At 72.1% G+C, this 98,462-nt stretch carries 83 protein-coding genes, 1 tRNA gene and 1 other RNA gene; 56 read left to right on the top strand and 29 right to left on the bottom strand.

Annotated elements, in window-relative coordinates; all coding sequences use genetic code 11:
• Window positions 1–163: 163 nt before the first annotated feature.
• Complete coding sequence (locus tag ACWGO8_RS02935; RefSeq protein WP_452041640.1) at window positions 164–1,345, bottom strand: extracellular solute-binding protein; 1,182 nt, start codon at window positions 1,343–1,345, stop codon at window positions 164–166.
• 253 nt (window positions 1,346–1,598) lie between these two features.
• Between ACWGO8_RS02935 and ACWGO8_RS02930 the strand changes: the two genes are divergently transcribed.
• The 5 genes from ACWGO8_RS02930 (at window position 1,599) to ACWGO8_RS02910 (ending at window position 7,739) form a co-directional block, all read left to right on the top strand.
• On the top strand, window positions 1,599–2,768 hold the full coding sequence (locus tag ACWGO8_RS02930) for an ROK family transcriptional regulator (RefSeq protein WP_452041639.1): 1,170 nt from the start codon (window positions 1,599–1,601) through the stop codon (window positions 2,766–2,768).
• A gap of 222 nt (window positions 2,769–2,990) precedes the next feature.
• On the top strand, window positions 2,991–4,265 hold the full coding sequence (locus tag ACWGO8_RS02925; RefSeq protein WP_452041638.1) for a multidrug effflux MFS transporter: 1,275 nt from the start codon (window positions 2,991–2,993) through the stop codon (window positions 4,263–4,265).
• A gap of 85 nt (window positions 4,266–4,350) precedes the next feature.
• Window positions 4,351–5,211: a phosphatase PAP2 family protein gene (locus ACWGO8_RS02920; RefSeq protein ID WP_452041637.1), complete on the top strand. Its 861-nt coding sequence runs from the start codon at window positions 4,351–4,353 to the stop codon at window positions 5,209–5,211.
• 139 nt (window positions 5,212–5,350) lie between these two features.
• Window positions 5,351–6,862 carry an arabinosylfuranosidase ArfA gene (arfA, locus tag ACWGO8_RS02915; protein WP_452041636.1) on the top strand — a complete coding sequence of 504 codons (1,512 nt, stop codon included), beginning with the start codon at window positions 5,351–5,353 and terminating at the stop codon, window positions 6,860–6,862.
• A gap of 67 nt (window positions 6,863–6,929) precedes the next feature.
• Window positions 6,930–7,739 (top strand): hypothetical protein, encoded by an 810-nt coding sequence (locus ACWGO8_RS02910; protein WP_452041635.1) that lies wholly within the window; start codon window positions 6,930–6,932, stop codon window positions 7,737–7,739.
• A 26-nt stretch (window positions 7,740–7,765) separates the two neighbouring features.
• Here ACWGO8_RS02910 and xdhC read toward each other — a convergent pair whose 3' ends face one another.
• Genes xdhC through ACWGO8_RS02895 form a run of 3 tightly spaced genes read right to left on the bottom strand, consistent with a single transcriptional unit; the run spans window position 7,766 to window position 12,566 of the window.
• A complete protein-coding gene (xdhC, locus tag ACWGO8_RS02905; RefSeq protein WP_452041634.1) occupies window positions 7,766–8,602 on the bottom strand; it encodes a xanthine dehydrogenase accessory protein XdhC in 837 nt (278 codons plus the stop codon).
• A gap of 11 nt (window positions 8,603–8,613) precedes the next feature.
• The gene (xdhB, locus tag ACWGO8_RS02900) at window positions 8,614–11,094 is read right to left on the bottom strand and encodes a xanthine dehydrogenase molybdopterin binding subunit (protein ID WP_452041633.1); all 2,481 of its coding nucleotides are present in this window, start codon (window positions 11,092–11,094) and stop codon (window positions 8,614–8,616) included.
• On the bottom strand, window positions 11,091–12,566 hold the full coding sequence (locus ACWGO8_RS02895) for a xanthine dehydrogenase small subunit (RefSeq protein ID WP_452041632.1): 1,476 nt from the start codon (window positions 12,564–12,566) through the stop codon (window positions 11,091–11,093). The genes xdhB and ACWGO8_RS02895 overlap by 4 nt, the downstream gene beginning before the upstream one ends.
• Before the next feature lie 136 nt (window positions 12,567–12,702).
• On the opposite strand from ACWGO8_RS02895, the gene aceB reads away from it, so the two are divergent.
• The 11 genes from aceB to menC all read left to right on the top strand — a co-directional run bounded on the left by aceB (window position 12,703) and on the right by menC (window position 24,630).
• Window positions 12,703–14,301: a malate synthase A gene (gene aceB / locus ACWGO8_RS02890; protein ID WP_452041631.1), complete on the top strand. Its 1,599-nt coding sequence runs from the start codon at window positions 12,703–12,705 to the stop codon at window positions 14,299–14,301.
• Complete coding sequence (locus ACWGO8_RS02885) at window positions 14,298–15,560, top strand: DUF6986 family protein (RefSeq protein WP_452041630.1); 1,263 nt, start codon at window positions 14,298–14,300, stop codon at window positions 15,558–15,560. Before aceB ends, ACWGO8_RS02885 begins: the two co-directional genes overlap by 4 nt.
• Before the next feature lie 40 nt (window positions 15,561–15,600).
• Window positions 15,601–16,446 carry a bifunctional allantoicase/(S)-ureidoglycine aminohydrolase gene (locus ACWGO8_RS02880; RefSeq protein WP_452041629.1) on the top strand — a complete coding sequence of 282 codons (846 nt, stop codon included), beginning with the start codon at window positions 15,601–15,603 and terminating at the stop codon, window positions 16,444–16,446.
• An 8-nt stretch (window positions 16,447–16,454) separates the two neighbouring features.
• Window positions 16,455–17,858, top strand: coding sequence for an allantoinase AllB (gene allB, locus ACWGO8_RS02875; RefSeq protein WP_452043507.1), 1,404 nt, complete (start codon window positions 16,455–16,457; stop codon window positions 17,856–17,858).
• The gene (gene uraD, locus ACWGO8_RS02870; protein ID WP_452041628.1) at window positions 17,848–18,342 is read left to right on the top strand and encodes a 2-oxo-4-hydroxy-4-carboxy-5-ureidoimidazoline decarboxylase; all 495 of its coding nucleotides are present in this window, start codon (window positions 17,848–17,850) and stop codon (window positions 18,340–18,342) included. The genes allB and uraD overlap by 11 nt, the downstream gene beginning before the upstream one ends.
• Window positions 18,339–18,695: a hydroxyisourate hydrolase gene (gene uraH / locus ACWGO8_RS02865; protein WP_452041627.1), complete on the top strand. Its 357-nt coding sequence runs from the start codon at window positions 18,339–18,341 to the stop codon at window positions 18,693–18,695. Before uraD ends, uraH begins: the two co-directional genes overlap by 4 nt.
• Window positions 18,696–18,697: 2 nt before the next feature.
• Window positions 18,698–19,597 (top strand): factor-independent urate hydroxylase, encoded by a 900-nt coding sequence (pucL, locus tag ACWGO8_RS02860; protein WP_452041626.1) that lies wholly within the window; start codon window positions 18,698–18,700, stop codon window positions 19,595–19,597.
• 725 nt (window positions 19,598–20,322) lie between these two features.
• Window positions 20,323–21,024 (top strand): hypothetical protein, encoded by a 702-nt coding sequence (locus ACWGO8_RS02855; protein ID WP_452041625.1) that lies wholly within the window; start codon window positions 20,323–20,325, stop codon window positions 21,022–21,024.
• Between the two features lie 269 nt (window positions 21,025–21,293).
• Entirely contained in the window at window positions 21,294–22,568 is a 1,275-nt protein-coding gene (locus ACWGO8_RS02850) for a saccharopine dehydrogenase family protein (protein ID WP_452041624.1), read from the top strand.
• Complete coding sequence (locus ACWGO8_RS02845; protein ID WP_452041623.1) at window positions 22,565–23,404, top strand: GNAT family N-acetyltransferase; 840 nt, start codon at window positions 22,565–22,567, stop codon at window positions 23,402–23,404. The genes ACWGO8_RS02850 and ACWGO8_RS02845 overlap by 4 nt, the downstream gene beginning before the upstream one ends.
• On the top strand, window positions 23,404–24,630 hold the full coding sequence (gene menC / locus ACWGO8_RS02840; RefSeq protein ID WP_452041622.1) for an o-succinylbenzoate synthase: 1,227 nt from the start codon (window positions 23,404–23,406) through the stop codon (window positions 24,628–24,630). Before ACWGO8_RS02845 ends, menC begins: the two co-directional genes overlap by 1 nt.
• Before the next feature lie 34 nt (window positions 24,631–24,664).
• Here the strand turns inward: menC and ACWGO8_RS02835 are convergent, their stop codons facing one another.
• Both ACWGO8_RS02835 and ligD read right to left on the bottom strand, forming a co-directional pair.
• Window positions 24,665–25,519: an aminoglycoside phosphotransferase family protein gene (locus tag ACWGO8_RS02835; RefSeq protein WP_452041621.1), complete on the bottom strand. Its 855-nt coding sequence runs from the start codon at window positions 25,517–25,519 to the stop codon at window positions 24,665–24,667.
• Between the two features lie 40 nt (window positions 25,520–25,559).
• On the bottom strand, window positions 25,560–26,804 hold the full coding sequence (gene ligD / locus ACWGO8_RS02830; protein WP_452041620.1) for a non-homologous end-joining DNA ligase: 1,245 nt from the start codon (window positions 26,802–26,804) through the stop codon (window positions 25,560–25,562).
• Window positions 26,805–26,929: 125 nt separating this feature from the next.
• On the opposite strand from ligD, the gene ACWGO8_RS02825 reads away from it, so the two are divergent.
• From ACWGO8_RS02825 to ACWGO8_RS02815, 3 genes are read left to right on the top strand one after another with little or no spacing between them, the layout of a single operon-like run.
• Window positions 26,930–27,427 carry a hypothetical protein gene (locus ACWGO8_RS02825; protein WP_452041619.1) on the top strand — a complete coding sequence of 166 codons (498 nt, stop codon included), beginning with the start codon at window positions 26,930–26,932 and terminating at the stop codon, window positions 27,425–27,427.
• A 25-nt stretch (window positions 27,428–27,452) separates the two neighbouring features.
• Complete coding sequence (locus ACWGO8_RS02820; RefSeq protein WP_452041618.1) at window positions 27,453–29,381, top strand: helicase HerA-like domain-containing protein; 1,929 nt, start codon at window positions 27,453–27,455, stop codon at window positions 29,379–29,381.
• Window positions 29,378–30,082: a GNAT family N-acetyltransferase gene (locus tag ACWGO8_RS02815; protein WP_452041617.1), complete on the top strand. Its 705-nt coding sequence runs from the start codon at window positions 29,378–29,380 to the stop codon at window positions 30,080–30,082. Before ACWGO8_RS02820 ends, ACWGO8_RS02815 begins: the two co-directional genes overlap by 4 nt.
• 70 nt (window positions 30,083–30,152) lie before the next feature.
• Here ACWGO8_RS02815 and ACWGO8_RS02810 read toward each other — a convergent pair whose 3' ends face one another.
• The 4 genes from ACWGO8_RS02810 to ffs form a co-directional block, all read right to left on the bottom strand.
• Window positions 30,153–30,620, bottom strand: a complete 468-nt coding sequence (locus ACWGO8_RS02810) for a hypothetical protein (protein ID WP_376956271.1) — start codon at window positions 30,618–30,620, stop codon at window positions 30,153–30,155.
• Window positions 30,621–31,157: 537 nt separating this feature from the next.
• On the bottom strand, window positions 31,158–31,619 hold the full coding sequence (locus tag ACWGO8_RS02805; RefSeq protein WP_452041616.1) for a hypothetical protein: 462 nt from the start codon (window positions 31,617–31,619) through the stop codon (window positions 31,158–31,160).
• Window positions 31,620–31,946: 327 nt separating this feature from the next.
• Window positions 31,947–32,034, bottom strand: a tRNA-Ser gene (locus ACWGO8_RS02800).
• Window positions 32,032–32,128, bottom strand: an RNA gene (gene ffs, locus ACWGO8_RS02795) — signal recognition particle sRNA small type. Before ffs ends, ACWGO8_RS02800 begins: the two co-directional genes overlap by 3 nt.
• Window positions 32,129–32,361: 233 nt before the next feature.
• Here ffs and pta point away from each other — a divergent pair.
• The 4 genes from pta to ACWGO8_RS02775 all read left to right on the top strand — a co-directional run bounded on the left by pta (window position 32,362) and on the right by ACWGO8_RS02775 (window position 37,833).
• Complete coding sequence (gene pta, locus ACWGO8_RS02790) at window positions 32,362–34,578, top strand: phosphate acetyltransferase (RefSeq protein ID WP_452041615.1); 2,217 nt, start codon at window positions 32,362–32,364, stop codon at window positions 34,576–34,578.
• Entirely contained in the window at window positions 34,575–35,783 is a 1,209-nt protein-coding gene (locus ACWGO8_RS02785; RefSeq protein ID WP_452041614.1) for an acetate/propionate family kinase, read from the top strand. Before pta ends, ACWGO8_RS02785 begins: the two co-directional genes overlap by 4 nt.
• Before the next feature lie 89 nt (window positions 35,784–35,872).
• Window positions 35,873–36,451 (top strand): helix-turn-helix domain-containing protein, encoded by a 579-nt coding sequence (locus ACWGO8_RS02780; RefSeq protein ID WP_452041613.1) that lies wholly within the window; start codon window positions 35,873–35,875, stop codon window positions 36,449–36,451.
• Window positions 36,448–37,833, top strand: coding sequence for an MFS transporter (locus ACWGO8_RS02775; protein ID WP_452041612.1), 1,386 nt, complete (start codon window positions 36,448–36,450; stop codon window positions 37,831–37,833). Before ACWGO8_RS02780 ends, ACWGO8_RS02775 begins: the two co-directional genes overlap by 4 nt.
• Before the next feature lie 27 nt (window positions 37,834–37,860).
• On the opposite strand, the gene ACWGO8_RS02770 is transcribed toward ACWGO8_RS02775, so the two are convergent.
• Complete coding sequence (locus ACWGO8_RS02770; RefSeq protein WP_376956276.1) at window positions 37,861–38,235, bottom strand: TraR/DksA family transcriptional regulator; 375 nt, start codon at window positions 38,233–38,235, stop codon at window positions 37,861–37,863.
• A gap of 101 nt (window positions 38,236–38,336) precedes the next feature.
• Here ACWGO8_RS02770 and ACWGO8_RS02765 point away from each other — a divergent pair, with 101 nt between their 5' ends.
• The 3 genes from ACWGO8_RS02765 (at window position 38,337) to ACWGO8_RS02755 (ending at window position 41,930) form a co-directional block, all read left to right on the top strand.
• Window positions 38,337–40,811 (top strand): DNA polymerase III subunit gamma and tau, encoded by a 2,475-nt coding sequence (locus ACWGO8_RS02765; RefSeq protein WP_452041611.1) that lies wholly within the window; start codon window positions 38,337–38,339, stop codon window positions 40,809–40,811.
• 3 nt (window positions 40,812–40,814) lie between these two features.
• The gene (gene recR / locus ACWGO8_RS02760; protein WP_452041610.1) at window positions 40,815–41,411 is read left to right on the top strand and encodes a recombination mediator RecR; all 597 of its coding nucleotides are present in this window, start codon (window positions 40,815–40,817) and stop codon (window positions 41,409–41,411) included.
• Between the two features lie 159 nt (window positions 41,412–41,570).
• Window positions 41,571–41,930, top strand: a complete 360-nt coding sequence (locus ACWGO8_RS02755) for a YybH family protein (protein ID WP_452041609.1) — start codon at window positions 41,571–41,573, stop codon at window positions 41,928–41,930.
• 30 nt (window positions 41,931–41,960) lie between these two features.
• Here ACWGO8_RS02755 and ACWGO8_RS02750 read toward each other — a convergent pair whose 3' ends face one another.
• Together ACWGO8_RS02750 and ACWGO8_RS02745 are read right to left on the bottom strand one after the other, a co-directional pair.
• On the bottom strand, window positions 41,961–42,455 hold the full coding sequence (locus ACWGO8_RS02750; RefSeq protein WP_452041608.1) for a hypothetical protein: 495 nt from the start codon (window positions 42,453–42,455) through the stop codon (window positions 41,961–41,963).
• Between the two features lie 58 nt (window positions 42,456–42,513).
• The gene (locus tag ACWGO8_RS02745) at window positions 42,514–43,008 is read right to left on the bottom strand and encodes a hypothetical protein (protein WP_452041607.1); all 495 of its coding nucleotides are present in this window, start codon (window positions 43,006–43,008) and stop codon (window positions 42,514–42,516) included.
• 158 nt (window positions 43,009–43,166) lie between these two features.
• On the opposite strand from ACWGO8_RS02745, the gene ACWGO8_RS02740 reads away from it, so the two are divergent.
• From ACWGO8_RS02740 to ACWGO8_RS02695, 10 genes are all read left to right on the top strand, one after another.
• On the top strand, window positions 43,167–44,441 hold the full coding sequence (locus tag ACWGO8_RS02740; RefSeq protein ID WP_376956282.1) for an aspartate kinase: 1,275 nt from the start codon (window positions 43,167–43,169) through the stop codon (window positions 44,439–44,441).
• A gap of 178 nt (window positions 44,442–44,619) precedes the next feature.
• On the top strand, window positions 44,620–45,675 hold the full coding sequence (locus tag ACWGO8_RS02735) for an aspartate-semialdehyde dehydrogenase (protein WP_452041606.1): 1,056 nt from the start codon (window positions 44,620–44,622) through the stop codon (window positions 45,673–45,675).
• A 16-nt stretch (window positions 45,676–45,691) separates the two neighbouring features.
• Window positions 45,692–46,393, top strand: coding sequence for an SGNH/GDSL hydrolase family protein (locus tag ACWGO8_RS02730; RefSeq protein ID WP_452041605.1), 702 nt, complete (start codon window positions 45,692–45,694; stop codon window positions 46,391–46,393).
• A 144-nt stretch (window positions 46,394–46,537) separates the two neighbouring features.
• Window positions 46,538–47,836, top strand: coding sequence for an ABC transporter substrate-binding protein (locus ACWGO8_RS02725; protein ID WP_452041604.1), 1,299 nt, complete (start codon window positions 46,538–46,540; stop codon window positions 47,834–47,836).
• An 8-nt stretch (window positions 47,837–47,844) separates the two neighbouring features.
• Window positions 47,845–48,822: a carbohydrate ABC transporter permease gene (locus tag ACWGO8_RS02720; protein ID WP_452041603.1), complete on the top strand. Its 978-nt coding sequence runs from the start codon at window positions 47,845–47,847 to the stop codon at window positions 48,820–48,822.
• On the top strand, window positions 48,819–49,727 hold the full coding sequence (locus ACWGO8_RS02715) for a carbohydrate ABC transporter permease (protein ID WP_452041602.1): 909 nt from the start codon (window positions 48,819–48,821) through the stop codon (window positions 49,725–49,727). The genes ACWGO8_RS02720 and ACWGO8_RS02715 overlap by 4 nt, the downstream gene beginning before the upstream one ends.
• Complete coding sequence (locus ACWGO8_RS02710; RefSeq protein WP_452041601.1) at window positions 49,724–51,415, top strand: amylo-alpha-1,6-glucosidase; 1,692 nt, start codon at window positions 49,724–49,726, stop codon at window positions 51,413–51,415. Before ACWGO8_RS02715 ends, ACWGO8_RS02710 begins: the two co-directional genes overlap by 4 nt.
• Window positions 51,416–51,525: 110 nt before the next feature.
• Window positions 51,526–52,827, top strand: coding sequence for an ABC transporter substrate-binding protein (locus ACWGO8_RS02705; RefSeq protein ID WP_452041600.1), 1,302 nt, complete (start codon window positions 51,526–51,528; stop codon window positions 52,825–52,827).
• Between the two features lie 2 nt (window positions 52,828–52,829).
• A complete protein-coding gene (locus ACWGO8_RS02700) occupies window positions 52,830–53,747 on the top strand; it encodes a carbohydrate ABC transporter permease (RefSeq protein ID WP_452041599.1) in 918 nt (305 codons plus the stop codon).
• Window positions 53,744–54,652 carry a carbohydrate ABC transporter permease gene (locus ACWGO8_RS02695; RefSeq protein ID WP_452041598.1) on the top strand — a complete coding sequence of 303 codons (909 nt, stop codon included), beginning with the start codon at window positions 53,744–53,746 and terminating at the stop codon, window positions 54,650–54,652. Before ACWGO8_RS02700 ends, ACWGO8_RS02695 begins: the two co-directional genes overlap by 4 nt.
• A gap of 65 nt (window positions 54,653–54,717) precedes the next feature.
• Here the strand turns inward: ACWGO8_RS02695 and ACWGO8_RS02690 are convergent, their stop codons facing one another.
• Entirely contained in the window at window positions 54,718–55,374 is a 657-nt protein-coding gene (locus tag ACWGO8_RS02690) for a GntR family transcriptional regulator (RefSeq protein ID WP_452041597.1), read from the bottom strand.
• A gap of 139 nt (window positions 55,375–55,513) precedes the next feature.
• Here ACWGO8_RS02690 and ACWGO8_RS02685 point away from each other — a divergent pair, with 139 nt between their 5' ends.
• From ACWGO8_RS02685 to ACWGO8_RS02665, 5 genes are read left to right on the top strand one after another with little or no spacing between them, the layout of a single operon-like run.
• Entirely contained in the window at window positions 55,514–57,589 is a 2,076-nt protein-coding gene (locus ACWGO8_RS02685) for a beta-galactosidase (RefSeq protein WP_452041596.1), read from the top strand.
• Between the two features lie 6 nt (window positions 57,590–57,595).
• Window positions 57,596–59,014: an aminomethyl-transferring glycine dehydrogenase subunit GcvPA gene (gene gcvPA, locus ACWGO8_RS02680; RefSeq protein ID WP_452041595.1), complete on the top strand. Its 1,419-nt coding sequence runs from the start codon at window positions 57,596–57,598 to the stop codon at window positions 59,012–59,014.
• On the top strand, window positions 59,011–60,585 hold the full coding sequence (gene gcvPB, locus ACWGO8_RS02675; protein ID WP_452041594.1) for an aminomethyl-transferring glycine dehydrogenase subunit GcvPB: 1,575 nt from the start codon (window positions 59,011–59,013) through the stop codon (window positions 60,583–60,585). Before gcvPA ends, gcvPB begins: the two co-directional genes overlap by 4 nt.
• A gap of 2 nt (window positions 60,586–60,587) precedes the next feature.
• Window positions 60,588–61,730 (top strand): ATP-NAD kinase family protein, encoded by a 1,143-nt coding sequence (locus ACWGO8_RS02670; RefSeq protein WP_452041593.1) that lies wholly within the window; start codon window positions 60,588–60,590, stop codon window positions 61,728–61,730.
• A complete protein-coding gene (locus ACWGO8_RS02665) occupies window positions 61,720–62,478 on the top strand; it encodes an SDR family NAD(P)-dependent oxidoreductase (protein WP_452041592.1) in 759 nt (252 codons plus the stop codon). Before ACWGO8_RS02670 ends, ACWGO8_RS02665 begins: the two co-directional genes overlap by 11 nt.
• Window positions 62,479–62,482: 4 nt before the next feature.
• Here ACWGO8_RS02665 and ACWGO8_RS02660 read toward each other — a convergent pair whose 3' ends face one another.
• The 4 genes from ACWGO8_RS02660 to ACWGO8_RS02645 are packed head-to-tail and all read right to left on the bottom strand — an operon-like array spanning window position 62,483 to window position 66,604.
• Window positions 62,483–62,866, bottom strand: a complete 384-nt coding sequence (locus tag ACWGO8_RS02660) for a RidA family protein (RefSeq protein WP_452041591.1) — start codon at window positions 62,864–62,866, stop codon at window positions 62,483–62,485.
• 49 nt (window positions 62,867–62,915) lie between these two features.
• Complete coding sequence (locus ACWGO8_RS02655; RefSeq protein ID WP_452041590.1) at window positions 62,916–63,647, bottom strand: IclR family transcriptional regulator; 732 nt, start codon at window positions 63,645–63,647, stop codon at window positions 62,916–62,918.
• A gap of 1 nt (window position 63,648) precedes the next feature.
• Entirely contained in the window at window positions 63,649–65,280 is a 1,632-nt protein-coding gene (locus tag ACWGO8_RS02650; RefSeq protein WP_452041589.1) for an N-acyl-D-amino-acid deacylase family protein, read from the bottom strand.
• Window positions 65,281–65,293: 13 nt separating this feature from the next.
• Window positions 65,294–66,604: an alanine racemase gene (locus ACWGO8_RS02645; RefSeq protein ID WP_452041588.1), complete on the bottom strand. Its 1,311-nt coding sequence runs from the start codon at window positions 66,602–66,604 to the stop codon at window positions 65,294–65,296.
• A gap of 87 nt (window positions 66,605–66,691) precedes the next feature.
• Between ACWGO8_RS02645 and ACWGO8_RS02640 the strand changes: the two genes are divergently transcribed.
• Entirely contained in the window at window positions 66,692–68,290 is a 1,599-nt protein-coding gene (locus ACWGO8_RS02640) for a PfkB family carbohydrate kinase (RefSeq protein ID WP_452041587.1), read from the top strand.
• Between the two features lie 161 nt (window positions 68,291–68,451).
• On the opposite strand, the gene ACWGO8_RS02635 is transcribed toward ACWGO8_RS02640, so the two are convergent.
• Window positions 68,452–69,072: a MerR family transcriptional regulator gene (locus tag ACWGO8_RS02635; protein ID WP_452041586.1), complete on the bottom strand. Its 621-nt coding sequence runs from the start codon at window positions 69,070–69,072 to the stop codon at window positions 68,452–68,454.
• 90 nt (window positions 69,073–69,162) lie between these two features.
• On the opposite strand from ACWGO8_RS02635, the gene ACWGO8_RS02630 reads away from it, so the two are divergent.
• The 10 genes from ACWGO8_RS02630 (at window position 69,163) to ACWGO8_RS02585 (ending at window position 82,038) form a co-directional block, all read left to right on the top strand.
• Window positions 69,163–69,582 (top strand): hypothetical protein, encoded by a 420-nt coding sequence (locus tag ACWGO8_RS02630; protein WP_452041585.1) that lies wholly within the window; start codon window positions 69,163–69,165, stop codon window positions 69,580–69,582.
• A gap of 130 nt (window positions 69,583–69,712) precedes the next feature.
• The gene (locus ACWGO8_RS02625) at window positions 69,713–71,191 is read left to right on the top strand and encodes a malate:quinone oxidoreductase (RefSeq protein WP_452041584.1); all 1,479 of its coding nucleotides are present in this window, start codon (window positions 69,713–69,715) and stop codon (window positions 71,189–71,191) included.
• A gap of 353 nt (window positions 71,192–71,544) precedes the next feature.
• On the top strand, window positions 71,545–73,305 hold the full coding sequence (locus ACWGO8_RS02620; RefSeq protein WP_452041583.1) for an ATP-binding cassette domain-containing protein: 1,761 nt from the start codon (window positions 71,545–71,547) through the stop codon (window positions 73,303–73,305).
• An 81-nt stretch (window positions 73,306–73,386) separates the two neighbouring features.
• Window positions 73,387–75,492 carry an intein-containing Rv2578c family radical SAM protein gene (locus ACWGO8_RS02615; RefSeq protein ID WP_452041582.1) on the top strand — a complete coding sequence of 702 codons (2,106 nt, stop codon included), beginning with the start codon at window positions 73,387–73,389 and terminating at the stop codon, window positions 75,490–75,492.
• 150 nt (window positions 75,493–75,642) lie between these two features.
• A complete protein-coding gene (locus tag ACWGO8_RS02610) occupies window positions 75,643–76,881 on the top strand; it encodes a sensor histidine kinase (RefSeq protein ID WP_452041581.1) in 1,239 nt (412 codons plus the stop codon).
• A gap of 5 nt (window positions 76,882–76,886) precedes the next feature.
• On the top strand, window positions 76,887–78,017 hold the full coding sequence (locus tag ACWGO8_RS02605) for a hypothetical protein (protein WP_452041580.1): 1,131 nt from the start codon (window positions 76,887–76,889) through the stop codon (window positions 78,015–78,017).
• Window positions 78,004–78,705, top strand: a complete 702-nt coding sequence (locus tag ACWGO8_RS02600) for a response regulator transcription factor (protein WP_452041579.1) — start codon at window positions 78,004–78,006, stop codon at window positions 78,703–78,705. The genes ACWGO8_RS02605 and ACWGO8_RS02600 overlap by 14 nt, the downstream gene beginning before the upstream one ends.
• Entirely contained in the window at window positions 78,706–79,347 is a 642-nt protein-coding gene (locus tag ACWGO8_RS02595; protein ID WP_452041578.1) for a thymidine kinase, read from the top strand.
• A 10-nt stretch (window positions 79,348–79,357) separates the two neighbouring features.
• Window positions 79,358–80,443 carry a heparan-alpha-glucosaminide N-acetyltransferase domain-containing protein gene (locus ACWGO8_RS02590; RefSeq protein WP_452041577.1) on the top strand — a complete coding sequence of 362 codons (1,086 nt, stop codon included), beginning with the start codon at window positions 79,358–79,360 and terminating at the stop codon, window positions 80,441–80,443.
• A gap of 119 nt (window positions 80,444–80,562) precedes the next feature.
• Complete coding sequence (locus ACWGO8_RS02585; protein ID WP_452041576.1) at window positions 80,563–82,038, top strand: sugar transferase; 1,476 nt, start codon at window positions 80,563–80,565, stop codon at window positions 82,036–82,038.
• Window positions 82,039–82,067: 29 nt separating this feature from the next.
• On the opposite strand, the gene ACWGO8_RS02580 is transcribed toward ACWGO8_RS02585, so the two are convergent.
• Window positions 82,068–82,508 carry a VanZ family protein gene (locus tag ACWGO8_RS02580; RefSeq protein WP_452041575.1) on the bottom strand — a complete coding sequence of 147 codons (441 nt, stop codon included), beginning with the start codon at window positions 82,506–82,508 and terminating at the stop codon, window positions 82,068–82,070.
• 89 nt (window positions 82,509–82,597) lie between these two features.
• Between ACWGO8_RS02580 and ACWGO8_RS02575 the strand changes: the two genes are divergently transcribed.
• On the top strand, window positions 82,598–84,412 hold the full coding sequence (locus ACWGO8_RS02575) for a DUF4012 domain-containing protein (protein ID WP_452041574.1): 1,815 nt from the start codon (window positions 82,598–82,600) through the stop codon (window positions 84,410–84,412).
• 27 nt (window positions 84,413–84,439) lie between these two features.
• On the opposite strand, the gene ACWGO8_RS02570 is transcribed toward ACWGO8_RS02575, so the two are convergent.
• Window positions 84,440–84,889, bottom strand: a complete 450-nt coding sequence (locus tag ACWGO8_RS02570) for a VanZ family protein (protein ID WP_452041573.1) — start codon at window positions 84,887–84,889, stop codon at window positions 84,440–84,442.
• A gap of 56 nt (window positions 84,890–84,945) precedes the next feature.
• On the opposite strand from ACWGO8_RS02570, the gene ACWGO8_RS02565 reads away from it, so the two are divergent.
• Both ACWGO8_RS02565 and ACWGO8_RS02560 read left to right on the top strand, forming a co-directional pair.
• Window positions 84,946–86,247, top strand: coding sequence for a UDP-glucose dehydrogenase family protein (locus ACWGO8_RS02565; RefSeq protein ID WP_452041572.1), 1,302 nt, complete (start codon window positions 84,946–84,948; stop codon window positions 86,245–86,247).
• A gap of 2 nt (window positions 86,248–86,249) precedes the next feature.
• Window positions 86,250–88,079 carry a glycoside hydrolase family 15 protein gene (locus tag ACWGO8_RS02560; RefSeq protein ID WP_452041571.1) on the top strand — a complete coding sequence of 610 codons (1,830 nt, stop codon included), beginning with the start codon at window positions 86,250–86,252 and terminating at the stop codon, window positions 88,077–88,079.
• Here ACWGO8_RS02560 and ACWGO8_RS02555 read toward each other — a convergent pair.
• Window positions 87,976–88,566 carry a VanZ family protein gene (locus ACWGO8_RS02555; protein ID WP_452041570.1) on the bottom strand — a complete coding sequence of 197 codons (591 nt, stop codon included), beginning with the start codon at window positions 88,564–88,566 and terminating at the stop codon, window positions 87,976–87,978. The genes ACWGO8_RS02560 and ACWGO8_RS02555 overlap by 104 nt on opposite strands.
• Before the next feature lie 245 nt (window positions 88,567–88,811).
• Here ACWGO8_RS02555 and ACWGO8_RS02550 point away from each other — a divergent pair, with 245 nt between their 5' ends.
• Window positions 88,812–90,068 carry a hypothetical protein gene (locus ACWGO8_RS02550; RefSeq protein WP_452041569.1) on the top strand — a complete coding sequence of 419 codons (1,257 nt, stop codon included), beginning with the start codon at window positions 88,812–88,814 and terminating at the stop codon, window positions 90,066–90,068.
• Window positions 90,069–90,126: 58 nt separating this feature from the next.
• Here ACWGO8_RS02550 and ACWGO8_RS02545 read toward each other — a convergent pair whose 3' ends face one another.
• From ACWGO8_RS02545 to ACWGO8_RS02515, 7 genes are all read right to left on the bottom strand, one after another.
• Window positions 90,127–91,428 carry a UDP-glucose dehydrogenase family protein gene (locus tag ACWGO8_RS02545; RefSeq protein ID WP_452041568.1) on the bottom strand — a complete coding sequence of 434 codons (1,302 nt, stop codon included), beginning with the start codon at window positions 91,426–91,428 and terminating at the stop codon, window positions 90,127–90,129.
• A gap of 76 nt (window positions 91,429–91,504) precedes the next feature.
• Window positions 91,505–93,217, bottom strand: a complete 1,713-nt coding sequence (locus ACWGO8_RS02540; RefSeq protein ID WP_452041567.1) for a S8 family serine peptidase — start codon at window positions 93,215–93,217, stop codon at window positions 91,505–91,507.
• Window positions 93,218–93,233: 16 nt separating this feature from the next.
• The gene (locus ACWGO8_RS02535; protein WP_452041566.1) at window positions 93,234–94,340 is read right to left on the bottom strand and encodes a glycosyltransferase; all 1,107 of its coding nucleotides are present in this window, start codon (window positions 94,338–94,340) and stop codon (window positions 93,234–93,236) included.
• A complete protein-coding gene (locus tag ACWGO8_RS02530) occupies window positions 94,337–94,930 on the bottom strand; it encodes an acyltransferase (protein ID WP_452041565.1) in 594 nt (197 codons plus the stop codon). The genes ACWGO8_RS02535 and ACWGO8_RS02530 overlap by 4 nt, the downstream gene beginning before the upstream one ends.
• Window positions 94,931–94,935: 5 nt before the next feature.
• Window positions 94,936–96,246, bottom strand: coding sequence for a wax ester/triacylglycerol synthase domain-containing protein (locus tag ACWGO8_RS02525; protein WP_452041564.1), 1,311 nt, complete (start codon window positions 96,244–96,246; stop codon window positions 94,936–94,938).
• Window positions 96,243–97,181, bottom strand: a complete 939-nt coding sequence (locus ACWGO8_RS02520; protein WP_452041563.1) for a glycosyltransferase family 2 protein — start codon at window positions 97,179–97,181, stop codon at window positions 96,243–96,245. The genes ACWGO8_RS02525 and ACWGO8_RS02520 overlap by 4 nt, the downstream gene beginning before the upstream one ends.
• Complete coding sequence (locus ACWGO8_RS02515; RefSeq protein ID WP_452041562.1) at window positions 97,165–98,406, bottom strand: glycosyltransferase family 4 protein; 1,242 nt, start codon at window positions 98,404–98,406, stop codon at window positions 97,165–97,167. The genes ACWGO8_RS02520 and ACWGO8_RS02515 overlap by 17 nt, the downstream gene beginning before the upstream one ends.
• Window positions 98,407–98,462 lie beyond the last annotated feature (56 nt).

The raw sequence follows: 98,462 nt of genomic DNA, 5'->3' as shown, positions 1-98,462 counted from the left end.
CGGGGCCGTCTCCCCCCCCCGGGCATCTGGATCCGCGCGGGCCCCCCTAGGCGGCCCATCCGGGGGGCGGGGCGGCCCCCCCCCCCCCGGGGGGGGGGGGGGGGGGGGGGGGCGGGCCCGGCGGCCCCGGGGGCCCCGGCCGGCTTGAGGAGCGTGGTCATGACTACAGGGTCGCCGCCGCGTCCTGCATCGCCTTGACGATGTCCTCGGGGGTTCCGGCGCTGCCGAAGAGGTTGACGATGCCCTCGTTCATGGCGTTGCCGACGGTGGTGCCGAAGGCCGTGTCGAGCCAGAGCTGCACGAAGGATGCCTCGCCGAGGCCCACGGCCACGGCCTTGAGGTTCTCGTCCTCGAGCGAGTCGGTCGCAGACGGCACGGTCGGGATGCCCGAGCCGCTGGCCGCGAACCGCTTCTGCACGTCCTCGCTCATGATGTAGGCGAGCAGCTCGGCGCACTCCGGCGGAGCGTCCTTCGAGCAGCCGAACCCGTCACCGCCGCCGAGCGCGGCGGTCGGGTCGCCCGCCGAGCCCGGGATGCCTGGGAAGGGGAACCAGCCGAGGAACCCGGGGACCTGCTGGTCGGCGGTGAGGCCGCCGATGGTGCCCGCGTTCCAGTGGCCCATGAGCTCCATGGATGCCTGGCCGTTCGCGACGAGGCCGGCGGACGAACCCGCGCCCTGCTGGGCGGGAGTACCGAGGAAGCCCTCCTGGAACGGGTTGATGCCGAGGAACTCCTCGAGCTGGTCGCCCGCGTCGACCCAGCAGTCGTCGCTGAAGTCGTACTCGTCGACCGCGGTCTGGATGGTCTCGGGCGAGCAGGAGTGCAACGCGAACTGGTACCACCAGTGCGCGGCCGGCCACTTGTCGCCGGCGCCGACCGCGATCGGGGTGAAGCCCGCGGCGCGGAGCTTCGCGACGTCGTCGACGAGCTCGTCCAGCGTGGTGGGCGGGGCGTCGATGCCCGCCTGGGCGAACTGCTCGGTGTTGTACCAGAAGCCCTCGATGCCGAAGGTGAAGGGGATGCCGTAGGTCTTGCCGTCGACCTGCCATGGGTTCACCGTCGCGCCGACGCTGGAGATCGTGTCGGGGATGGCGTCGTCGAGCGGCATGAGGTACTCGTTCTCGACCTGGTCGCGGAGCTCGCCGCCCGGCCACACCTGGAACAGGTCGGGCGCGTCGCCCGAGGCGAGGGCGTTCGGGATCAGCGTGCGCTGCAGCTCCTCGTTCTGGTAGCCGGTCTGCTCGACGGTGACGCCGGGGTGGGCCTCCTCGAACTCGTTCGCGACCTCCTCCCACACCGCGGGGAGCGGGCCGGACGTGGCGTTGTGCCACCACGTGAGGGTCACGCCGTCGCCTTCGCCGTCGCCGGATGAGGGGGCGCATCCGGCAAGTGCGACGGCGGCGAGGCCGGCGCTGAGACCCAATGCGACGAGCCTCGTGCTGCGTCTGTTCATCGTTGAACCTCTCGAAAGTTTCGACTCTATCGTCGAAAGTGATCTGGACGCCATGAATATACGTCATGAATCTATTTGGGGTCAACAGCAACAAATTCGGCGCGGCGCCGAGACCTGCGCGCCCACGCGCCCCTAGAGTGGTCGCGTGTCAGAGCGTGTCGGAACGTTCGACGGGGTGCACCGTCGAAACCTCTCGAAACTCCTCGGGCTGGTGCACCTCGAAGGGCCGCTCTCCCGGGCGCGACTGACGGCCGCCACCGGCCTCAACCGATCGACGGTCGCCGCGCTCGCCGGGGAGCTCGTCGAGCTCGGCCTCGTCGAGGAGCGCGCCCCGGACCCCACGAATCGCGTCGGTCGCCCCTCGCCCGTGATCGCGCCGCACCCCGGCGTCACCGCCGTCGCCGTCAACCCCGAGGTCGACGCCGTGACGATCGCCGCCGTCGGCCTCGACGGTCGCATCCCCGTGCGCGAGCGCATCGAGGTCGACCACCTCGTCAGCCCCGAGGAGACGGCTCGCCTGGTCGCCGAGGAGATCGGGCGCTGGCGGTCCGGCGTGCTGCGTCGCGCGCGCATCGTCGCGGTCGGCCTCGCGGTGCCGGGCCTCGTCCGCGCCTCCGACGGGCTCGTGCGCTTCGCGCCGCACCTCGAGTGGCGGGATGCCCCGCTCCGCACCCTCGTGGAGGAGGCCACGGGCCTGCCGACCGTCGTGGGCAACGACGCGAGCCTCGGGGCGATGGCCGAGCACCTCTTCGGCGCCGGACGCGGCGTCGACGACATCATCTACCTCAACGGGGGTGCGAGCGGCATCGGCGGCGGGCTCATCGTGCACGGGCTCGCCGTCGGCGGCGCGGGAGGCTACGCGGGCGAGTTCGGCCAGAACCGGCCGGGCATCGCGTCCGCCGACGACCGGCGCCGCCCGGGGGGCGTGCTCGAGGACGAGGTCAGCCGGGCCCGCCTGCTCGAGGTCGCCGGCCTCGCCGCCGCGGACGAGCCGACGCTCGCGGCGGCGCTCGCGGCATCCGATTCGCCCGACGTGGCGGCCGAGCTCGCGCGCCAGCGCCGCATCCTCTCGACCGCGCTCGCGAACGCCGTCAACGTGCTCAATCCCTCGCTGGTGGTGCTCGGCGGCTTCCTGGCCACGGTCGCCGGGAGCGACCCCGACGCGCTCGCCTCCGCGGTGGCGGAGCAGGCCATGCCGGCGGCCGCCGAGGACCTCGACCTCCGCGTCGCCGCCCTCGGCGAGGACCGGCTCGCCATCGGTGCCGCCGAACTCGCCTTCCAGGCCCTGCTGGAGGATCCACTCCAGGTGGCCTGAGGGGCGCCCGCGGGTCGACTGTGACAGATGAATCGTCTCATTCTCGCCATCCGCACTTGCGGAACCGGGGGGTGCCTCCGCTAGACTCGATGCCAGTCGAATCGATTCGAGACCACGACGGTCCCGATCGCCTCACGACGGCGACCCGCGGGTCGCCGTCGTTCCTGTTTCCCCGGCGTCCGAGGGCGTGCGCCGCCGCACTCGAGCACGCCCAGGATCCGCATGTCCGCAACCGCCTCCATCCCCATCATCCGGCCCGACGACTACTCGGCCACGACCCACCCCGGCGACCTCCTCAGCCGCCGCCAGCGCCTCGTCTACGTGCTCGTCCTCGGCGCGCTCACCGCGCTGGGCCCGTTCACGGTCGACCTCTACCTGCCCGCCTTCCCGGTGCTGCAGGACGAGCTCGGCGTCTCGGCCGCCGCCGTGCAGCTCACGCTGACCGGCACGATGGTCGGCTTCGGGTTCGGCCAGCTCATCGTCGGCCCGTGGAGCGACAAGGTGGGCCGCCGCCTGCCGCTGATCCTCGCCACGGCGCTGCACATCGCGGCATCCGTCGGCGCGGCGTTCGCGCCCGACATCGTCTGGCTCAGCGTGTTCCGCCTGCTGCAGGGCTTCGGCGCGGCCGCGGGCGGCGTGGTCGCCATGGCCATGGTGCGCGACCTGTTCGGCGGCAAGCCGCTCGTGCGCATGCTCTCGCGCCTCGCGCTCGTGAACGGCCTCGCGCCGGTGCTCGCGCCGGTCATCGGCTCGCAGCTGCTCGCCGTCATGGACTGGCGCGGCGTGTTCGTCGTGCTCGCGATCTACGGCGCCGTGGTCGTCGCCGCCGTGTCGTTCTTCATCGTCGAGACGCTGCCCGAATCACGTCGCCACGTGGCCGGCCACTCGACGCTGCGCGACCGCTACGCGGCGCTGTTCCGCGATCGCGTCTACCTCGGCGCCGCGATCATCGGCGGCATGACGTTCACCGGACTGTTCGGCTACCTCTCGACGTCGTCGTTCCTGTTCCAGGAGGTCTACGCGTTCACGGCGCAGCAGTACGGCATGCTGTTCGCCGTCAACTCGATCGGCATCATCATCGGCGTGCAGACGAGCTCCCGGCTCATGCGCGGGCCGGTGCAGCCGCAGTGGATCCTCGCGATCACCACGATCGTGCAGTTCTCGATGGCCGTGGCGATCATGGTGCTCGACTCGTCGGGGGCGGGCTTCTGGGGCACGGCGATCCCGCTGTGGATCTTCATCCTCTCGTGCGGCTTCGCATTCCCCGCGGTGCAGGTGCTCGCGCTCGCGCACCACGGCGCCGAAGCCGGCACGGCCGCCTCGCTGCTGGGCGCGCTGAACTTCGGACTCGCCGGCCTGATCTCGCCGCTCATCGGCCTCATGGGCGTCGGGAGCGCCGTGCCGATGGCGTTCGTCATGCTGCTCGCGGCCGCCGTCGCGATCGTGGCGCTCTGGGCGCTCGTGCGTCCGAAGACGGTGCCGGCGCTCAGCGACTGAGCCGAGCGGATGCCGCGTGCCGCGCCTCCCGTCAAGGGGGGCGGGTCGCGGCATCCGCTCACCCCGCTCGGACTAGCGTGGAGTGATGGAGCGACCGAACGATCCACCCGGTGATGCCGAGCACGCCGACGCATCGGCCGCACCCGACGCATCCGGCGAATCCGGCGAGGACACCGCCGATTCGACGCGCGGCCTCGACCGGGATGCGCCGGGTGGGGCTGCCGGGCTCCTGCCGGCCCAGCGCGAGCGACGCGCTCGCACCCTCGGGCGGCGCGCCGCGCTGACCAGCGGCGTCGCGGCGGTGCTCGCCGCGGTGCTGCTCGGCGCGGTCATCATGATCCGGCAGGGCGGCGTGCCGTTCGAGATCGACGAGGAGTGGGCCGAGGAGGTCCTCACGCTGCGCGGTCCGTTCGGCGACACCGTGGCGCTCTTCATGAACTGGCTCGGCGGCGGCATCGTGGGCGTCTTCCTCGTCCCCATCGGCGTCGCGATCATGCTGCTCATCCTGCGTCGTCCGTGGGGCGCGCTGTACTTCATCGTCGCGTCGGCAGCCAGCGCGGGGGTCGTGCAGCTGCTCAAGGAGTGGTTCGGGCGGGCGCGCCCCGAGGACATGCTCGTGACGTCCGACTTCGGCTCATTCCCGTCGGGGCATGTGGCGAACGCCGCGACCATCTCGGTGGCGATCGGCGTCATCGTGCCGATCCTGGGGGTCTGGATCGCGGGCGCCGCGTACACCGTGCTGATGGCGCTGACGCGCACCTACCTCGGGGCGCACTGGTTCTCCGACACGGTGGGCGGACTGCTCGTGGGCGCGGGCGTCGCGCTCGTGCTCTGGGCGGCCTTCGCGGTGCCGCTCGAGCGCGAGCGGCTCGCCTGGATCGCGCGGGTCTCGGAACGCAACGCCGCGCGCGCCCAGGCGCACATCACGCCGCCGGAGCGAACGTGAGGGTCCGGCGCGAGTCCCACCCCACGGGTCGGCTGACACGAGAGCGAAGTATGCTCGGATAGCGTTTTCCAACGACCGCCGCGCCGCGAGTCGCGGCATCCGATCCAAGCCCCTGCACCGCCCACAGAAAGCACCGAACATGCCCAGCGCACGCCTGACCATCGACCCGCACTTCACGATCGGGCGCGTCCAGCGCCGCCTCTTCGGCGGCTTCGTCGAGCATCTCGGACGTCACGTCTACGACGGCATCCACGAACCCGGCCACGAGTCGGCCGACGCCGACGGGTTCCGCACCGACGTCGTCGAGCTGGTCAAGGAGCTCGGTGTCTCGACCATCCGCTACCCGGGCGGCAACTTCGTCTCGGGGTTCCGCTGGGAGGACTCGGTCGGCCCGCGCGAGCAGCGTCCGCGCCGGCTCGACCTCGCCTGGCACTCGACCGAGACGAACGAGATCGGCCTCCACGAGTTCTCCGACTGGCTCGAGCAGGTCGGCAGCGACCTCATGCTCACCGTGAACCTCGGCACCCGTGGCACGCTCGAGGCGCTCGACCTGCTCGAGTACACGAACATCGCCGGTGGCACGATGCTCTCGGACCAGCGCATCGCGAACGGCCGGACCGATGCGTTCGGCGTGAAGATGTGGTGCCTCGGGAACGAGATGGACGGTCCCTGGCAGCTCGGCCACCGCTCGGCCGACGACTACGGCAAGCTGGCGTCGCGCACCGCGAAGGCCATGCGCCAGCTGGACCCCTCGTTGGAGCTCGTCGTCTGCGGCTCGTCGAGCGCGCACATGCCGACGTTCGGCGAGTGGGAGCGCGTGGTGCTGTCCCATACGTACGACGACGTCGACTACATCTCCTGCCACGCGTACTACGAGGAGAAGGACGGCGACCTCGGCTCGTTCCTCGCCTCGGCGGTCGACATGGACGGCTTCATCGACACGGTCGTCGCGACGGCCGATCACGTGAAGGCCGTGCGGGGCAGCGACAAGACCGTGAACATCTCGTTCGACGAGTGGAACGTCTGGTACCTCTCGCGCTGGGAGAACGTCGAGAAGATCGAGGGCCTCGACAACTGGCCCGTCGCGCCGCGGCTGCTCGAGGACGTCTACTCGGTCGCCGACGCGGTCGTGTTCGGCAACCTGCTGATCTCGCTCATCCGCCACGCCGACCGCGTGACGAGCGCCTCGCTCGCGCAGCTCGTGAACGTCATCGCGCCGATCATGACCGAGCCCGGCGGTCCGGCGTGGCGCCAGACCACCTTCTTCCCGTTCTCGATCACCTCGCGACTCGCGCAGGGCGACGCCCTCGAGCTGAAGCTCGACGCGCCGACCTACGAGACGGCGCAGTACGGCGAGGTCCCGCTCGTCGACGCGGTGGCGACCTTCGACGCGGAGAGGGGCCGCTCTGCCGTGTTCCTCGTGAACCGCAGCCAGGACGAGGCCGTCACCCTCACGGTGGACGTCGCCTCGCTCGGCGACGTGTCGGTGCTCGAGTCCCACACCCTCGCCGACGACGACGTGTACGCGAAGAACACGCTCGAGGACCGCGAGCGGGTGGCGCCGCGCGCGAACGACAGCGTGCGCATCGAGGGCGGCGAACTCACGATCACGCTGCCGCCCGTGTCCTGGACGGCGCTCTCGCTCGGCTGACCCCCTTCCCCCTCCGGTGCGGGCGGAGGATGCTGGTGCTACCGGCGCCATCGGAGGGGAAGGGACCATGGCGGTCGACACGCGCGATCGGGTGCGGCGACGCCGCACCACGGTCGTCGCCGTGCTCGCGGCCATCGCGGTCGCCGCGGCGGTCGTGATCCTGGCCGTCGGCGGTCGGGTCGGGGCATCCGCGGGCCTGCGATCGGGCCGTGCATCAGATGCCCCGGCCGGCGCGGCCGCGGACCGCGGACCGGTCGAGCTCATCGACTCGTGGGCCGGGCTGCACCAGGGCTGGGTCATGGTCTACGCCGACGGCCGCGTGCTCCGATACGCGGACGCGGGCTCGACGCTGTACGGCGAGCAGACCCGCGACCTGCTCCTCGAGCGGCGACTCTCGGCCGACGGACTCGCGCGCGTCCGGGCGGGCGACGTGTCGGCGGCGGACTTCGGTGTCGTCCTGCCGGCGTTGATGCCCGACGACGTGTGGGCGGACGCGGGGTTCCGGCCCTACGTGCCGTCGGCCTACGCCGTGTGCGCGTGGCACGGCGGCGATGGCCCGCGCGGCTGGATGAACGTCGCGGGCGTGCTCGACGACCTGCCGGGCGCCATGCAGTCGATCCTGCGCGGCACCGAGCGCGAGTACTCGGGCTATGCATTCGAGACGTTCCAGGTGCCCGACGAGCTGCTCGGTCCGGTCGCGTGCTTCGGCGTGTCGCCGCAGGCCGCCGCGGTGGTCGTCGGCATGAGCGAGCGCCCGTCCGACCGCTACCGCTCGGAGGGGGACCTCCTCACGTTCACGTCGCGCCACGGCGAGCCGATCACCCTGGTCATCCTGCCCGTGATGCCGCACGGGCAGTTCGTGATCTGGGGCGGGTGACGCCGCGGCATCCGACTGCAGGTGCCCTACGAGGTCGACGTCGTCGCGGCCGCCCCCTCGACCTGTTGCAGCACGCGCGCGGCCACGCTCACCGCGATCGCGGCGGGCTCCTTCGACCGGATCCCCTCGATGCCGATCGGCGTCGACACGCGCGCGAGGGAGTCGTCGCCGAACCCGGCCTCGCGCAGCTGCGTCGTGAATCGCGCCCACTTCGAGCGCGAGCCGATGAGCCCGATCGAGCCGAGCCCCGGCGTGCGCAGGGCGGACTCCACGATCGCGAGGTCCTCGACGTGGTCGTGCGTCATCACGAGCACGTGCGCGCCGGGCGGCAGCTCGGCGAGGGCGGACTCCGGAACCGGCAGGTGGTGCACGCGCACGGTGGCGACGGCGTCGGCGAGCACGCCCGTCGAGCCGGGATCCCCGAGCCGCTCGGCCGAGAGCATCTCCGCGCGCGAGTCGACGAGGTCGAGCTCGATCCGCTGCCGGGCGAGGATGCGAGCCAGCTCCAGCCCGACGTGGCCCATGCCGAAGATCGCGACCGCCGGCACGACCGGCACGGGTTCCAGCAGCATGGTGACCTCTCCTCCGCAGCACTGCACGCCGTACTCGGTCGTCGCCTTGTCGCTCAGCGTCAGCGTCAGCAGCTCGGGCTCCGCGGCGCCCTCCGCGAGCAGCTCCCGGGCCCGCCGGACCGCCGTCGCCTCGAGGTTGCCGCCGCCGACCGTGCCGTACAGGGCGTCCGGCGCGACGATCATCTTCGCGCCGCCGTTGCGGGGTGCATGCCCGCGCACCATCGCGAGGGTCACGATGACCGCGGGTCGACGGGCGGCGCGCAGGTGCTGGAGCGCGTCCACCCAGTCCACGGCCCGCCGCCTCAGGAGTCCGACGACAGGAAGCGGCTCCTGACGGCGGCGCCGACGGATGCCGCGGCAGCCGTTCGCGTCGCGGCATCCGTCGACTCGGACCCGCGCTCGGCACCGCCTGCAGCACCGGGTTCGTCGCCGGCTTCTGCACCCGGCCCGGTCGAGGCCGCCGCCTGCGCCGCCAGGATCGCTCGGTATGTCGTCTCCGCCGTCGACGGGGCGCCGAGGTCGATCGAGCAGCCTTCCGGGCCGAACGCCGCCACCGCCTCCCGGATCGCCTCGCGCACGCTGAACGCGAGCATGAGCGGGGGCTCGCCCACGGCCTTCGACCCGTAGACCACGCCGTCCTCGGCGGCATCCTCGAGCAGGCGGACGTTGAACTCCTCGGGCATCTCCGAGAAGCTCGGCAGTTTGTAGGTGCTCGCCGACTGGGTGAGCAGCCGACCGCGGCCGGGACCGTCGCTCTCGTCCCAGCGCAGCTCCTCGAGGGTCAGCCAGCCGGCGCCCTGCACGAACGCGCCCTCGACCTGACCGAGGTCGATGAGCGGCGAGAGCGAGTCGCCGACGTCGTGCAGGATGTCGACCCGCAGCATCCGCGAGGCGCCCGTGAACCCGTCGACCTCGACCTCGGTCGCGGCGGCCCCGTAGGCGAAGTACTTGAACGGCTCGCCCTGCATGCGCTCGGTGTCCCAGTGCAGGCCCGCCGTGCGGTAGAAGCCCGACGCCCACAGCTGCACGCGCTGGTGGTAGGCGGCCTCCACGATCTCGGTGAAGGTGAACGAGGGGCCGGATGCCCCGAGCCCCGACACACGGCCGTCGCCGAATCGCACGTCGCGGGCGTCGACCCCGAGCATCCGCCCGGCGACCGCGGCGAGGCGCTCGCGGATCTGCTCGCACGCGTGCCTCACCGCGCCGCCGTTGAGGTCGGCGCCCGAGGACGCCGCGGTGGCCGACGTGTTCGGCACCTTGTCGGTGCGCGTCGGCGCGAGGCGCACGGACTCGAGTCGCACGCCGAGGGCCGTGGCCGCGACCTGCAGCATCTTCGTGTGCAGGCCCTGTCCCATCTCGGTGCCCCCGTGATTCACGAGCACCGAGCCGTCCTTGTACACGTGCACGAGGGCGCCGGCCTGGTTGTAGGCCGTGAGGGTGAACGAGATGCCGAACTTCACGGGCGTGATGGCGAGGGCGCGCTTCACGTCCTCGTGCTCGGCGTTGAACGCCGCGATGCGCGTGCGACGCTCGTCGAAGTCGCTCGACGTGCGCAGGTCGTCCCAGATCGCGCGCAGGCGCTCGGCGTGGCGCACGGGCTGGCCGTACGGCGTCGTCTGGTCGGCGACGTAGAGGTTGCGCTCACGCAGCGTCGCGGCGTCGAGGCCGAGCAGCGGCGCGACCCGTCCGAGGATGTCCTCGATGACGAACATGCCCTGCGGCCCGCCGAAGCCGCGGAACGCGGTCTGCGAGGTCTTGTTCGTCTTGGCGACGCGCCCCTGTGCCACGAAGTGCGGGATCCAGTACGCGTTGTCGACGTGACAGAGGGCGCGGCCGAGCACGGGCTCCGACAGGTCGAGGCTCCACCCGCCGTCGGCGGTGAGGGTCGTTGCGAGCGCGATGATGCGGCCGTCGTCGTCGAAGCCGGCAGTCCAGGTCGCGTGGAACGGATGCCGCTTGCCGGTCATCGTGAGGTCCTGCGTGCGGTTCAGGCGCAGGCGCACCGGCCGCCCCGTGAGCGTCGCGCCGAGCGCCGCGACCGCGGCGAGTCCGTGCGGCTGCATCTCCTTGCCGCCGAAGCCGCCGCCCATGCGCAGGCACTCCACCGTGACCCGGTTCGACGGCAGCCCGAGCACGTGCGCCACGATCTCCTGCGTCTCCGACGGGTGCTGCGTGCTCGACTCGATGAACACCTGCCCCTCGGAGTCGATGCGCGCGAGCGCGGCGTGGGTCTCGAGGTAGAAGTGCTCCTGGCCGCCGACGACGCTCACGCCCTCGAACACGTGCGGCGCCGTCGCGAGGGCGTCCTCGGGGTCGCCCCGGCGGATGGTGCGGGGGATGCCCTGGAAGGAGTCCGCGTCGATCGCGTCCTGGATCGTGACGAGCGACGGCAGCGGCTCGTACTCCACGCGCACCGCGTCGGCGCCCGCGCGGGCGGCGTCCGCGTCCTCGGCGAGCACCCACGCGAGCGCGTGCCCGTGGTACATCGCCTCGCTCGGGAAGAGCGGCTCGTCGTGCTTCACGCCCGCGTCGTTCACGCCGGGCACGTCGGCGGCCGTGAGCACCCGCACCACGCCGGGCACGTCGAGCGCCGGCGCCACGTCGAGGGTCACGAGCGCGTGGGTGTGGGCGGACTGCACCGGCCATGCGGTGAGCACGTGCGCGGTGGAGGGCGCGAGGTCGTCGGTGTAGACCGCGGCGCCCGTCGCGTGCTGCACGGCGCTCTCGTGCGGGGTGGCCTTGCCGACCACCGGGTCGCGCGGCCGGGATGCGAGGTCGGTCATGCGGGCACCCCTTCGACGGTCGCCGTCTCGCGGTGCAGCTTCAGCAGCGCGGTGCCCAGCATCAGCGAGCGGTACTCGGCGCTCGCGCGGTGATCCGACATCGGCGTGCCCTCGGTCGCCAGCACGGATGCCGCGTCGCGCACGGTCTCGCGGTTCCACGGCCGTCCGGTGAGGGCGGCCTCGGTCGCGCGGGCGCGGATCGGCGTCGCCGCCACGCCGCCGAGCCCGATGCGCGCCGAGGCGACGACGCCGTCGTCGAGGTCGATCGCGAATGCGACGGCCACGCTCGAGATGTCGTCGAAGCGTCGCTTCGAGATCTTGTGGAAGGACCCGAGGCCGGCGAGCGGGAGCGGGATGCGCACCGATCGGATGAGCTCGTCGGGGCGGCGGGCGGTGGTGCGGTACCCGGTGAAGAACTCGGCGAGGTCGATCTCGCGCTCGCCGTCGGCCGCGACGAGCACGACGCGCGCCTCGAGCGCGAGGAGTGCAGGCGACGTGTCGCCGATCGGGGAGGCCGTGCCGAGGTTGCCGCCGATCGTGGCCCGATTGCGGATGAGCGGGGACGCGAACCGGGGGAACAGCTCGTCGAGCAGCGGGATCCGGCCGTCGAGGCGGTGCTGCACCTCGGAGAGCGACAGCGCGGCGCCGAGCTCGATGCTCGCGTCGCCGACCTCGAACGTGCGGAGCTCGGAGAGGCGCTCGATCGCGATGGTGAGCGGAGCGCGACGCCCGCGCAGGTTCACGTCGACGCCCCAGTCGGTCGTGCCCGCGGCGACCACCACGTCGGGCTCGTCGCGGAGCAGCCCGAGCGCCTCGTCGAGCGAGGCCGGACGCACGAACCGCTCGCCGTCGTCGCCGAGGCGCGTGGCGACCGCCGCGGGAGCGGGCCGGTCGCGCCGCTCGGCGAGCGGGTCGCCCGACTCGGGATCCCCGAGCGCGAAGGCCGCATCGCGGATCGGGCGGTATCCCGTGCAGCGGCACAGGTTGCCCGCCAGCGCGTGCAGGTCGAAGCCGTTGGGACCGTGGTGCGCGTCGGCGCGTCCCTCGACGGTGTCGGCCGCGTCCGCGGCATCCGCCTCGCCGACCCGGCGACCGCGGCGGTAGAACTCGCCCGCCATGCTGCACGCGAAGCCGGGGGTGCAGTAGCCGCACTGGGAGCCGCCCGCCTCGGCGAGCCGCTCCTGCACCTCATGGGGCTGCTCGGGCGTGCCGAGGCCCTCGGCCGTGACGACCTCCTGCCCGTCCAGTGCGGCCGCGGGCACGAGGCACGCGTTCACGGCCGTCCAGTCGGTGCCGCCGTCGTCGCGCGGCGTGGCGAGGAGCACGGCGCAGGCGCCGCACTCGCCCTCGGCGCAGCCCTCCTTGGCGCCCGTGAGGCCGATGCCGCGCAGCCAGTCGAGCGCGGAGGTGTGCGCGGACACGCCGACCATCGGACGCTGCCGTCCGTTGACCGTCACGCCGATGTGATCCATGGTCGTCTCCTCGGTTTCGGAGTCTACGCCGCCGGGTTCCCGGCGATCCGGTTACGCCGCGATCGCATCTGCGCCAAGATGAGGCTGAGCGTGTGGAGCATCATCCCGCAGCAGCCCGGAGGGGAGCGGCAGCCGCATGACCATCGAGATCGCCAGCGCCACCGACGTCGCGGGCGGCGACGAGATCCTCACCGACGACGCCCTCGCGTTCGTCGAGGAGCTGCATCACCGGTTCGACGGCCGCCGTCGCGAGCTGCTCGCCGCGCGCCGCGCCCGCCGCGACCGGATCGCCGCCGGGGAGCCGCTCGACTTCCTCGCCGAGACGCGCGAGGTGCGCGAGGGCGACTGGCGCGTGCCGCCGCCGCCCGAGGCGCTCACCGATCGTCGCGTCGAGATCACCGGCCCGGCGTCGCCCGAGAAGATGGCCATCAACGCGCTGAACTCGGGCGCCCGCGTGTGGCTGGCCGACCTGGAGGACGCGTCGAGCCCCACGTGGGAGAACGTCGTCGGCAGCGTGCGCAACCTCCGCGACGCCGCCCGCGGCACGCTCGCCTGGACCTCGCCCGAGGGCAAGGCGTACGCGCTCCGGGACGACGTGCGACGCCCGACCGTCGTGACGCGTCCGAGGGGCTGGCACCTGCCCGAGAAGCACCTGCTCGTCGACGGCGAGCGCGCGTCGGGATCGCTCGTCGACTTCGGCCTGCATTTCCTCCACACCGCGCAGCAGCTCATCGAGAACGGGCACGGCCCGTACTACTACCTGCCCAAGCTCGAGAGCCACCTCGAGGCCCGGCTCTGGAACGACGTGTTCACGTATGCCGAGGAGCGCCTCGGCATCCCGTACGGCTCGATCCGCGCGACCGTGCTCATCGAGACGATTCCCGCTGCGTTCGAGATGGACGAGATCCTCTCCGAGCTGCGCGACCACGCCTCGGGACTCAACGCCGGGCGCTGGGACTACCTGTTCAGCATCATCAAGGTGTTCCGCGACGCAGGCCCCGAGTTCATCGTGCCCGACCGTGCGTCGGTGTCGATGACCGCGCCGTTCATGCGCGCCTACACCGAGCTGCTCGTGAAGACGTGCCACCGCCGCGGCGCGGTCGCGATGGGCGGCATGGCGGCCTTCGTGCCGAACCGCGCCGACCCCGAGGCCACCGCCGTCGCGTTCGAGAAGGTGCGCGCCGACAAGACCCGCGAGGCGAACGACGGCTTCGACGGGTCGTGGGTCGCCCACCCCGACCTCGTGCCCGTGTGCCGCGAGGTCTTCGACGGCGTGCTCGGCGACCGGCCGAACCAGCTCGACCGGCAGCGGCCCGAGGTCGACGTGTCGGCGGCCGAGCTGCTCGACGTCGCCTCGACGGGCGGCACGGTCACCGAGGCGGGCCTGCGCACGAACCTCTCGGTGGGTGTCGCCTACACGGCCGTGTGGTTGTCGGGCAACGGCGCCGTCGCGCTGCACAGCCTGATGGAGGATGCCGCGACGGCCGAGATCTCCCGTTCGCAGGTGTGGCAGCAGCTGCGACACGATGTCGTGCTCGCCGACACCGGGCGCACGTTGACGCCCGACCTCGTGCGCGAGGTGCTCGACGAGGAGGTGGCCGCCCTGCGCGCCGACGTGCCGCCCGACCGGTTCGCCGCCTACTACGAGCCCGCCGCGCGCCTCGTGGCCGACCTCGTGCTCGCCGACGGCTACGTCGACTTCCTCACGCTCCCGGCCTACGAGCTGCTCGAATGAGCGCGCGCACCGCCCTGTCACCCGTCGTGCTCGCCGCGATCGAGGCCCGCCTGGCCCAGACCGATCGGCTGCTCGCGACCGCCTATCCGGGCGACGACGGCTCGCGGCAGCCGGTGCACACGGTGTACGTGCCGGGCGACCGGTACACGCCCGAGCTGCCCGTCGAGTGGGGTCGCGATGCGCAGGACGCGCTCGCGTCGGCGGGCGGCGCCGAGGCGCTCGGTCTCGACGTCGGCCTCGCCCCGGCGATCGCCGCGCAGGTCGCGCCGCTCGTCGACCGCAAGCTCGGGCGCGAGCCCATCGAGGACCTGCGCATCGACTTCGAGGACGGCTACGGCGACCGGGCGGACGACGTCGAGGACGCGGACGCGGTCCGTGCGGCGAAGCGGGTCGCCGCGGCCACGGGCGCGCACTTCGCGCCGCCGTTCATCGGCATCCGGTTCAAGTCGTTCGAGGCGCCGACGCGGGCTCGCGGCATCCGCACGCTCGACCTGTTCGTGACCACCCTCGTCGAGCAGGGCGGTCTGCCCGACGGCCTGCGGCTGACGCTGCCGAAGGTGTCGACGGTCGCGCAGGTCGAGGCGATGGCCGACGCCCTCCGCGCGCTCGAGCGGGTGCACGGGCTGCCCGAGGGGCGGCTGCGGTTCGAGGTGCAGGTCGAGACGCCCCAGCTCGTGCTCGGGGCCGACGGCGTGGCACCCGTGGCGCGCCTCGCGCTCGCCGCGCCCGGACGCATCGCCGGGCTGCACTACGGCACCTACGACTACAGCGCAGCGGTGGGGATCGCCGCCCCCTACCAGTCGCTCGAGCACCCCGCCGCCGACCACGCCAAGGCCGTCATGCAGGTCGCGGCCGCGGGCACCGGCATCCGCCTGTCCGACGGGTCGACGAACATCCTGCCGATCGGCGACCGCGCCCACGAGGCGTGGCGGCTGCACGCCCGGCTCGTGCGCCGGGCCCTCGAGCGCGGCTTCTCGCAGGGCTGGGACCTGCACCCGGCGCAGCTGCCGACCCGCTTCCTGGCGACCTACGCGTACTACCGCGAGGGCTACCCCGAGGTGTCCGCCCGCCTGCGGCACGTGCGCGACCGCACGACGGGGGCGGTGCTCGACGAGCCCGCCACGGTGCGCGCGCTCGCGGGCTTCGTGCGCCGCGGCGTGCAGAGCGGCGCGATCACCCCCGCCGAGGTCGCCGCCGACACCGGCCTCGACGCGACGGCGCTCGCCGAGTGGGCGAGCCCGAGGCGCACGACGACGTGAGCGGATGCCGCGACGCGCGGCCGACGGACGAGGAGGTCCCATGAGCTACTACACCCCGCCGGGCGGGCTGCCCGCGCAGTCGGAACTGCTCACCGACCGCGCCATCGTGACCGAGGCGTACACGGTGATCCCGAAGGGCGTGCTGCGCGACATCGTGACGAGCAGGCTGCCCGGCTTCACGCGCACGCGGTCGTGGATCCTCGCCCGGCCCATCGCGGGGTTCGCGACGACCTTCGCGCAGCTGATCGTCGAGATCGAGCCGGGCGGCGGCGCCGAGCGCCCCGAGTCCGAGACCGGCGTCGAGGGCGTCGTCTTCGTGACGGCGGGCGAGCTCACCCTCGACGTCGACGGGGAACGGGATGTGCTGGGTCCGGGCGGTTACGCCTACCTCGCCGCGGGCGCACCCTGGTCGATCGCGAACGAGGGCGACGCGCCCACGTCGTTCCACTGGATCCGCAAGGCGTACGAGCCCGTCGAGGGCATCCCCGCGCCGACGTCGTTCGTCACGAGCGACGCCGACGTCGCACCGCGGCCGATGCCCGACACCGACGGCGCCTGGGCGACGACCCGGTTCGTCGACCCCGACGACCTCGCGCACGACATGCACGTGAACATCGTGACGTTCCAGCCGGGCGGGTCGATCCCCTTCGCCGAGACGCACGTCATGGAGCACGGCCTGTTCGTGCTCGAGGGCAAGGGCGTCTACCGGCTCAACGGCGACTGGGTCGAGGTGGAGGCGGGCGACTTCATGTGGCTGCGCGCGTTCTGCCCGCAGGCCTGCTACGCCGGTGGCCCGGGGCCGTTCCGGTATCTGCTCTACAAGGACGTGAACCGGCAGGTGCGGCTCACCGGCCCCGAAACCAGGAACGCGAGCCGCTGGGGGTGAGCGAGCGGATGCCCCACGCCGACGTCGCGCGGACCGAGTCCGCCGCGGCATCCGACGACGCCTTCGACCTCGTGCTCGTCGGCGAGCAGGTGCTCGTCGACGGGGCGTTCGCGCCCGCCGAGGTCGGCGTGCGCGACGGGCTCGTGGCGCGGATCGCGGAGGTCGGCGCGGGGCTCGTCGGCGGTCGGACGGTGCGGCTCGGCGACGACGAGGTGCTCATCCCCGGGCTCGTCGACACGCACGTGCACGTCAACGAGCCGGGGCGCACGGAGTGGGAGGGCTTCGCCTCCGCGACGCGCGCCGCAGCTGCGGGCGGCGTCACGACGATCGTCGACATGCCGCTCAACAGCATCCCGCCGACGACCTCGGTCGACGCACTCGCCGTGAAGCGCGCCGCCGCCGAGGGGAGGGTGTTCGTCGACGTCGGCTTCTGGGGCGGCCTGGTGCCCGGCAACGAGGGCGACCTGCTGCCCCTCGTCGGCGAGGGCGTGTTCGGCTTCAAGTGCTTCCTCGTCGACTCGGGAGTCGCGGAGTTCCCACCGGTGTCGGCGGAGGAGATGGAGCGCGCGATGGCCGTGCTCGCCGAGGCCGGCTCGCTGCTCATCGTGCACGCCGAGGATGCCGCGATCATCGACGCGGCGCCGCACCCGCACAGCGGCGACTACGCCGACTTCCTCGCGTCACGGCCCCGCGCCGCCGAGCACGCCGCGATCTCGGCGGTCATCGAGGCGGCGCGCCGCACGGGCGCGGACGCCCACATCCTGCACCTCAGCTCGGCGGACGCGCTCGGGCCGATCGCGTGGGCGAAGCACGACGGCGTGCGGATCACCGCCGAGACGTGCCCGCACTACCTCGTGCTCGCCGCCGAGGACGTCGCGCCGGGGGAGACGGCATTCAAGTGCTGCCCGCCGATCCGCGAGGGCTCGAACCGCGACGCGCTCTGGCGCGGGCTCGTGGAAGGCGTGATCGACCTCGTCGTGTCCGATCACTCGCCCGCGCCCGCGTCCCTGAAGCTGGCCGGGAACGGCGACTTCGCCGAGGCGTGGGGTGGCATCGCGTCGCTGCAGCTCGGGCTGCCGATCGTGTGGACCGAGGCGCGGCGCCGCGGCATCCGCCTCGAGCAGGTGGTCGAATGGATGTCGGCGGCGCCCGCGCGACGGGTCGGGCTCTCGGGGAAGGGCGCGATCGAGGTCGGCCGGGCCGCGGACCTCGCGGTGGTCGCCCCCGACGAGGCGTTCACGGTGGATGCCGCCGAACTGGAGCATCGGCATCCGATCTCGCCGTACGACGGTCGCGAGCTCGTCGGCCGCGTGCGGACGACGTACCTCGCCGGCGAGCCCGTGGATCGCGAGGCGCCTCGCGGACGCCTGCTGCGGCGGGCACGATCGGAGGGTGGCGGCGATGTCGCTTGACGCGTTCAACGAGGCCGATCGCGATGCGGCGATCGCCAAGCTGCGGCCCTGCCTCGACATCGACCGCTGGTGCGAGCAGGTGGCGGACGCGCGTCCCTTCGGCTCGGTCGACGAGCTCGTCGCCTGGGCGGAGGTGGCCGCCTCGCCGTTCACGCCGTCCGAGGTCGAGGGAGCGCTCGCGCACCATCCGCGCATCGGCGAGCGCCCGACGGGGGCGAGCACCGAGGCCTCGATGTCGCGCTCGGAGCAGTCGGGCGTCGACCCGGCCGACGCCGAGGTGGCCGCCGCGCTCGCCGCGGGCAATCGCGCCTACGAGGAGCGGTTCGGGCGGGTGTTCCTCATCCGCGCCGCGGGCCGGTCGTCGCGCGAGATCCTCGACGCCCTCACCGAGCGGCTCGGGCACACGCCCGCCGAGGAGGACCCCGTCGTCGCCGACCAGCTCCGCCAGATCGCCGTCCTCCGGCTGAAGGGACTCGTCGCATGAGCGCCGCCACCCCGTCCGTCTCCCGCGTCACGACCCACGTGCTCGACGCCACGTCCGGCCGACCGGCCGAGGGCGTGGCCGTCGAGCTGCTCGCGTTCGACGGCGTCTCGTGGCGGTCGGTCGACACCGCCGCGACCGACGCCGACGGCCGGGTGACCCGCATCGGCGGCGACGAGCTGCCCGCCGGCGACTACCGGCTGCGGTTCGAGACCGGCGCGTGGTTCGCCGAGCGCGGCATCGAGACCTTCTACCCCGAGGTGGTGCTCACGTTCACCGTCGCCGACGACGGCCGCCACGTGCACGCGCCCCTCCTGCTGAGCCCGTTCGCCTATTCGACCTATCGAGGGAGCTGACCATGTCCGAGCCCGGCATCGTCCTCGGCGTCAACCAGTACGGCAAGGCCGAGGTGCGCGTCGTCAAGGTCACGCGCGACACCGCCCGCCACGAGATCGACGACCTCAATGTCACGTCGCAGCTCCGTGGCGACTTCGCCGCGGCGCACCTCGAGGGGGACAACTCGCACGTCGTCGCGACCGACACGCAGAAGAACACGATCTTCGCCTTCGCCCGCGACGGGATCGGCTCGCCCGAGGCGTTCCTGCTTCGCCTCGCCGACCACTTCACGAGCTCGTTCCCCTCGGTGACCGGCGGACGCTGGGAGGCCGAGCGCTACGGGTGGGAGCGCATCGTCGCGCACGGCGCCGAGCACGACCACGCGTTCGTGCGCAGTGGACAGGAGGTGCGCACGGCCGTCGTGGTCGCCGACGGCGACGAGCGGCACGTCATCGCCGGCCTCAAGGACCTCACGGTGCTGAAGACCACCGCCTCGGGCTTCGAGGGCTACCCGAAGGACCGCTACACGACCCTCCCCGAGACGCGCGACCGCATCCTCGCCACGGACGTCGCCGCACGCTGGCGCTACGGCACCGTCGGGATCGACTACGACGCCCTCTACGCGAGCGTGCGCGCGCTGCTGCTCGAGGCGTTCGCCGAGCGCTACTCCGCCGCGCTGCAGGCGACGCTCTTCGACATGGGCCGCCGCGTGCTGGAGGAGCACCCCGAAATCGCCGAGATCCGCTTCTCGATGCCGAACAACCACCACTTCGTCGTCGACCTCTCGCCGTTCGGGCTCGACAACCCCAACGAGGTCTTCTTCGCCGCCGACCGCCCCTACGGCCTCATCGAGGCCTCCGTCGAGCGCGAGGGCGTCCCGAGCCCGGCGGCGGCCTGGGCGGGCATCGCGGGCTTCTGCTGACGGATGCCGCGGGCCCGCGGCATCCGCACGTCGATCGGCCCTCGGACCCACCTCGGGATCCCCGCTCGTGACTCCAACCGCCGAGCTCGCCACGTTGCGAATGCAGGAAGAACCCGTCGTTCCACGGCCTGTCGTGGCGTGACCCGCCGCACATCCCCGACTTCTTCCTGCATCCGGGCGGGGCCACCTGTCCTCTCGGGCACCGATGCCGCAGGCTCGCGGCATTCACCCGGTGACGTCGACCTACCCCCGGAATCCCGCTTGGCTGAACCCGTCGCGTTGCGATTCAGGAAGAACCCGGTGTTCGGCAGCGTGTCGTGGCGTGACACACCGCACCTCCCCGACTACTTCCTGCATCCGGGCAGGCTGACTCGTCCTCCCGTGCACGGATGCCGCGACTCGCGTCCACCGAAGTGCCGGCCAGGACGACACGCGGTCGGTCGACGCAACACGATATCGGGATGCCGCAGCTCCTCACCGAACTCGCTCGCCTCGGTCACGTCGCTCGTGTGCGGACGTTGCGTGCGCGGGGTGTCTCCGAACGCGTGATCCGTTCCGCGATCGCAGCGGGCGTCGTGGCGCGACCCCGGCACGGATGGGTCGCGTCTGGCGCTGCCGACCAGGATCAACTGCGGGGGATCGCCGTCGGCGGTCGGCTCGGATGCTCGAGCGCGCTCCGGCGGTACGGGGTCTGGGCTGGCGACGACCTCCGTCTCCACCTCCACGTGCCACGGACCGCGTCCCGGCTGCGCGCGGAAGCGGAGCCTGCGTGGTCGGGGAACGTCGGGGTGTGGCATCCGTCGGCGCTCGAGCGGATGCGCGGCGTTCCGCCACCGCGGCTCGCGACGGATGACCCGCCACGGGTGCATTGGGCCCGCGACCGATCCGGGCATCTCGCGCTCGACTGGATCGTGTCGCCGCACACCGCGCTCGCCGACGCGCTCCGCTGCATGGTGCCCGAGCACGCGAGCGCCGCGATCGATTCCGTGCTCCACGAACGGGTGTTGACGCGTCGGGAGGTCGATGCGGTCATCGCCGCCCTGCCCGCACCTGCGGCGGGGCTGATCGACGAGTTCACCGGCCGGACGGAGTCCGGAGCGGAGAGCCTGTTCGTGAGGCGACTCGCCGCGCACGGCTTCCACGTGGTGACGCAAGTGCCCCTCGGGGGATTCGGGCGCTACGACGGCATGATCGACGGTTGCGTGCTCTTCGAGATCGACGGCCGGGGATTCCACTCCGGTTCGGGTGAGTTCTTCGCGGACCGCGATCGCACGCTCGTGGCCCAGGTGTTCGGCGTCCCCGTCGTGCGGCCGAGCGCTCGGCACGTGCTCGAGGACTGGCCCGTGGTGCTCGCCGCGGTGACGCGCACGGTCGAGGACGCGAAGCTCGTGCGTCGAGGCCGTGGTCTCCCGCCCGTGATCTGTTGAGTTGCGTGCCGTCATCGGCCGCCCTCGGTCCGACTGAGGGACGACGAACAACGCCATCGATGACAAATGCAGGAACTTCCGCGAGCAATTCGGCGTGTCGTGCGACGGCTCGCCGTCGGTGCCGCCGAAGTTCCTGCATTCGGCCACGCACGCGGGCCCGCGGCATCCGCCGGGCACCTGCCGAACCGCCTGGACGTTCCGTGCGGCGGGAGCGGGATGCCGGACCCGCCGGCATCGACGGGTCGGCGGGGGAGCGATAGCGTCGGAGCATGCGGATCCTGCTGGTGGGTGCTGGTGGTGTGGGAGACGCGATCGCGAAGATCGCGGCTCGTCGGTCGTTCTACGAGCTGCTGGTGGTGAGCGACTACGACGAGTCCCGGGCGAAGCGCACGGTCGACTGGGTCAGGGAGCGTCACGGCGAGGAGGTCGCGGCGAGGTTCGCCACGGCGCAGATCGACGCATCCGATCCCGAGGTCGTGGCATCCGTCGCCCGTGAGCACGGCGCGACGCACGTGATGAACGCGGTGGAGCCGAAGTTCGTTCCGTCGATCTTCGCGGGCGCGCTGGAGGCCGGCGCGGACTACCTCGACATGGCGATGAGCCTGTCCGAGCCGCATCCGACCGACCCCTACGGTGAGACCGGGGTGAAGCTCGGTGACGACCAGTTCGCGCAGGCCGGCGACTGGGAGCAGGCCGGACGGCTCGCGTTGGTCGGAATGGGCGTCGAGCCAGGGCTCAGCGACGTGTTCGCCCGATACGCCGCGGATCACCTGTTCATCGAGATCGACGAGCTGGGAACCCGCGACGGGGCGAACCTCGTGGTCCGCGACGACGACGGGAACGAGATCTTCGCGCCGTCGTTCTCGATCTGGACCACGATCGAGGAGTGCCTGAACCCGCCGGTGGTATGGGAGCAGGACCGGGGCTGGTTCACGACGCCGCCGTTCTCGGAGCCCGAGGTGTTCGACTTCCCCGAGGGCATCGGCCCGGTCGAATGCGTGAACGTGGAGCACGAGGAGGTGCTCCTGATGCCACGCTGGGTGGACGCCCGACGGGTGACGTTCAAGTACGGCCTGGGTGACGAGTTCATCAACGTGCTGAAGACCCTGCACCTGCTCGGCCTCGACTCCACCACCCCGGTCCGGGTGCGCAGCGCGAACGGACCCGTCGAGGTCGCCCCGCGCGATGTCGTCGCCGCCGCGTTGCCCGACCCGGCCACGATCGGCCCGCGGATGACGGGGAAGACCTGCGCCGGCCTGTGGGTCACCGGCATCGGCACGCACGGCGACCCGCGCGAGGTCTACCTGTACCACGTGTCCGACAACGAGTGGACGATGGCCGAGTACGACGCTCAGTGCGTCGTCTGGCAGACCGCACTCAATCCCGTCATCGCCCTCGAGCTGCTCGCGAGCGGCACCTGGTCGGGCCGGGGTGTGCTCGGCCCCGAGGCGTTCGACGCGCAGCCCTTCCTCGACCTCATGGCCCGACCCGAAGCCGAGGGCGGCTACGGCCAGGCGTGGGGCATGCAGGACCGGCTCGCGTGACCGAGGCGCCGGGGCTGCCGGCGTCGGTGATCGCCGACGCCGACGCCACGGCGGATGCCGCGGACGCGCGTGCCGGCTTGCGCACGCGTCCCGCCCGTCCCGACGAGATCGCGGGCGTGCTCGCCCGGTTCGAGGCCACCTGGGGCGTCGGACGCGGACCCGACCACGCGATGATCCAGGCGATCGAGCATGCGGGCGCGACGGTGCTCGTGGCGGTGGCGGACGACGGTGAAGCCGCCGGAACCGGCTTCGCAGCCGCGCCGCCCGCCGCCCCGCTCGGCGCCGCGCTCGGCTTCCTCGGCTGGAACGACGGTCTCCACATCCACTCCCACATGAACGCGGTCGACCCCGCCGCGCGCGGCCGCGGCATCGGCCTCGCGCTGAAGCTCCGCCAGCGCGCGATCTGCCTCGCGCACGGCGTCGACGAGGTGCGCTGGACGTACGACCCGCTCATCCGCCGCAACGCCCGCATGAACCTCGTGCGCCTCGGCGCCGAGGTGATCGCGTTCCTGCCCGACTTCTACGGCGAGCTCGACGACGCGATCACGGGCTCCGACCGCAGCGACCGGTTCGAGGTGCGCTGGCGCCTCGACTCGCCGCGCACCCGTCGCGCGCTCGCCCGCGGCCCGCTGCCCGAGTGGCGGACGGATGGGCGCCTCGCGCTCGTGGCCGACTTCGAGCAGGTGCGCGCGACCGACCCCGAGGCGGCGGCGCGCCTGCGCGCGACCTCCCGCGAGGCGTTCGCGGCGCTCGAGCGCGACCCCGACCTGCGGGTCGAGCTCGACGCCGCGGGCGACTACGTCCTGACCCACGACGACCCCGACCGGGAGGCCTGATGAACGCCGTGAACGCCGTGCCCGCCATCGAGCGCATCGAGTTGCACCGCATCGAGGTGCCGCTCGTGCGACCGTTCGAGACCTCGTTCGGACGCGAGACCGTGCGCGAGGTCCTCCTCGTGCGGGTGCTGACCGACGTCGGCGAGGGCTGGGGCGAGTGCGTGGCCGGGCGCGACCCGTTCTACTCGGGCGAGTACGTCGACGGCGCGGCATCCGTCATCGAGCGCTACCTCGGCCCGGCGCTCATCGCGGGGCACGGCCGGCACGTCGACGAGCACCGAAAGGCGACGGATGCCGCGGGCGGCGCCGTCGCCGAGGGACCGGGCTCGCGCGGGGCATCCGTGCCGCTCGCGGCATCCGTGGCGCCCTCGCTCGCGTTCGTCGCCGGACACCGCATGGCGAAGGGTGCCCTCGAGGCGGCCGTGCTCGACGCCGAGCTGCGCGCGCAGGGACGCTCGATGGGCACGTTCTTCGGCGCAGAGCGCGAGTGGGTCGACTGCGGCGTCTCGGTCGGCATCGCGCCGACGCTCGAGGAGCTCATGGACGAGGTCATGGGCTACGTCGAGGAGGGGTACCGCCGGATCAAGCTCAAGATCAAGCCCGGCTGGGACCTCGTGCCGACCGGCGCGGTGCGCGAGGAGCTCGGGCCGAAGGGGCTGTTGCAGGTCGACGCGAACACCGCGTACACCGCCGACGACATCCCACTGCTCGCGCAGCTCGACGCGTTCGACCTGCTGCTCATCGAGCAGCCGTTCGCCGAGGAGGACCTCGCCACGCACGTGCGCCTCGCCGAGGCGTGCGAGACGCCGGTGTGCCTCGACGAGTCCATCGTCGACACGATCACCGCCGTCGACGCGATCGATCGCGGCGCGACCTCGATCGTGAACATCAAGCCCGGGCGCATGGGCGGGTACCTCGAGGCGCTGCGCGTGCACGACGCGTGCCGCGCGCTCGACGTCCCCGTCTGGTGCGGCGGCATGCTCGAGACGGGCGTCGGCCGCGCCGCGAACGTGGCGCTGGCCGCGCTGCCGGGCTTCACGCTGCCCGGCGACACCTCTGCCTCCGGCCGCTACTTCGCCGAGGACCTCACCGAGCCGTTCGTCCTCGGCGAGGGCGAGCACCGCGGTCAGCTCCGGGTGCCGGATGCCCCGGGCACGGGCGTCACCGTGCGCGAGGGCCTCGTGCGCGACTGGGCGGGCGCCGCCCCGGTGTCGATCTCGGGCTGACGCGCGCCGCGCCGCGGCATCCGCGGACGCCTCGCTAGGAGGACACGAGCCCCAACGCCCGCTCGCCCAGCGCCGCGGCCGATTCGGCGAGGCCCGGATCGTCGTCGAGCGTGAACCACGTCGACGAGAGCGCGCACCAGGCGACGAACCACCGCGCCATCCGCTCGGGCGGCACCCCCGTGGTCGCGAGCACCACCGCGAACTGCCGTTCGAGCCGGCCAGGGGCGAGCGCGCGCTCGTGCGACGGGTTCGTGAGCACGTTGCACGCGTCGAACGCGGCCTCGCCGAGCAGCCCCTTGGGGTCGATCGCGAGCCAGCCGCGCTCGCCGAAGTCGAGCACGTTGCCGTGGTGCAGGTCGCCGTGCAGCACGGTCTCGTCGCGGGGATCGTCGAGCAGCGCGCGGGCGATGTCGGCCCCGCGGCGGTGGAAGGCGCCGACGTCGCCGGCGTACGCGAAGAGGTGCTGGAACCACGTCCGCAGGTCGATGAGCTCGGGTGGAGAGGCCGACGCGAGCACGTCGGACGTCGCTGCGTGGATCGGCTTCGCGACCTCGCAGATGATGCGGGTCGCCTCGTCGTCGCGGCCCGCCCGCACCATGCGCACGAGGTTCCGCCCACCCGTCGCGCGCTCGACGAGGGTCGCCTCGCCCTCCCGGCGGAGCACACGTGCGACCCCGTGGCCGTCGAGCGCCGCGAGCAGTTCCGCCCCGCGCGCCTCCTCCTCGGAGTGCGCGACCTTCAGCATGACCGGCTGGCCGTCCTCGGTGCGGGCGCGGATGAGCAGGCTCGACGCCGTCGTGCGCGGATCGCCCTCGGGCCTCAGCCGCCACCGGCGCAGCCACTCGACATCGGCGGCGTACCCGGGATTGACCGGGCCGAGGTCGCTCACGAGGTCGCCCCGGCGCGGGCGGGGCAGGCGGTCGGGCGCATCAGCCGATCGTTCCGTCGGCGTTGCGGTAGCGGGCCCAGGGGTCGTAGTCGACCTCGAGCGGCTCCTGCGCGGGCCGCTCGTCCTCGGGAACATGCTGCAGGTTCACCCGGATCCGGTACCAGAGCGAGCTCGATCCGCGCATGCCGTCGACGAGCACGTCGGCCGGTTCCAGCTTCGCGACGACGTCGGGATGCCGCGAGTTCCACCGTTCGAGCCCCTCGAGCGCCTCGGGCTTGGTCTTGGCCCGCGCGATCTCGATGAGCGGCATCGTGGACTGCCGACGCCCCGACCCGTCGCCCGCCCGTGGCGGCTTCTCGGCCGGGCCGAGCTCCTCGGCGAGGGCGAGCAGCGCGTCGAGGCCGCCTGCGGCGTCGTCGATCCCCGCGTGCGGGTCGCCGCGCTCGGCGAAGCGCTCGAGCACGGTCGGCACGGTGAAGCGCTCGGGGTGCGAGCGCGGCACCTCGTCCCACTCGAGCGGCGTCGAGACGCGGGCGTCGGGCAGCGGTCGCACCGAGTAGGCGGATGCCACGGTCCGATCCTTCGCGTTCTGGTTGAAGTCGACGAACACGCTCTCGCCTCGCTCCTCCTTCCACCAGCGCGCGGTCGCGAGGCCGGGCGCCCGGCGCTCCACCTCGCGGGCGAACGTCTCGGCCGCCAGCCGCACCTGCCGGTAGTCCCAGCGCGGCTCGATGCGCACGAGGATGTGCATGCCGCGCGATCCCGACGTCTTCGGCCAGCCGACGAGGCCGACGTCCTCGAGCACGTCACGGGCGAGCATCGCGACGTCGACGATCTGCGCCCAGTCGACGCCGGGCATCGGGTCGAGGTCGATGCGGAGCTCGTCGGGGTGGTCGAGATCGGGGGCGCGCACCGGGTGCGGGTTGAGGTCGAGGCATCCGAGGTTCACGACCCAGGCGAGGGCCGCGGCATCGTTGACGACGACCTCCTCGGCCGAGTTGCCGGACGCGTAGTGGAGCGTCGCGGTCTCGATCCAGTCCGGCCGCTTCTCGGGTGCGCGCTTCTGGAAGAACGCCTCCTGGTCGATGCCCTTCACGAAGCGCTTGAGCACCATCGGGCGGCCGGCGACCCCGCGAACCGCCCCGTCGGCCACCGCGAGGTAGTACCGCACGAGGTCGAGCTTGGTCAGGCCGGGCTCGGGGAACACGACCTTGCCGGGGCTGCTGACGCGCACCTCGCGACCGTCGATCTCGAGGACCTCGGCGTCGTCCTTGGCTGGACTCACGCCTTCACCCTAGGCATGACCGCCGGGCGCGAGGAACCCCTGCGCCCGGCGTGGCGGCCTGAGGCGCTACGGTTGGCTCACGTGCGCCGCCCGCCGCACGGTGGCCGCGAGCACGGAGGACGACGATGCGCCGCCTACTGGACCTGCGCATCGTGCGCTGGGAGCTGAAGCTCGCCTACGTGGTCGGCGCACTGGTCCTCGGCTTCGTGATCGTGTCCCTGCTTGCGCTCACGCGGCTGCCCGATCCGATCATCGGGATGGTCAGGTTCGGCATCGACCTCGCGGCCATCCTCCTCGGCGCGCGGATCTTCCGGGGCAGGGGCGAGCCGATCGCACCGCCGCGAGCACCGTGGCGCATGACGGCCCGGCCACGGCTGAGTCAGGTGCTCGGCATCCTCTTCGCCGTCTTCTTCGTCGGTGGAGCGCTGGGAATGCTGCTCGACGCTCTCGGCGGCGCCTCCGGGCCAGCCGACACGGCAGGGACGACCGCAGGCAACGTGATCGCCTTGGTCGAACTCGCCCTGATCGCGGCCCTCTACCTGGGCTCCGCAGCCCGACTCCGGAGCCTCGGCGTGCCGCCGAAGGAGCCGAAGTTCACGCCGACGGTGCGCATCCGCCCCTGACGCACGCCGTCGCTAGGATCGGCACATGGCCGAAGACGCGGTGAAGCAGGCACAGGAGGCGGCCGAGGCCGCGGCGGCGGCAGCCGAGGCGCTGCAGGCGCAGGCGCAGGAGGCGATCCGCAAGGCCGAGGAGGCGGCGGCGCTCGCGCAGGCCGCGCTCGACGCGCAGCAGGCTGCCGCGGCGACGGCGACGGCGGATGCCGCGGCGACCGCCGAGACTGCGACGGATGCCGCGGCGAGCTCCGCCAACGAGGCCCTCGCCGAGCCCGCACCGACGCCGGCGCAGGCCGCACCGACCGCCCCCGCGGCATCCGGCCCGCTCGACGCCGCCCAGGTCGCGGCGATCCGCGACGGCTACGCGTTCGACGGCGCCGCGCTCGAGATGGGCGCCCTCGTGAACGGCGAGCCGCTCGCCGACGTGCCCGTGCGCATCCCGCTCGCCATGACGAACCGCCACGGCCTCGTCGCGGGCGCCACGGGCACGGGCAAGACCCGCACGCTGCAGGTGCTCGCCGAGCAGCTCGCCGCGAACGGCGTCGCGGTCTTCGCCGCCGACATCAAGGGCGACCTGTCGGGCATCGCGACGCCGGGCGAGGGCAACGAGAAGCTGCTGAAGCGCACCGAGGGCATCGGACAGGCGTGGACCGCGGCATCCTTCCCCGTGGAGTTCTTCTCGCTCGGCGGCATCGGCCGCGGCGTGCCGATCCGCGCGACGGTCGCGGGCTTCGGGCCGCTGCTGCTGAGCAAGGTCCTCGGCCTCAACGACACGCAGGAGTCGAGCCTCGGGCTCGTCTTCCACTACGCCGAGAACAACGGCCTCGCGCTCCTCGACCTCGAGGACCTGCGCGCGGTGCTGCAGTACCTCACGAGCGACGAGGGCAAGGCCGAGCTCGAGGGGCTCGGCGGGCTCTCGAAGGCGACCGTGGGCGTGATCCTGCGCGAGCTCGTCGCGTTCGCCGAGGCCGGCGCCGACGTGTTCTTCGGCGAGCCCGAGATCGACACCGCGGAGTTCCTGCGCGTGGCATCCGACGGTCGCGGAATCGTGAGCCTCCTCGAGGTGCCCGGCGTCGCCGACCGCCCGGCGCTCTACTCGACGTTCCTCATGTGGCTGCTCGCCGACCTGTTCAACGACCTGCCCGAGGTCGGCGACCTCGACAAGCCGAAGCTCGTGTTCTTCTTCGACGAGGCGCACCTGCTCTTCAACGACGCGTCGAAGGACTTCCTGACGCAGGTCGTGCAGACCGTGCGGCTCATCCGCTCGAAGGGCATCGGTGTCTTCTTCGTCACGCAGACGCCCAAGGACGTGCCAGCCGACGTGCTCGCGCAGCTCGGCTCGCGCGTCCAGCACCAGCTGCGCGCGTTCACGCCCGACGACGCGAAGGCGCTGCGCGCGACGGTCTCGACCTACCCGAAGTCGGGGTACGACCTCGAGGAGGTGCTCACCACGCTCGGCACGGGCGAGGCGATCGTCACGGTCATGAACGAGAAGGGTGCACCGAGCCCCGTCGCGTGGACCCGCCTCCGGGCGCCGCAGGCCCTCATGTCGCCGACGCCCGACGCCGCGATCGACGCCGCGGTCGCCGGCTCGCCGCTCCAGGCGAAGTACGGCACCCCGGTCGACCGCGAGTCGGCGCACGAGCTCCTGACGGCCAAGATGAACGCCGCCGCGGCCGCCGCGCAGGCCGCCGAGGATGCCGCGGCGAGGGCCAAGGCCGACGCCGAGCTCGCGAAGCAGCAGGCCGCCATCGAGAAGCAGCGCGCCAAGGAGGAGAAGGCCGCCCAGGCCGAGTACGACCGCCTCATGAAGCGCACCTCGGGCACGTCGCGATCGACCTCGTCGCGCTCGCGATCGGCCGACAAGTCGGTGCTCGAGCAGGTGCTCGGCTCCAAGGCCACCCGCGACGTGCTCACGAGCGTCGTCGAGGGCATCTTCGGCACCCGGCGGCGCCGGTGACGGGCGAGCGCGCGGATGCCGCGGTCGGCGAGCCGCGGGTCGCGGAGCCGACCCCGGGGCATCCCTTCGACGAGCTCAGGACACCGCCCTTCATCCGTCCCTACCGGCGCGACGATCGCGACGCGGTGTTCGAGATCTGCCTGCGCACCGCGGCGGGCGGCGGCGACGCGACCGGCGTGTACTCCGACGACGCGCTCATGCCCGAGGTGTTCGCCCTGCCGTACGTGGAGTACGACCCCGGGCTCGCGTTCGTCGTCGACGACGGGTACGGGCGCGCGCTCGGCTACATCATCGGCGTGGCCGACACGCGCGCGTTCGTGGACTGGTGGGGACGCGAGTGGGGCCCCGCGTTCCGCACACGGCATCCGCACGCCGGACCGCCGACGGGCCGCAACCCCGACTACACCGAGGAGCAGCTGCTCGCCGCCGGCGCCGATCCGACGCGCATGCTGATCCCCGACCTCGACGCGTATCCGGCGCACCTGCACATCGACCTGCTGCCCGACCTGCAGGGCCAGGGCTTCGGTCGCCGGCTCATCGACACGCTCCGAGCAGCGCTCGCCGAGCGCGGGGTCGCGGCGCTGCACCTCGGCATGGATCCGGCGAACACCGCTGCGCGGGCGTTCTACGACCGGCTCGGCTTCCACGAGCTGCCGTCGAGCAGGCCCGACGCTCCGCTGCTGGGCATCGCGACGAGCTGACGCGGCATCCGTGCGCCGTCGACCTCGCGGCATCCCGTTCGCGTGAACCGCGAAGCGGCTGCCTGAACGGTCAGCGGCTGAGCGACCGGCGCTCGAACCAGTAGAGCAGCTCGGGGTCCGTCTGCCGCAGCTCGGCGAGCGTCACCGGCTCGTGGCGTACGGTCTCCTCGGTGTTGAGGATGCGGGCGACGCGATCCATGGTGGCCGTGTTCCAGAAGCGGCCGCGCATGCGGAACACGCCTCGGCCGTTGCGGCTGACGACGAAGAGCTCGTGCGACGTGTCGAGGCTGTTCGAGCGGTAGAGCTGCACGCGCAGCACGCCGGCGATGTCGCGCGCGGCCACGGTGTACGTGCCGCCGAAGAACCCGCGCTCGACGATGCCGTACGAGCTCAGGGAGGCCTGGGTGCGCTGGTAGGCGATCCACGCGGCGATGATGAGGCCGGCGATGATCGCGGCGGTCCACGCCACGACGGGCCAGGCGCCGCTCGGATCGAGCAGCCAGAGCTCGGCGGCCAGGAGCGGAAGCACCAGCGCCACGAAGGGGAGTCCGATGCTCCACCCGAGAGTGCGACGCGGCCTCAGGGTGAACACCCTGAGGCCGTCGCCCCTTACTGTCGACGGCCCGGCGGAGGAGCCCCCTGCGTCCCCACTCCTCGTGTCCATCGGTGCCGTTGACATCTCTCACATCATCGAACGACGGGCGTGGAACCGCTATTCGGCATTAATGAGGACACGGCGGACGGCGGGACGCGCGTCACTCGCCTGATGGCGACCCGAGGAGCGGGCTCACCTCGGGAGCAGCACCACCGCCACGATGAGGATGAGGACGACGGTCCCCAGGAAGGTCAGCAGCAGCCAGGCCGCTTTCCTGTTGCTCAGCGGTTCGGGGATTCGGGCTTTCGCCGGTTCGTTCAGTCGTCCTGCTCCAGTGGCTTCGGATCGCGCGGTGATCTTCGACGGTCGGCGACCGAAGACCTCATGTCTACCCTCTTGGGGGGCGGGGAAGAGAGCCCTTGACGTGTCCCGGGAACCGTGCAGTCGTCCGGTCCTGGCGTCGGATGCGGTTCGGATGGACTACCCGTGGTTCGAAGCGCGTGGTGAGAAGTCGATCCCGGATGCCTCGTCGATCACGTGGCTCGCGCGCTCCGCCGCGCGCGTGGCCAGTTCGGCGGCATCCTTCGCCTGCGCGGAACGCGTCGTCGCCACCAGCTTGCCGATGTCATCGAGGATGCGGCCGATCTCTCCCGCGAGTCCATGCTTCAGCTCGTGCAGGTTGGTGTTCGTGATGATCAGTCTCCGGTCGGCGACCGCGAGTGAGACCCGGGGGTAGCCGGCGGTGGCGAGCCGCTCTTCGACGGAGCGCTCCTTGAGCAGGTCGATCTCCTGAGGAAGGGGTCGACGGGTGAAGACCGCCATGACCGTGTAGTCGTCGGGCGCTTCGGCGGTGCCGAGGGACGGCGGGAGCTGGTCGATCAGGATGTGGTCGACGGCGAACGGCGCGAATCGGTCCGCCACCCTGTCCGAGGTGTCGGACATCAGTCGGCCGATCCGTCCGCGGGAGCGGCAGGACGCCACGCGGCGGTTGCACTGTCCAACCAGCGCGTCCGGCTGGCCGCGCCGGCGGCGAAGGCGGCCCAGAACGTCTCGGAACGATGCCGGTCGTCGGACACGTCGGCTGTCGGGTTCGGTGGGCGAGGAACGGTGGCGGGATATGTGCTCATCTCCGGAGCGTACGTCCCGGACATGTGCGAGCTCACAGCTTGTCGCCGCAGCGCTGCGCACGATCCGTTCGACGTCCGGAAGAGGACGGACTCGAACTCGCCGATGAGCGCCGGGCTGCGGTCGATCCTGCGTGATACTGCGTGGCGGAGGATGGGGGATTCGAACCCCCGAGGGCTTTCACCCAACACGCTTTCCAAGCGTGCGCCATAGGCCACTAGGCGAATCCTCCTGGGACCCCTCACGCACCCGCCAGAGCCCGGTTACCCTTGCTGCGTCTCCGCCCTGGGGGAGTTGGCCTGGATGGCGCCACGTGAGGAGCCTGGGCCAGTCTACCCGAGCCGGAGGGGCTCGATGAACGCGGTCGCCCGCGGCATCCGTTCGTCCGATGATGCAGGAAGGATCTGCGTCGCAGTCGGCGTGTCGAGGTCCGACGCGCCGCGGTGGCGACGGAAGTTCCTGCATTCGCGATCGGGAGCCGATGCGTCGCCCTGCCCGCGCTGGGATTTCACCCGGAAGACCCGGCACCCGCGGCATCCGTCGCCCTAGGCTGGAGCCCGTGGCGCACCGCATCTACATCTGCTCGGCCGAGGGGAACACGGGGAAGTCCACCGTCGCACTCGGCGTGCTCGACACGCTGGCCCGTCGCGCGACCCGCGTCGGCGTGTTCCGGCCGATCGCCCGCACGACCGAGGAGCGCGACTACGTGCTGGAGCTGCTGCTCGCGCACGACGGCGTGGTGCCGCTCGAGTACGAGGATGCCGTCGGCGTCACGTACGAGGACGTGCACGCCGATCCCGACCAGGCGCTGGGCACGATCGTGCGGCGGTTCAAGGCCGTCGAGGAACGCTGCGACGCGGTCGTGATCATCGGCTCCGACTACACGGATGTCGGGAGCCCGACCGAGCTCGGCTTCAACGCGCGCATCGCCGCCAACCTCGGCGCTCCCGTGCTGCTGGTGCTCGGCGGTCGCGTCGACCAGGGGCGTGCGCCGTCGGAGCGCCTCGGACACGCGGAGTCGCGCACGGCCGACGAGCTCGCCCAGCTGACCGAACTCGCCATCGAGGAGCTCGCGCGGGAGCACGCGAGCATCCTCGGCATCGTCGTGAATCGCGCCGACCCCGATCGGCTCGACGAGATCGTCGAACAGGTGGGCGCGGCGGCGCGATGGGACATCGACGCGGTCACCGGGCGGCAGGCGCTCGCCAAGGAGTCCATCGCGGTGTGGGCGATCCCCGAAGACCCGTTCCTCGTCGCACCGTCGATGCGCTCGATCATGCGCGCGGTCGACGGCGACCTCTACGCGGGCGATCCCGACCTGCTCGAGCGCGAGGCGCTCGGCGTGGTGATCGCCGCGATGTCGATGGACCACGCGCTCGAGCGCCTCATCGAGGGCTCGGTCGTGGTCGTGCCGGCCGATCGCAGCGAGGTGCTGCTCGGCGTGCTCACGGCGCACGCGTCGGCGACGTTCCCGTCGATCGCGGGCATCGTGCTGAACGGCGGCTTCCCGCTCTCCGACGCGGTGGAGCGGCTCATCGAGGGCCTGAAGGCCGGGCTCCCGATCATCCGCACCGAGCTCGACACGTACCACACGGCCCTCGCCATCACGCAGACCCGCGGACGCCTCGCCGCCGAGTCGCAGCGGAAGCGCGACACCGCCCTGGCGCTCTTCGAGAAGCACGTCGACGAGCACGCGCTCCTCGACCTGCTCGACGTTGCTCGGCCCGAGGTCGTGACGCCGCTCATGTTCGAGTACGGGCTGCTCGAGCGTGCACGCCGCGCACGCAAGCACATCGTGCTGCCCGAGGGCTACGACGACCGCATCCTGCGCGCCGCGGCGACGCTGCTCGCGCGCGACGTGGCCGACCTCACGATCCTCGGCGAGGAGATCGAGATCCGCTCGCGCGCCATCGGGCTCGGCCTCGACATCTCGCGCGCGACGGTGCTCTCGAACCACGACCACGTGCTCGTCTACCGGTTCGCCGACGAGTACCACCGCCGCCGGCAGCACAAGGGCGTGACGCTCGAGCAGGCGCGCGACACCGTGCAGGACGTGTCGTACTTCGGCACCATGATGGTCGCGCTGGGGCTCGCCGACGGCATGGTCTCGGGCGCGGTGCACACGACCGCCCACACGATCCGGCCCGCGTTCGAGATCATCAAGACCCGGCCCGGCGTCGATGTGGTGTCGAGCGTGTTCCTCATGGCGCTCGCCGACCGCGTGCTCGTCTACGGCGACTGCGCCATCGTGCCCATGCCCACGTCCGAGCAGCTCGCCGACATCGCGATCTCGTCGGCCGCGACCGCGGAGCAGTTCGGCATCGAGCCGCGTGTCGCGATGCTGTCGTACTCGACCGGCGAGTCGGGCTCCGGCGAGGACGTCGAGAAGGTGCGCCGCGCGACCGAGCTCGTGCGCGAGCGCGCCCCCGAGCTCGCGGTCGAGGGCCCGATCCAGTACGACGCCGCGGCCGACGCGGCCGTCGCGCGCACGAAGCTCCCCGAGTCGGATGTCGCGGGCCGGGCGACGGTCTTCATCTTCCCCGACCTCAACACGGGCAACAACACCTACAAGGCGGTGCAGCGCTCGGCCGGCGCGGTCGCGATCGGCCCGGTGCTGCAGGGCCTCAACAAGCCGATCAACGACCTCTCGCGCGGCGCGCTCGTGCAGGACATCGTGAACACCGTGGCCATCACGGCGATCCAGGCGGCGGAGTCCGGTGGTCGAGGCGCGCCCGGCGAATCCGCCCGCGAATCGAGACCCGAGGGCGCGTCGTGAGCGTCGTCCTGGTCATCAACTCGGGCTCTTCGTCACTGAAGTACCAGCTCATCGAGGTCGAGGGCGGCACGACGCTCGCCACCGGGCTCGTCGAGCGCATCGGCGAGGCGGGCGGCGGCCACGCGAAGCACCATGACGAGACGACGGATGCCGCATCCGGCACGTGGGAGGCCGACGTCGACGTGCCCGACCACTCGGCCGCCTTCGACGTGATGCTCGACGCCTTCGCGAGCACCGGACCGTCGCTCGAGGCGAACGCGCCGGTCGCGGTGGGGCATCGCGTCGTGCAGGGCGGCGCCCGGTTCTTCGAGCCGACCGTGATCACCGACCTCGTGAAGATCAATATCGACGAGCTCGCGCCTCTCGCGCCGCTGCACAACCCCGCCAACCTCGAGGGCATCGAGGCCGCGCAGCGCGCCTTCCCCGACGTGCCGCACGTCGCGGTGTTCGACACGGCGTTCCACCAGACGATGCCGCCCGCGGCATACACGTATGCGATCGACCGCGCCGTCGCCGCGAAGCACCGCGTGCGTCGCTACGGGTTCCACGGCACCTCGCACCGGTACGTCTCCCGCGCGGCGGCCGAGTTCCTCGAGCGGCCGATCGAGGAGCTGCGCATGATCGTGCTGCACCTCGGCAACGGCGCGTCGGCGTGCGCCGTCTCGGGTGGTCGCTCGGTCGAGACGAGCATGGGCATGACGCCGCTCGAGGGGCTCGTCATGGGCACGAGATCGGGCGACCTCGATCCCGCCGTCCTGCCCTACCTGCAGCGCCGCGCCGGCTACGACGCGAGCGGGATCGACGACCTGCTGAACAAGCACAGCGGCATCCTCGGCCTCGGAGGCCACCGCGACATGCGCGACCTCGTCGCCGCGAGCCAGGACGGCGACGACGCGGCCACGCTCGCGCTCGAGGTGTACACGCACCGGATCCGTTCGTACGTGGGGGCGTACGCGGCGCAGCTCGGACGCGTCGACGCGATCGTGTTCACCGCCGGCGTCGGCGAGAACGCGGCGCTCGTGCGCGAGTGGTCGCTCGGCGGGCTCGAGGGCTTCGGCGTCGAGCTCGACGTCGAGCGGAACCGCGAGCGGGGGAGCGGAGCGCGGCGCATCTCGACGGATGCCTCGCGCGTCGCCGTGCTCGTCGTGCCGACGAACGAGGAGCTCGAGATCGCGCGGCAGACGCTCGAGGTCGTCGAGGGCTGAGCCCGGTCGGCGAGAAGCGCCCTGGTTTCGCAACGACGATTGCGCAAGAAGTGTTGTGCAACAACCATTGCAGAGTTAGCATTGGGGGCATGGCCGAACACGGAAGCTCCATCGACCTGCACGAAGCCGGTCCCATGCGCGCTCTCGCGCATCCGCTGCGCCTGCGCATCCTCGGGCTGCTCCGCGTGGAGGGGCCGAAGTCGGTGGGCATGGTCGTCGAGGCGACGGGCGCGGCATCCGGCTCGGTGAGCTACCACCTGGCAACGCTCGCGAAGCACGGCTTCGTCGTGCCCGCGCCCGAGCTCGAGCGCGACGGCCGCGAGCGGTGGTGGCGCGCCGCCCACGAGATGACGAGCATGCGCAGCGTGGAGTTCCTCGACGATCCCGAGCGGCGCGAGGCGGGGGAGGCGATGCGCCGCACGGTGCTCGAGTCCTATCACCGCGAGCTGCTCGAGGCCCTCGACGCCGAGATGACGCTGGAGCCCGAATGGGTGGCGGCATCCGACTCGTCGGACGGCGCGGCGCAGCTCACGCTCGAGGAGTTCCAGGAACTGACCGCCGAGCTCGAAGCCGTGCGCGAGAAGTGGTGGGCGCGCGGCCGCGAGCCCCGACCCGGCACCCGCTCGGTGCGCTGGATCACCCACACGTTCCCCAGGACCACGCGATGACCGGCACGACGACCACCGCCACCGAAGCAGCCGCACACGACGCGACGGATGCCCCGCGCCGTCGCATCCCGATCCTCGCGCTCTTCGCGGCGCAGTTCTTCTCGCTCTCGGGCAACGCCATCGCGATGATCGCGGTGCCGATCATCGCGCTCACCGAGACCGGATCGCCGCTCGCCGCCGGCGTGGCGGGCGTGTTCGCCACCGTGCCGCTCGTCATCGGCGGCGCGCTCGGCGGCGTGCTCGTCGATCGCTTCGGCTACCGGTTCTCGAGCATCGTGGCCGACGTCGCGAGCGGCGTGACGATCATCGCGATCCCGGTGCTCTGGGCGACGGTCGGCCTGCCGTTCGGCGTGCTGCTCGCGCTCGTGTTCCTCGGCGGCCTGCTCGATCCTCCGGGCGACACCGCGAAGACGGTCCTCGTGCCCGACCTGGCCGCCATGGCACGGATGCCGCTGGCCCGCGCCGCGGGCGCGCAGTCGACCGTGCAGCGCACCGCGACGATGGTCGGCGCTGGAACGGCCGGCGCCCTGGTCGCCCTCGTCGGACCGACGCCTGCGCTCATCGTCGACGCGATCGGGTTCGCGATCTCGTCGCTGCTCGTCCTGTGCTTCGTGCCGCGGCGCATCCCGAAGGCGGCCGCCGACGGCTCGACGGCCGACGGCGAGGGAGCGGAGGACGCGCACGCGAAGGGCGGCTTCGTCGCCGGCATCCGCTTCATCGCGAGGCATCCGCTGCTGCGCGCCATCGTGCTGCTCGTCACGCTCACGAACGCGATCGACGCGGCGGGATACACCGTGCTCAAGCCCGTGTACGCGACCGACGTGCTGCACGACCCGGCGGTGCTGGGCTTCATGGTCGGATGCTTCGCCGCCGGCGCCCTCACCGGCTCCGCCGCGTTCGGCCTCGTGGGGCACCGATGGTCGGGCCGCATCATGTTCGCCACGTGCTTCGTGCTGGCCGGCGCCCCGCCGTACCTCGCGATGGCGCTCGGCGCGCCGCTGCCCGTGCTCCTGCCGGTGCTCGTGGCATCCGGGCTCGCGGCCGGCGCGCTCAACCCGATGATCGCGACCGCGATGTACGGCGAGGTGCCCGACGGCATGCGTGCGCGCGTGTTCGGTGCGACCACCGCCGGCGTCGCGGCCTCGATGCCGCTCGGTGCATTGCTCGGTGGACTCTCGGTCGACGCGTTCGGCATCACCGCGACGGTCGCGGGTGCCGGGCTCATTTACGTCGTGCTCGGCGCGAGCCCGCTGTTCCTGCGGTCGTTCTCGGGGCTGACCGCGGCTCGCGCGCACGGCGGGGCGGCCGGCGCCGAACCGGTGGAGGATGCGCCCGAGGTCGCCGCCGAGGCATCCGCGGCGCAGCTCACGCCCGGCGAGTGAGGCCGGATCGGGTTCGAGCGGGTCGCGTCAGCCGACGAGCCGGGCGCAGTCGATGCAGAGCACGGCCGTCGGTCGCGCGTCGAGCCTTCCGACGGTGATGCGCTTGCCGCAGCGCTGGCAGATGCCGTAGGTGCCGTCGGCGATCCGGGCGAGGGCGCGGTCGACCTCGGCGAGCTCGGCGCGCACGTCGGCGAGCACCGCGGTGCGCTGCGACCACTCCTGCGTCATGGTCGGCCCCTCGGGGTCGTGCTCGTCGTCGGCCGTGGCGTCGGACCTGGCGGTGCGCACCTCGGCCATCGCGTCGTCGAACTCCGCGAGGCGCTCCTCGGCGTCGGCGCGCTCCGCACGGAGCCGTGCCTCGAACCGTGCGAGCTGTGCCGGGGTCATCGTCGTCGCCGTCATCTCGCCCCTTTCCGATGATCACCGCATGCTACGCCCTACCACCCTCAATGGGCTGTCAACGCCCCGGGCGCCGTGTCGGATGCGCCAACTACGATTGAGGCGTGGTCACCGCCCTCTATCGCCGCTACCGGCCCGAGACGTTCGCCGAGATGATCGGCCAGTCGCAGGTCACCGAGCCGCTCATGACGGCGCTCCGCACCGACCGGGTCAACCACGCCTATCTCTTCAGCGGCCCCCGCGGCTGCGGCAAGACCACCTCGGCCCGCATCCTCGCGCGCTGCCTCAACTGCGTCGAGGGCCCGACGGATGTCCCGTGCGGCATCTGTCCCAGCTGCGTCGAGCTCTCCCGTGGCGGTGGCGGCTCGCTCGACGTGGTCGAGATCGACGCCGCGAGCCACAACGGCGTCGACGACGCCCGCGACCTGCGCGAGCGCGCCGTGTTCGCGCCCGCGCGCGACCGCTACAAGATCTTCATCCTCGACGAGGCGCACATGGTGACGCCGCAGGGCTTCAACGCGCTGCTCAAGCTCGTCGAGGAGCCGCCCGAGCACGTGAAGTTCATCTTCGCCACGACCGAGCCCGACAAGGTGCTCGGCACGATCCGCTCGCGCACGCACCACTACCCGTTCCGGCTCGTCCCGCCCGGCCCGATGCTCGAGTACGTGCAGCAGCTCTGCGCCGAGGAGGGCGTCGAGGTCGCGCCGGGCGTGCTGCCCCTCGTCGTGCGCGCGGGAGGCGGGTCGCCGCGAGACACGCTCTCGCTGCTCGACCAGCTCATCGCCGGGTCCGAGGGCACGACCATCGACTACGAGCGCGCGGTCGCGCTGCTCGGCTACACGCACGGCGCACTGCTCGACGAGGTCGTCGACGCCATCGGCGCGAAGGACGCGGCCGGCGCCTTCGCCGCGGCCGACCGGGTCGTGCAGACGGGTCAAGACCCGCGGCGCTTCGTCGAAGACCTGCTCGAGCGGCTCCGCGACCTCATCGTGGTCGCCGCATCGTCGCCCGAGGCGGCGAAGGCCGTGCTGCGCGGCGTGCCCGACGACGAGCTCGCGCGCATGGCCGCCCAGGCCACGGCGTTCGGGCCTGCCGAGCTCTCCCGCATCGCCGACCTCGTGAACCAGACGCTCACCGAGATGACGGGAGCGACGTCGCCGCGCCTGCACCTCGAGCTCATGCTCGCGCGCGTGCTCGTCCCGTCGAGCGACGACACCGAGCGCGGTGCGCTGGCGCGCGTGGAGCGGCTCGAGCGCCGGGTCGGGGTGACGGATGCCGCGACGGACGCTGCGGGCGCGGTGCCCGAGCGGTCGGCGGCCGCCCCGTCGCGGGGCGCGGCTGCGGCTACGACTCCGGCGGCGTCGAGTGCGCCGAGCCCAACGCCTGCTGCACCCGCGTCCCCAGCGGCGTCGAAGGACCGAGGCGCTGCGGCACCCGAGGCCGCTGCTGCGGTGCCTGCGTCCGCGCCACCGGCCGAGCCGAAACCGGTCGGTCCGGTCACGCTCCAGCAGATGCGCGATGCGTGGCCCGAGGTGCTCGCCTCCCTGCAGCGCACGAAGCGCAGCGCCTGGATGGTCGCGTTCACCGCACAAGTGCGCGAGTTCCGCGACGACGACGTGCTCGTGCTCGCATTCCCGAGCGAGCAGGACGTCGCCGGCTTCCGCGGCGGCGCGCCCGGCCAGAGCGTCAGCGAGCTCCTGCGCGCGGCGATCGCCGAGGTGCTCGGCGTGACCGTGAAGTTCATCGCCAAGGTCGAGGGGCCGGGCGGTCGCGGCGGTGCGTCAGGTCCGCCTGCCGGCGGTGGAGCGGACGGCCCGTCGCCCGTCGGATCGGATTCGGCGCCCGTGGGATCGGGTTCGGCGCCCGTCGGGTCGGGTTCGGCGCCCGTCGGGTCGGGCACGGCGCCCGTCGAGTCTGGGTCGGCCCCGGGCGGGTCGGGTTCGGCTTCCTCCGGATCTGGAGATGGGCCGGCCGCCGCGCCGAAGGAATCGGCGTCAGCGGCCCCCAGCCGCAGCAGTGCCCGCGCGCCATCGGCCCGTGCAGAGCGTCGCCCGTCGTCGAGGGCCGCGAACTCGTCGTCCGGCCCGGTCGCGCCGGTCGACTCGTGGGCCACGGTCGCCATTCCCGGTGGCGAGGTGGCGAACGACCTGGCATCGACGGCCGAGAGCTCAGTCGCCCTGGCCGCGGCCGGTGGTGGCGGTGGCACCGCGACGGCGGTGGCGGCGCCGCCCGCACCCGCGCCGGTGGCTGCACCTGCCGCAGCTCGGTCCTCCTCGAGGGTCTCCGCCCCCGAGGCACCCGTCGACGACGTGCCCGACGATGCCGACGCGCCGCCCGAAGACGTCGAGCCGCCGTTCGACCCGGGCCCGCCGCCCGAGATCGTCGTCGAGGCATCCGCGCCCGCGCCTGCGCCTGCGTCCGCGCCCGCGCCTGCGCTCGTGCCGCGCGGTGGATCGGGCTCGGCGCCTGCCGACGGCATCCAGCGCTACGGTGAGTCCGTGGTGCGAGAGGTGCTGGGGGCGACGTTCCTCGAGGAGGTCGAGGCGCCCGGTCGCCAGGGCTTCGGGGAGCGTGGGTAGCGCGTGTACGAGGGAATCGTCCAGGAACTGATCGACGAGCTCGGGCGCCTGCCGGGCATCGGTCCGAAGTCCGCGCAGCGCATCGCGTTCCACATCGTGCAGACCGAGCACTTCGACGTGAGCCGGCTCGCCGAGATCCTGCTCGAGGTCCGCGACAAGGTGCGGTTCTGCGAGATCTGCGGCAACGTGTCCGAGCAGGCGACGTGCTCGATCTGCCGCGACCCGCGACGCGACCCCAGCCTCATCTGCGTCGTCGAAGAGGCGAAGGACGTCGTCGCCATCGAGCGCACCCGCGAGTTCCGCGGGCTGTACCACGTGCTGGGCGGCGCGATCAGCCCGATCGACGGCATCGGACCCGACGAGTTGCGCATCCGCCAGCTCATGCAGCGCCTCGCCGACGGCACGGTGAGCGAGGTCATCATCGCGACCGACCCCAACCTCGAGGGCGAGGCCACGGCGACCTACCTCAGCCGCCTGCTCACCACGCTCGAGATCAAGGTCACCCGCCTCGCGTCGGGCCTGCCCGTCGGCGGCGACCTCGAGTACGCCGACGAGGTCACGCTCGGCCGCGCCTTCGAGGGCCGCCGGATCGTCGGCTGAGCCGCGGACGCGCTCGCGCGGGAATCTCCTCCGGCCATGGTGGCCGCACGCCATCAGGCGCATCCACGAGCTGCCCGGTGCGCGCGGATGCCGGTGACGTTCCGCGCAAGCCCCCCGGCGTCGGTTGTGGATGTCTGAGGCTCCGCGTAGAACGGAGCCATGGCGAGCAAGGGTGCGGAGTGGGTCGCGGGATACGTCGCGGCATGGGAGTCGAACGATCCCGAGCAGATCGGGGCGCTGTTCACGGATGACGCGGTGTACCTCACCGCGCCAGACGTCGAACCCCGGCGCGGCCGCGACGCGATCGTGGCCGGTTGGCTCGAAGATCTCGACGAGCCCGGCACGTGGAGCTTCGACTGGAAGATCCTCGACGAGCGCGACGGCTTCGTGCTCGTGCAGGGGCGCACCGAATACCCCGCCGAGAAGGACTACCTCAACCTCTGGATCATCCGCCTGGCCGACGACGGCCGCGCCACCGAGTACACCGAGTGGTACATGCCGCGTCCGCACAAGGACTGAGCGCGGCATCCGTGCGCTGGAGCGGCGACGCTAGCGCAGCACCTCGACGAGCACGATCCACGAATGCAGGATCGCCGACGCGATCGCGAGGATGGCGCCAGCGGCGAAGAACCACAGGCCGGCGGCGACCGAGCCGGTCATGAGCAGCACGCCGCCGACGAGGTAGCTGGTGATCGGCACCGTGCCGGCGATCGACTTCGCCATCCGCCTCACCGTCGCGAGCACCTGATCGTGGATGATGGCACGGATGGCCCGGATCTCGAACGCCGCCGCGAGGACCGCGCCGACGAACACCTCGAGGCCGTACGCCCACGCCGGTTGCCCGGGCGCCAGCCCGAGCGCCGTGGCCGCGAGCGCGACGAGCAACGTCGTGAGCGCCGTCGCCATGCGGACCGGAAGCGACCTCGAGGCCACGATCGCCTTCAGGTTCACCGACATGGCGACGATGAGCAGTCCCGCGAGCGCCGCCGTGGCTCCGGCCATCGCCACGTTGAACTGCGACCACTCGTCGGCGAGCTCGGACATGGCCGCACTCTACGCCGGAGCCCGACCTCCGGGCCACGGGTGACGCGGCATCCGCTCGCTAGCGCAGGACCTCGACGAGCACGACCCACGAGAAGAGCAGGCCGGCGATGATGCTCAGCACGGACCCGACCGCCATCGTGGTGAGGCCCGCCTCGAGGGAGCCCGCGATGACGAGGAGCGAGCCCCCCAGGAAGGCGGCGATCGGCAGGATGCCGGCGATGCTCTTCAGGATCCGGTCGGTCGTGGAGACGTGGTCCTCGCGCGCCACGATCCGGATCGCGTGCCACTGGAAGATCGCGGCGAGCACCGTGGCGACGAGCACCTCGATGCCGTAGGCGATCGAGGGCTGTCCCGGTACGAGTCCGAACGCGCCCGCCGTCAGCGCGAGGACGAGGGCGGCGATCGATGCCGCTGCGCGCGGCGGCAGGGTCGGCGACTTCATGATCTCGGCGATGTTGACCGACATCGCGACGATCAGGAGACCGGCCAGGGCGGCGGTCGCCCCGACCATCGCCACGTTGAAGTCCGTCCACCCCTCGAGCGCCTCAGACATGCCCGCATGCTACCGGCGGATCCGCGCGGATCCGGGGAGGTGGGGCGGGCTTCACGCGTCCGTCACATTGCCGGGGCCGCATACGGGCCGCCGTATGATGGTGCTTCCGGCGCCGGGTGCACACCTCCCCGGCCGCAATCCACCTCGGGAGCGCCTACGTGAGCTTGATCGTGCAGAAGTTCGGCGGGTCGTCCGTCGCCGATGCGGAGAGCATCAAGCGGGTCGCGAAGCGCATCGTCGAGACCCGCAAGGCGGGCAACGACGTCGTCGTCGCCGTCTCCGCGATGGGCGACACGACCGACGAACTGCTGGACCTCGCGCACGAGGTCACGCCGATCCCGGCGCCCCGCGAGCTCGACATGCTCCTCACCTCGGGTGAGCGCATCTCGATGGCGCTCCTCGCGATGGCGATCAAGAGCATGGGCCACGAGGCGCGGTCGTTCACCGGCAGTCAGGCCGGCATGATCACGGATGCCACGCACGGCGCCGCGCGAATCGTGGAGGTCACCCCGGTGCGCCTGCGGGAGGCGCTCGACGACGGCGCGGTCGTCATCGTCGCCGGCTTCCAGGGATTCAGCCGGGAGTCGCGGGACATCACCACGCTCGGGCGCGGCGGCAGCGACACCACGGCCGTCGCCCTCGCCGCGGCGCTCGACGCCGACGTCTGCGAGATCTACACCGACGTCGACGGCGTCTTCACCTCCGACCCCCGCGTCGTGAAGAAGGCCCGCAAGCTCGACAAGATCACCAGCGAGGAGATGCTCGAGCTCGCGGCATCCGGAGCCAAGGTCCTGCACATCAGGGCGGTCGAGTACGCCCGCCGCCACGGCGTCACCCTGCACGTGCGTTCGTCGTTCAACAACAGCGAGGGGACGATCGTCTACGACCCCTCGCGTCTTCCCGAAGGAGCAGCTGTGGAAGAGTCCGTCATCGCGGGTGTCGCGGTCGACCTGACCGAGGCGAAGATCACGGTCGTCGGCGTGCCCGACGTGCCCGGTGTCGCCGCCAAGATCTTCAAGATCGTCGCGAACACCAACGCCAACGTCGACATGATCGTGCAGAACGTCTCGGCCGCGTCCACCGGACGCACCGACATCTCGTTCACCCTCCCGAAGTCCGACGGCGAGCGAGCCCTCACCGCGCTGTCGAACGCGCAGGACGCGATCGGCTTCACGTCGCTGCAGTACGACGACCAGATCGGCAAGCTCTCGCTCGTCGGCGCGGCCATGCGGTCGGCGGCGGGCATCTCCGCGCGGCTCTTCGAGGCGCTCTACGAGGCGGGCATCAACATCGAGATGATCTCGACGAGCGAGATCCGCATCTCGGTGGTCACTCGGGCCGACAGCGTCCACGCGGCCGCCCGCGCGGTGCACACCGCGTTCGAGCTCGACGCCGAGGAGGACGCGGTGGTGCACGCGGGCACCGGCCGCTGAGCCCCGAGCACGCCTGCCACGGGGCATCCGCCGACTGCCGCACTTCGCGGAAAACCTGCCAGAGGCCTGCGGATCGGCGTCATGCGGCGTCGCCCGGCCGCGACGTCGGGCACACTGGAATGAGGGCATCGCCCGGAGGACCACGCGGAATCACGTTCCGCGAGTGAGGAACAGCACCATGGCTCAGGGAGTGAACATCGGCGTCGTCGGCGCCACCGGACAGGTGGGTGCCGTCGTGCGCCGCCTGCTCGAGGAGCGCGACTTCCCGGTCGCCTCGATCCGCTACTTCGCCTCGGCGCGCTCCGCCGGCTCGACGCTCCCGTGGAAGGGCCAGGACATCGTGATCGAGGACGCCTCGACCGCGGACCCGACCGGCCTCGACATCGCGATCTTCTCGGCCGGTGCCACCACCTCGAAGGCGCAGGCGCCGCGCTTCGCCGCCGCCGGCGTCACGGTCATCGACAACTCGAGCGGCTGGCGCATGGACCCCGAGGTGCCTCTCGTCGTCAGCGAGGTCAACCCGCACGCCATCGACGAGGCGAAGAAGGGCATCATCGCCAACCCGAACTGCACCACCATGGCGGCCATGCCCGTGCTCAAGGTGCTGCACGACGAGGCCGGTCTCGAGCGCCTCATGATCTCGACCTACCAGGCCGTGTCGGGCGCAGGGCTCGCGGGCGGCGAGGAGCTGCTCGAGCAGGCCCGCGCAGCGGTGGCGCAGGACGCCATCGGGCTCGTGCACGACGGCCGCGCCGTCGAGTTCCCCGAGGCCCAGAAGTTCCCGCGCACGATCGCGTTCGACGTGATCCCGCTCGCCGGCTCGATCGTCGACGACGGCGACCTCGAGACCGACGAGGAGAAGAAGCTCCGCAACGAGAGCCGCAAGATCCTCGAGCTCCCGGGCCTTCGCGTCGCGGGCACCTGTGTGCGCGTCCCGGTCTTCACCGGTCACTCGCTCTCGATCCACGCCGAGTTCGCCAACGCGATCACCCCCGAGCGGGCCACCGAGCTGCTCGCGGATGCCCCGGGCGTTGCGCTCTCCGACGTGCCGACGCCGCTCCAGGCCGCGGGCAACGACCCGAGTTACGTCGGCCGCATCCGCCAGGACCAGTCGGCGCCCGAGGGCAAGGGTCTCGTGCTCTTCGTGTCGAACGACAACCTGCGCAAGGGCGCGGCCCTCAACGCCGTGCAGATCGCGGAGCTCGTCGCCGCGAAGCTGCCGGTCGCGGTCTAGGGAGCCGGCCGGGGCGGTGTCCCCTCGAGCGATCGGGCGCGGCGCGGCGGCGCTCGTCGTCGTGGTCGGATGCCTCGTGCTCGCCGCCTGCGGCGCGCCGACGACCTCCGCGCCGGGGCAGGCTGCCGCACCGTCGCCGGGTCAGGTCGTCGTCGCGTTCTACGGCGACTCGTACACGCGGGGGACGGGCGCGAGCGCGCCCGAGCACCGCTGGTCGACGATCGTCGCGCTGGAGCGCGGCTGGTGGGAGTTCAACCCCAGCGCCGACGGCCTCGGCTACGTGAACAACCGCGACCTCGTCGCGGCCGGCGCGGACGGCGACCTGGTCGACCGGATCGTCGACCACGACCCGGCGCCCGATGTCGTGATCGTGACGATGGGCCTCAACGACAACTTCTCGATGCCCGCTCGGGCGGATGAGATCGAGGCCGCGATCGGCGCCGACCTGCGGCGCTTCCGCGATGAACTGCCCGACGCGCGCCTCGTGGTCGTCGAGCCGTTCTGGTACACCGACACGCGGCCGGACTCGGTCGACGAGATCATCGGGTGGGTCGAGTCGGCCGCCGCCGACGTCGGGGCGGACCACATCACGGGCGCCTCACGCTGGCTCCAGGGGCATCCGGAGTGGATGGCCGCCGACGGCCTCCACCCGAACGACGAGGGCTACGCCGAGCTCGCGCGCCGTATGGACGCCGAGCTCCAGCGCCTCGGGCTCTGAAGCGCCCTGCTGCGCGCCCTCGGCGAGGGCGTGAGCACGCCCGTGGTTGACGTTTCTGAGTTTTGTATACAGAATACTGACGAAGCACTTCCCCGACTCCGGTCCTCGACCGGACACTCCTGCAATGACGAAAGAGGTGGCGGAATGCCCCGCGCGAACTCGAAGATGAGGCGCCTGCTCGCGGTCGGAGCCGCGAGCGCTGTGATGATCGGCCTGGCAGCGTGCAGCGGGGGAGGAGGTGCATCCGATGAGCACACCGTCGTCTGGTCGACGTGGGGGACACCCGAGGAGCTCACTCGCTTCGAGGAGTTCAACGACGAGTTCATGAAGCGCCACCCCGACATCACGGTGGAGCTCCAGCCGGTGGCGAGCTACTCGGACTACCACTCGAAGCTCCTCGCGCAGCTGACGAGCAACACGGCTCCCGACGTCTTCTACATCGGCGACGACAAGATCGGCCAGTTCGTCGACGCGAAGGTGCTCGCACCGCTCACGAAGCTCATGGAGTCCGACGCGAGCCAGACCCACCCCGACGACTTCTTCCCCGGCCTCTTCGGAGCCGGCGAGCAGGACGGCGAGATCTTCGCGGCGCCGAACGACTCGAACCCCGACGTGCTCTGGTACGACAAGCAGGCGCTCGCTGCCGCCGGGATCACCGAGGACCCGGCCGCGCTCGCCGAGGACGGCGAGTGGACCACCGAGAAGTACCTCGAGATGAACGACAAGCTGGCTGCGGCGGGCCTCACGGGCTCGATGTTCTGGAACTACTGGGCGACCCACTACAGCTGGATCTCCTCCCAGGGCGGCACCGCCTACGACGACTCCGGTACGTTCGTGGGCAACGATGACGCCACGACGGTCGACGCGGTCGACACGCTCGGCCGCTACTTCCAGGACGGCACCTTCGTGGTCGCCGACTCCATGCCCGAGGGGGCCGGCGCCGACAGCGTGTTCGTGACTCACAAGGCGGGCTTCTTCTCGCAGGGCCGCTACACGATCGGCACCGTCGAGAGCGCGGGCGAGCAGGACAGCTACGACATCGTCCGGTGGCCGACGCCCGACGGCCAGGCCGCGCCCACGGGCGTCGCCACGTCGTACCTGGCGATCAACGGCAAGACCAAGGCGAAGGATGCCGCGTTCACGTTCTGGACCGAGTTCCTCTCCGCCGAGGGCCAGGTGTTCCGCCTCCAGGGCGGCGGCAACGCGGTCCCGTCGATCAAGGGCGCCGACGAGGTCGTGCTCGAGGACGGCTACCCGGCCCACGCGCAGACCTTCCTCGACATGCGGGACATCGGCTTCGAGGACTACGCGGCCGAGGCGGTCGTGCCCGGGCTCTCGACCGATGTGAGCGACCTGTTCCTCAAGCTCTACGAGGGCAAGGCCGACGCGCAGGGCACGCTCGACGCGGTCGCCGGCCTGGTGGCCGACAAGACGGGCGAGTGAGCGGCGAGATGACCGTCATCACGGGCGACGCGACCGCGACTCCGGTCGCGTCGGTCGCGCCTCCCGCACCATCCGCGCCGGGCGGACTCCGCAGGGAGTCCGCCTGGCGGCGGCGCGATCGGCGCTGGGGCTACGTCTTCATCGGGCCGCAGGTCATCGGCATGGCCCTCTTCGTGCTGCTGCCGTTCGTCGCCAGCCTCGTGCTCGCCTTCGCCTCGTGGGACGGGCTGACCGAGCTCACGTGGGTGGGCTTCGAGAACTTCACGGCGCAGATGCAGGACGAGCTGCTGCTCCGCTCGATCGGCAACACCCTGCTCATCGCACTCATCACCGTGCCGATCGGCCTGGGCCTCGCGGTCGTCATCGCGGTCGCCCTCGAGAAGCTCAAGACCCGCACGCTCTACCTGATCCTGTTCTTCGCGCCGGTCGTCACGTCGACGGTGGCGGTGGCCATGATCTGGCAGCAGATGTTCCGCGTCGACGGGGTCCTGAGCGAGACGATCGCGAAGGTGTTCGGCATCGCCCCGCCCGACTGGCTGGGCGACCCGAGCCTCGCCCTGCTGGCCGTGTGCATCGTCTCGATCTGGTCGTCGCTCGGCCTCAACGTCATCATCTTCCTCGCGGGCCTGCAGAACATCTCGCCCTCGGTCATCGAGGCGGCGCGCATCGACGGTGCCGGCGCGTGGCGGCTGTTCCGCAGCATCCGGATGCCGCTCCTCTCGCCCATCATCTTCTTCTCGTCGATCGTGGCGTTCATCTCGTCGCTGCAGACCTTCGACACGGTGTTCGTGCTGACCGCGGACGCCGGGCCGGACAACGCGACCCGCACGATCGTGTACCACATCTACGACCTCGGGTTCGGGCGCTTCGAGTTCGGACCGGCGAGCGCGGCATCCGTGATCCTGCTCGTGCTCACGCTCGTGATCACCGCGATCCAGTTCGGCGCCCAGAAGAAGTTCGTGCACTACGAGGACGACGCAGCATGACCGCAGCAGACATCGAGACCACCCTCGTCGGCCGGCCCGACCTCGAGCGACCGTCGTCGCCACGTGCGGGTGTCGCCCGGCGTCGTGCCGGTTCCACCGCGCTGCACGTCGGGCTCGTCGTGGCGGGCATCGCCATGGTGTTCCCGTTCGCGTGGATGCTCATCACCTCGTTCAAGACGCTGCCGCAGCTGCTGCAGGACCCTCGCAGCTTCTGGCCGGCGCCCTGGACGATCGACAACTACGTCGAGGCGTGGAACGCCGTGCCGTTCGGGCAGGCGTACCTGAACAGCATCTACATCTGCGTGCTGGCCGTCGCCGGCACCCTGCTGACGGCCTCGATGGCCGGGTACGCGTTCGCGCGCATCCGGTTCCGTGGGAGCCGGGTGATCTTCATCGTGTTCCTCGCGACGCAGATGATCCCGAAGCAGGTGACGCTGATCCCGTTCTACCTGCTGATGGCCCAGTTCGGCTGGGTCGACTCCCATCTGTCGCTCATCGTGCCGGCGATGCTCGTGAACCCGTTCGCCGTGTTCCTGATGCGCCAGTTCGTGCTGTCGCTGCCGAAGGAGCTCGAGGAGGCGGCGCTCGTCGACGGCGCCGGCCGCTGGCGCACGTTCTGGAGCATCATCCTGCCGAACCTCAAGCCCGGCCTCGGTGCGCTCAGCATCATCGTCGCGCTCGACGTCTGGAACAGCTTCCTCTTCCCGCTGGTGCTGCTGAACTCGCCCGACCTCTTCACGGTTCCGCTGCTGCTCTCGAGCTTCCGCGGGCAGTTCGGGTCGATCAACTACGGGCTCGTCATGGCGGCGTCGGCCCTGGCCACGATCCCGATGCTCATCGCCTTCGTGATCGGGCAGCGTCGCATCCTCAACAGCATGGCCGCGTCGGGCCTGGGCGGGCGATGAGCCGGTCGGATGCCGCTGCGCTCGCCGCGCTGGCGGGCGATCACCTCGACCTCGTGCAGGCTCCGTTCACGCTGCCGCGCTCCCGCATCCTGGTGTTCCGGGAGGGGGCGGGCGTGCGCGTGCACACGTCCGAGTACGAGCGGTCGCTCGAGGACTGCCGGGTGCTCGACGCGCTCCTGATCCGCGACGCGTCCGGCGACCCGCTTCCGATCACCCGGGTGCTGCCGCACGCGATCGAGTTCGGCAACGGCACGGTGACGGTCGCCTTCGCGGGACCGGGAGCGCTCACCGTCGGACTCGGGAACGCGCCGAGCCCCTCATCGCTCGCCTGCGCCTCCGTCGAATGGACGACCCCCGATGGCGAGGCCCGGCGCGCCGAGCTCGGTGCGGACGCTCCCGCCATCCGGTTCGACGTCTCGGCCGACCGGAGCGTGGTCGCCGAGGCATCCGCGACCCATGCCGTCGACGTCGCCGACGGCGAGGCGCTCTGGCTCGAGTGGTTCGCGAAGTGCCCCGTCGTGCGCGACGACCTGCAGGCCATGACCTCCTTCTGCTGGTGGGTCCTGGGCGCGAACGTCGTCGAGCTCCCGGCGCTCGGTCGGGCGCGGGCGGTCGTCCCCTCCAAGATCGGCTACGTCGGGCTGTGGCAGTGGGACGCCTACTTCATCGCGGTCGGCCTCCGACACGGCGATCCGGCGCTGGCCCGGGAGCAGCTCGAGCTGGCATTCCGCTTCCCGGGTCCCGACGGGCAGCTGCCCGACGTCGTGCACGAACTCGGCGTGCTCGCCACGAGCGACGACCTGCCGCCCGGCGATCGCGAGAACCTGCGCCGTGCCGGCTCCACGATCGCCGACCCGTCGGCGCCCGTGCCGCTCACCAAGCCGCCGCTCGCGGCGTGGGCGCTCGCGAAAGTCCTCGACGCGGAGCCCGCCGACGCCTGGGCCAGGGAGCAACTCGCCGTGATCCGCCGATCTCAGGACTGGTGGTTCGCCGCGTCCGACCTCGATCACGACGGCCTGCCCGAGTACGGGCATCCGTACTCCTCCGGGCTGGACGACAGCCCGATCTTCGACGGGCCCCTGCCGACGACCGCCCCCGACCTCGGCGCGTACCTCGTGCGACAGGACCTCGAGCTCGCCCGCTTCGCGGAGCGCTTCGGCGATGCGGATGCCGCGGCTCACCGCACGCGCGCCGAGCGAACGCTCGTCCGGCTGCTCGAGCTCTGGGACCACGAGCGCGGCATCTTCCGCGCGCGAGCGGCCGGCACGGACGTCGCGAGCGACACCGTCGTCGGCCTCATGCCGCTGCTCACCGGGCGCCTTCCCGAGGCCGTCGTCGACCGACTGGTCGCCGCACTCGCCGACCAGCGGCGTTTCGGCACGCCGTGGACGGTGCCCACCGTGGCCGTGGGTGATCCCGACTTCTCCGACGAGCGCATGTGGCGCGGACCCGTCTGGGTGAACACCAACGCGCTCGTCATCGAGGGACTGCGTGCGTCGGGCCATCCGTCGCTCGCTCGCGACCTCGCCGAACGCACGGTCGCGCTCGTCGTGCACGGCGGCGGCCCCCACGAGTACTTCAACCCGATCACCGGGGAGAAGGCGCGCACCGCCACGACGGCGTTCGGCTGGTCGGCGGCGCTGTTCATCGACCTCGCGGTCGGGCTCTCCGCCTCGCCGGGGGAGTAGCGCCCCCTCGCGGCCTCATCGCGAGATCGGCGGGGGTCGCGTCCCGCAACGCCACCTCGGTTCTTGCATCGCGTGTACTGTATACAAAATACCGACGACAAAGGAGTCACATGAAAGCGCGCACCCTGCTCGTGCCCGTCGCGGCACTCGCCCTGCTCTCCGGCTGCACGATGGGCGGCGGCGCCCCGGCCGCGGTCGTGCTCGATCCCGACGCGGAGGTGACGGGCCGGATCACCGTGTGGTCGTGGGATGTCGCGGCGACCGCCCTCGACCGGCTGGGCGCGGCGTTCGAGGCCGATCACCCCGGGACCGAGATCGACGTGGTCGACGTCGGCTACGACAACGCGTACGACAAGCTCTCCGTCGGCCTCCAGGCGGGCAGCGGCCTGCCCGACGTGGTGACGATCGAGACCGACCGGGCGCCCGGCTACATCAACGAGTTCCCGGCCGGGCTCGTCGACCTCACGCCGGTCCTGGGCGACGACGAAGCCGACTTCGACCCGTTCAAGTGGTCGGCGCAGTCCGACGCCGACGGCGCACTCCGAGTCGCGCCGTGGGATTCGGGCACCGTCGGGCTGTTCTTCCGTACCGACTACTTCGACGAGGCGGGCGTCGATCCCGCGACGGTCGCGACCTGGGATGACCTCGTCGCCGCCGGCGAGACGATCAAGGCGAAGACGGGCCACACCCTCCTCTCGCTCGACGTCGCCACCGGCGCGGGCTTCCAGATGCTCCTGCAGCAGCAGGGCCTCGGCCTCTTCGACGCGGCCGGCGAGATCACGATCACCTCCCCCGAGGCGGTCGAGGCGCTCACGCTCCTCCAGACGATCAACGAGAAGGGCCTGCTGAAGAACGTGAAGGGCTGGGACGGTCGCGTCACCTCCGCCAAGGACGGCGACTCGGCGGTCACCCCCGAGGCCGTGTGGTGGATCGGGACCCTGCTCGGCGACGCCCCGGAGCTCTCGGGCACCTACGACGTCACCGAGCTGCCGGCCTTCGCGGAGGGCGGCGTCCGCACCTCGAACAGCGGCGGCTCCGGTCTCGCCGTGCCGGCTCAGGCGAAGAACCCGCAGCTCGCCGCGGCCTTCGTCGAGTACGCGCTCGCCGACGCCGATCACCAGGCCTCGATGATGGCGAACGAAGGGCTCTTCCCGTCGTACCTGCCCGCGCTGCAGGACGGATACTTCTCCGAGCCGCAGGAGTACTTCGGCGGCCGGCCGGTCTACGAGCTCTTCGCCGAGCAGACTGCGAACATCCCGCCGATCACGTTCACGACGGACAACGCGGAGGCGAGCGACATCGTGGCGAACGCCGTCGTCGCCGCCGTGCTGAACGGCGCCGACCCTGCGACCGCGCTGCAGGATGCCGCCGAGCAGATCGCGACGGCCACCGGGCGCGAGATCGCCGAGTAGCCATGGCCGTCACCGCCCTCGCCGTGCGCGAGGCGGAGACCACCGTTCGCCGTCGGACGCTGGGGCGCAGGCTCCAGCGTCCGGGGGCGTGGTTCGTGCTCCCCGCCGTCGTGCTCCTCGTCGTCTTCTTCACCTACCCGCTGGTGTCCTCGCTGTGGCAGAGCTTCTTCGCGACGTCGGGCGGGGTCTCGTCCTGGGTCGGACTCGAGCAGTATGCGCGGCTCTTCCGGGACCCGCTCATCGGCAAGAGCCTGGTGAACGCCGGCATCATCCTCGTCATCCAGGTGCCGCTCATGATCGGCCTCGCGGTCGGACTCGCCTACCTCCTGAACCAGACGTGGCTGCGGTTCCGGTCGGGGTTCCGGCTGCTCGCCTTCCTGCCCGCGGTCACGACGCTCGTCGCGTACGCCGTCGTCTTCCGCGTGATGCTCGCCACCGACGGCGGCGCCGTGAACCAGCTGCTCGGGTTCGTCGGCGTCGATCCGATCGACTGGCTGAACAACGAGTGGTGGGCGCGCGTCGCCCTGATCGCGGCGATCACGTGGCGCTGGACGGGCTACAACATGGTCATCATCCTCGCGGGGCTCCAGTCGATCCCGGCCGAGCTCTACGAGGCCGCACGCATCGACGGCGCCGGTCGATGGCAGATCTTCACGAAGGTGGTCATCCCGCAACTGCGGCCCGTGCTGATCTTCACCACGGTGACGTCGACCATCGGGGCGCTCCAGCTCTTCGACGAGAACTTCATCCTCACCGAGGGCGGCCCGAACGACGCCACGCTGACCCCGGTCCTGTACCTGTACAAGGTCGGATTCCGGCAGTTCGACTTCGGCTACGCCTCGGCGATCGCATGGCTCCTCGTGGCGCTCACCGCGATCATCGCCGTCGTGCAGTTCCGACTCATGAAGGAGAAGCCGTGAGCACCGCCACCACGTCCGCGCCGTCGGAGACGGCCGAGTCGACGCCGCGGCTCGAGACCGCGACCGGATCCGCTGCGATCGCGGTGCGACGAGGCATCCTGCGCGCTCCCGTGTACGTCGTGCTCGCGATCGCCGCCGTGCTCTCGGTGCTGCCGTTCTGCTGGATGATCATCGCCTCGACGCACGAGACCTCCGACCTGTTCGGCACGCCATTGCCCGTCACTCCCGGCGGAGCGCTGTGGGAGAACCTCGCGCGCCTCCAGGAGTCCGTGAACTTCAGCCAGGTCATGTTCAACAGCTTCGCGATCGCGGCGGTCTACACGGTGTTCAGCTCGATCGTCAGCATCATGTGCGGCTACGGCCTCGCGACGTACCGGTTCCGCGGCCGGGGCATCCTGCTCGGCGTCGTGCTCGTGACGATGATGATCCCGATGCAGGTGCTCCTCGTGCCACTGTTCCAGATGATGGCGAGCGCCGGATGGATCGACAGCTACCAGGCGGTCGTCCTGCCGTTCCTCGCGAACGCCTTCGGGATCTTCCTCATGCGCCAGGGCTTCCTCGACTTCCCGGTGTCCCTCATCGAGGCGGCGCGCATCGACGGGGCGAACGAGTTCCGCACCTTCTACCGGATCGTGCTGCCCGTGGCGCGACCGCAGATCGCCGCCCTCGTGATCTACACGTTCATCAGCCAGTGGAACGCCTTCATCTGGCCATTGCTCATGCTGAACACGGAGGACAGGTACACGGTCCCGGTGGCACTCAACACCATGATCGGGATGTCGCGGGTCGACTACTCCGGACTGATGCTGGGCTCGCTCCTCGCGACGCTGCCGCTGATGCTGCTGTTCCTGGTGTTCCAGCGGCAGTTCGTGTCGGGCCTGCTGGGCGGAGCGGTCAAGGGCTGATGCGCTCACCCGACCGGCGAGGGGTCGCGATCCGGCGCTGCGCGCCGGCGCGACCCACGCCGGTGTCAGGCGCTGAAGTACGTGCTCGAGGCGTTGTCGAGGATGCGCCGCATCCCGTTCATCCAGTTCGCCTTGAGGGCATCGACGGCCCCGGGCACGTCACCCTCGGCGAGGTGGTCCGCGATCTCGGCGTGCTCGGCGGCGACGCGCTCGATCATCACGTCGTTCGGCACGAGCAGGGACTCGTACCGGTGGAATGCGCCGCGGACGTTCGCGATCACGTCGAGGAGCCGCTGGTTCGGGCACGCCGACAGCATGATCCCGTGCCATTCGTCGTCCTTCGAGACGACCAGCGCATGCTCGACGACCTCCTGGTCGAAGTCCGCAGCGAGGGCGGCCAGGCGCCGGCCGATGGCGCGCAGCTCGTCGACGGGGCTGAGCTCGAGGGCGAGGCTCTCGAGCGCCGCCATCACCGGCGCGAGGTCCTCGAACTCCTGGGCGCTGAGCGGGACGAAGCGGAATCCCTTGCCGTTCTCGCTCGCGATCTGCCCCTCGCTCTCGAGCGCGATGAGCGCCTCGCGAAGGGGAGTGCGGCTGACGCCGAGCTCGTTCGCGAGCTGCACCTCGTTGATGCCCTCGCCCGGCTGCACGTCACCAGCACGCATCCGTGCGAGCAGCTCCTCGCGCACCTGAGCGCGCAGCGTCTTGCGTTCGATCGCCATCAAGTCCTCCAGGCCCCTCGGCCATTGCGGTCAGCCTAGGGCTTGACCGGCCCCGGCATCCGGCATACGGTGTCTGTATACAGAATACAGTCTGCAATCGCGGCTGTAAAGGATCGCGAGCACTCAGAGAGGAGACGGCGTGGCCGACGACACCCCGCGGAGCATCCGACTCGACGCGCTCGCCTACGGCGGCGACTACAACCCCGACCAGTGGTCGGAGGACGTCTGGCGCGAGGATGCGCGGCTCATGCGCGAGGCGGGGGTCAACCTCGTGAGCCTGCCCGTGTTCTCGTGGCCGCAGCTCGAGCCGGAGCCGGGCGTGTACGACTGGGGCTGGCTCGACCGGGTCATCGAGGTGCTGTGGGAGGCGGGAGTCAAGATCGACCTCGCGACCGCGACCGCGACCCCGCCGTCGTGGCTCATCCGCCGTCATCCCGAGATGCTGCCGTGGGACGCCGACGGCCGCCGGCTCGAGTTCGGCTCCCGCCAGGCGTACTGCCCGAGCTCGCCGGTCTGGCGCGAGCACGTCGCCCGCATGGCCCGGGCGATGGCCGAGCGCTACAGCGAGCACCCCGCGCTGGCGCTCTGGCACGTCTCGAACGAGTACGGCGACCACGTCTCGCGGTGCTGGTGCCCCGAGTCGTCCGCGCACTTCCGCCGCTGGCTCGAGGCGCGCTACGGCGACCTCGACGGGCTGAACGAGGCCTGGGGGGTGAACGTGTGGGGGCAGCGCTACACGGCATGGGCCCACGTCGAGGTGCCCCGGCGTGCCACGGGCCCGGTCAACCCGACCCAGCTGCTCGACTTCGAGCGGTTCTCCTCCGATGCGCTCCTCGAGCTGTTCCGGATCGAGGTCGATGTGCTGCGGGAGGTCACGCCCGACATCGCGGTGACGACGAACTTCATGAGCCTCCTGCGCGACCTCGACTACTGGGAGTTCGCTGCCGTCGAGGACCTGGTGACCGACGACGCGTATCCCGACCCCGCCGATCCGCTCGCGCATGTGCCAGCCGCGCTCAACTACGGGCTCATGCGCTCGCTGAAGGGCGGGCAGCCGTGGCTGCTGCTCGAGCAGGCCGCGAGCGCGGTCAGCTGGCGCAACGTGAACGTGCCGAAGGCGCCGGGGCAGATGCGCATCGACAGCCTGCAGGCCATCGCCCACGGCTCGGACGGCGCGATGTTCTTCCAGTGGCGGCAGGCGAGGTACGGCCAGGAGAAGTTCCACTCGGCGATGCTCGGCCATCGCGGCGAGGCCTCGCGCTCGTTCCAGGAGACGAAGTCGTTCGGGGCGGAGCTGCAGCGCCTCGAGCCGGTGCGCGGCACGCGCGTCCGATCGCGCGTCGCGCTCGTCGTCGACTGGGACTCCTGGTGGGGCTCGTCGGCCGCCGAGTCGCTGCCGTCGCAGCGCCTCGACTGGCTCGGGCAGGCTCGAGCGTGGAACGCCGCCCTGTACATGCTGGGCCATCCGGTCGACACCGTGCGCGCCACCGGTCCCTTCGACGCGTACGACGTCGTCGTGGTGCCGAACCTCTACATCGCGGATGCCGCACAGGCCACCGCGCTCGCCGACTTCGTCGCGCGAGGTGGGCAGCTCGTGGTCGGCCCGTTCTCGGGCGTCGTCGACGCCACCGAGCGGGTGCACGACGGGGGCGCGCCGGGGCCGCTCCGCGAGCTGCTCGGCATCGAGGTCGACGAGCACTGGCCGGTTCCCGACGGGCGCACCGAGCAGGTGCGGTTCCTCGACCGAGGCGTCGGCTTCTCGACCGAAGTGTGGGGCGAGTGGATCGAGCTGCATGGCGGTGCCGAGGTGCTCGCGCGCTATGCATCGGGCGAACTCGACGGCCGGCCGGCCGTGACGCGCCGGAATGCGGCGGCGGGCGACGGCGCCGCGTGGTACCTCAGTGCCGCACTCGAGCCGGCGGGCCTGACCGCGCTGTTCCGCGACGTGCTCGTCTCGGCCGGCCTCCCGGCGCGCACGCGCATCGACTCCGACCTCGAGGCCGTGACCCGGTCCGACGACACCACCGACTACACGTTCGTGCTGAACCACGGCCGCGGCGACCTCACGGTCGACGTGCCGGAGGGCGCCACCGACCTGCTCACCGGCATCCACTCGACGGGCCGGCTCGAGCTCGGCCGGTACGGCGCCGCCGTGCTCGCCACCCCGCGCGCCGAGGCGGCGCCCTTCATCACCCTGTCCGACACCACCGACTGAGGCACCATGACCGATCCCTTCGTCCATCCGTACATCCCGAACACCGCGCCCGAGACGAGGGCGGCGATGCTCGCCGCCGTCGGCGCGGCATCCGTCGACGAGTTCTACGCCGACGTGCCCGCCGACCTGCGGCTCGACCGCCCGCTCGACCTGCCCGAGCCGCTCGTCGCCGAACAGGACCTCGCCCGGCACGTCGAGGACCTGCTCGCGAAGAACACCTCGACCCGGCAGCGGCTGAGCTTCCTCGGCGCGGGCACGTACCACCACTACGTGCCGGCGGTCGTCGACGAGGTGATCGGGCGCAGCGAGTTCCTCACCGCCTACGCGGGGGAGCCGTACGAGGATCACGGTCGCTTCCAGGCGCTCTTCCAGTACCAGTCGCTCATGGCCGAGCTCCTCGAGATGGACGTCGTCAACGTCCCCACCTACGACGGCTACCAGGCCACGGCGACGGCGCTGTCGATGGCCGGTCGCATGTCGGGACGCCGACGCATCCTCGTCGCGAGCGACGTGCTGCCCGCGAAGCTGTCGAAGGTGCACGACTTCGTGCGCGTGCACCTGGACCTCGAGTTCGTGCCCACGATCGACGGCGTCGCGGATGTCGCGGGCCTCGCGTCGCGGCTCGGCGACGACGTCGCCGCAGTGTGGGTCGAGACCCCGAGCTGCACTGGCGCGCTCGAGGCGCGACTGGGCGAGATCGCCGTCGCGGCGCACGCCGCCGGTGCCGTGCTCGTGGTCGGCACCGATCCGATCGGCTACGGCGTGCTCACCCCGCCGGCCGTGCACGGGGCGGACATCGTCTGCGGCGACATCCAGTCGCTCGGGCTGCACCAGTGGTACGGGGGTGCGCACGGCGGCTTCATCGCCGTGCACGACGACCCCCGCTTCATCATGGAGATGCCGTCACGCCTCTTCGGTCTCGCCGCCACCGACGTGCCGGGCGAGTACGGATTCGGCGACGTCGCGTACGACCGCACCTCCTTCGCCCTCCGCGAGGAGGGCAAGGAGTGGGTCGGCACCGCCGCCGCCCTGTGGGGCATCGCCGCCGGCGTCTACCTGGCGCTCATGGGCCCGCAGGGGATGCGCGAGCTCGGCGAACTGCTGCTCGCGCGCACCCGGTACGCGCAGCAGCGCCTCGCCGCGATCCCCGGAGCCGAGCTCGGCGACGGTGCGACCCACCTGCGCGAGTTCACCGTCGACCTGACCGGCACCGGCCTCGGCTCGGCCGACGTCGTCGAGGCGCTCCGCGCGCGCGGCATCGAGCCCGGCGTCCCCGTCGACGAGCACCGCCTCCTCGTCTGCGTCACCGAGATGACGAACCAGGCGGACATCGACCGGCTGGCCGCCGAGCTCGATGCACTCGTCCAGGCGCAGGGCCACCCGGCATCCGCACCCGTCCACGCCCTCCAGGAGCAGAACGCATGAGCCTCCCCATCGCCCCCAAGCCGGGCATCCGCCGGTTCCACCAGGCGAGGTGGGATGAGCCCCTCGTCTTCGAGCTCTCGACGCCCGGCGAACGCGGCGTGGCCGTTCCCCCGGTCGAACGCGACGTGCGAACCCAAGTGGGCGACGTCGTCGGTGCGCTGCCCGACGGATTGCGCCGCGCGACCCCGCCCGCCCTCCCCGAGCTCGGGCAGATGCGCGTCCTCAAGCACTACCTGCGCCTTTCGCAGGAGACGCTCGGTGCCGACCTCAACGTCGACGTCGGGCAGGGCACGTGCACGATGAAGTACGCGCCGAAGGTGAACGAGCGACTCGTCTCCACCCCCGACCTCACCGCGATGCATCCGCTGCAGGACGCCGACGACGCGCAGGGCGTGCTCGAGATCGTGTGGCGCACCGAGCGGATGCTGGCCGAGATCTCGGGGATGGACGAGGTGTCGCTGCACACCCAGGGCGGGTCGGCGGCGATCTGGGCGAACATCGCGATGATCCGGGCGTACCACGAGGCCAACGGCGAGGGGGATGTGCGCCGGGAGGTCATCACGACGATCTTCAGCCACCCGTCGAACGCCGCCGCCGCGAAGGCCGCGGGCTACGACGTCATCACGCTGCATCCCGACGCCGACGGGTACCCCGACCTCGCAGCCCTGCGTCTCGCACTGTCGCCGCGAACCGCCGCCATCATGGTCACCAATCCCGAGGACACGGGCATCTACAACCCCGCGATCCGGGAATGGGTCGACGCGGCGCACGCGGTCGGCGCACTCGCCTCGTACGACCAGGCGAACGCGAACGGCATCCTCGGCATCACGCGCGCGCGAGACGCCGGGTTCGACGTGTGCCACTTCAACCTGCACAAGACCTTCGGCACCCCGCACGGATGCGGCGGGCCGGGCGCCGGGGCGAACGCGGTGAGCGCGGCACTCGCCCCCTTCCTGCCCGGGCCACGGGTCGTCCGCGACCGCGACCGGTTCGTCGTCGAGGAGGCGGGCCCGGCGTCGATCGGCTCGGTCGCGCCGTTCCACGGCGTGATCCCGAACATCGTGCGGGCGTACGCGTGGCTGATGGCGCTCGGGGCGCCCGGCCTGCGGGCGGTCGCCGAGACCGCCGTGCTGAACAACAACTACCTGATGAAGAAGGTGCTCGAGATCCCGGGGGCGTCGGCGCCGTACGCCGTCGGTCGGCGACGGATCGAGCAGGTGCGCTACTCGTGGCAGGAGCTCCACGAGGAGACCGGGATCACGTCCGAGGAGATCGGCGTGCGGGCGAGCGACTTCGGCATGCACTACTGGACGAGCCACCACCCCTACGTCGTGCCCCAGCCGTTCACCCTCGAGCCCACCGAGTCCTACTCGATGGCGGAGCTCGACGAGTACGCCGCGGTCCTCGCGGAGGTCGCGCGCGAGGCGCGCGAGGAGCCCGAGACCGTGCGCACCGCGCCGCACCGCCAGACCGTGCACCACACCCACCACGACGACCTCGACGACCCCGATCGCTGGGCCATCACGTGGCGCGCCTACCGACGCAAGTACTTCGGCGGGACCGCCGCCTGACCATGCTCGGACTCATCGTCAATCCGGTCGCCGGTGTCGGCGGGCCCGCGGGGCTCGCCGGCAGCGACGGGGACGCGGTGCAGCGGCGCGCCACCGAGCGCGGCGCGACGCCCAGGGCCGCGGACCGGGCGCTCGCCGCGCTCGCCGTCGTCGCCGACGCCCGGCCCGGGGCATCCGTGCTCACGGCGGCAGGGCCGATGGGGGAGGACGTCGTCCGTCGGGCGGGACTCGATCCGATCGTGGTCTCCCGGCCCGTCACGCCGACGAGCCCCGCCGACACCGTCGCGGCCGCGCGTGCCCTCGCCGACGCGGGGGCGTCGCTCGTGCTCTTCACGGGCGGCGACGGCACGGCTCGCGACATCGCGACGGCGCTGGCGACCGACGTTCCGGCCCTCGGCATCCCGGCCGGCGTGAAGATGTACTCTCCCGTGTTCGCCGTGAGTCCGCGGGCGGCGGGCGGCCTCGCCGCTGCCTGGCTCGCCGCCGACGGTCGCGGGCTCCCGGTGCACGAGCGCGAGGTGCTCGACGTCGACGAGGAGGCGCTCCGCCGAGCCCGCGTCGAGCCGCGGCTCTTCGGCGTCCTCGCCGTGCCGACGCGTCCGGGGCGCACCCAGGCGCGCAAGGCCGCGACGCCCGCCGGCGAGCAGGCGGCCGTCGCGGGTGCGGCGCGGGGCGCGGCATCCGCGATGCGGCCGGGCGTGCGCTACCTGCTCGGCCCGGGCGGCACGATGACCGAGGTCGCGCGGGAGCTCGGGATCTCGAAGACGCCGCTCGGCGTCGACGTGGTGCTCGACGGCCGGGTGGTGCAGGCGGGCGCCTCGGAGGCCGACCTGCTCGAGCAGCTGGCCGCCGGCCCCGCCAAGGCCATGGTCTCGGTCATCGGCGGGCAGGGGTTCCTGCTCGGTCGCGGCAACCAGCAGCTCTCCGCGCGCGTCATCCGCGCGCTCGGCGACGACCCGGTCGTGGTCGTCGCGCCCGAGCAGAAGCTCATCGACCTGGGCGGCCGTCCGCTCCTCGTCGACACCGGCGACGCAGAAGTGGACGTCGGGCTCGCCGGGTACGTCCGCGTCATCACCGGCTCTGCCACCACCAGCATCTATCCCGTCCATGCACCGGAACACGAAGGAGAAGGCCATGCGCCTTGAGAACAAGCAGGCCATCGTCACGGGAGGCGCCGGCGGCATCGGCCGCGCCACCTCACTCGCGCTCGCCGCCGAGGGCGCTGCGGTCGCCGTCGTCGACCTGAACGCCGAGGCGGCCGAGGCGGTCGCCGCCGAGATCCGGGACGCCGGCGGCGTCGCGATCGCGATCGCGGCGGATGTCTCGAGCGAGTCCGACATCGAACGCGTCGTGGCGACGACCGTCGCGGAACTCGGTGGCGTGAACGTCGTCTTCAACAATGCGGGCATCATCCGGCGCACCACCGCCGTCGAGACGACCGTCGAGGAATGGGACCGCGTCTTCGGCGTCAACGTGCGCTCGATCTTCCTCATGTGCAAGCACGTCGTGCCGGTCATGTCGTCGGCCGGCGGCGGATCGATCGTCAACACGGGCTCCGGCTGGGGCCTGAAGGGCGGAGGCCGGGCGATCTCCTACTGCGCGTCGAAGGGCGCGGTGGTGAACATGACCCGCGCGCTCGCGATCGACCACGGCCCGCAGGGCATCCGCGTCAACTCGGTGAACCCCGGCGACGTGAACACGGGGATGCTCCGCGACGAGGCCCGGCAGCTGTCGCAGGACGCCGACGCGTTCCTCGCGGAGGCCGCCGACCGGCCGCTCCAGCGCATGGGCGAACCGCGCGAGATCGCGGCGGCCGTGGTGTGGCTCGCGAGCGACGAGTCCAGCTACGTGACCGGCTCGGCGCTCGTGGTGGACGGCGGCGGCATCGCCTGACCGCTCACCCCTCCCGCAGCGCCGCCACCACGTCGATCTCGACGAGGATGTCCGCGAGGCGCGAGCCCACGGTCGTGCGCACCGGGTACGGCTCGGTGAAGAACTCGGCGTAGGCCTCGTTGTACCCCGCGAAGTCGGCGAGGTCCTCGAGGTGCGCGGTCACCTTCACGACGTCGTCGAAGTCGAGCCCGTACTCGGCGAGCACGGCGCCGATGTTGCGCAGCACCTGCCGGGTCTGCTCGCGCACGCCGCCCTCGACGACCTGCCCGGTCGAAGGGTCCTGCGGGCCGAAGCCCGCGGTGAACAGGAAGCCGTTGGCGACGACGCCGTGGCTGTAGGGCCCTGCGGGCTTCGGCGCGTTCGACAGGGTGACGGCGGTCTTGGACATGGTTCCTCCGGTTCGGTGGGTGGTCGTGGGCGACGGTCTGGCGGATGCCTCAGCCGAGCTCCCGCGCGATGAGGTCTGCCGTCTCGCGCAGGGCGGGCAGGTACGTCTTCAGGCGGTCGAGGTCGGCGACGACGCGGATCGCGGTGACGGAGATCGCGCCCACGACGCCGAGCGACGTGCGGATCGGCACTGCGACGCAGTTCACGTAGGGCTCGAACTCGCGGTCGTCGACCGCCCAGCCGCGGGCGGCGACGACGGCGAGCTCGCGGTCGAGGGCGTCGCGGGTCGTGATGGTGTGCTCGGTGAACCGCTGCCAGGTGACGCCGTCGAGCACGGCATCGCGCCCGGCAGGGCCGAGGTCCGCAAGGATCGCCTTGCCCACCGCGGAGCAGTACGGGATGACCGCCTTGCCGATGCGCGAGTACATCCGCACGCCCGACGCGTCCTCGGCCTTGTCGACGTAGACGATCGAGCGGTCCATGAGCGCCGCGAGGTGCACGGTGTTGCCCGTGCGCCGCTGCAGGCGTCGGACGTGCTCGGCGCCGGCCTCGCGCAGGTCGAGCGAGTCGAGCGCCTCCTTCGAGAGCGCTGCGAGCCGGGTGCCGAGCGTGTAGCGGCCGTTGCCGCGCCGTCGCACCCAGCCCACCTCCTCGAGCGCCTGGAGCTCGCGGAACATCGTGGAGCGGTGCAGGCCGAACGCCTCGGCGAGCTCGGCGACCGTGCGCGGGTCGGTCGCGATCGCGTCGATGATGCGGGCCGCACGGATGACGCTCTGCGACATGTCAGGCCCCCGTCGAGGTCGATGTGGCGGCCGTGCGCGAGCTCTCGGTCGCAGAACGCCGAGTGCCCCGACGGATGCCGCGGCCGGCCATCGCCCCGGTGAGCGCGCCGCCTGACAGCACCGGCACCCCGGCGACCAGCACGTCCTCGATCCCCTCCGCGAGGGCGAGCGGCTCGACGTACGTCGCCCGATCGCGCACGTGCTCGGCGTCGACGAGCACCAGGTCGGCGATCCACCCAGGTCTGATGCGGCCGCGCAGCCCGAGCGCGAAGCGGTCGGCGGCGCGCGTCGAGACGATCGCCGCGGCATCCGCCCAGTCGAGCGCCCGCTGCTCGAGCACGAGCGAGCGGAGGTATCGCGCGAACGTGCCGCGGGCGCGCGGATGCGGGTGACCGCCGACGAAGATGCCGTCGGAGCCGCCGATCGCACGCGGGTGCGCGAGGATCGACGCGAGCTCGGCAGGCGAGCGCTCGTGCTGCACCGCCATCACGACGTTCACCTCGAGGCGCGAGGCGGCGAGCACGTCGAGCGAGAAGGACGCCGGGTCGGTTCCCGCCGCCCGGGCGGCGTCGCCGAGCGTGCGGCCGAGCGCCCACGCGTACTCGGGCGCCGAGACGTGCGCGAGGGTGAGCATGCCCGGCCAGTCGGGCCCGAGGCTCGGGTAGTCGACGATCGTCGGGAACCACTCGTCGAGCAGCCGCTGCCGCTCGACGGGGTCGCGCAGCGCGCCGAGCACCTCGTGGACGGGGCGCACGGTGAGGCTCGGCGGCAGGATCGGCATGGCGAGGATCGAGCATCCGCGCGTGTACGGGTACGCGTCGAACGTCGCGTCGACGCCGGAGGCGGCGAGCCCGTCGAGCAGCTCGTGCACGATCTCCGGCTCGGCGTGGAAGTGCGACACGTGCACGGGCACGCCCGCGCGCCGGCCGATCTCGGCCAGTTCGGCGACGCCCGCCGCCGCGTTCGCCTCGTAGCCGCCGCGCAGGTGCGACACGACCACGCCGCCCGCGGCGGCGACCGGCTCGGCGAGGGCGGCGAGCTCGTCGGTGCCGGCGAAGATCCCGGGCACGTAGTCGAGCCCCGTCGAGAGGCCCAGCGCGCCGTCGGCGAGGCCCTCGGCCACGAGCATGCGCATCCGATCGAGCTCGGCGGGCGACGCGGCATCCGTCGACCGGCCGCAGACCTCGTGGCGCACCGTGCCGGCAGGCACCAGGACGCCCGCGTTGAGCGGGGTCGCCCCGTCGTAGGTCGCGAGCAGGTCGCGGATGCCGCCGTCCCGCCATGTGGGATGCGGTCCGTTGATCGCGGCGAAGTACTCGGTCGCGTAGGCGCCGTCGCCGGGTGCGTACGAGACGCCGTCCTGTCCGCCGATGACGGTCGTGACGCCCTGCCGCAGGAGCGCGAGCTGCACCTCGAGGTCGAAGAGCCGCCCGTCGGCGTGCGCGTGGGCGTCGACGAAGCCGGGGAGCAGCATCCGCCCGTCGCCCGCGACGACCGCGTCGACGGACTCGGGAGCCGTCATGCCGCGAGCCTCGACGCGGCGGACGACCTCGCCCGCGACGACGACGTCGAGCGGCTCGGCCGAGGCGCCGTCGCCGTCGACGACGCGCACGTCGCGGATGAGGATCGTCATGCGGGCACCGGCCTCAGAAGAACGTGCGCACGAGGTCGACGACGCGCGTGCTGCCCGCGCCCTCGACGACGGGGAGCCAGCGGCGCTTGTCGAACGCCGTGCACGGGTGCGAGAGGCCGAGCGACACGACGTCGCCGATCGCGACGGGAAGCGTGCCCGCCGAGCGCAGGAACGCGTGCTGGTCGTTGAGTGCGCTGATGGATGCCCCGTCGAGCGGCTCCTCGGGCCCCCCGAGCTCCGCGGCGCGGCCGAACGGCACGGGCAGCCCCTCGTCGTAGGGGAAGTCGCGCTTGCCGCCGTCGAGCAGCGCGAGCCCGGGCTCGGGATGGGAGACCACGCGCGCGTACCCGCGCATGGCGGGCACGAGCGTGGGTCCGTGCGAGTGGTTCCGCGTCGCGTCGAGCGGCGAGATGCCGTGGTAGAAGCCGTCGTCGTGCAGGAGCGAGGCGCCCGAGCGGAGGATCCAGCGCGTGCGGCGGCCGGCGGCGGCATCCGCCTCGATCGACGGCTCGAAGACGTCGGCGACGAGGTCGAGGTAGGCGCTGCCGCCCGCCGTGACGATGAGCGGCTCGGCGTCACCGGCGATGTCGCGCACCGTGTCGTGCAGCTCGAGCAGGTCGGACAGGTAGTCGCGCACCGCCACGAGCGCGTGGCCGGTCCGGTCGTGGCCGAGGCTGCCCTCGTAGCCGGCGACGCCCGCGAGGCGGAGCACGGGCGACTCGGCGACGCGCCGGGCGATGGCCTCGGCGTCGTCGAGCGTGCGAGCGCCGGTGCGGCCGCCGTGGGCCCCGAGCTCGACGAGCACGTCGATGCGGCGCGTGGGCTCGGCATCCGTCGCCGCGAGCCCGCGTTCCATGGCCTCGACGGTCTCGATCGAGTCGACCCACGAGCGGAACGTGAAGTCGGGGTCGGCGAGCTCGGCGGCGATGAATGCGAGCGCCCGCGGGGCGACGAGCGCGTTGGCGAGCATGATGCTCGCGACGCCGAACGAGCGCGCCGTGCGCACCTGCCCGGGCGTCGCGAGTGTGAGGCCCGTTGCGCCCGCGTCGAGCTGCAGCCACCAGAGGGCGGGCGCCATCGTCGTCTTGCCGTGCGGCATGAGCTCCATGCCGTGCGCGGTCGCCCAGGCCTGGATGGTCGCGGCATTGCGGGTGAGCGCGGCGGCGTCGAGCACGGTGAGGGGGGTCCAGAACTCGTCGAGCGTGGGCCCGGTCGCGAGGAACTCGCGCACGGTCAGTCCGGCGGCCCGCTCGGGCAGGCCGGTGTCGCTCGTCGTGAGCACCTCGTCGGCGAGCTCGTCGATCGGGGCTGACGTCAGTGGCATCCCGGGTCCTCTCGGTTGGCGTGCGGCCTTGTTGCAGATACTGCAACGCGTTTGCGGCGAATCTGCACACTCGTCAGCATAGGGGTCGTGACCACGCCCGCTGAAGTGCTCGCCGTCGGAGAGACCATGGCGCTCGTCGCGCCCGCCGCGGCCGAGCCGCTCGAGTCGGCGGCCGACTTCCGCATCGACGCCGGGGGAGCCGAGGCCAACGTCGCCTCGCACCTCGCCGCGCTCGGGCGCCGTGCGGCCTGGGCCGGCGCGGTCGGCGACGACGCCCTGGGCCGACGCCTCGTGCGTCAGCTCGCAGAACGCGGCGTCGACACGAGCGGGGTCGTACTCGATCCCGCTGCGCCGACGGGCGTCTACCTCAAGGACCCCGGCGCCGGTGTCCACTACTACCGGCGCGGCTCGGCGGCCTCCCGGCTCGGGCCCGACTTCGTCGCCCAACTCGGGTTCGACGGCGTGCGCGTGCTGCACCTCAGCGGCATCACGCCGGCGCTCTCGCCCTCGTGCGAGGCCCTGTTCGACGCGCTCGTCGACGCCGCCCACGCCGCCGGCGCAGCGGTGAGCTTCGACGTGAACCACCGCGCGGCGCTCTGGCCGTCGACGGATGCCGCGGCGCGCCGCCTGCGCGCGGCCGCTGCCCGCGCCGACATCGTGTTCATCGGGCGCGACGAGGCCGCGGCGCTGTGGGGCACCGCGAGCGCGGAGGACGTGCGCGCGCTGCTGCCCGAGCCCGCCCACCTCGTCGTGAAGGACGGGGCCGTCGGCGCGACCGAGTTCCACGTGGCCGGCCTCGAGCACGTGCCCGCGCTGCCGGTCGAGCTCGTCGAGGCCGTCGGCGCGGGCGACGCCTTCGCGGCCGGCTGGCTCGCCGCCTGGCTCGACGGCGCTCCGGCCGTAGACCGCCTCCGTGCTGGGCACGAGCGCGCCGTGGTCGTGCTCGCCGACACCGCCGACTTCCCGCGCTCGGGACCGCACTCGGCGCCGAGCCCGCAGACGGCACCACCGCCCAGCTCGGCCTTGCCGCGCAGCTCGGCCCTGGTGCCCAGCTCGGCCCAGAGCAGGAACCCCGCGAAGTCGCTCCGGAACGAGGCCTTCGACGAGCTCCTCGCCGGCCGACCGCTCATGGCGATCTTCCGCGGACTCGGCGTCGAGCGCAGCCTCGCACTCGCCCGGCGCGCGTGGGACCTCGGCATCGACGTGGTGGAGCTCCCGATCCAGTCCGACGAGGACGTCGAGGCGCTCGCCGCGGTCGTCGCGGCGGGCCGGGTCGCCGGGCGCCCGGTGGGTGCGGGCACCGTCCTGTCGGCCCGGCACGTGGAGCTCGCGGCATCCGCCGGCGCCGCCTTCACCGTGAGCCCCGGGTTCGACCCCGACGTCGTGCGCGCCTCGATCGCGGCCGGCCTGCCGCCGCTGCCCGGCGTCGCGACCGCGAGCGAGGTGCAGGCGGCCATGGCGCTCGGGCTCACGTGGCTGAAGGCGTTCCCGGCCTCGATGCTCGGGCCCGGCTGGTTCCGCGCCATGGCGGGTCCGTTCCCCGACGCCCGGTTCGTGGCGACGGGCGGGATGGACGCGACGAACGCCGAGACGTTCCTCGACGCGGGCGTGCGGACGGTCGCGGTGGGGTCGGCGCTCGAGGACCCGGGGCAGTTGCCGGCGCTCGCGCGGCTGCTCGGGCGCTGACGAGGCCGCGCCGACTCCCCGCGTCATCGTGCGCGGATTCGGTGTTGCGCCCGACACGCCGCAGAAGTGAAGCCCTCGGCGGGCGCGCCGGGGAAGAACACCGAATCCGCGCACAGGGACGGGCGTCTGAGACCCGCGCGCGCGATCGTACGGCGCCCGCGTCAGCCCGGCAGGTCCCGCCGCGCCGCCGCGTCCTGGTGCGCGAGCCGCCGCAGCGCGAGCAGCACGGGCTCGTAGAGCGCGGTGCCCAGCACCGTGTACTCGACCGCGGCGTGCGGCTCCTGCGGCATCCGCTCGAGGTCGAACGCGGCGATGTCGCGCAGGCCGCGACCGTACTCGAGCAGCCGGTCCTCGCTGATCGGCATGCCCGCCGCCTCGGCCGCCTCGAGCGCCGTCTCGAGCTGCGCGACGGCGGCGAACCGCGGGTCGTACACCTGGCCGAGCGCCTCCAGCGCGGCGCGGGCGCGGGGGTACGGGTCGGGGTCGTCATCGGATGCCGCGTCGACCGCCGGTGGCAGGGCGCTCACGGCGCGGCCGAGCGTGGCGTAGAGGTCGTCGCCCGGGTCGTCGACGAGGCCGAGGATCGTGCGCGCCTGCTGCACGCTGAGTCCGACCGGGCCGGTGAGCGCCCGGATGAGCCGGAGCCGCCGCGCGTGCGACTCGTCGTAGCTGGCCTGCGTCGCAGACGTCGCGACGCCCGGATGCAGGAGCCCCTCGCGCAGGTAGTACTTCACGGTCGCCACCGGGAGGCCGACCGTCGCGGCGAGGGCGGAGATGCGCATCGCGGACTCCCTTGCATTGGATAGTTGCACTCTCTATTATTGGAGAGTACCACTATCCAATCATGTCCACCCCGTCGGAAGGATCCCGCCATGCCGTCCCCGAGCGACCTCATCCTCATCGGCATCCTGCTGCTCGCCCTCGTCACCGTCGAGAGCGGCGGCTACTTCCTCACCCGCGTCGTCCGCGGGCACGCGCCCGCGAACCGATTGCAGCTGAGCTTCTACCGGGCGGGGCACGCGCACGCCGCGGTGCTGCTCGTGCTGTCGATCGCGATCCTCGCGGTCATCTCGTACGCCGCCCTCGACGGGTTCTGGATGCAGCTCGCGCGCCTCGGCGTGCCGATCGCCGCGATCCTGATGCCCGCCGGCTTCTTCCTCTCGGTGCTCGGCACGGACCCCGAGCGTCCGAACCGCCTCATCTGGCTGCTCTGGATCGGCGTCGTGTCGCTCACGGCCGCACTCGTCACGGCCGGGATCGGGCTCATCGCCGGGGGAGTGGCGGCGCTCTGAGGGGCGCCGGTCGCGGCATCCTGATGCCTCGACCGACGCTCGCCGCCGACGACGCGCAGGTCGGACGGCGTTTACCGCACGAAAGCCCCGCGGTCAAGAGGACACCGCCGGGCCATTTAGACTGGAAATCGTGACTTCTGAGGAAACCGTCGACGTCGTGCTCATCGGCGGGGGCATCATGAGCGCCACGCTCGGCTCCCTGATCTCCCAGTTGCAACCCGACTGGAGCATCCGCGTCTACGAGCGACTCGGCGAGGTCGCGCAGGAGTCGTCGAACGCGTGGAACAATGCGGGCACCGGCCACGCGGCGCTCTGCGAGCTCAACTACATGCCCGAGGCCGAGGACGGCACCGTCGATCCGGCCAAGGCCATCCAGATCAACGAGCAGTTCCAGGTGAGCCGCCAGTACTGGTCGTACCTCGTGTCGATCGGCGCGCTGCCCGACCCCGAGCGGTTCATCAACCCGACGCCGCACATGACCTTCGTCAAGGGCAAGGCCAACGTCGAGTACCTGCGCAAGCGCTACGAGGCGCTGAAGGACCACCCGCTGTTCTCCGACATGGAGTACACCGAGGACCTCGAGCGCATCGCCGAGTGGACGCCGCTCATCGCCAAGAAGCGCAACCCGAAGCAGCGCGTCGCCGCGACCCGCTCCGCCTCGGGCACCGACGTCGACTTCGGCGCGCTCACGAAGTTCCTCTTCCAGGACCTGGAGCGCCGCGGCGCCTCCGTGCAGACCAACCACCAGGTCACCTGGCTCAACCGTCGCAAGGACGGCATGTGGCACCTGCGCGTGCGGCACACCGTCGGCCAGACACCGAAGACCGTCAACGCCAGGTTCGTCTTCGTCGGAGCGGGCGGCGGCGCCCTCGCGCTCCTGCAGCATTCCGGCATCAAGGAGATCGAGGGATACGGCGGCTTCCCGATATCGGGCCAGTTCCTGCGCACGACCAACCCCAAGGTCGTCGCCCAGCACCAGGCGAAGGTCTACGGCAAGGCCGCCGTGGGCGCCCCGCCGATGTCGGTGCCGCACCTCGACACCCGCATCGTCGACGGCGAGACCGCGCTGCTGTTCGGGCCGTACGCCGGCTTCACGCCGAAGTTCCTGAAGTCGAGCACGTGGTTCGACCTGCCCTTCTCGGTGCGACTGCACAACCTCGGCCCGATGCTCCAGGTCGGGATGAAGAACTTCGACCTCGTGAAGTACCTCGTCTCCGAGCTGCTCGCCTCGCGCAAGAAGAAGCTCGCCGCGCTGCGCGAGTTCATGCCCACCGCGAAGGACGCCGACTGGGAGCTCATCACGGCCGGCCAGCGCGTGCAGGTCATGAAGAAGGACCCGAAGAAGGGCGGCGTGCTGCAGTTCGGCACCGAGGTGATCACGGGCGGCGACGGCACGATCGCCGGCCTGCTCGGCGCGTCTCCGGGTGCGTCGACCGCGGCCCCGATCATGCTCGACGTGCTCGCGCGCTGCTTCCCCGACCGCATCGCGGCGTGGGAGCCGAAGCTCCGCGAGATGATCCCGAGCGCCGGGCGCCAGCTGTCGACCGATCCGGCCGAGGCCGAGGCGTCGCTGGCGGAGACCGCGAAGGTGCTGGAGCTCACCGCGTAGTCAGGGTCGTCGGTCGAGGAGCCGCCGAAGGCGGCGCCTCGAGCCCGAGCGGATGCCGCGTGCTTGGCGTGCCGCGCGGGCGTCTGCTATCGTCGACCCCGCTATGAAGTGAGCACATCCCATCGTCCCGCGCCTGAGGCGCCGTCGACGTCGGGTGTGCACCTTCCACTGATCGCGACAGTGTCGCGTGCACCCTTCGTGATGGCGAATGCCCGGCGGGATTCACCTTCTCCGCTCCCGGGTCGACGCCCGCGCAGGCCATGGCACGCGCGTCGCCCGGTGCACCGTCAGCGACCCCGCCGTCAGGCGTGCCGGTCGTCGGCCCGGGAGCCTTCGCGAACGGACGTTCCCGCATGGCTGTACATCTCTCTCACTCCCTCCACCTGCGCGCCGACGGCCTGTCGGCCGCCTACGGCGGTCGCCGCGTCTTCGCCGACCTCTCGTTCTCGGTCGCACCCGGCCGACGCATCGGCCTGATCGGCGAGAACGGCGCCGGCAAGTCGACGCTCCTGCGCCTGCTCGCCGGCGTCGAAGGCGCCACGGATGCCGCGACCGGCGTCGACGGCGGCGCCGACGTGTCGGGGCGGCTCACGCGTCCCGTGCGCACGGGCTTCCTCGAACAGGTGCTGCCGTTCCGGACCGAGGACCGCGTCGGCGACGTGCTCGAGGCGTCCGCCGCCGAGGTGCGCGCGATCGAGCTCGAGCTCGACGCCGCCGCGGCGGCCCTCGCCCGCGACGACGCCGACGGCGCGGCATCCGCCCGCTACTCGGCGGCGCTCGACGCGGCCGAGCGCGCCGACGTGTGGTCGCTCGACACCCGCCGCGACGAGCTGCTCGACGGCCTCCGGCTGGGCACGATCGGCCTCGATCGGCGCCTCGACGAGGTCTCGGGCGGCCAGCGCAGCCGGTTCGCCCTGGCGGCGCTGCTGCTCGCGGCGCCCGACGCGCTGCTGCTCGACGAGCCGACGAACCACCTCGACGACGACGCCGCGTCGTTCCTCGAGGATCGACTGCGGGCGTGGCCCGGACCCGTGCTGTTCGCCAGCCACGACCGGGAGTTCCTCGACCGCGTCGCGACGGGCCTGCTCGACCTCGATCCGGGCCGGGCGGGCGCGGTCGCGCTGGCCGGCGCGGGCGGGGGGCAGGCGGGCGCCTCGCGCGACGAGGTGCTCGCGGCATCCGGCGGCACCGTCTTCGGCGGCGGGTTCAGCGAGTACCTCACGGTGAAGGCCGACGAGCTCGAGCGCTGGCGACGCCAGTACGACGACGAGCAGGAGGAGCTGCGGCGCCTGCGCGGCTCGGCCGCCGACTCGGCGCGCCACGTCGCGCACGGTCGCGCCGCCACCGACAACGACAAGTTCCTGAAGCACTTCAAGCGCGGCAACGTCGAGCAGGCGGTGTCGCGGCGCGTCAGGAACGCCGAGCAGCGGCTCGCGACGCTCGAGCGCGAGCAGGTGCGCAAGCCGCCGTCGCCGCTCGAGTTCGCGGGCATCCCGTCGGGATCGCATGCGCTCGAGGACGCCTCGGGGCTGCTGCTGCAGCTGTCGGACGTCGCGGTCGAGGGAAGGCTGGAACTCGACGCGCTGCAGGTGGCGCCGCTCACGCGGCTCCTCGTCACGGGGGCGATCGGGGCGGGCAAGTCGACGCTCCTGGGCGTACTCGCCGGCGACCGGCCGGTCGACCGGGGCACGGTGCACCGGCGGCGCGGCCTGCGGGTGCAGCTCCTCGAGCAGGACGTGCGCTTCGCCGATCCGGATGCCTCACCGCGACGCCTCTACGAGCGCACGCTCGGGGAGCGGCGGGCCGAGCAGGTGCCGCTGTCGAGCCTCGGGCTGGTCGCCCCGCGCGACGAGTCCCGGCCGATCGGGACCCTCTCGGTGGGGCAGCAGCGCCGGCTCGCGCTCGCGCTCGTGATCGCGCGGCCGCCGCACGTGTTCCTGCTCGACGAGCCGACGAACCACCTGTCGCTCGGGCTCGCGACCGACCTCGAGCAGGCGCTCGGCACTTACCCCGGCGCCGTCGTGATCGCGAGCCACGACCGCTGGTTGCGCCGGCGCTGGGCGGGCGAGCGGCTCGAGCTCGTCGCGGGTCGCGCGGTGCCGGTCGCGGCCTGACGGGCGACGGATGCCGCGGCGGGTCACGGCTCGCCGCGGCATCCGCTTGCCTCTCATTCGAACATGTGTTCGAATATCGGTATGCGGTGGAGCGGTCAGGAACTCGGCGTCGAGCAGGCCGGCACCCTCCCCGGGCTGGCGAAGCTCAACAACCTGGTGCGCTCGGTGCAGACGCCCGAGTTCGCCGGCGTGACCTTCCACGAGGTGCTCGCGAAGTCGGCGCTCAACAAGGTGCCGGGGCCATCGCCGATGCCGTTCGGGTGGACCATCAACCCGTACCGGGGATGTTCGCATGCCTGCCTGTACTGCCTGGACCCGGCGACCGGCATCACCATGGCCGACGGGCGCGTACGGCGACTCTCGGAGGTCGAAGTCGGTCAGGAAGTGCTGGGAACGCAGACCGAGGGCGGCATGCGACGCTACGTCGCATCGAAGGTCGTCGCCAAGTGGTCGACCCGCAAGCGTGCCTATCGCGTACGCCTGGCCGACGGCACCGAGCTCATCGCGAGCGGCGACCACCGCTTCCTGACCGAGCGCGGGTGGAAGCACGTCGTCGGAGCGATGTCGGGAGCCGGTCGGCGACCGTACCTGACCACTGGTAACTCGCTCATCGGGTTCGGGAACCGCGGGGCCGAACCCGCGCCCTCGGTCGTCAATGACGAGTATCGCCGTGGCTATCTGACCGGTATGATCCGCGGCGACGGAATGATGCTCCGCAGGCGATACCCGAGGACGAGGGGTGGCAGCTATGTCGCGAGTCGGTTCAGGCTTGCGCTGGCCGACACCGAGGCCCTGGACCGCACCAGCGAGTACCTTCGCCACTTCGGCACGGACACCCAACGGTTCGCATTCAGTTCTCCGACCGAGCGTCGACGTGAGATGCATGCCATCCGAACCAACCGGGCGTCGGCCTACGACGCCATCGCGCGGCTCATCCGATGGCCCGACCCTCGCTCGACCGACTGGCAGGCCGGCTTCCTGGGGGGCGTGTTCGACGCCGAGGGTTCATGCTCGAGGGGCGTGCTGCGGATCAGCAACAGCGACGAGGAGATCCTGTCCTCGGTCCAGTCGGCGCTTACGACCTTCGAGGTCGCCCACGTCAGGGAGGCAGCAGCGGCGAACGGGGTCGCCAATATCCGCGTGACGGGCGGCCTGGCAACACGGCGTGCGTTCTTCAATGTGTCGCAACCGGCGATCTCGAGGAAGCTCACGATGATCGGTTCGACCGTCAAGACCATCTCGGACCTTCGCGTCGTCGCAATCGACGACCTCGGATACGAGATCGACATGATCGATATCACCACCACGACCGGCGACTTCATCGCCAACGGCGTGGTCAGCCACAATTGCTTCGCCCGGCCGACGCACACGTACCTCGACCTCGACGCCGGCGATGACTTCGACCGGCAGATCATCGTGAAGGTCAACGTGGCCGACGTGCTGCGCACCGAGCTCGCACGCCCGTCGTGGCGCAACGAGCCGGTCGCGCTCGGCACGAACACCGATCCGTACCAGCGTGCGGAGGGGCGGTACTCCCTGATGCCCGGCATCATCGAGGCGCTCACGACGAGTGGCACGCCGTTCAGCATCCTCACCAAGGGCACTCTGCTGCGGCGCGACCTGCCCCTGTTGGCGGATGCCGCGACGCACGTGCCCGTCGACCTGGCGATGTCGATCGCGGTCTACGACCACGACCTCCAGCAGTCGGTCGAACCCGGGACGCCGTCGACCAAGGCGCGCCTCGCGACCGTGACCGCGGTGCGCGAGGCGGGGCTCGACTGCACCGTGTTCATGATGCCGATCCTCCCGTACCTCACCGACACGCGCGCCCACCTCGACGAGGCGCTCCGCCAGGCCAAGGCGGCCGGGGCGACCGCCGTCATCTACGGCGCCCTGCACCTGAAGCCGGGCGTCAAGCCGTGGTTCATGCAGTGGCTCGAGCGCGAGCATCCAGATCTGGTGCCCAAGTACCGCTCGATGTACTACGGCAACGTGACGTACGCCCCGAAGGACTACCGGCGATGGCTGGGCGAGCGGATCCATCCGCTGATCAGGGCGCACGGCCTGCAACGCGGCCGCGAGGACGTGGTCACCGGCGGGGTGCAGTCGACTGCTCGGTTCTCGCCGAAGGGGGCGCCGCCGTTCGATGCGCTCGCGCCATCGCTCGACCCGGCCGCGCTGTTCTAGGCGCCGCAGTCGGGCATGTTCGCGGCGCGGCGTGGTCGGCTCGCCCGCGAACCACTGGACGAGCGACAGCGGCGCCCGCACGGGAACTGCGATAATCCGCAGAAGGCCGCCGCGAAAACCCGATCGCAGCGTCCCGAGCGGAGGACTTCGATGACCTTGGGGTTGCCGGGCCACCTCGCGCGCGATTCGCTCAGTCGCGCGCTCGCCCATGCGGGCCACTGCGCCGCGTGGGTGTGCCTCGGCCTCGGCGTCGTCGTCGGCGCCATCGGAGCGACGGCCGCCGGCGACCCCGTCGGCTGGACCGGCGCCGCGCTGTGCGCCCTCATGGCGCTCACCTTGCTGCTCGTCGCGCGCCGCCCGACCGTGACCTCGACCCTGCTGTACCTCGTGGTCGGCACCGGCACGGTGCTCGCGCTCACCATCATCGTCATGGACCCGACCTACCGGTTCGAGACCACGAACAACGTCGCCCTCGCGGTGCCGCGCGTCGCGCTCGTGCTCGTCGGCGGGGCCGGCGCGGGCTCGGTGCTCGGCATCACCTGGGCCGCGCTCGGCTACGGGCTCGGCGAGGCCGCGACCTTCCTCGGCGCCGCGCTCGCCGGCGCCGCCTGGTCGCCCAACATCGCCGCGGCCACCGCCTTCGGCATCGTGGTCGTCGTGCGCACGTTCGACGGTCTCAGCCGTCGCTCCGACTCCCGGCGCGAGACCGGGCTGCACCGCGCGAGCCAGCAGACCCGCGAACTCGCGATCCGGCACGACTACGAGCTCCGCGCCACCGCGCGCCTGCACGACACCGCGCTCAGCCACCTCGTGGCGATCGCCGCCGCGGGCTCGGGCCCCGTCGACGAGCGCCTGCGCGACGGCATCCGCCAGGACCTCGGCCTGATCGTCGGCCGCGACTGGGCGATCGACCACGGCCACGGCATCTTCGCCGACGAGCGGGCCGGGACGATGCGGCGCGCGGATGCCCCGGCGAACCGGGGCGGCTCGGGCTCGGATGACGCGCCCACCCTCGAGAACGCCTTCGCCGCCGCCGCGAACGCCGGACTCGACGTGCGCATGACCGGCGACCTCGCCGTGCTCGGGCTGCTCGGCCCTGCTCGCGCGGCCGCACTCGACGCCGCCGTCGCCCAGTGCCTCATCAACGTGGCACGGCACGCCGACGTCGACGAGGCCGAGCTCGCCCTCGGCTACGCCGGCGGCGAGGTGACCGTCGCCGTGATGGACAGCGGGGTGGGCTTCGACGAGAGCGAGGTGCCCGAGGACCGCATCGGCCTGCGCACCTCGATCCGCGCCCGCATCGAGCAGGAGGGCGGCACGGTCCGGCTCTGGTCGACGAAGGGCGTCGGCACCACGATCGTGCTCACCGTGCCGGAGGGCGGGGGATGAGCCGCATGCGCCTCACGCAGCAGGAGGCGGATCCCATCGGCGGCATCACGGCCGCACCCATCGTCGCGATCGGCGCCGTCCTCGCATTGGCGGTGTCGATCGGGCTCACGGTCGCGCACTGGCACGAGGTCGGCTCCCCGGTCGCGGCCGTGCTCGGCATCGTCCTCGTCGGCACGGCCGGGCTCACCGCGGCGGTCTCCGCGGCGCCGCAGTTCGCGCCGTTCACGGTCGACCGTCTCTGGCTCGTCGTCGCGCTCGCGGTGGGCGCCGCGATCGCGGAGTACGTGTCGACGATCGGCAACGACCGCTACCTCTACGACGACTACGGGCCCATCGTCATCGGCATGCTGATCCTCTCGGTCGCGCCGTACTGCACGTGGATCTCGCTGCTGCTCGCCGGTCTCCTCGCGGCCGCCGTCCTGTCGATCCTCGTGGTCGGCTCCGCGACGGCGACGATGAACACCGTGCCGATCGGTGCGCTCATCGCGGTGAACTCGGCGGCGGTGCTCGCGATGTCCGCCGCGGCCGCGGGCTACTCCTACGCCATCGTCGACGAGACCCTCGCGTGGCAGCGCGAGGCGAACCGCGCGGCGCTCCGGCGCGACGCGGAGCTCCGGGCGGGCATCGCACGGTCGGTGCAGCAGAGCCGCATCTCGGTGCTCGGGCGGGAGGTGCTGCCGTTCCTGGCGGGCGTGATGACGGCCGACCGCATCACCGTGGCCGACGCCGATCGGGCGCGGGAGCTCGCGGAGGCGCTGCGCCGGGCGCTGAAGGCGGGCATCGAGGCGACCTGGCTCGACGACCTCGCCGCGACCGTCCGCGCGTCGCGCGACATCCCGGTCATCGTGGACGACCCCGAGGGTGCCGCCGGAGATCTCGACGAGGACCAGCGCTCGGCCCTGACGGCACTCATCTCGTGGCTCGGCGATGGCGGCCGGTCCTCGGCCATCCGGGTGACGATCGCCGTCGACCCGACCCGACGTCGCATCGGCATCGAGGCCGACCCCGGCGCCGATCCGCCCAGCCGCCGCGACCTCGACCGCTTCGCCGCCGTTGCCCGTGCGGTGTCGATGCGAGCGGAAGTCGACGTGACGCGAGAGAATGTCAGTGTGGAGTTGAGTCATGTCATCGAGTGAGCCCGGCAGCACGACGGTCCCGAGCGAGTCCGTGCCGAGCGCGCCGGTGCGTCTCGCGCTCCTCGACGACCACGGCCTCATCGTCGACAGCCTCGCCAACTGGTTCACCGACAACGCGCCCGACTTCACCGTCGTGGTGCGCGCCACCAACTGGATGGACCTCATCCGCAACCCCGAGTTCCCGGTCGACCTCGTGCTCATGGACCTGCAGCTCGCCGACAACGTGTCCATCGAGTCCCGCATCCGGGCCTGCCGTGCCGCCGGCGCGAAGGTGCTCGTGGTGAGCGCACTCGACGACGAGGCATCCCGCGAACGCTGCATCTCGGCCGGCGCCGCCGGGTTCGTCTCCAAGACGCTGCCCGCCGAGGAACTCGCCGAGCTCGCACGCCGGGTGGCGCGCGGCGAGCGGCTCCGACGTGGATCCACCGGCCGGGCGATCGACGCGACCGAGTCCACGTCGACCGAGGATGCCGACTCCGCGCACCTCAGCCCCGCCGAGGAACGGGCGCTGCGGCTGTACGCCCAGGGCTACAGCACGATCGAGGTCGCCGAGCGGATGGACGTCGGCTACGAGACGGCGAAGACGTACCTGCGGCGTGTCCGCGAGAAGTACGCCCGCGCCGGGCGCCCGGCGAGCCGGAAGTCCGAGCTGATCCGCCGTGCGGCGGAGGACGGGCTGCTCGAGTAGATGGCGAAGCTGTACTTCCGCTATGGGGCGATGAACTCCGGCAAGTCCACGGCGTTGCTCCAGGCGGCGTTCAACTACGAGGAGCGCGGCCACCAGGTGCTCCTGGCGAAGCCCGCGATCGACACCAAGGGCGACCGCGACATCGTGTCGCGGCTGGGCGTCGTGCGCGAGGTCGACTTCACGATCGCGCCCGACGCCGACGTGCTCGACGCGTTCCAGCACCACCGCACGGGCGTCATCGAAGAGCACGGCCGTGACGTGAGCTGCCTGCTGATCGACGAGGCGCAGTTCCTGAACTCCGACCAGGTCGACGACCTGCTGCGCATCGCCCTCATGGACGACATCCCCGTGCTCGCCTACGGCATCCGCACCGACTTCCAGACGGTCGCGTTCCCGGGCAGTAGGCGCCTCCTCGAGATCGCGCACAGCCTTGAGGAGCTGAAGACGATCTGCCGGTGCGGTCGCAAGGCCATCTTCAACGCGCGCCGTGTCGCGGGCCGGTTCGTGTTCGACGGCGACCAGGTCGCGATCGACACGTCGACGGAGCTCGGTGCGGGCGGCGTCCGGGAAGTCGCGTACGAGTCGCTGTGCGGGGTCTGCTACCTCGAGGAGAGCGGTGGCGTCCTGAACGGCCGTCACTGAGCGTGGCGTCATGACCGACGTCGCCCCGCGGATGCCACGACGCGTCGACGGCGTCGACGCCGCCCGGGGGCTGGCGCTCATCGGCATGTTCGTGGCGCACGTCTCGCCCGCGGTCGAGTCGCTGCAGGCGGCCGAGTTCATCGCGCTCGCCGACGAACGGCCGCGCCTGCTCTTCGCGCTGACGGCCGGCATCGGCCTCGGCTTCATCTCGGGCGGGACGCGTCCGATCGTCGAGGGGCGGCCCGAGCTGCGCCGGCAGATCGCGATCAGGGCCGTCATCCTCATCGCGCTCGGATTCGTCATCTGGGCCACGCTGAGCCCGCTCGTGTTCATCATCCTCGACGTCTACGGCGTCGCGTTCCTGCTCATGCTCCCGCTGCTGTTCATCCGGCCCGGTGCCGCACTGGGGCTCGGCGCCGGCCTGCTCGCGGTGACGCCGGCCCTCGCGGAGCTCGGCGAGCGCACGGAGTTCGTCGCCATGGTGCGCGAGACCCCGTTCAAGTTCCTCTCGGACTGGGTCGTCGGCGGCGCGTATCCCGTCATCGTCTGGGTGCCCGTGATGCTCATCGGGCTCGCGCTCGCGCGAATGGACCTGGGCTCGCCACGGGTGGTCGGCCTCGTCGCGCTCTGGGGGACACTCGCGGCATCCGTGTTCCTGCCGCTCTCGACGCTGCTGCCCGATCCCGAGGTCGCGGCCGAGGCGGGATGGTCGGTGCCGTTGCGCGCGTCGCTGGAGACGCTCGGGAACGTCGGGGTGGGCCTGCTCGTCGTCGCGGCGATGCTCGCGCTGCTCGCGCTCGCGCGGCCGGGCGTGCGCCGTGTGGCCGGGACGGTCCTCTCGCCGGTCGTCGCGATGGGCTTCATGCCGCTCAGCATCTACACGCTGCACCTCGTGGTCATCTCGCTCGCGAAGCGGCGCGAGAACGGCTTCCTGACCGACGATTCGTGGCTCCTGGTCATCGGCCTCGTGGTCGGATCGATGCTGTTCGCGTGGCTCTGGCGGCGGTATCTCGGGCGCGGTCCGCTCGAGCGCGCGCTCCGCTGGGCGAGCGGTCGCGACCGCGCCGAAGTCGATCAGTCCCCACTTCGGGGGTGACTTGCAGACCAGTCCTCTCTTTGGGGGACCCGAACGGGTAATCTGAGCCATGCTCGCCGCCCGAACGGTGGGGCCCGCCCTTCCGTGCACCCGAGGCCGAGGGCGGCATGGAGGGGGACATGACTCTGACCCGGCAGACGTCGCTGGATTCACCGGCGGCCGTCGTCTCCGCCTGGCAGCGCGCCTACGCGCAGCGTCTCTTCATCACCGACCTGATCGTGATCCTGGTCTCGGTCTACGGATCGCAGTTCATCCGGTTCGGCACCGCCGGCGACGTGCTGAGCATCCCCGGCTGGGAGGGCGGGGCCTACGAGCTCAGCTACACGCTCGTCTCGGCCATCCTCGTGCTCGGCTGGTTCGTCTCGCTCGCCCTCTTCGCGACGCGCGACCACAACATCATCGGCGCCGGCACGGGCGAGTACAAGCGCATCACCGACGCCACCATCCGCGTCTTCGCGGTGCTCGCCATCGGCGCGTTCCTGCTGCAGTCCGAGGTCGGACGCGGGTACCTCCTCGTGGCGCTGCCACTCGGGCTCGCGCTCCTCCTGCTCGCCCGGTGGTCCTGGCGCAAGTGGCTGCTGCGTCGCCGCGCGGCCGGCGACTTCTCGCACCGCGCCATCCTCATGGGCGAGCGCGGCAAGTCGGTGCATGTCGCCGAGCAGATCGCGCGCGAGGGCGCCACGGGCATCGTCATCGTCGGCGCCCTGACCGAGCGCGGCTCCGCGGAGCAGGACCTCGCCCCCGGCATCCCGGTGCTCGGCGACTACACGAGCCTCTCGCGGGTGCTCGAGGAGGCACGCGCCGACACGGTCGTCTTCACCGGCGCCGACACGATCGACCCGCGCGGCATGCGCCAGATCGGCTGGGCCCTCGAGGCCACGTCGACGAACCTCATCGTGGCCCCGGCGCTGACGGATGTCGCCGGCCCCCGCATCCACGCGCGACCCGTCGCCGGACTGCCGCTCATCCAGGTCGACTACCCCGAGTTCGAGGGTCGCAAGTACGCGGCGAAGCGCGCGTTCGACCTCGTCGTGTCGTTCCTCGCGCTCGTGGTGCTGAGCCCGCTCTTCCTCGTGCTCGCGCTGCTCGTGCGCAACGACAGCCCCGGTCCGGCGTTCTTCACGCAGGAGCGGGTCGGGCTCAACGGGCGGCGCTTCCACATGCTGAAGTTCCGGTCGATGGTCGTCGACGCCGAGAAGCGGCTGCCCACCCTGCTCGACCGCACCGACGGCAACGGCGTGCTCTTCAAGCTCCGGTCCGACCCCCGGGTGACCCGCGTGGGCGCGGTGCTGCGCCGCTACAGCCTCGACGAGCTCCCGCAGCTCGTGAACGTACTGAAGGGCGACATGTCGCTGGTCGGGCCGCGCCCGCCGCTCGCGGCCGAGGTCGAGCGCTACGACGAGTGGACGCGACGTCGCCTGCTCGTGCGCCCCGGCATCACCGGGCTGTGGCAGACGCAGGGACGGTCAAACCTCTCGTGGGAGGACAGCGTGCGCCTCGACCTGTACTACGTCGAGAACTGGTCGCTCACGGGCGACATCATCATCCTGTACCGCACCGTCCGCTCGGTCGCTCGGGCCGAGGGCGCGTACTGACCAATGTCTCGGCGACCGGTTCGCCGATCTCAGCCTCGACCGCGTCTCCGGCTCCGAGCGAGCACGAGGCCGAGGGCGGTGCCGGTCGTGTTGGCGACGACGTCCGACACGCTCGAGACCCGCGAGGGGATGGTCAGTTGCACGAGCTCGATGCCGATGCTCAGCGCGAGTCCGACGAGCACCACCGTCCACCAGCGGACGCCGGGGAACGCGAGCACGAGGAGCACGCCGAAGGGCGTGAACAGCACGACGTTCGCCAGGAACTCCAGCACGACGGCCGCGGGCTCACGCGGGATGCCGACCGTCGCGAGGGCCTCCGCGAGCCAGCCCACGATCCCCGTGACCCGGCCGGCCTCGCGCGCCGGGAGGAACACGACGAACCCCAGGAGCACGAGGTAGGGCACGAGCACGATCCGCGCGCCCACCACGCGCCGCGAGGTCCGCGGCGGTTCGATCGCGTCGGGGTCCACCCGGTCAGGCTAGCGGCCCGCGATCTGGGGGATGTCGCAGCCCGGACGCGAGATCGTTTCGAGACCTTCCACGTCTATGCTGGTGCCTCGTGACGGAACCCGAGCTGTCCGGCGCCGAGGAGCGCCCGAACCCCCGTCGCGGTGCGCCGAAGCGCCGACGCCGGTGGATCGTGCACGTCATCGTGTGGCCGCTGCTCGCGCTCGTCATCATCGGCGGCGGGTTCGCCGCCTGGTCGCTGTACGACGACGCGATGTCGGTGCGCGCAGACCTCGAGGACGCCAGCGCATCGGTGGGCGAGTTCCAGACCGCCGCCACCGAGCGACGCCTGGCCGACCTGCCCGCGATCGCGCAGGAGCTCGAGGCCTCCGCGCAGTCGGCCGTCGAGCCGACGGCGCAGCCGCTGTGGCGCATGGGCGAGCTCATCCCGGTCGTGGGCGAGAACTTCCGCGCCGTGCGCATCATCGCCGAGGGCGTGAACGACATCTCGACCGAGGTCGTCACCCCCGCATCCACGCTCGCCGGCTCCTTCGCGCTGACCCGCGACCCCGCGACCGGCGGCTTCGACCTCGCGCCGCTGCGTGAGGCCACCGAAATCGCGACGACGGCCGACGCGCTCATCACCGACCTGCACGACGAGGTGCAGTCGATCGACACGAGCGCCACCATCGGCCAGGTCGGCGACGCCGTGAACCGCTTCGACGACATGCTGGGCACGGCCGAGGACGCGATCCCGCAGCTCAACGGCGCGCTGGCCGGCGTGGGCGCGCTGCTCGGCATCGACGGACCGAAGACCGTGGTGCTCGCCTTCCTCAACAACGCCGAGGCGGCGGCGCTCGGGGGCGGCCCCGCCGCCCAGACGCTCCTCCGCGTGGACAACGGCAAGATCGACATCGCCGAGCAGGTCTCGAGCTCGGACTTCCCGATCGGCGTGCCCATCGACCTCGCCGTCGACGACAGCGCGAAGCAGCTCTACGACTCGATCTTCCTCGACAACATGAATGCCGCGACCAGCCGGCCCGACTTCCCGACCGCCGCCGCGATCATCTCGGCGAACTGGCAGCGCACGAAGGGCATCACGCCCGACGTCGTCGCCTCGGTCGACCCGATCGCGCTGTCGCGCCTGCTGCAGGTCACGGGCCCCGTGACGATGCCTGACGGCGAGCAGCTCACGAGCGAGAACGTGGTCTCGAAGCTCCTCAACGAGGCGTACTTCCGGTACCCCGAGGGCGGTGCGGAGTCCGATGCGTACTTCGCCGGCGCGGCATCCGCCGTCTTCGCGCGCATCATGTCGGCCGAGTACGACATCTGGGCCATGGCCGACGCGGTCATCGACGCCGCCAACCGCGGGTCGCTCATGATGTGGAGCGCCGACCCCGCGACGCAGGAGCTCTTCGACGGAACGCGGCTCCAGGGCGTGCTGCCGCAGACGAACGAGGGCGCCACCGTGCTCGGCGTCTACTATCGCGACCGATCCTCGTCGAAGATCGACTACTACCTGCGCACCGAGGCGACGGTCACCACGAACACGTGCAACCCCGATGCCCCGACCTGGACGGTCGAGACGCGCCTGCGCTTCGAGATCCCCGACATCGAGCTCCCGCCCTACGTCGACAGCTCGTTCTACGACCACTACATCACCGAGGTCTTCCTCTACGGGCCGGTGGGGGCGTCGACCGTCTCGGTCGAGGTGCCCGAGCCCGGACGGGAGACGACCACCGGTCCGTCGGTCGTCGACCTCGGCCGGCCGGCCGAGAAGTTCACGGTCCACCTCGACAACGGGCAGACGGCACTCGTGCGGGCGACCTTCCAGGGCGTCCCCGGCGACTACGGTCCCACCGAGGTGCGCACGACGCCGATGATCAATACGACGATCGTCTCGACGAACGAGGCGACCTGCGGCTGAGCCCGAGCGGATGCCGCGACGGCGCGCTCACGCGAGGTCGGGGCGCTCCCGGGCCGGTGGCGCACCGAGCGCCCAGAAGCCGATGACGGCGCCCACCAGCACGCCGAGCTCGTTGAGGAGGAGGTCGACGTCCGAGGTGACGTGATCGCGCTGCACGAGAAGCGGCGCGTACTCGACCGCCGCGCCGAGCAGGAGAACGACGAGCACGGCCAGCCACGCCAGTCGACGGCCGACGGCCACGACCGCGAGGATCCCGATCGGGATGAACAGCACGCTGTGCGACGCGTATTCCACGAACTCGTAGTCGAACCAGCCGGGGAGACGCCCCTCCCGCTGCACGGTCGCGATCAGCCCACGGAGCCAGGGCGTGATCCCGCTGTCGATCGGGCGTGGCACCAGCAGGAGGAACACCGCGAGCGCGGCGTAGGCCGCGAGCACGATCGCGGCCCACCCGCGCGCTCGTGCGGAGACGGCCATCTCCCCAGCCTGCCAGAATGGACAGGGCGCGGTCCGCGCCGCCCGGAAGGAGACGCATGCGAATCTCGGTGATCGGCTGCGGGTACCTGGGCGCCGTGCACGCGTCGGCGATGGCCGAGCTCGGCCACGAGGTGGTCGGCATCGACGTCGACGAGCGGAAGATCGCGGCCCTCCGCGCCGGCCGGCCGCCGTTCTTCGAGCCCGGGCTGCCCGAGATCCTCACCTCGGCGACGGCGACCGGTCGGCTGCGGTTCAGCACCGACATCGCGGATGCCGCGGGCGCCGAGGTGCACTTCCTCGCGGTCGGCACCCCGCAGACCGTCGGCGGCACGTCCGCGGACCTGCGCTACGTCGACGCGGCCTTCGAGGGCCTGCTGCCGCACCTGGCCGACGGATCCCTCCTCGTGGGCAAGAGCACCGTCCCCGTCGGCACGGCGGCCCGGCTCGCCGCGCGGCTCGCGGAGGAGGCCCCGCATGCGAGCCTGGCGTGGAACCCCGAGTTCCTGCGCGAGGGCTTCGCCGTGAAGGACACCCTCGAGCCCGATCGGCTCGTCTACGGCGTCGACGACGAGCGCGCGGCATCCGTGCTCGACCATGTCTACCGCGCCGCGATCGAGGCCGGCACGCCGCGCATCGTGACGGACTACGCGACCGCCGAGCTCGTGAAGGTCGCGGCCAACGCGTTCCTCGCGACGAAGATCTCGTTCATCAACGCGATGTCCGAGATCGCCGACGCGACCGGCGCCGACGTCACGGCGCTCGCCGACGCGATCGGCCACGACGCGCGCATCGGGCGGCGATTCCTCAACGCGGGCGTCGGCTTCGGCGGCGGATGCCTCCCGAAGGACATCAGGGCGTTCACCGCGCGCGCCGAGGAGCTCGGCCGCGGCGAGTCGGTCGCGTTCCTCAAGGAGGTCGACGCGATCAACCTGCGTCAGCGCCAGCGGGTCGTCGACCTCGCCGTCGACGTCCTCGGCGGCTCGGTGTTCCGCAAGAAGATCGCCGTGCTCGGCGTGACGTTCAAGCCCGATTCCGACGACGTGCGCGACTCGCCGGCGCTCGACGTCGCCGTGCAGCTGCTTGGTCTCGGCGCCGAGGTCGTCGCGACCGACCCCGAAGGCGTCGAGAACGCCCGGATGCGGCATCCGCAGCTCGACTTCACCACCTCGACGCGCGAGGCGCTCACGGGCGCCGATCTCGTCGTGCTCGTCACCGAGTGGCGCGAGTACCGAGCCCTCGACCCGGTGGAGACCGGTCGGCTGGTCGCCGAGCGCCGGATCATCGACGGGCGCAACGTGCTCGACCTCGACGCCTGGCGGGCGGCGGGCTGGCAGGTGCGCGGACTCGGCCGGCCCTGACCATGCCGATGCCGATCGAGGAGTACGCCGCCATCGGCGACTGCCGCACGGTCGCGCTCGTCGGCTCCGACGGTTCCATCGACTGGCTCTGCGCGCCGCGCTTCGACTCGGGGTCGGTGTTCGGAGCGATCCTCGGCGACCCCGAGCAGGGCCGGTGGAGCCTCCGGCCCGCGGATGCCGCGGCGACCGCGTCGCGAGCCTACGAGACCGACACCTTCACGCTCGTGACCCGCTGGGCGACGGGCGACGGCGAGGTCGAGGTCGTCGACTTCATGCCCATGGGCGGCTCCGACGAGCGCTGCGACGTCATCCGTCGGGTGCGCGGCATCCGGGGACGCGTGAGCATGGAGCAGGAGCTGCGCGTGCGGTTCGACTACGCCGCGACCCTGCCCTGGATGCGGCAGCTGGGCACGGATGCCGCGCCCGCCGTCTGCGGCGTCGCGGGACCCGATGCGCTGGTGGTGCACGGCCCGCGGCTCACGCGAAGCGACCATCGCCACATCGGCGCGTTCGAGGTGGCCGAGGGGGAGACGGTCGACCTCCAGCTGTCGTGGTTCGCCGCGCATCGCCCGATGCCCGAGCCGCTCGACGTCGCCACGACCCTGGCCACCACGGCGGCGTGGTGGCAGGACTGGGTCAGCACCGCGGTGCCGCCGGGCGCGTACGACGAGGCGGTTCGGCGCTCGCTGCTCGTGCTGCGGCTCCTGACCCACGAGGACACCGGGGGCGTGGTCGCCGCCGCGACGACCAGCCTGCCCGAGGACTTCGGCGGCGCGCGCAACTGGGACTACCGGTACGTGTGGCTGCGCGACGCGGCCCTCACGCTCGAGGCGCTCATGCACCACGGCTTCACGCACGAGGCGCAGGCGTGGCGGCAGTGGCTGCTGCGGGCGATCGCGGGGGACCCGGCCGACGTGCAGATCATGTACGGCGTCGCCGGCGAGCGACGGCTGCCCGAGTGGGAGGCGGGGAAGCTGCCGGGCTACGAGGGCAGCGCGCCGGTGCGGATCGGCAACGCGGCATCCGCCCAGTACCAGGCCGACATCTTCGGCGAGGTGCTCATCGCGCTCGACGCCGCGCGCCACGTCGGCCTCGACGACGACGACTTCTCATGGTCGCTGCAGGTCGCCCTGCTCGGCGAGGCGCAGCAGCACCTCGACCGTCCCGACTCGGGGATCTGGGAGATCCGCGGCCCCGAACGACATTTCACGCACTCACGGGCGATGCTCTGGGCGGCGTTCGACCGGGCGATCTGCGCGGTGGACTACGACGGCCGGCACGGACCGGTCGACGAGTGGCGCCGAGTTCGTACCGGCTTGGCCGACCGCATCGAGCGGGGCGGCTTCGACGCGTCGATCGGCAGCTACGTGCAGTACGAGGGCACCACGGAGGTCGATGCGGCGCTCCTGCAGCTCGCGCAGGTCGGCTACGTCGCCTACGACGACCCGCGGATGCTCGGCACGGTCGCCCGCATCGAGGCGTCGCTGCTGCGCGACGGGCTGCTGCGCCGCTACCGCACCGAGGCCGATGTCGACGGCGTCCCGGGCGACGAGAACGCGTTCCTCGCCTGCTCGTTCTGGCTGGTCGAGCAGTACGCCCACACCGACCGGATCGACGAGGCCGTCGCGCTGATGGACCGCCTGCTGACGTTCCGCAGCGAGCTCGGGCTGCTGGCCGAGCAGGCGGATCCGCTCTCGGGGCGGCAGGCGGGCAACACGCCGCAGGCCCTCACGCACCTCGCGCTGGTGCGCGCGGCCGACGCGATCGCGCACGCCCGGGGGATGGCGGCGCCGGGCGCGAGCCGGAGCGTCGCGCGGAGCTGCCGGCGCTGAGCGCTCGCAGGACGAGCACCGTCGCGAGTGCGCCCAGCGCGGACCCGAGCGTGTTGGCGACCACGTCGCGGGCGTCGGTCGTGCGCTCGTCGGTCAGCACCCGCTGACCCAGCTCGGCGACGATGCTGACGCCCGCGCCGATGAGCGCTGCGGATGCTGCGCGCACGAGTCGGGGCGTGCCCGCCGCCGCCGCCCACAGCACCCCGAGCGGGACGAACAGCGCCGTGTTCGCGGCGAACTCCACCCACGGGTAGCTCGCCCAGGCCGGGACACCGAGGGCGGCGAGGGCGTCGAGCACCGGATCGAAGCGCACGAAGCCGCCCTCGCCGTCGACGTGCGATGGCCAGAACAGCACGATCGCGAGCGCCACGGCGTACGCCGCGGCGACCGCCGCCAGCATGCGACGGCGACGGAGGAGCGATCGCCCCTCCGCCTCGGCCACGACGTGCGGATCCCCCGGCGCCGATCGACGATCGAGCGCGTCCATCCGGGAAGGCTAGCCGTGCGACGTTCCATCGAGGTTTCGTCGAGGCATCCGTCCGGTTGCGTCTGCTCGCCTGCGTCGGCTCGCCCGCCGGTGAGGTCGTCAAGTCGTCTCGCGATCGTAATGCGGGGTTAACGGTTTCCGGATAGCGTCGAAACGTCGCACCGGGGGGCTGCGCGCGACCTCGCACGTCCCTCCGCGTCCAGGGGAGGCGCGGCGACCGGATCGCGTACGAGCGGAGGACGCCCATGCAGCACCGGATCTCACGACGAACCCTCATCACCGCGGCGGCGCTGATCGCCCCCGCCGCGCTGCTCCCGAACCTGCCTCCCGATCCCGCGGCGCCGCTGTTCAAGCGCGACGCCGCACGGGGCGCGCGCGCAGGCGACGGCACGACCGTCACGGCGGCGTCGTCCACCGTGCGCTCGTACGGCCCGAACGGCACGCACTGGCCGGCCGACACGCCCTGGTTCGACGCGAGCTTCGGCAGGGTCATCGACGTGGCGTGCACGTGGGACGCGATCGGCAAGGCGATCGGCTCGGTGACCGACGCGCAGATCGCGTCGGGCGTGCACATCCGCGTCGCCCCGGGCACCCTGCCGGGCTTCGGATCGTCGTCGGGTTCGAAGCCCGCGCTGCAGGGCGTCGGCCGCGGCACCGCGACGAAGAACATCCTGGTGTCGCCCAAGAACGGCTGGGGCACGGTCACGATCGCCGACGACGTGCGCATCCGCTCGGTGAAGGGCGTGACGTTCGCCCGCATCAACGGGCGGTCGATCCTGCTCACCGACAGCTCCGGCACGAACTGGGCGCAGTCGAAGGTGACCGTGAACTTCCGCATGACCGCCTCGAGCGGCATCGTGCGCGACTGCAACGCCTACGAGGTCGTGATGCCCGACGCCAAGGTCGACATCAGCGACCCGTTCGGGTACGCCGCGGGCAGCAACTCGATGATCACGGACTCGGTGTGGGAGGGCTGCTACTGCGCGCCCGTGTTCCGGCCCGCCGGGGCATCCGATCACATCGACACCCTGCAGATGTACGGGAACGGCGCCTACCGGGGCCTCACGATCCGGGACTCGCTCCTCTTCGGCTCGCTGAACAGCGCGCTCCAGCTCGGCGGGCCCAAGCCCGAGGATCCCGAGCTCGGCACGCCGTTCCTGACGCTCGACCACTCGATCCTCACCGCGCAGGTGATCGCCATGCAGGCGCGCTACCCGCTCCCGAACGGCGCGTACGCGCCCACGCTCGGGCAGGCGATCAACGGCAGCGGCGAGTCCAACCAGCTGTTCGCGAAGGACTCGTACGTGTTCGGCTCGATGTACACGACCAAGTGGGGCCGGGTCGAGAACAGCTTCACGGCCTACAACAAGGCGCCGGCGAACAACCCGGCCGTCTCGGGCGGGTGGGTGTACGACCCGGCCATGGCGACGGTGAATGCGAGCTGGTTCGACACGCGGTCGCCGAAGCCGACGGACGACTACCTGGCCTCGATCTGGAGCTGAGGCGCGGGCGGGCGCGGCCGGTGGCCCGGCCGGCGCCTCCGCCGGAACGGCGGCCGGCTCAGCCGCGTCCCATCCCGACGTAGCGCCAGCCGGCCGCCTTCCACGCGGCCGCGTCGAGCGTGTTCCGGCCGTCGATGACGGTCGAGCCTCGCGCGATCTCCTTCACGTGCGCCGGGTCGAGTCCGACGTACTCCGGCCACTCGGTCACGAGCACGACGAGGTCGGCGTGCCGCAGGGCCTCGTCGGTCACGTTCGAGTACAGCAGCTGCGGATGCCGCGCGCGGGCGTTGTCGATGCCCTCGGGGTCGGTGACCACGACGTCGGCTCCGAGGCCCTTGAGCTGCACGGCCACGTCGAGCGCGGGCGAGTCGCGCACGTCGTCGGAGTGCGGCTTGAACGTGACGCCGAGCACCGCGATCTTGCGGCCGAACACGGCGCCGCCCAGCGCCTCCTGCGCGAGCTCGACGACACGCCGCCGGCGACGGAGGTTGATCGCGTCGACCTCCTTGAGGAACGCGACCGACTCGCCGCGGCCGAGCTCCTCGGCGCGCGCCGTGAACGCGCGGATGTCCTTGGGGAGGCAGCCGCCGCCGAAGCCGACGCCCGCGTTGAGGAACCGACGTCCGATGCGCGCGTCGTGGCCGATCGCGTCGGCCAGCCGGGTCACGTCGGCGCCCGTCGCCTCGGCGATCTCGGCCATCGCGTTGATGAACGAGATCTTCGTGGCGAGGAACGCGTTGGCCGCGACCTTCACGAGCTCGGCCGTCGCGTAGTCGGTCACGATGCGCGGCGTGCCGGCGGCGATCGCCGTGGCGTACACCTCGTCGAGCACCGCGGCGTCGCGTTCGTCGTCGACGCCGTAGACGAGCCGGTCGGGCTCGATGGTGTCCTTCACGGCGAAGCCCTCGCGCAGGAACTCGGGGTTCCACGCGAGCCGGGCGCCGCTGCCGCCCGACGCGATCCGCTCGGCGAGGCGGCGGGCCGTGCCGACGGGCACGGTGCTCTTGCCGACCACGAGGTCGCCGGCCTTCAGCAGCGGGAGGAGACCGTCGATCGCGGCATCCACGAATCGCAGGTCGGCCGCGTTCCCGTCGCGGGACTGCGGCGTGCCGACGGCCACGAAGTGCACGACCGCGTCCGCGGCATCCGCGAGGTCGGTCGTGAAGCGCAGCCGGCCGGACGCGCCGGCCGACGCGAGCACCTCGGGCAGTCCGGGCTCGAAGAACGGCGCGCGTCCGGCCCGCAACTGCTCGATCTTGACGGGGTCGACGTCGACGCCGACGACCTCGTGGCCGAGCTCGGCCATGGCCGCGGCATGCACGGCCCCCAGGTAGCCGCATCCGATGATGGACAGCTTCATGCGCGATTCCTCTCGTTGCAGGGACGGAGTGGGGTGCGTCGTCGCAGTGGTGGGACGGGCGGACACGTGCGCCGGGTCAGTTGCGCACCGTCACGGTGATCGTGGCGCTCGTGCCCTGGTTGCCGCTCGGGTCCTTCGCCTTCGCCTGCACCGGATACGACCCGTTCGGGTAGCGCCGCGCGTCGAAGACGGCGCGCCAGCTGCCGTCGGCCTGCTTCGCCGCGTTGCCGAGCTTCGTCGAGCCCGAGAAGAGCTCGACGGATGCCACGCCCGACGCGTCGGTCGCCGTGATCCGCACCTCGACCGACGAACCCGAGACCGTCGCGCCCGACGCGGGCGACGTGATCGCGACGGCGGGAGCCGTCGTGTCGGGGGTCGGCGTCGGTGTCGGGGTCGGCGTCGGGGTCGGGGTCGGCGTCGGGGTCGGGGTCGGCGTGGGGGTCGGGGTCGGCGTGGGCGTCGGGGTCGGCGACGGCGTCGTGTCCGTCGGGATCGTCGACACGAGGTGGCCGTAGTACCGCCCGGCGATCGGCCGCGTCGGGTCGCCGGCGAACACGTGTCCACGCGCGGCCGCAGCGGCGCCCTGCGCCCGGATGATGGAGATCACCTCGGTCGTCGACCGGCCGGCGCACGGGCCGTAGGCGTGGCATCCGAGCACGACGCCCGAGGCCGCCGCGGTGGCCATGCTCGTGCCGCTCGCGATGTAGCCGTATCGGTTGCCCTTCTTCGTCGTGTACGGGCAGGCGCCGGGTGCGGCGACGGTGTGCGCCTGGTCGGCCGCGCTCACGGCGAAGTTCGACTTCGCGACCGCGGTGTCGTCCGCGGTCGTGTCGCCGCACGGCGAGGCCGCCCGTCCGCCGGGCGCGCCGTCGTAGTCGGCCATGTTCGTGACGGCCAGCACCTCGTCGTAGTTCGCGGGCGACGTCGTGGCGAGATCCTTGCCCGAGTTGCCGGCCCCGGCGACGACGAGGACGCCGTCGCGCGCGAGCGAGCAGATCGCCTGGTGCACGGTGTCGCCGTTCGAGAGACCGCAGTTCCCGTCGTCGGCGCCGGGGTACGAGATGCTCATGTTCACGACGGCGAGGTCGTAGCGGTCGGCGTTCTGCGACACCCACTCGAGCCCGCACATGAGGCTCTGGATGGTGCCGAGCAGCTTGTCGTCGAGCACGCGGGCCGAGTAGATCGGCACCCCGGGCGCGATGCCGAGGATGCCGCGGTCGTCGTCGATCGCCCCGATCGTGCCCGAGACGCCCGTGCCATGGCCGTTGCCGTCGGCCTCCGTCCCCGTCGCGAGGCAGTTGACCGCCACGGCCCGCCTGAGGTCCTCGTGCACGCTCACCCCGGAGTCGAGCACGGCGACGTTCGGACCGGGCCAGGTCCGGCCCGACCCGGCGCGGACCGGCGGCTCGTCGGCCCCCACGGCGCCGACCGCGGGCGGCACCGTCTCCGCGAGGGCGACGACGGGCTTCTCGGGCAGGATGCCCAGGACGCCGGGAGCCGAGTCGAGGCTCGTCGCCTGCTCCGACGTGAGCTTCGCGGTGAAGCCCGAGATGACGGCGTCGTAGGTCCGGCTCGGCTCGACGTCGAACGCGTCGATCGCGGCGCGGCTCGCCGCGTCATCCGTGAAGCTCAGGGTGTAGGTGCCCGCCGGCAGCGGGTCGGCGGCCACGGCCGGAGCCACGACGAGCGACCCGACGAGCGCGGCCGCGGCCAGCGCGATGCCGGCCGCGATCGCGCGGCGGCGGTGTCCGATGGTTCGCCGGATGCCCCGGCGCTCGTCGGTGTGCATGGTGATCTCCCCCTGATCAGCTGCGTGCGGTCTCGTGGACGGCGACGGCCGCCGGCGCCGCGTGCTCACCGCGGACCTGCCGGTAGAACCCCGCCGTGTCCTCGGCGATGCCGTCCCAGTCGAGCCGGTCGAGCGGCGCGCGCACCGTCCGGGCGACCCCCGTCGCCCATTCCACGCTCGCCGCCAGCTCGGCGTCGTCGAACTCCCCGGCGAAGCAGCGCACCCACTCGGAGCCGACCGTGTCCTGCAGCTCGCGCATCGCGCCGAGCGCGGGCACCACCACCGGGCGGTCGGCCGAGAGCGCGAGCACCGCCGAGCCGGAGTTCTGGATCGCCCGGTAGGGGAGTACGACGAGATCGGCCGCCCGCAGCCAGGTCGCGATCGCCTCGTCGGACTGGAACGCGAGGTCGAGCACGATCCGCGGGTCGTCGGACGCGGCCGCACGGATCTCCTCCGCGAGCGCCGGGCTCGCCGGCTTCCCGGCCACCGCGAGCACGAGGTCGGCGTCGCCCGCCACGACCGTGCGCACGAGCGCGGGGATGTTCTTGTACTCCCGGATCATGCCCACCGACACCACGAGTGTCGCCTCGGGCCGGATGCCCAGGCGCGCACGCGCCTCGCTCCTCGTCGCGCCGAAGTCGTAGTCGTCGCGGTAGTGCCCGTGCGGCGTGACCGCGGCGGGCACCGCTGCGAGCTCCGGGAACGCGTCCCTGGCCGCGTCGAGGCCGCGTTCGGTGAGCGACAGCAGGCCGTCGACCTCCTCGACGAGCAGGCGGCCATGCATCGCGCGCAGTGCGGGCGTCGCCCGCCGCTCGTGCGACGCCACGTTGTGCACGGTCCACACGAGCTTCGTCCGATTGCGCAGGCGCGCCACGCGGAGCCCGGCGCGGAACAGGAGCATCCGGGCGAGCACGCGCCACGCGCGGCCCGTGAGGAACGTGAGCTCGGGCCAGTGCAGGTGCACGACGTCGACGCGTCGCGTGAACAGGCGCAGGTAGGACAGGTCGCGGACGCGGCATCCGTGCGCCGCCATGGTGGTGTACAGCCGCGCGTTGTAGGGGTTCGCGTGCGCCGTGCGGAACGCGGGCTCAGCCTCGACGACGAGCGGCCGGTCGCCGCTCATGCGGCCGCCTCCGGCGAGTCGTCGGCAGCCGGCTCGGGCGACGGTCCTGTCGTCCGCTCAGGCGCCGCCGTCGGCCGGACGCCGATGACCTTCGCCGGCACGCCGCCCGCGATGCACAGCGCCGGGAGGTCCTTCGTGACCACCGCACCGGCCGCGACGACGGCGCCCTCGCCGATGGTGACGCCCGCGAGCACGACGACGTTCGCGCCGAGCCACGCGCCGTCCCCGATCACGATGTCGCGCTCGTCCTTCGGCTGGTCCATGATCGCGACGTCGCCCTGCACGATCCCGTAGTTCGAGGCCGTCACGGTGACGTTCGGCGCGAACAGGCACTTCTCGCCGATGATGATGCGGCCCGTGTTGTTCCCGGCCCACAGCACCGAGTGCTCCCCGATGTGCGAACCCGCGCCGATCGAGATGCGCTCCGCGTTGCGGAACGACACGTTGGGCGCCATCGAGACGCCGTCTCCGAGGTCGAGGCGGCGCACCTGGCGCACGTGCGAGTAGCTCGTGAAGTGCGCGAGCCGCAGCGCGTGCAGGTACGTGCGGAGGTCGAGCAGGGACCTGGCCGGTCCCGACAGCCGGGACATCCGCCTCACCCCGCCACGCCGACGGGCACCGCGAACGACTCGGCGATCGACGCCATCACGAGGTCGATGTCGGTGGTCGCCCGGGTCGTGACGCAGATCGCGAGGCGCGTGCCGTAGCTGCAGGAGAGGCAGGCGAGGTCGTCGCGCGGGTCGCCTGCGGGCCATCCGGTCACCGACTCGATGAGCGCGTCGCCGAAGTAGCGCGGCGTGCCGCCCCAGGTGACGAACGTGGCGTAGCCGCTCCAGTCGCGGTCGCCGAGGTCGCGCCGCGAGGCGTCCTGCACGGCCGCCTGCACCTGCGCGCGCACGGCGGGCACGAGCTCCTCGATCGGGGCGTCGGCGGGCACGGTGACCTTGGCCATGCTGATGTGGTTGCGCACGTCGGCGTCGGCCGCCGTGCGCCGCGAGATCGGGACGAGCAGCGAGACGGTCTCCCGCGAGGGGTCGGCCGCCGCCGCGGCCCGGAGCGTCGCCGCCACGGTGAGGTCGTGCACGGTGCCGCCCAGCCGGTAGGCGTGCTTCGCCACCGGCCGCAGGTCGACCTCGAGGGAGCGCGAGTGGCGCGGCACGAGCACCCGGGCCGCCTCGCCCGATCGCTCGATCGCGAGGTTCTTCAGCGGCCGGATGACGCGACCGCCCCAGCGCCGCAGGCGACGCGTGAACGGCTTGCGCCAGTACTCGTGCCAGGCGTCGCGGAACCCGTGGCGCTGCCCACGCCACGCGCGGAACGCGATCGCGAGGATGCCGAACCCCGTGCGCGGGGCGACGCCGAGCGCTGCGCGTTCCACCTCGGTGACGACCGGCAGGTCGGGGGAGGGCTCGGTGCCCGTCACGACCTCGCCGATCCGCAGGCCGAACAGCGCGTCGCCGATCACGTGGTGGTAGCGGGCGACGATCGCCACCCGGCCGGAGTCGAGCTCGACGATGCGCATGTCCCAGAGCGGTCGGGCGGGGTCCATCGGCCCGTTGAGCCGGCCGGTGAGCAGCTCCACCCGGTCGGGGTCGTCGGGCTCGATCGTGGGGTGCAGGGTCACGTGCCGTGCGATGTCGAGGTCGGCGACCGGCACCCACGCCGGGGTCGTCAGCCGCAACGGCGTCGGTGCGAGGCGCTGCCGCATCGCCGGGACGTGCCAGCTCACGGCCTCGAAGCGGGCGCGGATGCCGGCGAGGTCGATCGCGCCGTCGGCGGTGCGGAGTGGGGCGCCGTCGACGAGCAGCGCGGCGGCGGCGATCATCGCGTCGAACGCGATCGAGTTCGCGACGAACTTCTCGTCGAGCGTGCGGATGAGCTCGGCCTTCGCCTCGGGTGCGGTCATCGCGTCCTCCCGGTGTCTCGGTCGACGTGCTCGTCGATCGGGGTCGGTGCGGGTGGATGCTCGTCGATGAACGTCGTCCCGGTGATCCGCAGGCGGGCGCCTGCGAAGAATCCCTGGCGGATGCCGCGCAGCATCGCCCGGTCGGCACTGCCGCGCCGCGGGTCGCGCCCCCGGCGCAGGGCGCGACCGACCGTGCGCTTGAGCAGGATGGCCAGCGTCGCCACGCCCACGCGGAACCGCAGGCGGACGAGCTTGTTCGCGAGGGCGCCGAGGCCGAGTCCGTAGCCGAGGTGCAGCTCGGTGTACGAGTCGCCCTGCCGCGTGTTCATGTGGTGGATGACGCAGGCCGGATCGTGCACGATGGCGTACCCGGCGTCGAGCACGCGCCAGAACATGTCGAGGTCCTCGGCGCCGGCGAGACGGCGCCCTGCTCCGAGCACGTGGTCGAAGCCGCCGAGCTCGAGCGCGAGCTCGCGCCGGAACGCCATGACGGCGCCGTGGCCCGCGTCGAGCCCCTCGATCGTGCGGGTGTACCGCCGTGGCGGTGCGGGCGGCTCGTCGCCGCCCACGAGGGTGTGATCGAGCATGCGACCGGTCACGGCGCCGACCGTCGGGTCGGCGAACCGTGCGAGCACGGGGTCGATCCAGCCGTCGATCGCCACGCAGTCGTCGTCGGTGAAGAGCACCAAAGGCCGGTCCGTCGCCTGAAGTCCGAGGTCGCGTGCGATCGAGAGCCCGCGGATGTCGCTCCGCACGTACGTCGCACGGGAGGCTGCGGCGACGTCCCGGGTCTCCCACGTGTCGGAGGCCGAGTCGACCACCACGATCTCGACGTCGTCGGGCACCGCGCTCGTGATCGACGCGAGCGCGTCGGCGAGCATCGCCGCACGGTTCCGCGTGCAGACGACGACGGCGAGGTCACGCGGCGTGGGCACGCGACTCCTCGTCGAGCGGGGCGGCGTCCTCGTCGGCCGACGACGTGCCCGCCGCGAGGTGGCCGTAGGCCGCGACGAGGCTCCGCGATGCGGCCGCCCAGCTCAGTTCGGGCGCGTGCGCCATGGCCGCGGTGCTGAGTCGCGCCACCGTCGCGGGCTCCGCGGCCAGCCGGTCGAGCTGCGCCGTGAGGGTCGCGACGTCGCCGGGCTCGTGCACGAGGCCGTGCACGTCGTGGTCGAGCAGCGCGCCCGCCGCGGTCGACACGAGCGGGACGCATCCGGCCACCTGGGCCTCGTACGTCACGAGCGCGCTGCCCTCCTCGAGGCTCGGCAGCAGCAGCACGTCGGCGCGCGCGAGCTCGTCGACGGGCGCCGCAGTCACGCCGCGGACCTCCACGCTCGGGTGGGCCAGGCGCTCGGCGAGGATCGCGCGGTACGCGTCGTCGACCGCGCCGAACACGAGGAAGCGACCGTCGCGGCTCGCCGAGGACGCGATCCAGGCGTCGAGCGCGTGGTGCAGCCCCTTGCGCGGCTCGACGCGGCCGAGGAAGACCGCCCGCAGCCCCGCGTCGCGGCGCACCGCGCGCGTGACGGGCGCGGCGGGCGTGCACCCGTAGCGGTGCCGGCGCAGGCGGGCCGGGTCGAATCCGCGCTCGAGGAAGGTGGCGGCCACGGCGTCCGACGGCACGAGCAGCGCGGTCGCGGTGGCCCACTCCCGCTCCTCGGTGGCCAGGTGGCGCGGGTCGGCGGTGTGGGACGCCCCGGCCCGGGGCACGAGGCCGAGTCGCGCCGACTCGCGGGCGACCACCTCGTAGGCGTTCGCGGTGTGCGTATTGGGGACCTCGCGGAACGCGGGGATGCCGCGATCACGGGCGGCGGCGATCGTGCGCTGCGCGGCGAGCGGCCACACGTGCACCACCTCGGGCGGGCGGCGGGCGACGACGAGCGACGCGACGCGGTCGTGCCAGGCGAGCGCGCGATCGCGACCCATCACGCGGTGGGGGACGCGTTGGCCGGCGATCGCGAGCGACGTCGTCGTGGAGGCGAGCCCGGCGACCGGTCGCGCCACGCTCGCTGCGACGAGGTGCACGTCATGGCCCGCGCGCACGAGCTCGTTGACCTGGTTCCACGCGGTCCACCCGATGCCGGGCGCACCGAGCGCATGGGGGAAGCTGTAGAGGACGGCGATGCGTCCACCGCCCCCCGCCGTTTCCGTCGAACCCATGTGACCCCCGTGACGCAGAAGATGTGTCCTTCTCACCTTCCTGTGCGACCCATGGG

The sequence above is a fragment of the Agromyces sp. NPDC055661 genome, assembly GCF_053618135.1.
Note: the sequence above shows the minus strand (reverse complement) of the source record. Positions and strands in the feature narration are given on the sequence as shown.

What these genes read in the sequence shown, in the direction of transcription:
- ACWGO8_RS02825 (WP_452041619.1), top strand. Translation starts at nt 26,930, where the DNA reads ATGCGCCGCCTACTGGACCTGCGCATCGTGCGCTGGGAGCTGAAGCTC.
- ACWGO8_RS02880 (WP_452041629.1), top strand. Translation starts at nt 15,601, where the DNA reads ATGAGCTACTACACCCCGCCGGGCGGGCTGCCCGCGCAGTCGGAACTG.
- ACWGO8_RS02755 (WP_452041609.1), top strand. Translation starts at nt 41,571, where the DNA reads ATGGCGAGCAAGGGTGCGGAGTGGGTCGCGGGATACGTCGCGGCATGG.
- ACWGO8_RS02570 (WP_452041573.1), bottom strand. Translation starts at nt 84,889, where the DNA reads ATGGCCGTCTCCGCACGAGCGCGCGGGTGGGCCGCGATCGTGCTCGCG.
- ACWGO8_RS02805 (WP_452041616.1), bottom strand. Translation starts at nt 31,619, where the DNA reads ATGTCCGACACCTCGGACAGGGTGGCGGACCGATTCGCGCCGTTCGCC.
- ACWGO8_RS02655 (WP_452041590.1), bottom strand. Translation starts at nt 63,647, where the DNA reads ATGTCGCAGAGCGTCATCCGTGCGGCCCGCATCATCGACGCGATCGCG.
- uraD (WP_452041628.1), top strand. Translation starts at nt 17,848, where the DNA reads ATGTCGCTTGACGCGTTCAACGAGGCCGATCGCGATGCGGCGATCGCC.
- arfA (WP_452041636.1), top strand. Translation starts at nt 5,351, where the DNA reads ATGCCCAGCGCACGCCTGACCATCGACCCGCACTTCACGATCGGGCGC.
- ACWGO8_RS02530 (WP_452041565.1), bottom strand. Translation starts at nt 94,930, where the DNA reads ATGTCCCGGCTGTCGGGACCGGCCAGGTCCCTGCTCGACCTCCGCACG.
- ACWGO8_RS02550 (WP_452041569.1), top strand. Translation starts at nt 88,812, where the DNA reads ATGCAGCACCGGATCTCACGACGAACCCTCATCACCGCGGCGGCGCTG.
- ACWGO8_RS02635 (WP_452041586.1), bottom strand. Translation starts at nt 69,072, where the DNA reads ATGCGCATCTCCGCCCTCGCCGCGACGGTCGGCCTCCCGGTGGCGACC.
- ACWGO8_RS02515 (WP_452041562.1), bottom strand. Translation starts at nt 98,406, where the DNA reads ATGGGTTCGACGGAAACGGCGGGGGGCGGTGGACGCATCGCCGTCCTC.
- ACWGO8_RS02565 (WP_452041572.1), top strand. Translation starts at nt 84,946, where the DNA reads ATGCGAATCTCGGTGATCGGCTGCGGGTACCTGGGCGCCGTGCACGCG.
- ACWGO8_RS02540 (WP_452041567.1), bottom strand. Translation starts at nt 93,217, where the DNA reads ATGCACACCGACGAGCGCCGGGGCATCCGGCGAACCATCGGACACCGC.
- ACWGO8_RS02645 (WP_452041588.1), bottom strand. Translation starts at nt 66,604, where the DNA reads ATGCCACTGACGTCAGCCCCGATCGACGAGCTCGCCGACGAGGTGCTC.
- ACWGO8_RS02920 (WP_452041637.1), top strand. Translation starts at nt 4,351, where the DNA reads ATGGAGCGACCGAACGATCCACCCGGTGATGCCGAGCACGCCGACGCA.
- gcvPB (WP_452041594.1), top strand. Translation starts at nt 59,011, where the DNA reads ATGAGCCTCCCCATCGCCCCCAAGCCGGGCATCCGCCGGTTCCACCAG.
- ACWGO8_RS02665 (WP_452041592.1), top strand. Translation starts at nt 61,720, where the DNA reads ATGCGCCTTGAGAACAAGCAGGCCATCGTCACGGGAGGCGCCGGCGGC.
- ACWGO8_RS02605 (WP_452041580.1), top strand. Translation starts at nt 76,887, where the DNA reads ATGCGCCTCACGCAGCAGGAGGCGGATCCCATCGGCGGCATCACGGCC.
- ACWGO8_RS02850 (WP_452041624.1), top strand. Translation starts at nt 21,294, where the DNA reads ATGCGGATCCTGCTGGTGGGTGCTGGTGGTGTGGGAGACGCGATCGCG.
- ACWGO8_RS02620 (WP_452041583.1), top strand. Translation starts at nt 71,545, where the DNA reads ATGGCTGTACATCTCTCTCACTCCCTCCACCTGCGCGCCGACGGCCTG.
- ACWGO8_RS02585 (WP_452041576.1), top strand. Translation starts at nt 80,563, where the DNA reads ATGACTCTGACCCGGCAGACGTCGCTGGATTCACCGGCGGCCGTCGTC.
- ACWGO8_RS02750 (WP_452041608.1), bottom strand. Translation starts at nt 42,455, where the DNA reads ATGTCCGAGCTCGCCGACGAGTGGTCGCAGTTCAACGTGGCGATGGCC.
- ACWGO8_RS02690 (WP_452041597.1), bottom strand. Translation starts at nt 55,374, where the DNA reads ATGGCGATCGAACGCAAGACGCTGCGCGCTCAGGTGCGCGAGGAGCTG.
- ACWGO8_RS02715 (WP_452041602.1), top strand. Translation starts at nt 48,819, where the DNA reads ATGACCGCAGCAGACATCGAGACCACCCTCGTCGGCCGGCCCGACCTC.
- ACWGO8_RS02670 (WP_452041593.1), top strand. Translation starts at nt 60,588, where the DNA reads ATGCTCGGACTCATCGTCAATCCGGTCGCCGGTGTCGGCGGGCCCGCG.
- pucL (WP_452041626.1), top strand. Translation starts at nt 18,698, where the DNA reads ATGTCCGAGCCCGGCATCGTCCTCGGCGTCAACCAGTACGGCAAGGCC.
- ACWGO8_RS02895 (WP_452041632.1), bottom strand. Translation starts at nt 12,566, where the DNA reads ATGGATCACATCGGCGTGACGGTCAACGGACGGCAGCGTCCGATGGTC.
- ACWGO8_RS02705 (WP_452041600.1), top strand. Translation starts at nt 51,526, where the DNA reads ATGAAAGCGCGCACCCTGCTCGTGCCCGTCGCGGCACTCGCCCTGCTC.
- ACWGO8_RS02720 (WP_452041603.1), top strand. Translation starts at nt 47,845, where the DNA reads ATGACCGTCATCACGGGCGACGCGACCGCGACTCCGGTCGCGTCGGTC.
- ACWGO8_RS02525 (WP_452041564.1), bottom strand. Translation starts at nt 96,246, where the DNA reads ATGACCGCACCCGAGGCGAAGGCCGAGCTCATCCGCACGCTCGACGAG.
- xdhB (WP_452041633.1), bottom strand. Translation starts at nt 11,094, where the DNA reads ATGACCGACCTCGCATCCCGGCCGCGCGACCCGGTGGTCGGCAAGGCC.
- ACWGO8_RS02745 (WP_452041607.1), bottom strand. Translation starts at nt 43,008, where the DNA reads ATGTCTGAGGCGCTCGAGGGGTGGACGGACTTCAACGTGGCGATGGTC.
- ACWGO8_RS02560 (WP_452041571.1), top strand. Translation starts at nt 86,250, where the DNA reads ATGCCGATGCCGATCGAGGAGTACGCCGCCATCGGCGACTGCCGCACG.
- ACWGO8_RS02770 (WP_376956276.1), bottom strand. Translation starts at nt 38,235, where the DNA reads ATGACGGCGACGACGATGACCCCGGCACAGCTCGCACGGTTCGAGGCA.
- menC (WP_452041622.1), top strand. Translation starts at nt 23,404, where the DNA reads ATGAACGCCGTGAACGCCGTGCCCGCCATCGAGCGCATCGAGTTGCAC.
- ACWGO8_RS02885 (WP_452041630.1), top strand. Translation starts at nt 14,298, where the DNA reads ATGAGCGCGCGCACCGCCCTGTCACCCGTCGTGCTCGCCGCGATCGAG.
- ACWGO8_RS02660 (WP_452041591.1), bottom strand. Translation starts at nt 62,866, where the DNA reads ATGTCCAAGACCGCCGTCACCCTGTCGAACGCGCCGAAGCCCGCAGGG.
- ACWGO8_RS02535 (WP_452041566.1), bottom strand. Translation starts at nt 94,340, where the DNA reads ATGAGCGGCGACCGGCCGCTCGTCGTCGAGGCTGAGCCCGCGTTCCGC.
- ACWGO8_RS02710 (WP_452041601.1), top strand. Translation starts at nt 49,724, where the DNA reads ATGAGCCGGTCGGATGCCGCTGCGCTCGCCGCGCTGGCGGGCGATCAC.
- ACWGO8_RS02910 (WP_452041635.1), top strand. Translation starts at nt 6,930, where the DNA reads ATGGCGGTCGACACGCGCGATCGGGTGCGGCGACGCCGCACCACGGTC.
- ACWGO8_RS02595 (WP_452041578.1), top strand. Translation starts at nt 78,706, where the DNA reads ATGGCGAAGCTGTACTTCCGCTATGGGGCGATGAACTCCGGCAAGTCC.
- uraH (WP_452041627.1), top strand. Translation starts at nt 18,339, where the DNA reads ATGAGCGCCGCCACCCCGTCCGTCTCCCGCGTCACGACCCACGTGCTC.
- gcvPA (WP_452041595.1), top strand. Translation starts at nt 57,596, where the DNA reads ATGACCGATCCCTTCGTCCATCCGTACATCCCGAACACCGCGCCCGAG.
- ACWGO8_RS02775 (WP_452041612.1), top strand. Translation starts at nt 36,448, where the DNA reads ATGACCGGCACGACGACCACCGCCACCGAAGCAGCCGCACACGACGCG.
- ACWGO8_RS02735 (WP_452041606.1), top strand. Translation starts at nt 44,620, where the DNA reads ATGGCTCAGGGAGTGAACATCGGCGTCGTCGGCGCCACCGGACAGGTG.
- ACWGO8_RS02600 (WP_452041579.1), top strand. Translation starts at nt 78,004, where the DNA reads ATGTCATCGAGTGAGCCCGGCAGCACGACGGTCCCGAGCGAGTCCGTG.
- ACWGO8_RS02610 (WP_452041581.1), top strand. Translation starts at nt 75,643, where the DNA reads ATGACCTTGGGGTTGCCGGGCCACCTCGCGCGCGATTCGCTCAGTCGC.
- ACWGO8_RS02615 (WP_452041582.1), top strand. Translation starts at nt 73,387, where the DNA reads ATGCGGTGGAGCGGTCAGGAACTCGGCGTCGAGCAGGCCGGCACCCTC.
- aceB (WP_452041631.1), top strand. Translation starts at nt 12,703, where the DNA reads ATGACCATCGAGATCGCCAGCGCCACCGACGTCGCGGGCGGCGACGAG.
- ACWGO8_RS02590 (WP_452041577.1), top strand. Translation starts at nt 79,358, where the DNA reads ATGACCGACGTCGCCCCGCGGATGCCACGACGCGTCGACGGCGTCGAC.
- ACWGO8_RS02925 (WP_452041638.1), top strand. Translation starts at nt 2,991, where the DNA reads ATGTCCGCAACCGCCTCCATCCCCATCATCCGGCCCGACGACTACTCG.
- ACWGO8_RS02725 (WP_452041604.1), top strand. Translation starts at nt 46,538, where the DNA reads ATGCCCCGCGCGAACTCGAAGATGAGGCGCCTGCTCGCGGTCGGAGCC.
- ACWGO8_RS02820 (WP_452041618.1), top strand. Translation starts at nt 27,453, where the DNA reads ATGGCCGAAGACGCGGTGAAGCAGGCACAGGAGGCGGCCGAGGCCGCG.
- ACWGO8_RS02700 (WP_452041599.1), top strand. Translation starts at nt 52,830, where the DNA reads ATGGCCGTCACCGCCCTCGCCGTGCGCGAGGCGGAGACCACCGTTCGC.
- ACWGO8_RS02555 (WP_452041570.1), bottom strand. Translation starts at nt 88,566, where the DNA reads ATGGACGCGCTCGATCGTCGATCGGCGCCGGGGGATCCGCACGTCGTG.
- ACWGO8_RS02545 (WP_452041568.1), bottom strand. Translation starts at nt 91,428, where the DNA reads ATGAAGCTGTCCATCATCGGATGCGGCTACCTGGGGGCCGTGCATGCC.
- ACWGO8_RS02780 (WP_452041613.1), top strand. Translation starts at nt 35,873, where the DNA reads ATGGCCGAACACGGAAGCTCCATCGACCTGCACGAAGCCGGTCCCATG.
- allB (WP_452043507.1), top strand. Translation starts at nt 16,455, where the DNA reads ATGCCCCACGCCGACGTCGCGCGGACCGAGTCCGCCGCGGCATCCGAC.
- ACWGO8_RS02650 (WP_452041589.1), bottom strand. Translation starts at nt 65,280, where the DNA reads ATGACGATCCTCATCCGCGACGTGCGCGTCGTCGACGGCGACGGCGCC.
- ACWGO8_RS02630 (WP_452041585.1), top strand. Translation starts at nt 69,163, where the DNA reads ATGCCGTCCCCGAGCGACCTCATCCTCATCGGCATCCTGCTGCTCGCC.